This is a genomic window from Paenibacillus sp. FSL R5-0766 (assembly GCF_037971845.1).
GTDB lineage: Bacteria > Bacillota > Bacilli > Paenibacillales > Paenibacillaceae > Paenibacillus.
This window is the reverse complement of record NZ_CP150227.1, coordinates 1,672,471-1,787,813: the sequence shown is the minus strand read 5'-3', so window position 1 is coordinate 1,787,813 and position 115,343 is coordinate 1,672,471. Positions and strand designations below refer to the sequence as shown.

Annotated in this window: 120 protein-coding genes and 1 pseudogene (1 of these 121 running past the window's edge); 34 read left to right on the top strand and 87 right to left on the bottom strand. The window is 45.4% G+C overall.

Features of this window, described 5'->3' with window-relative positions; all coding sequences use genetic code 11:
• Nucleotides 1–215 precede the first annotated feature (215 nt).
• Together MKY66_RS08030 and MKY66_RS08025 are read left to right on the top strand one after the other, a co-directional pair.
• Nucleotides 216–539 carry a hypothetical protein gene (locus MKY66_RS08030; protein ID WP_076209338.1) on the top strand — a complete coding sequence of 108 codons (324 nt, stop codon included), beginning with the start codon at nt 216–218 and terminating at the stop codon, nt 537–539.
• A 46-nt stretch (nt 540–585) separates the two neighbouring features.
• Nucleotides 586–864, top strand: a complete 279-nt coding sequence (locus MKY66_RS08025; RefSeq protein ID WP_076209339.1) for a hypothetical protein — start codon at nt 586–588, stop codon at nt 862–864.
• Nucleotides 865–883: 19 nt separating this feature from the next.
• On the opposite strand, the gene MKY66_RS08020 is transcribed toward MKY66_RS08025, so the two are convergent.
• The 7 genes from MKY66_RS08020 to MKY66_RS07990 all read right to left on the bottom strand — a co-directional run bounded on the left by MKY66_RS08020 (nt 884) and on the right by MKY66_RS07990 (nt 6,508).
• Nucleotides 884–1,177 (bottom strand): RNA polymerase alpha subunit C-terminal domain-containing protein, encoded by a 294-nt coding sequence (locus tag MKY66_RS08020; protein ID WP_076209340.1) that lies wholly within the window; start codon nt 1,175–1,177, stop codon nt 884–886.
• 28 nt (nt 1,178–1,205) lie between these two features.
• Nucleotides 1,206–1,799 carry a DUF4304 domain-containing protein gene (locus MKY66_RS08015; protein ID WP_076209341.1) on the bottom strand — a complete coding sequence of 198 codons (594 nt, stop codon included), beginning with the start codon at nt 1,797–1,799 and terminating at the stop codon, nt 1,206–1,208.
• A gap of 85 nt (nt 1,800–1,884) precedes the next feature.
• Nucleotides 1,885–2,421, bottom strand: a complete 537-nt coding sequence (locus MKY66_RS08010; protein ID WP_076209342.1) for an NUDIX domain-containing protein — start codon at nt 2,419–2,421, stop codon at nt 1,885–1,887.
• Nucleotides 2,422–2,585: 164 nt separating this feature from the next.
• Entirely contained in the window at nt 2,586–3,263 is a 678-nt protein-coding gene (locus MKY66_RS08005) for an ABC transporter ATP-binding protein (RefSeq protein WP_076209343.1), read from the bottom strand.
• Complete coding sequence (locus tag MKY66_RS08000; protein WP_076209344.1) at nt 3,260–4,390, bottom strand: ABC transporter permease; 1,131 nt, start codon at nt 4,388–4,390, stop codon at nt 3,260–3,262. Before MKY66_RS08000 ends, MKY66_RS08005 begins: the two co-directional genes overlap by 4 nt.
• Before the next feature lie 67 nt (nt 4,391–4,457).
• Complete coding sequence (locus MKY66_RS07995; protein ID WP_076209345.1) at nt 4,458–5,834, bottom strand: HAMP domain-containing sensor histidine kinase; 1,377 nt, start codon at nt 5,832–5,834, stop codon at nt 4,458–4,460.
• Nucleotides 5,831–6,508, bottom strand: coding sequence for a response regulator transcription factor (locus tag MKY66_RS07990; RefSeq protein ID WP_076209346.1), 678 nt, complete (start codon nt 6,506–6,508; stop codon nt 5,831–5,833). Before MKY66_RS07990 ends, MKY66_RS07995 begins: the two co-directional genes overlap by 4 nt.
• Before the next feature lie 290 nt (nt 6,509–6,798).
• Here MKY66_RS07990 and MKY66_RS07985 point away from each other — a divergent pair, with 290 nt between their 5' ends.
• Nucleotides 6,799–7,782: a cation diffusion facilitator family transporter gene (locus tag MKY66_RS07985; RefSeq protein WP_076209347.1), complete on the top strand. Its 984-nt coding sequence runs from the start codon at nt 6,799–6,801 to the stop codon at nt 7,780–7,782.
• Between the two features lie 196 nt (nt 7,783–7,978).
• On the opposite strand, the gene MKY66_RS07980 is transcribed toward MKY66_RS07985, so the two are convergent.
• The 12 genes from MKY66_RS07980 to MKY66_RS07925 all read right to left on the bottom strand — a co-directional run bounded on the left by MKY66_RS07980 (nt 7,979) and on the right by MKY66_RS07925 (nt 15,488).
• Complete coding sequence (locus tag MKY66_RS07980) at nt 7,979–9,016, bottom strand: hypothetical protein (RefSeq protein ID WP_076209348.1); 1,038 nt, start codon at nt 9,014–9,016, stop codon at nt 7,979–7,981.
• Between the two features lie 141 nt (nt 9,017–9,157).
• Nucleotides 9,158–9,541, bottom strand: coding sequence for a hypothetical protein (locus MKY66_RS07975; RefSeq protein WP_076209349.1), 384 nt, complete (start codon nt 9,539–9,541; stop codon nt 9,158–9,160).
• Between the two features lie 160 nt (nt 9,542–9,701).
• Nucleotides 9,702–10,673 carry an aldo/keto reductase gene (locus tag MKY66_RS07970; protein WP_076209350.1) on the bottom strand — a complete coding sequence of 324 codons (972 nt, stop codon included), beginning with the start codon at nt 10,671–10,673 and terminating at the stop codon, nt 9,702–9,704.
• A 25-nt stretch (nt 10,674–10,698) separates the two neighbouring features.
• Nucleotides 10,699–11,115 carry a MerR family transcriptional regulator gene (locus tag MKY66_RS07965; RefSeq protein WP_076209351.1) on the bottom strand — a complete coding sequence of 139 codons (417 nt, stop codon included), beginning with the start codon at nt 11,113–11,115 and terminating at the stop codon, nt 10,699–10,701.
• A gap of 262 nt (nt 11,116–11,377) precedes the next feature.
• Nucleotides 11,378–11,938, bottom strand: coding sequence for a MepB family protein (locus MKY66_RS07960; protein ID WP_076209352.1), 561 nt, complete (start codon nt 11,936–11,938; stop codon nt 11,378–11,380).
• A gap of 179 nt (nt 11,939–12,117) precedes the next feature.
• Nucleotides 12,118–12,591 carry an NUDIX domain-containing protein gene (locus MKY66_RS07955; protein WP_076209353.1) on the bottom strand — a complete coding sequence of 158 codons (474 nt, stop codon included), beginning with the start codon at nt 12,589–12,591 and terminating at the stop codon, nt 12,118–12,120.
• A gap of 20 nt (nt 12,592–12,611) precedes the next feature.
• Entirely contained in the window at nt 12,612–13,160 is a 549-nt protein-coding gene (locus MKY66_RS07950) for an HAD-IIIA family hydrolase (RefSeq protein ID WP_076209354.1), read from the bottom strand.
• Nucleotides 13,161–13,203: 43 nt separating this feature from the next.
• Entirely contained in the window at nt 13,204–13,419 is a 216-nt protein-coding gene (locus tag MKY66_RS07945) for a hypothetical protein (protein ID WP_076209355.1), read from the bottom strand.
• Between the two features lie 22 nt (nt 13,420–13,441).
• Nucleotides 13,442–13,735 carry a hypothetical protein gene (locus tag MKY66_RS07940; protein ID WP_076209356.1) on the bottom strand — a complete coding sequence of 98 codons (294 nt, stop codon included), beginning with the start codon at nt 13,733–13,735 and terminating at the stop codon, nt 13,442–13,444.
• Nucleotides 13,736–13,749: 14 nt separating this feature from the next.
• The gene (locus MKY66_RS07935) at nt 13,750–14,613 is read right to left on the bottom strand and encodes a DUF4085 family protein (protein WP_076209357.1); all 864 of its coding nucleotides are present in this window, start codon (nt 14,611–14,613) and stop codon (nt 13,750–13,752) included.
• Between the two features lie 185 nt (nt 14,614–14,798).
• Nucleotides 14,799–15,188 carry a hypothetical protein gene (locus tag MKY66_RS07930; protein ID WP_076209358.1) on the bottom strand — a complete coding sequence of 130 codons (390 nt, stop codon included), beginning with the start codon at nt 15,186–15,188 and terminating at the stop codon, nt 14,799–14,801.
• 60 nt (nt 15,189–15,248) lie between these two features.
• The gene (locus tag MKY66_RS07925; RefSeq protein WP_339807116.1) at nt 15,249–15,488 is read right to left on the bottom strand and encodes a hypothetical protein; all 240 of its coding nucleotides are present in this window, start codon (nt 15,486–15,488) and stop codon (nt 15,249–15,251) included.
• Between the two features lie 352 nt (nt 15,489–15,840).
• On the opposite strand from MKY66_RS07925, the gene MKY66_RS07920 reads away from it, so the two are divergent.
• Together MKY66_RS07920 and MKY66_RS07915 are read left to right on the top strand one after the other, a co-directional pair.
• Nucleotides 15,841–16,512 carry a SpoIID/LytB domain-containing protein gene (locus tag MKY66_RS07920; protein ID WP_076209359.1) on the top strand — a complete coding sequence of 224 codons (672 nt, stop codon included), beginning with the start codon at nt 15,841–15,843 and terminating at the stop codon, nt 16,510–16,512.
• A gap of 118 nt (nt 16,513–16,630) precedes the next feature.
• A complete protein-coding gene (locus tag MKY66_RS07915) occupies nt 16,631–17,059 on the top strand; it encodes a hypothetical protein (RefSeq protein WP_076209360.1) in 429 nt (142 codons plus the stop codon).
• Nucleotides 17,060–17,253: 194 nt separating this feature from the next.
• Here MKY66_RS07915 and MKY66_RS07910 read toward each other — a convergent pair whose 3' ends face one another.
• The 3 genes from MKY66_RS07910 to MKY66_RS07900 form a co-directional block, all read right to left on the bottom strand.
• Nucleotides 17,254–18,375, bottom strand: coding sequence for a hypothetical protein (locus tag MKY66_RS07910; RefSeq protein ID WP_076209361.1), 1,122 nt, complete (start codon nt 18,373–18,375; stop codon nt 17,254–17,256).
• A 78-nt stretch (nt 18,376–18,453) separates the two neighbouring features.
• Nucleotides 18,454–18,945: an NUDIX domain-containing protein gene (locus tag MKY66_RS07905; protein WP_083656935.1), complete on the bottom strand. Its 492-nt coding sequence runs from the start codon at nt 18,943–18,945 to the stop codon at nt 18,454–18,456.
• Between the two features lie 18 nt (nt 18,946–18,963).
• Nucleotides 18,964–19,350 carry a helix-turn-helix domain-containing protein gene (locus tag MKY66_RS07900; RefSeq protein WP_076209362.1) on the bottom strand — a complete coding sequence of 129 codons (387 nt, stop codon included), beginning with the start codon at nt 19,348–19,350 and terminating at the stop codon, nt 18,964–18,966.
• A 247-nt stretch (nt 19,351–19,597) separates the two neighbouring features.
• Here MKY66_RS07900 and MKY66_RS07895 point away from each other — a divergent pair, with 247 nt between their 5' ends.
• Nucleotides 19,598–20,185 (top strand): NAD(P)H oxidoreductase, encoded by a 588-nt coding sequence (locus MKY66_RS07895; RefSeq protein ID WP_076209363.1) that lies wholly within the window; start codon nt 19,598–19,600, stop codon nt 20,183–20,185.
• Between the two features lie 130 nt (nt 20,186–20,315).
• Here the strand turns inward: MKY66_RS07895 and MKY66_RS07890 are convergent, their stop codons facing one another.
• From MKY66_RS07890 to MKY66_RS07875, 4 genes are all read right to left on the bottom strand, one after another.
• Complete coding sequence (locus MKY66_RS07890; protein ID WP_076209364.1) at nt 20,316–20,957, bottom strand: FusB/FusC family EF-G-binding protein; 642 nt, start codon at nt 20,955–20,957, stop codon at nt 20,316–20,318.
• 292 nt (nt 20,958–21,249) lie between these two features.
• Nucleotides 21,250–22,866 carry an FGGY-family carbohydrate kinase gene (locus tag MKY66_RS07885; protein WP_076209527.1) on the bottom strand — a complete coding sequence of 539 codons (1,617 nt, stop codon included), beginning with the start codon at nt 22,864–22,866 and terminating at the stop codon, nt 21,250–21,252.
• Between the two features lie 190 nt (nt 22,867–23,056).
• Entirely contained in the window at nt 23,057–23,929 is an 873-nt protein-coding gene (locus MKY66_RS07880) for a carbohydrate ABC transporter permease (RefSeq protein WP_017689839.1), read from the bottom strand.
• Between the two features lie 16 nt (nt 23,930–23,945).
• Nucleotides 23,946–24,803 carry an ABC transporter permease subunit gene (locus MKY66_RS07875; protein ID WP_179087181.1) on the bottom strand — a complete coding sequence of 286 codons (858 nt, stop codon included), beginning with the start codon at nt 24,801–24,803 and terminating at the stop codon, nt 23,946–23,948.
• Nucleotides 24,804–25,077: 274 nt separating this feature from the next.
• On the opposite strand from MKY66_RS07875, the gene MKY66_RS07870 reads away from it, so the two are divergent.
• The 3 genes from MKY66_RS07870 (at nt 25,078) to MKY66_RS07860 (ending at nt 30,757) form a co-directional block, all read left to right on the top strand.
• Entirely contained in the window at nt 25,078–26,889 is a 1,812-nt protein-coding gene (locus MKY66_RS07870) for a sensor histidine kinase (protein ID WP_076209365.1), read from the top strand.
• A gap of 268 nt (nt 26,890–27,157) precedes the next feature.
• Nucleotides 27,158–28,768 (top strand): response regulator, encoded by a 1,611-nt coding sequence (locus MKY66_RS07865; protein WP_076209366.1) that lies wholly within the window; start codon nt 27,158–27,160, stop codon nt 28,766–28,768.
• Between the two features lie 309 nt (nt 28,769–29,077).
• Nucleotides 29,078–30,757: an ABC transporter substrate-binding protein gene (locus tag MKY66_RS07860; protein WP_076209367.1), complete on the top strand. Its 1,680-nt coding sequence runs from the start codon at nt 29,078–29,080 to the stop codon at nt 30,755–30,757.
• Nucleotides 30,758–30,880: 123 nt separating this feature from the next.
• Here MKY66_RS07860 and MKY66_RS07855 read toward each other — a convergent pair whose 3' ends face one another.
• The 22 genes from MKY66_RS07855 to MKY66_RS07750 all read right to left on the bottom strand — a co-directional run bounded on the left by MKY66_RS07855 (nt 30,881) and on the right by MKY66_RS07750 (nt 48,245).
• Nucleotides 30,881–31,183, bottom strand: a complete 303-nt coding sequence (locus MKY66_RS07855; RefSeq protein WP_076209368.1) for a hypothetical protein — start codon at nt 31,181–31,183, stop codon at nt 30,881–30,883.
• A gap of 48 nt (nt 31,184–31,231) precedes the next feature.
• Nucleotides 31,232–31,405: an aspartyl-phosphate phosphatase Spo0E family protein gene (locus MKY66_RS07850; protein ID WP_143760265.1), complete on the bottom strand. Its 174-nt coding sequence runs from the start codon at nt 31,403–31,405 to the stop codon at nt 31,232–31,234.
• A gap of 787 nt (nt 31,406–32,192) precedes the next feature.
• Entirely contained in the window at nt 32,193–32,567 is a 375-nt protein-coding gene (locus MKY66_RS07845; protein ID WP_179088489.1) for a helix-turn-helix transcriptional regulator, read from the bottom strand.
• A gap of 41 nt (nt 32,568–32,608) precedes the next feature.
• Nucleotides 32,609–32,941 carry a type II toxin-antitoxin system RelE/ParE family toxin gene (locus MKY66_RS07840; protein ID WP_076209370.1) on the bottom strand — a complete coding sequence of 111 codons (333 nt, stop codon included), beginning with the start codon at nt 32,939–32,941 and terminating at the stop codon, nt 32,609–32,611.
• Between the two features lie 1,146 nt (nt 32,942–34,087).
• The gene (locus tag MKY66_RS07835) at nt 34,088–34,624 is read right to left on the bottom strand and encodes a hypothetical protein (RefSeq protein WP_076209371.1); all 537 of its coding nucleotides are present in this window, start codon (nt 34,622–34,624) and stop codon (nt 34,088–34,090) included.
• Between the two features lie 489 nt (nt 34,625–35,113).
• Entirely contained in the window at nt 35,114–35,815 is a 702-nt protein-coding gene (locus MKY66_RS07830; RefSeq protein ID WP_076209372.1) for a hypothetical protein, read from the bottom strand.
• A gap of 21 nt (nt 35,816–35,836) precedes the next feature.
• The gene (locus MKY66_RS07825) at nt 35,837–36,919 is read right to left on the bottom strand and encodes a serine hydrolase domain-containing protein (RefSeq protein ID WP_076209373.1); all 1,083 of its coding nucleotides are present in this window, start codon (nt 36,917–36,919) and stop codon (nt 35,837–35,839) included.
• A 112-nt stretch (nt 36,920–37,031) separates the two neighbouring features.
• Nucleotides 37,032–37,406 carry a hypothetical protein gene (locus MKY66_RS07820; protein ID WP_076209374.1) on the bottom strand — a complete coding sequence of 125 codons (375 nt, stop codon included), beginning with the start codon at nt 37,404–37,406 and terminating at the stop codon, nt 37,032–37,034.
• A 115-nt stretch (nt 37,407–37,521) separates the two neighbouring features.
• Nucleotides 37,522–37,977 carry a hypothetical protein gene (locus MKY66_RS07815; protein ID WP_076209375.1) on the bottom strand — a complete coding sequence of 152 codons (456 nt, stop codon included), beginning with the start codon at nt 37,975–37,977 and terminating at the stop codon, nt 37,522–37,524.
• A gap of 124 nt (nt 37,978–38,101) precedes the next feature.
• On the bottom strand, nt 38,102–38,479 hold the full coding sequence (locus MKY66_RS07810) for a hypothetical protein (protein ID WP_076209376.1): 378 nt from the start codon (nt 38,477–38,479) through the stop codon (nt 38,102–38,104).
• A gap of 13 nt (nt 38,480–38,492) precedes the next feature.
• Nucleotides 38,493–38,873 carry a hypothetical protein gene (locus MKY66_RS07805; RefSeq protein WP_179088490.1) on the bottom strand — a complete coding sequence of 127 codons (381 nt, stop codon included), beginning with the start codon at nt 38,871–38,873 and terminating at the stop codon, nt 38,493–38,495.
• A gap of 111 nt (nt 38,874–38,984) precedes the next feature.
• Nucleotides 38,985–39,494, bottom strand: a complete 510-nt coding sequence (locus MKY66_RS07800; RefSeq protein WP_076209377.1) for a hypothetical protein — start codon at nt 39,492–39,494, stop codon at nt 38,985–38,987.
• Nucleotides 39,495–39,998: 504 nt separating this feature from the next.
• A complete protein-coding gene (locus MKY66_RS07795) occupies nt 39,999–40,547 on the bottom strand; it encodes an SMI1/KNR4 family protein (RefSeq protein WP_076209379.1) in 549 nt (182 codons plus the stop codon).
• A gap of 203 nt (nt 40,548–40,750) precedes the next feature.
• Nucleotides 40,751–41,230 carry an SRPBCC family protein gene (locus tag MKY66_RS07790; RefSeq protein ID WP_076209530.1) on the bottom strand — a complete coding sequence of 160 codons (480 nt, stop codon included), beginning with the start codon at nt 41,228–41,230 and terminating at the stop codon, nt 40,751–40,753.
• A gap of 20 nt (nt 41,231–41,250) precedes the next feature.
• The gene (locus MKY66_RS07785) at nt 41,251–41,559 is read right to left on the bottom strand and encodes a hypothetical protein (RefSeq protein WP_083656936.1); all 309 of its coding nucleotides are present in this window, start codon (nt 41,557–41,559) and stop codon (nt 41,251–41,253) included.
• A gap of 131 nt (nt 41,560–41,690) precedes the next feature.
• A complete protein-coding gene (locus tag MKY66_RS07780) occupies nt 41,691–42,377 on the bottom strand; it encodes a hypothetical protein (RefSeq protein WP_076209380.1) in 687 nt (228 codons plus the stop codon).
• Nucleotides 42,378–42,659: 282 nt separating this feature from the next.
• On the bottom strand, nt 42,660–43,130 hold the full coding sequence (locus MKY66_RS07775; protein WP_339807115.1) for a GNAT family N-acetyltransferase: 471 nt from the start codon (nt 43,128–43,130) through the stop codon (nt 42,660–42,662).
• Between the two features lie 165 nt (nt 43,131–43,295).
• Entirely contained in the window at nt 43,296–43,901 is a 606-nt protein-coding gene (locus MKY66_RS07770) for an oxidoreductase (protein WP_076209382.1), read from the bottom strand.
• Nucleotides 43,902–44,232: 331 nt separating this feature from the next.
• Nucleotides 44,233–45,954 (bottom strand): helix-turn-helix domain-containing protein, encoded by a 1,722-nt coding sequence (locus MKY66_RS07765; RefSeq protein ID WP_076209383.1) that lies wholly within the window; start codon nt 45,952–45,954, stop codon nt 44,233–44,235.
• A gap of 42 nt (nt 45,955–45,996) precedes the next feature.
• Entirely contained in the window at nt 45,997–46,773 is a 777-nt protein-coding gene (locus MKY66_RS07760; RefSeq protein WP_076209384.1) for an IucA/IucC family C-terminal-domain containing protein, read from the bottom strand.
• Between the two features lies 1 nt (nt 46,774).
• Nucleotides 46,775–47,815 (bottom strand): iron-siderophore ABC transporter substrate-binding protein, encoded by a 1,041-nt coding sequence (locus tag MKY66_RS07755; RefSeq protein ID WP_076209385.1) that lies wholly within the window; start codon nt 47,813–47,815, stop codon nt 46,775–46,777.
• 136 nt (nt 47,816–47,951) lie between these two features.
• Nucleotides 47,952–48,245, bottom strand: a complete 294-nt coding sequence (locus MKY66_RS07750; protein ID WP_076209386.1) for a hypothetical protein — start codon at nt 48,243–48,245, stop codon at nt 47,952–47,954.
• A gap of 160 nt (nt 48,246–48,405) precedes the next feature.
• Between MKY66_RS07750 and MKY66_RS07745 the strand changes: the two genes are divergently transcribed.
• Entirely contained in the window at nt 48,406–48,777 is a 372-nt protein-coding gene (locus tag MKY66_RS07745; RefSeq protein WP_076209387.1) for a hypothetical protein, read from the top strand.
• Between the two features lie 42 nt (nt 48,778–48,819).
• On the opposite strand, the pseudogene MKY66_RS07740 reads toward MKY66_RS07745, so the two are convergent.
• From MKY66_RS07740 to MKY66_RS07710, 7 genes and pseudogenes are all read right to left on the bottom strand, one after another.
• Nucleotides 48,820–49,404, bottom strand: a pseudogene (locus MKY66_RS07740) (AAA family ATPase).
• A gap of 85 nt (nt 49,405–49,489) precedes the next feature.
• Nucleotides 49,490–49,663 (bottom strand): DUF3024 domain-containing protein, encoded by a 174-nt coding sequence (locus tag MKY66_RS07735; protein WP_256704144.1) that lies wholly within the window; start codon nt 49,661–49,663, stop codon nt 49,490–49,492.
• A gap of 26 nt (nt 49,664–49,689) precedes the next feature.
• Nucleotides 49,690–50,607 (bottom strand): NAD(P)-dependent alcohol dehydrogenase, encoded by a 918-nt coding sequence (locus tag MKY66_RS07730; protein WP_076209388.1) that lies wholly within the window; start codon nt 50,605–50,607, stop codon nt 49,690–49,692.
• Nucleotides 50,608–50,712: 105 nt separating this feature from the next.
• Nucleotides 50,713–50,949 (bottom strand): hypothetical protein, encoded by a 237-nt coding sequence (locus MKY66_RS07725; protein ID WP_076209533.1) that lies wholly within the window; start codon nt 50,947–50,949, stop codon nt 50,713–50,715.
• An 86-nt stretch (nt 50,950–51,035) separates the two neighbouring features.
• A complete protein-coding gene (locus MKY66_RS07720) occupies nt 51,036–51,707 on the bottom strand; it encodes a dienelactone hydrolase family protein (RefSeq protein ID WP_256704132.1) in 672 nt (223 codons plus the stop codon).
• A 75-nt stretch (nt 51,708–51,782) separates the two neighbouring features.
• Entirely contained in the window at nt 51,783–52,322 is a 540-nt protein-coding gene (locus MKY66_RS07715) for a histidine phosphatase family protein (RefSeq protein ID WP_256704133.1), read from the bottom strand.
• A 325-nt stretch (nt 52,323–52,647) separates the two neighbouring features.
• A complete protein-coding gene (locus MKY66_RS07710) occupies nt 52,648–53,217 on the bottom strand; it encodes a TetR/AcrR family transcriptional regulator (RefSeq protein ID WP_076209389.1) in 570 nt (189 codons plus the stop codon).
• A 178-nt stretch (nt 53,218–53,395) separates the two neighbouring features.
• Between MKY66_RS07710 and MKY66_RS07705 the strand changes: the two genes are divergently transcribed.
• Entirely contained in the window at nt 53,396–54,097 is a 702-nt protein-coding gene (locus tag MKY66_RS07705) for an NAD(P)H-binding protein (RefSeq protein ID WP_076209390.1), read from the top strand.
• A 435-nt stretch (nt 54,098–54,532) separates the two neighbouring features.
• Here the strand turns inward: MKY66_RS07705 and MKY66_RS07700 are convergent, their stop codons facing one another.
• The 5 genes from MKY66_RS07700 to MKY66_RS07680 all read right to left on the bottom strand — a co-directional run bounded on the left by MKY66_RS07700 (nt 54,533) and on the right by MKY66_RS07680 (nt 63,053).
• A complete protein-coding gene (locus MKY66_RS07700; protein ID WP_076209391.1) occupies nt 54,533–56,575 on the bottom strand; it encodes a B12-binding domain-containing radical SAM protein in 2,043 nt (680 codons plus the stop codon).
• Between the two features lie 363 nt (nt 56,576–56,938).
• Nucleotides 56,939–58,819, bottom strand: coding sequence for a DNA helicase RecQ (gene recQ, locus MKY66_RS07695; protein WP_076209392.1), 1,881 nt, complete (start codon nt 58,817–58,819; stop codon nt 56,939–56,941).
• Between the two features lie 313 nt (nt 58,820–59,132).
• On the bottom strand, nt 59,133–59,294 hold the full coding sequence (locus MKY66_RS07690; protein WP_179088475.1) for a hypothetical protein: 162 nt from the start codon (nt 59,292–59,294) through the stop codon (nt 59,133–59,135).
• On the bottom strand, nt 59,291–61,030 hold the full coding sequence (locus tag MKY66_RS07685) for an ABC transporter ATP-binding protein (protein ID WP_256704145.1): 1,740 nt from the start codon (nt 61,028–61,030) through the stop codon (nt 59,291–59,293). Before MKY66_RS07685 ends, MKY66_RS07690 begins: the two co-directional genes overlap by 4 nt.
• 202 nt (nt 61,031–61,232) lie before the next feature.
• Nucleotides 61,233–63,053: an ABC transporter ATP-binding protein gene (locus tag MKY66_RS07680; RefSeq protein WP_076209394.1), complete on the bottom strand. Its 1,821-nt coding sequence runs from the start codon at nt 63,051–63,053 to the stop codon at nt 61,233–61,235.
• A 114-nt stretch (nt 63,054–63,167) separates the two neighbouring features.
• Here MKY66_RS07680 and MKY66_RS07675 point away from each other — a divergent pair, with 114 nt between their 5' ends.
• Both MKY66_RS07675 and MKY66_RS07670 read left to right on the top strand, forming a co-directional pair.
• Nucleotides 63,168–64,061: a helix-turn-helix domain-containing protein gene (locus MKY66_RS07675; protein ID WP_076209395.1), complete on the top strand. Its 894-nt coding sequence runs from the start codon at nt 63,168–63,170 to the stop codon at nt 64,059–64,061.
• Between the two features lie 23 nt (nt 64,062–64,084).
• Nucleotides 64,085–64,609, top strand: coding sequence for a DUF5412 family protein (locus MKY66_RS07670; protein ID WP_076209396.1), 525 nt, complete (start codon nt 64,085–64,087; stop codon nt 64,607–64,609).
• A 175-nt stretch (nt 64,610–64,784) separates the two neighbouring features.
• Here the strand turns inward: MKY66_RS07670 and MKY66_RS07665 are convergent, their stop codons facing one another.
• From MKY66_RS07665 to MKY66_RS07645, 5 genes are all read right to left on the bottom strand, one after another.
• Nucleotides 64,785–65,915 (bottom strand): glycosyltransferase family 2 protein, encoded by a 1,131-nt coding sequence (locus MKY66_RS07665; protein WP_076209397.1) that lies wholly within the window; start codon nt 65,913–65,915, stop codon nt 64,785–64,787.
• A 164-nt stretch (nt 65,916–66,079) separates the two neighbouring features.
• A complete protein-coding gene (locus tag MKY66_RS07660) occupies nt 66,080–66,826 on the bottom strand; it encodes a methyltransferase domain-containing protein (RefSeq protein ID WP_076209398.1) in 747 nt (248 codons plus the stop codon).
• Complete coding sequence (locus tag MKY66_RS07655; protein ID WP_076209399.1) at nt 66,813–68,216, bottom strand: nucleotide sugar dehydrogenase; 1,404 nt, start codon at nt 68,214–68,216, stop codon at nt 66,813–66,815. Before MKY66_RS07655 ends, MKY66_RS07660 begins: the two co-directional genes overlap by 14 nt.
• Nucleotides 68,217–68,291: 75 nt before the next feature.
• The gene (locus MKY66_RS07650) at nt 68,292–69,281 is read right to left on the bottom strand and encodes an SDR family NAD(P)-dependent oxidoreductase (protein ID WP_076209400.1); all 990 of its coding nucleotides are present in this window, start codon (nt 69,279–69,281) and stop codon (nt 68,292–68,294) included.
• Between the two features lie 18 nt (nt 69,282–69,299).
• Nucleotides 69,300–69,989, bottom strand: coding sequence for a glycosyltransferase (locus MKY66_RS07645; RefSeq protein WP_076209401.1), 690 nt, complete (start codon nt 69,987–69,989; stop codon nt 69,300–69,302).
• Nucleotides 69,990–70,296: 307 nt separating this feature from the next.
• Between MKY66_RS07645 and MKY66_RS07640 the strand changes: the two genes are divergently transcribed.
• Nucleotides 70,297–71,007: a GT-D fold domain-containing glycosyltransferase gene (locus tag MKY66_RS07640; RefSeq protein ID WP_076209402.1), complete on the top strand. Its 711-nt coding sequence runs from the start codon at nt 70,297–70,299 to the stop codon at nt 71,005–71,007.
• Nucleotides 71,008–71,236: 229 nt separating this feature from the next.
• Here the strand turns inward: MKY66_RS07640 and MKY66_RS07635 are convergent, their stop codons facing one another.
• Nucleotides 71,237–71,644 carry a hypothetical protein gene (locus tag MKY66_RS07635; RefSeq protein WP_076209403.1) on the bottom strand — a complete coding sequence of 136 codons (408 nt, stop codon included), beginning with the start codon at nt 71,642–71,644 and terminating at the stop codon, nt 71,237–71,239.
• Between the two features lie 189 nt (nt 71,645–71,833).
• On the opposite strand from MKY66_RS07635, the gene MKY66_RS07630 reads away from it, so the two are divergent.
• The 12 genes from MKY66_RS07630 (at nt 71,834) to MKY66_RS07575 (ending at nt 82,269) form a co-directional block, all read left to right on the top strand.
• Entirely contained in the window at nt 71,834–72,982 is a 1,149-nt protein-coding gene (locus MKY66_RS07630; RefSeq protein ID WP_076209404.1) for an RluA family pseudouridine synthase, read from the top strand.
• Nucleotides 72,983–73,053: 71 nt separating this feature from the next.
• Complete coding sequence (locus tag MKY66_RS07625) at nt 73,054–73,632, top strand: DUF1273 domain-containing protein (RefSeq protein ID WP_076209405.1); 579 nt, start codon at nt 73,054–73,056, stop codon at nt 73,630–73,632.
• Between the two features lie 140 nt (nt 73,633–73,772).
• Entirely contained in the window at nt 73,773–74,588 is an 816-nt protein-coding gene (speD, locus tag MKY66_RS07620; protein WP_036610662.1) for an adenosylmethionine decarboxylase, read from the top strand.
• Between the two features lie 183 nt (nt 74,589–74,771).
• Nucleotides 74,772–75,182 (top strand): flagellar basal body rod protein FlgB, encoded by a 411-nt coding sequence (flgB, locus tag MKY66_RS07615; protein WP_076209406.1) that lies wholly within the window; start codon nt 74,772–74,774, stop codon nt 75,180–75,182.
• Nucleotides 75,183–75,332: 150 nt separating this feature from the next.
• Complete coding sequence (locus MKY66_RS07610; protein ID WP_305956037.1) at nt 75,333–76,475, top strand: GNAT family N-acetyltransferase; 1,143 nt, start codon at nt 75,333–75,335, stop codon at nt 76,473–76,475.
• On the top strand, nt 76,472–76,915 hold the full coding sequence (locus MKY66_RS07605) for an ankyrin repeat domain-containing protein (RefSeq protein ID WP_076209407.1): 444 nt from the start codon (nt 76,472–76,474) through the stop codon (nt 76,913–76,915). The genes MKY66_RS07610 and MKY66_RS07605 overlap by 4 nt, the downstream gene beginning before the upstream one ends.
• 522 nt (nt 76,916–77,437) lie before the next feature.
• Nucleotides 77,438–77,953: a sigma-70 family RNA polymerase sigma factor gene (locus MKY66_RS07600; protein WP_076209408.1), complete on the top strand. Its 516-nt coding sequence runs from the start codon at nt 77,438–77,440 to the stop codon at nt 77,951–77,953.
• Nucleotides 77,950–79,287 carry a DUF4179 domain-containing protein gene (locus MKY66_RS07595; protein ID WP_076209409.1) on the top strand — a complete coding sequence of 446 codons (1,338 nt, stop codon included), beginning with the start codon at nt 77,950–77,952 and terminating at the stop codon, nt 79,285–79,287. Before MKY66_RS07600 ends, MKY66_RS07595 begins: the two co-directional genes overlap by 4 nt.
• 94 nt (nt 79,288–79,381) lie before the next feature.
• The gene (locus MKY66_RS07590) at nt 79,382–80,425 is read left to right on the top strand and encodes a S66 peptidase family protein (RefSeq protein WP_076209410.1); all 1,044 of its coding nucleotides are present in this window, start codon (nt 79,382–79,384) and stop codon (nt 80,423–80,425) included.
• Between the two features lie 64 nt (nt 80,426–80,489).
• Nucleotides 80,490–80,795 carry a hypothetical protein gene (locus MKY66_RS07585; RefSeq protein ID WP_076209411.1) on the top strand — a complete coding sequence of 102 codons (306 nt, stop codon included), beginning with the start codon at nt 80,490–80,492 and terminating at the stop codon, nt 80,793–80,795.
• Between the two features lie 235 nt (nt 80,796–81,030).
• On the top strand, nt 81,031–81,792 hold the full coding sequence (locus MKY66_RS07580) for a threonine/serine exporter family protein (RefSeq protein WP_076209536.1): 762 nt from the start codon (nt 81,031–81,033) through the stop codon (nt 81,790–81,792).
• 18 nt (nt 81,793–81,810) lie between these two features.
• Entirely contained in the window at nt 81,811–82,269 is a 459-nt protein-coding gene (locus MKY66_RS07575) for a threonine/serine exporter family protein (protein WP_047842069.1), read from the top strand.
• Between the two features lie 130 nt (nt 82,270–82,399).
• On the opposite strand, the gene MKY66_RS07570 is transcribed toward MKY66_RS07575, so the two are convergent.
• The 10 genes from MKY66_RS07570 to MKY66_RS07525 all read right to left on the bottom strand — a co-directional run bounded on the left by MKY66_RS07570 (nt 82,400) and on the right by MKY66_RS07525 (nt 92,552).
• Nucleotides 82,400–82,945, bottom strand: coding sequence for a DUF2569 domain-containing protein (locus MKY66_RS07570; RefSeq protein ID WP_076209412.1), 546 nt, complete (start codon nt 82,943–82,945; stop codon nt 82,400–82,402).
• Between the two features lie 110 nt (nt 82,946–83,055).
• A complete protein-coding gene (locus tag MKY66_RS07565; protein ID WP_076209413.1) occupies nt 83,056–84,924 on the bottom strand; it encodes a PBP1A family penicillin-binding protein in 1,869 nt (622 codons plus the stop codon).
• Nucleotides 84,918–85,658 carry a hypothetical protein gene (locus MKY66_RS07560; RefSeq protein ID WP_076209414.1) on the bottom strand — a complete coding sequence of 247 codons (741 nt, stop codon included), beginning with the start codon at nt 85,656–85,658 and terminating at the stop codon, nt 84,918–84,920. The genes MKY66_RS07565 and MKY66_RS07560 overlap by 7 nt, the downstream gene beginning before the upstream one ends.
• 98 nt (nt 85,659–85,756) lie before the next feature.
• Entirely contained in the window at nt 85,757–86,890 is a 1,134-nt protein-coding gene (locus tag MKY66_RS07555) for a HAMP domain-containing sensor histidine kinase (RefSeq protein WP_076209415.1), read from the bottom strand.
• A 55-nt stretch (nt 86,891–86,945) separates the two neighbouring features.
• Entirely contained in the window at nt 86,946–87,650 is a 705-nt protein-coding gene (locus MKY66_RS07550) for a response regulator transcription factor (RefSeq protein ID WP_076209416.1), read from the bottom strand.
• Nucleotides 87,651–87,679: 29 nt separating this feature from the next.
• Complete coding sequence (locus tag MKY66_RS07545) at nt 87,680–88,633, bottom strand: aminoglycoside phosphotransferase family protein (RefSeq protein WP_083656938.1); 954 nt, start codon at nt 88,631–88,633, stop codon at nt 87,680–87,682.
• Between the two features lie 107 nt (nt 88,634–88,740).
• The gene (locus MKY66_RS07540; RefSeq protein ID WP_244898302.1) at nt 88,741–89,208 is read right to left on the bottom strand and encodes a DinB family protein; all 468 of its coding nucleotides are present in this window, start codon (nt 89,206–89,208) and stop codon (nt 88,741–88,743) included.
• A gap of 353 nt (nt 89,209–89,561) precedes the next feature.
• Nucleotides 89,562–90,503 carry a YwqG family protein gene (locus MKY66_RS07535; RefSeq protein ID WP_076209417.1) on the bottom strand — a complete coding sequence of 314 codons (942 nt, stop codon included), beginning with the start codon at nt 90,501–90,503 and terminating at the stop codon, nt 89,562–89,564.
• A 343-nt stretch (nt 90,504–90,846) separates the two neighbouring features.
• Nucleotides 90,847–92,136: an ammonium transporter gene (locus MKY66_RS07530; protein ID WP_076209418.1), complete on the bottom strand. Its 1,290-nt coding sequence runs from the start codon at nt 92,134–92,136 to the stop codon at nt 90,847–90,849.
• Nucleotides 92,133–92,552: a hypothetical protein gene (locus MKY66_RS07525; protein WP_074094039.1), complete on the bottom strand. Its 420-nt coding sequence runs from the start codon at nt 92,550–92,552 to the stop codon at nt 92,133–92,135. The genes MKY66_RS07530 and MKY66_RS07525 overlap by 4 nt, the downstream gene beginning before the upstream one ends.
• 285 nt (nt 92,553–92,837) lie before the next feature.
• Here MKY66_RS07525 and MKY66_RS07520 point away from each other — a divergent pair, with 285 nt between their 5' ends.
• Entirely contained in the window at nt 92,838–93,329 is a 492-nt protein-coding gene (locus MKY66_RS07520; RefSeq protein WP_076209420.1) for a DinB family protein, read from the top strand.
• 114 nt (nt 93,330–93,443) lie between these two features.
• On the opposite strand, the gene MKY66_RS07515 is transcribed toward MKY66_RS07520, so the two are convergent.
• The gene (locus MKY66_RS07515; RefSeq protein WP_076209421.1) at nt 93,444–93,947 is read right to left on the bottom strand and encodes a GNAT family N-acetyltransferase; all 504 of its coding nucleotides are present in this window, start codon (nt 93,945–93,947) and stop codon (nt 93,444–93,446) included.
• A gap of 297 nt (nt 93,948–94,244) precedes the next feature.
• Nucleotides 94,245–95,345 (bottom strand): M23 family metallopeptidase, encoded by a 1,101-nt coding sequence (locus MKY66_RS07510; RefSeq protein WP_256704135.1) that lies wholly within the window; start codon nt 95,343–95,345, stop codon nt 94,245–94,247.
• 219 nt (nt 95,346–95,564) lie between these two features.
• On the opposite strand from MKY66_RS07510, the gene MKY66_RS07505 reads away from it, so the two are divergent.
• From MKY66_RS07505 to thrS, 3 genes are all read left to right on the top strand, one after another.
• Nucleotides 95,565–96,326 (top strand): response regulator transcription factor, encoded by a 762-nt coding sequence (locus MKY66_RS07505; protein WP_076209422.1) that lies wholly within the window; start codon nt 95,565–95,567, stop codon nt 96,324–96,326.
• The gene (locus MKY66_RS07500; protein ID WP_076209423.1) at nt 96,323–98,083 is read left to right on the top strand and encodes a HAMP domain-containing sensor histidine kinase; all 1,761 of its coding nucleotides are present in this window, start codon (nt 96,323–96,325) and stop codon (nt 98,081–98,083) included. The genes MKY66_RS07505 and MKY66_RS07500 overlap by 4 nt, the downstream gene beginning before the upstream one ends.
• 472 nt (nt 98,084–98,555) lie before the next feature.
• Nucleotides 98,556–100,556, top strand: coding sequence for a threonine--tRNA ligase (gene thrS / locus MKY66_RS07495; RefSeq protein ID WP_256704136.1), 2,001 nt, complete (start codon nt 98,556–98,558; stop codon nt 100,554–100,556).
• Between the two features lie 47 nt (nt 100,557–100,603).
• Here the strand turns inward: thrS and MKY66_RS07490 are convergent, their stop codons facing one another.
• Entirely contained in the window at nt 100,604–101,467 is an 864-nt protein-coding gene (locus tag MKY66_RS07490; RefSeq protein WP_076209424.1) for an SDR family oxidoreductase, read from the bottom strand.
• Between the two features lie 104 nt (nt 101,468–101,571).
• Here MKY66_RS07490 and MKY66_RS07485 point away from each other — a divergent pair, with 104 nt between their 5' ends.
• A complete protein-coding gene (locus MKY66_RS07485; RefSeq protein WP_076209425.1) occupies nt 101,572–102,114 on the top strand; it encodes a hypothetical protein in 543 nt (180 codons plus the stop codon).
• Nucleotides 102,115–102,170: 56 nt separating this feature from the next.
• Nucleotides 102,171–102,902: an MBL fold metallo-hydrolase gene (locus tag MKY66_RS07480; protein ID WP_076209426.1), complete on the top strand. Its 732-nt coding sequence runs from the start codon at nt 102,171–102,173 to the stop codon at nt 102,900–102,902.
• Nucleotides 102,903–103,336: 434 nt separating this feature from the next.
• On the opposite strand, the gene MKY66_RS07475 is transcribed toward MKY66_RS07480, so the two are convergent.
• Nucleotides 103,337–104,530, bottom strand: coding sequence for a PQQ-dependent sugar dehydrogenase (locus MKY66_RS07475; protein WP_076209427.1), 1,194 nt, complete (start codon nt 104,528–104,530; stop codon nt 103,337–103,339).
• A 262-nt stretch (nt 104,531–104,792) separates the two neighbouring features.
• Between MKY66_RS07475 and MKY66_RS07470 the strand changes: the two genes are divergently transcribed.
• A complete protein-coding gene (locus MKY66_RS07470; RefSeq protein ID WP_076209428.1) occupies nt 104,793–105,881 on the top strand; it encodes a Xaa-Pro peptidase family protein in 1,089 nt (362 codons plus the stop codon).
• 247 nt (nt 105,882–106,128) lie between these two features.
• Here MKY66_RS07470 and MKY66_RS07465 read toward each other — a convergent pair whose 3' ends face one another.
• The 3 genes from MKY66_RS07465 to MKY66_RS07455 form a co-directional block, all read right to left on the bottom strand.
• The gene (locus MKY66_RS07465) at nt 106,129–106,482 is read right to left on the bottom strand and encodes a hypothetical protein (RefSeq protein ID WP_076209429.1); all 354 of its coding nucleotides are present in this window, start codon (nt 106,480–106,482) and stop codon (nt 106,129–106,131) included.
• A 61-nt stretch (nt 106,483–106,543) separates the two neighbouring features.
• Complete coding sequence (locus MKY66_RS07460; protein ID WP_076209430.1) at nt 106,544–107,227, bottom strand: queuosine precursor transporter; 684 nt, start codon at nt 107,225–107,227, stop codon at nt 106,544–106,546.
• A 374-nt stretch (nt 107,228–107,601) separates the two neighbouring features.
• The gene (locus MKY66_RS07455; RefSeq protein ID WP_076209431.1) at nt 107,602–108,999 is read right to left on the bottom strand and encodes an L-cystine transporter; all 1,398 of its coding nucleotides are present in this window, start codon (nt 108,997–108,999) and stop codon (nt 107,602–107,604) included.
• Nucleotides 109,000–109,351: 352 nt separating this feature from the next.
• On the opposite strand from MKY66_RS07455, the gene MKY66_RS07450 reads away from it, so the two are divergent.
• Complete coding sequence (locus MKY66_RS07450; RefSeq protein WP_076209432.1) at nt 109,352–111,052, top strand: methyl-accepting chemotaxis protein; 1,701 nt, start codon at nt 109,352–109,354, stop codon at nt 111,050–111,052.
• Between the two features lie 126 nt (nt 111,053–111,178).
• On the opposite strand, the gene MKY66_RS07445 is transcribed toward MKY66_RS07450, so the two are convergent.
• The 4 genes from MKY66_RS07445 to cobT form a co-directional block, all read right to left on the bottom strand.
• Nucleotides 111,179–112,723 carry a cobyric acid synthase gene (locus MKY66_RS07445; RefSeq protein ID WP_076209540.1) on the bottom strand — a complete coding sequence of 515 codons (1,545 nt, stop codon included), beginning with the start codon at nt 112,721–112,723 and terminating at the stop codon, nt 111,179–111,181.
• A gap of 126 nt (nt 112,724–112,849) precedes the next feature.
• The gene (cobS, locus tag MKY66_RS07440) at nt 112,850–113,740 is read right to left on the bottom strand and encodes an adenosylcobinamide-GDP ribazoletransferase (protein ID WP_076209433.1); all 891 of its coding nucleotides are present in this window, start codon (nt 113,738–113,740) and stop codon (nt 112,850–112,852) included.
• Nucleotides 113,737–114,297, bottom strand: a complete 561-nt coding sequence (gene cobU / locus MKY66_RS07435) for a bifunctional adenosylcobinamide kinase/adenosylcobinamide-phosphate guanylyltransferase (protein ID WP_036610730.1) — start codon at nt 114,295–114,297, stop codon at nt 113,737–113,739. The genes cobS and cobU overlap by 4 nt, the downstream gene beginning before the upstream one ends.
• Nucleotides 114,294–115,343, bottom strand: partial view of a nicotinate-nucleotide--dimethylbenzimidazole phosphoribosyltransferase gene (cobT, locus tag MKY66_RS07430; RefSeq protein ID WP_076209434.1) — the 3' portion only. Its footprint extends 72 nt past the window's final position; 1,050 of the gene's 1,122 nt are visible here — the last part of the coding sequence; its start codon lies beyond the right edge, outside the window — the gene reads right to left on this strand; its stop codon occupies nt 114,294–114,296. Before cobT ends, cobU begins: the two co-directional genes overlap by 4 nt.

Genomic DNA, 115,343 nt, shown 5'->3' with positions numbered 1-115,343 from the left:
CTCCTATTATATGGAATTTTATACAACTTCCTTATTGTACTACATATGTCAAGGACGAAGCAGCCATTTTAAAACATCGTACTCATACACTGTAAAAACCAAATAAGGCTTTCGCTATACTTCCGCCATGTTCAGCAAAGTACACGTACGTCATAATCCCTCTTATACTGATGCAGATGGTGACACTGTAATCGACTACGAAGGAGGATATGGATATGCCCAATCCCAAAGTAAAACTTTTGCCTTTCGCCGACATTTCAAATTATGTCGAGGGCTTCGATATCGTTTCCACCCAGTGGGGCGGTGATGGCCTTGTCTATGTGCTGCTGATGAATCAGATTCCCGAAAGAAAACGAGATATGTTCGTTCAGAGTAAATTGAATCAAAGCTATACGTACAAAGTGCTCATTGTGACAGATCAAAATATCGAGGAAGTTGTCATCTGGGGGCAGACGTTCAATTATCATTACGTACAACCATTGCATGATCACCTGCTGCTCGTCGGAGCACGCTGTACGAATTACGGAAACCGATTTTGAACTCGGTTGTATCACAGGGGGCACCAGCGAAGCCAACGTTAAATTCATGAACCCGAACATCTCCGATTCCTCCGGCTTCAGTACGGATGGTTATCATTTCTTGTTCGATGCCGGGTACGGTAAACATGGTACGTTTGTACTTAAGAAAATGGAGAAGTCCGGAAGATTGAGCAAAGGACAGAAGATTGATTTGCTAAATGAAGATGATCAGCCCTTCAAGCAGGCACGACAGGATTTTCGCCAACATCGTCTGCTACTCAGTGAAGGTAACTTGTTGTATCGGGTAACGATGGGGGAGATTACTTCAGCTACTGGTTTGGATTAGTGGAACAGCGTGAAGAGGGTTATTTCTTAAAAGACAATCCCTCTTCTTCCAATGCGTTTCGAAGTTTAGGCATGGCAGATGGTCCGATTCCATGCAGTTTCAAGATCTCTTTCTCGGTGTACTCCGCAAGTTGAAGTAGTGTTGTAATGCCTTCATTCTCCAAGGCACGTCTGGCGGGAGCTGACAACAAGGCTAGAAATCCTTCTGTCGGTTTACGTTCAGCTTCGCACATTGGACAGGTTGGGCAATCACTTTTTTTATAATACAAATGTCCTTGTTCGCATGTTCTGAGTGTTCCTTTATCGTTTGCCATGTGGGCATCACTCCTCCTGAATCAAAGATTACATTCCATACTCGGCAAAAACGGCTGCATATTTCTTTTCTAATATCGTCCAGCGCTTTTCAGCTCCGTATTTGGCGTGCAGTTGCTGTAAATAATGCTTGGCTTCTTCCGTATTGCCGGCTTTTAGCAGGAAGCGGAAGGTTACTTCGCTTAAATATAGCGCTGTCTTGTCCATATAATAATGGACTATATCTTTGGCCCCTGTTAGCGAGTGTAAGAATGACATACCCTCTTCCAAATGTGACACCAGTTCTTTCGATAAAGCGTCTGGATCGATATCAGGCGTTAAGGTATAGTGGGCCGGAGCGGAAGGGGCTATTTCTCTGATTCGGCAGGTAAAATGAGATGTGAACTCCAATATGTCTCCATTCAATCCAACGGAATGCAACTCCGCAAGTTCGGTGGAATGAACACCACAATTAACATAAAACTGGACTTGTCTACTGGTGTTATACTTTGCTCTTTGAATGTTGAACTTATATGCGAGGTTTCCATCCGCTTTGTAGAAATTCAGATTTTTCTTCGAATAGCCGTGTTTGGCAAATACGGGTTTGACGTCTGTTTTGATGATCTTCTTAAAAAGTTCCTGCATTGATATCACTCCCAAGGCAAAGTTTATTTAATTCGTTGTTACCCTTTTTTGTTCAGAATCATGCTTGTTCAATTTTATAAAAATACTATTTAGCTTCTTCTCGCAGCATATGAGCCAGTTTGTACATCTCCGCAATGTCATGTCTGTTCTGTTTCTGGAATCTTTGGATCGCTTCATCAATCTCTACCACTTCCACTGCAACCACCTGCTCACCATCCTCCGGATTCAGCGGATCACCGACAAGTTCAACATCTCCATAACCGATAATTCGTACGAAATGGGGATGCGGAATATGCGGTCGATACGGTTCCAACGCACTGGATGTACAGTAGAATTGACCGAAAATCTGATAGGACCGCATTTCTGCCCCAAGTTCCTCCATCAGTTCGCGCTTCAGTCCATCCATGTAATGCTCACCTGCTTCAAGCGTCCCTCCTGGCAGCTCCCAGTCTCCACTATCCAGTTGGAAGACAACACATTGATCCCCGACAAACGGAATGATGCTAATATTACTCACCAGCTTTTCATCCACGATGTCGTTCAATCTGAACTCTGCCTCAATAATTCCCCAATGAATTGACGTACTCAGCGCCGGAAATAATTCCGCACTCAAGCTGCTCATCCGCACCCGATCCTCTCTATCTAATTCCACTATTCTTCCAATTATAGTCGAAAACACAGAAAGAAGGCCACCTTCCCACCTGGGAATACGTGACCCTCTTCTTACGCTCTCTGCCCTTAAGCCTTGAATCAGTGTTCTCTCCAGACTCTCAGACTATACTCCTTCTAATGCTGCACTAGTTTCCCATTTTCCAAAAAAAGAAACCGGCTACAGAGCGGCAAGATCCGCTCATCATGTGTAACCATCACTGCACTCTTGCCCTGCTCCTTCACGAGCCGTGCAATCATGCCGACAATATCCAGCCCACGTTCCGCATCCAGACTGGCTGTTGGTTCATCCGCAAGCAGGACAGCGGGATCATTCATCAAGGCCCGTGCAATGGCGACACGCTGACGTTCCCCACCAGACAGCTTCTCCGCATACGCCTTCCGCCGATGGGTCAAGCCTACCGTATCCAGTAGCTCATCAATACGCTTCTCCGCCTTGTTTTTATCCGTTCCGGCGAGTTTCGCGACCACCATCAGTTGTTCTTCTACTTTCAGATAAGGAATGAGGTTGGCACTTTGAAATATAAAACCAAGCTGCTGAAGCCGCATATCGGATATATCCTGTTTGCTTTTGCCCATAATAGAAGCACCGTCCAGTAGAACCTGCCCTTCGGTCGGTTCAAGAAGTGCACCAGCAATGGACAAGAATGTACTTTTGCCCGAGCCGGAAGGCCCCATCACAGCCACTAGTTCCCCTTCTGCTACTTCAAGGTCCAGTTTGTCCAGAATCACGCGTTTGCTGCCGCCATCTTCAAAGGTCTGTGTAATTCCCTGCAATACCAATCGGTTTCTCATGCTGCAGTCCTCCCAATCGCATCAAGTGCATCAATTTTGGTAACCTTCCACACCGAGAATAATGAACCAGCCACAGACATGAGTATGAATAACACACAGGTCAGCGCGAGGGTGGATAAACCTAATTGAAACGGCATCGATGCTGGCAAGATGGACTCGAACAGTCGAACCAACAGCACGCTAATCACCAAACTACCAACCGACAGAACCAATACTTGTAACGAAACACTACCTGCCAGATAACCATTCCGGGTTCCGATGGCTTTTAATATGCCGAACTGACTTGTTTTCTGAATCGTGATGACGTAGAAGAATACTGCAAGCACAAACGCTGAGATGACATATAGAAATGCGATCATCATGAGTAACGATCCCTGCTCTTCCTTATATCCAGGAATGGCCGATACGGCCTCCGATTTCGTAATAACTTCCGTATTAGGCAATGCAGTACTCAGGCGGTCTAGCTGATCGCCCCCATCCTTGATCGCAATGGCATTGTACACCGGAGCATTAGCATTGGTGTCTGCTGAACCTTGCGAAGTTCGTGAACTTCCCTGGAGTGCGAGCCATTCCTGTTCATTCAGGAATACCACCGGGGAGTGACTGAAGGACTCATTTTGTACAAATCCACCAACGGTCCACTCCGCTCCTGTAGCTTGATCGACGAGAACAGTGCCAATCGTGACGCCAGATTCAGTCAACTTATGATCTACCACAACCTGCCCTTTTGTCTGATCCGTAATCGGAGATCCTTCGGTAACGGTTGGAGCAAGCCAACCTTCCGGATTAACCATGAACAGCGTGACATCAATCTTTTTTGTGTCGCCGGTTGGACTGACGGTTGTCATTTTCACACCGAGCGGCTCAGCGTTCTCTTGCCCCACTACGGAGCGAGCTTGCTCAAGTTGATCCTGATCCACTTGTGACCGGGTGAACCGATGATTGGAATCTTGTTCCAGCACAAAATGGGTTGCTGCCATATTTTTGACCGAAGCTGCGTTATCATACGCCAGCCCCTGTGCAAGACCTGTAACAAACAGTACCAGAAATGAAACCAGTACCATGATTGTAGCAATTAAGGCATACCGCCCTTTGGCATACCTCATTTCCCGAATAGCCAAGTACATGTTCTGTGACCTCCCTCTTGATAACCCAAGTATAGGAGGCGAAAATGAACGGCAAATGAATAACAGATTACATCTGCGGAAGTGTCACGATAAAGACCGTACCCTCAGGCGAACTGGAAACCTCGATTGTACCGTCATGAATTCGGATAATTTTCTGCACAATGGCAAGTCCAAGCCCGGTTCGTCCAGAAGAACGTTCCCGCGCACGATCCACCCGATAGAATCGATCGAACAGGAAAGGCAGATGCTCCGCAGCAATTCCGTCTCCTGTATCCCGAATCTGAATCACACACTGGTTATCTGTCTGCTCGGCATGAATCTCAATGCTTCTTCCCTGTGGTAGATGGTTCACCGCATTGCCCAGTAGATTCATCCAAACTTGCATGAGCAGCACTTCATTGCCCACTAGCTGGATGGATTCGGGTACCGAAATCCGAAGCAACAGTTCTTTTTCTTCCAATTGCCATTGCAGCACCTGAACGGCTTGCCGGAATTGATCTCGCAGAGAGAACTTTACTTTGGACAGATCTTCGTTGCCTTGTTCAAGGGAAGACAGGAGAAGCAGTTGTTTGCTGAGCAAAGAGAGATGACGACTCTCCTCCTCTATGATTGATGCATAGTGCTCCCGTTCCTGTTCAGGCAGATCCCGATCCGCCACCAATTGGGCAAAACCCTGAATCGAGGTCAGCGGTGATTGAATCTCATGCGATACGTTGGATACAAACTGCTGTCGCGCCTGATCTACCCTTTCCAATTCACGACTCATGGTCATGAAATGCTGGGCCAGCTGTCCAATCTCATCCCGCCGTGCGGTAGGCAATTTCAGATTATATTTTCCTTGCGCAATACGTTTGGTTGCCTCGGACAGACGTTCAATCGGATTGACCAGATAACGGGTACTGATCAGAAAGATCAGGATACTAATGCCTATCGTCAATGCTCCAATCAGCGCAAAAAAGATTCGCAGCTCACCGAATTGCAGAATTACATCCGGACGCATAAAGAGAGCGTAATTTGCATTGCCCAGCTGTAGATAAACACCCACGGTATTGCTTAATTGATTATCGAAGAACCCGGTAATGAACGGTTTGCTTGGAAACTGCGCGACGCCATGGTATACCTCACCATTCAACACCAGTTCTACAGCTTGCTTATCCAGATCTTTCTCACGGAATTCGCGGCCGTAAAATTGGTCGTTGCCTTTTCCATCCGTTACATAGATTTCGTACCCAAGTGCGGCGGCATTGTTCAGATACTGCTCCATCGTGTCCGGTTGCTGCTCCACAAATTGCTTCATTTGCATCGCAATGCCCACCAGCTTCTCATCATTGAAATCCTTGAGCTTTGTATGATAGTAGATGTTGGACAAAAGAAAACCGAGCATGCCGCTGACCATAATCACGGCAATCGTAATGAGGAATACCCGGACGTACAAGGTCCTCAAGGTGCTTTCACCTCCATCTTGTAACCAATACCCCGCACAGTCTGAATGACAAAATCTTCCGTATAATCGGCAAAACGATCACGTAGCCGCTTGATGTGCACATCAACGGTACGGTCATCTCCTTCGTAATCTGCTCCCCAGACGAGCCGAATGAGTTCATCCCGCGAGAACAAACGGCCCGGAAACTGGGCCAGCTGTGAAAGTAATTCAAATTCTTTCATTGGCAAAAAGAGAATGGATTGCCCATCGGTAACCTCCACATTGTTTCGGTCAATGACGATCCGGTTCATACGGATAATATCGCTGGATGTGCGATGGTACCGACGAAACAACGCTTTTACCCGATAGACCAATTCTTCAGGTTCAAACGGCTTGGTCACATATTCATCTGTTCCTCTCAAATAACCATCTCTCTTATCGGATAGCTGATCACGTGCCGTCAGTAGCATAATGGGAATATCGTAGTGCTGCCGAATGTAATCACATAACTCCAGTCCGTCCATGCCCGGCATCATGACATCAAGGATCGCCAGATCGATCGGCGTTTCTTGCATCAATTTGACCGCTTCCAGTCCATCCTGCGCTTCATGAACCCGATAGCCTTCCTTGCTCATGATATGCCGGAGGAGTGCTCGAATATTCGCATCATCGTCTGCCAGCAGCAGATGTTTCATATGGTTGTCCGCCCTTCTATGTAGCGAGTACATCTCACTTTGATCCTGCACAGATGGTAGCATAAAAGCAATCTCATTCGCCAGCACATGCAAGGAGATACCTTGGTATGTTTACATTTCCTTAAATCTGGTTGACACTACTATGAAGCGCAACTATAATAAAACCATAACATATGAACAAACGCTCATATATTCATTTGTTAGCAAATAACCATTGCTAAAGATTCATTTATAGCCCCACTAGAAATCATATTACATAACGGAGCTTCGCTCCAAAGGAGAGGATTTATATGTCAGGACATCAACATAATCATAGCCATGGGCACGATCATGGACATAACCACGCTCACACCACCAATAACAAGAAAGTACTGCTGTTTTCCTTCATCATTATTACCGTCTATATGATCGTTGAAGCCATTGGAGGATTTGTCACCAACAGTCTCGCACTCATCTCGGATGCTGGACACATGCTGTCCGATTCCATTGCGCTCGGGATTGCTTTACTGGCGTTTACGTTTGGTGAAAAAGCAGTGAATACGGGTAAAACGTACGGCTACAGAAGATTTGAAATTTTGGCCGCTACGTTGAACGGAGTCACGTTAATCGCCATTGCGCTCTACATTTTCTACGAAGCCATTGGCCGTTTCATCAACCCGCCAGAAGTCGCAACCGTAGGCATGTTAATCATCAGCGTCATTGGATTGCTCATCAATATTCTGGTGGCCTGGATCATGATGCGTGGTAGCGATACAGAGAATAACCTGAATATGCGAGGGGCTTATCTCCATGTCATCAGCGACATGCTGGGATCGGTTGGGGCCATTGCGGCAGCACTGCTCATGATGTTCTTTGGCTGGGGTTGGGCCGATCCACTTGCGAGTGTGATTGTCGCAGCGTTGGTATTACGAAGTGGTTTCTATGTCACCAAATCATCCCTGCATATTTTGATGGAAGGCACTCCGGCCAATGTGGATGTGAATGAACTGGTGCAAACCATCAAACAAGTCGAAGGTGTCAAAGGCGTTCACGATGTGCATGTCTGGTCCATTACCAGTAACCTCAATGCGCTGACCGCTCATATCGTGGTGGATGGAACGATGGATGTCTATGCATCCGAGATCCTGGTTCAGAAGATTGAGCATATGCTGGAACATAAAGAAATCAAACATGTGACGCTCCAAGTGGAGTCTGAGAAACATCTGCATGATACCTCGGTATTATGTACGGTCAAAGGCGACGCACCAGATGCTCATGCGCATCATCACCATTGAATGTTTACTAAGCATAACTGCTAAATGAAAACAGGGCTGATTCCCATCACTGGGAAAGCCCTGTTTTTGATTTTTATAATTTTTTGGTATGTCCTACGGCTTGATGAACACATCCCTGCCTTCTTTTCTGACAGGTTATTCCGCTGTATCATCAACATCTTCTCTTTTTCCATTCATTCGCTAGCTTCATACTTCATTAATCTCCGCCACCACCACAAGATGAACAGCTGGATGAGCTGCAAGAAGAGTCGGAAGATGATCCCGAGGATGATCCGGATCCTCCCGAGGAACTACTACTGTCAGTACATTGATCCGCATAACAGCTGGAACTGCTCGTGCAACCACTGCTTGACGAGGAACCATAGGCTGCCTTTTCCTGTGGAAGAATTTCCTGCTCCAGCCGGCCCATGTGTAGCCCATATGTCGCCTCGTTATGCATGGAGTAATACACCATGGCGCTAGCCATGACGAGAGCTACATCGCTACTTCCGGAAGATGCTGGAGATAGCTCTTCTTCACTTAGCGTTGCGGATCTACGTAGTTGATCAATCAAATAGGCAATCACCTGAGCAGCTTCAGGATCCTCCTGCATGCGTCTGGCATGAAACAGTTCATTCACCAGCTCAGACTGATCTCCCTGTGCGATCAGCTTCTGTACATCACTGGATAATGGGTAAGTGAAAAAATCACCCCAGATTACAGCACTGTAGGGGGTGAACTCGAATAATTGACAGTACACCCAGTCAAACCATGCACGTGCTCCTGGCGTTTCCCGGCGGGTGATTGCCGGCTCATGGTGCACCGTGGAACCCATGAATTCTGCACAAAATTCAGCGTAAGATTTCGTAAACATTAGCATCTCATGCCACAAATCATCAACTTCATCACTGAACATGGGCACCTGCTTAAGTAATGAAGCCATAATGAAATATCGCTTAAGCTCTATCAGTTTCCACCGATACTCCAGCGTTTTCATGTAAGGATATTCCTGTTGAATTCGGATCTTGAGTTTGTTCGCAAAATGCTTATTGTAACTCTTCTCCAATTGAAGAATGGTTTGCTGATAGAGGACTTCTTCTCGAAGTCCAAGATTCAATGGTGCTTTTTTTCGTCTGTACGTAACTTTCGTCTGTTTTCTGCGTCTTCCTGCTGGACGGAAAATCTTGAGCTTACGTCGAACCAAATAGGTTGTTACAACTAATAAAACTGCTGCAAGGTAGTAGTAGATCGGCATAATAAAACCGCTCCTCTCCGTTGATCTTCTCTATGTAGGGTTAAACTATCATTAGTATAAATGAGGAACAGCAGTAATTCATAGAGCCCTTTGGCATACATGCCAGGGCTCTAGTTTAGTATATTCTATTGTTGCTCATTGTTATGAAATGGCAATGATTATACCCGTTATCAACATCAACAACGTTACGGGCGCCCAGATTCTTCGTTCCCATACACTTCTCGTGATCAGATTCAAAATCGTCCCCAACACCAAATACCCAACGATAAACCAAATTGCTATATCTGAGAACGAAGACCATCCAGGCAAAAGCAATCCTGATTTACTCAGGACAACGATACCCATGAATGCCAAAATTGCAATCTGAACTATGCAGGCAAAACGCATGGATACGGGGTATTTCCCGGGAAACTTCCCACCCATGGCGTACTCTCCCCAGGGCACACCTACTGCCAACGCAACCTGAAACAGAATAACGATCAGGATCAAGACGGTGAATACGATTGCCGATGTCAATACAATCATGACCACACTCCAGTCAAAGTGGCAGTAGCAACACTCCCATAATAGGGATACCCTATTTTCCAATCGTAGATCCTTCACTCTCTACAGAAATGCTAACCTGATTGTTCTCTAAATTATACAGGATATGCCACTAAATCATACTTCCTTTTTCTCCTCATTTTTACCCGTTAAGCTGAGTCATCATTTCTTTCATATAACGTGTTCCATGGACCTCATGTTGAGGACTTACCTTTTCAATGCGAGCTAAGTCATCAGATGTCAGTTCAATCGTTGCAGCCTTCGCGTTTTCCTCCAAATATTTGATTCGTTTCGTTCCCGGAATCGGCAATGCGTTATTAGCCACTGTCCAAGCTAAAGCCAATTGTGCAGGCGTGCAACTCTTCTCCATGGCGATCTCTTTGATTTTATCCACAACTTCTATATTTTTGGCAAAATTTTCTCCTTGGAACCTCGGCATATATCTGCGCAGATCATTAACATCCAAATCTTCGAATTTCCGTATCTCACCTGACATAAACCCTCTGCTTAATGGACTGTATGCAATATGGGTAATACTCAGTTCTCTAGCAGTTGGTAGAATCTCGTCCTCAATATCCCTGCTCCACAGGGAGTATTCGCTCTGCAACGCAGAGATTGGATGAACGGCGTGTGCACGGCGTAAAGTGGAAGCCGATGCTTCCGACAAGCCAAGGCAGCGGACTTTCCCCTCTTTAACCAAGTCAGCCATCGCGCCAACCGTTTCCTCAATCGGAATCTGAGGATCTACCCTGTGTTGGTAATACAGATCAATATAGTCGGTGTCCAGCCTGCGAAGACTTGCTTCTACAGCCTTTTTCACGTAATCCGGATGACCATTCAACGTCTCATAGTTCGGGGTATACGCAAATTTGGTAGCAATAATGGCCTGATCGCGACGTCCCTTCAGTGCTTTCCCCAGTAGTTCTTCATTATGACCATTACCATACACATCAGCTGTATCTAGCAGTGTAACGCCAATCTCCAGCGCGTGATGGATGGTCTTTATTGAATCCTCATCATTGGTTTCGCCGTACATCCCCGGAGACATGCCCATAATTCCCAGTCCAATTGAAGATACGACGATATCGCTAATTCCCAGCACTCTTTGCTTCATATCTCCATCTCTCCATCCGTTAATATTAGTTTTTGCCGATGCTTTCCATTTGATCTAGCAGCTTGCTTTCTGAAGGAAGCTTTCCTGTTTCTATGTCTTCATAGATGTTCAATTTGTTATTCACCGCTGCAAGTGCTTCGGCAATTTCAAGTTGGCGGCGATGTAACTCCTCTTTGTATTCGTGAAGGACCGCTTTCCGTTGTGGAATCGTTGAATCACCATCCAGCGCCAGACTAACCATATGTTTCAGGGTAGCTACCTTCATACCCGTTGCCCGGAAACAAGACATCAGTCTCATCCAATCCAGATGTTCTTCCTCGAACATCCGATTTCCATGTTGATCCCGTTGAATGTAAGGGAGCAGTCCCTCCTTCTCGTAGTAACGAATTTTATGTGCAGGACAACCCAGCCGCTCCGAAGCTTCTTTTATCGAAAAAGCCATAATGCTGACTCCTCCTTTATGTTCATTTTTGGATGCATTTGGCTGGTTCTTTTACATCCTAAGGCTTAATGTTCACATTAAGGCAAGCACAATTTCAAAAAAATCAAATGAATTGACGTTCACTATTTTTAACAGTGGAGGACATAATACACGCTTCAGTACTGAGAAATAACGAATAGAGGATATCTTTCGAAAAGATCGGTGAAAAGCTGATATTCAGAGGAGAAGAGTTTGGAGATGCTGGGCTACTGTTTCGCTTACTTTAATCGCTAGGCGTGCCATAAAGTACCCTAGCTTGATCACAGTTCAATGGTTCGGTAAAAGGTACTTCCAGGAAGTATTCCAGCTGCCATTGCTGCGTTTTTAGAGCCTGTTTACTTGTTGGTTTATCCCAAGGCGGATATACACGTATGGCACGCTTGCCACCTTTGCCTTGATTCGATAGGATATCTCGCTGTAACAATACATGCTTCGGAAATACAAATTGACCAAAGTGGCTACCTATGCGCGTACTAATGACATACACATCTGCTGAATCTGATCCATCATATGGCTGTGTCGTTCCATCCTCACCCCGCTGCCACAGAGTAACAAATTGTCCAATCTTGGTTGGGGTGGTTTTGGCAACACGAAATCGAATGGAGAGAGAATTTATGGTGAACACATATGCCCCATATTCAGCATTTTGTGCTTCTTCATATGGTTGTGAGCAACCAAAGCCACACTTGTCATAGATAAGTTCTTTACTGGCAAGTAAGTCGCCATGAAGCATCTCGGAGGTCGTCCAAGAATTCGGACGATTCAAACTACTTTTGTTATCCAACTTGTGATATCTCTCCTGTCTTGTATAGTCTGATCTAAGGCATTTACGATAGCTGTAAAAAGTTTGTTAGTTCAAAGTTCCTGACATAATCGCCTCCATTCATGCCAAGCCTTCAAATACTCAGGCAGATCATCCGGATGATGCTTGTTACTCAGCCCAATTCGGCACAGTGGCTTGGCTTACCTTTCAAAATGGGCACGTTCTTCTTGATTGGAACTAAAAATATAATCTGGGTACTGGTTTGCCATGGGTGGGAGCTGATCCTCGGGGAAAAACTGCAGATCCTTCATTTCTTCATTATCGGGCGTGAGTTGCCCAGATTTGATCCTGCATTCAAATACGATAGTCAAATATTCAACCTGATGACCATTGCTGTATGTAAACCTTCTTGCTTCACCCCCGTATATTCCGATAATCTTCTCCGGTTCAACAACCAGACCTGTCTCTTCCAGTGCCTCTCTTACCATCGCTTGGGCCGGTGTCTCACCAAGCTCAATTGCTCCGGCTATCAACCCCCAAGTTGATTCGTTATGTTTACGACCGAACAGGATCTTCCCTTGTTCATTTCGGATAATCCCAGCTACACCCGGCATAAAAACAAGCTCGTTGCCGATCTTGCCCCTCAGGTTTTTGTAATAGTCTGACATGCCCATACACAGGTACCTCCTGTCTTTTATTCTCTGAATTCTCTTCCATGAATGATCCATTGTACGGCATCCCAAATATCCTCTGCGATATAATCAGGTTCGGTCTCCGTCCATTTGTCTCTGAATTTAGTTAATGAAGATTCCCCCCAGCCTGTTCGCACCATGATCTTGGTCGCTCCTACGGCATGGGCAGCAAGCATATCTGTATCTCCTACATCTCCAATAACGATGCATTTGGATAAATCCAGACCGAGTTCCTCTGATGCCCGTAATAACATTCCGGGTTTAGGCTTTCTGCAACTGCATTCTTGCTCATGCGGACATATATAGGAGTGATCGAATCCATACTCGCGAAATTGCTCTTCAAAATCCTCAACACTTGCTTCTCCACGTGAGATTCGATATTGATTCGTAAAAGCCAGTACCATAATTCCTTCTCGTTTCAAAAGCATAATTGCTTCTTGAGCATTTGGGTATAATCTGAAATCTCTCGGATGAATAAAATGACCTGTACCACCGATAGTTCCATCTCTGTCTATAAAAACAGCTTGTACGTTTCCCTGTGGTTTCATCATGGTCTGTTCCTTTCTTAGACAAATTTCAAGTCGTGTCGTTCATCTATACTTTTTCGTCAATAATATGCTTGCTACCATCTTGCTGCTTATGGTGTTGCAATTTTTTAATTTCAGTTTTCAGATAGTGTACTTCTTTGATTAATACATCCAGCTTTTTCGATGTTTTGGATGAATCTATCGCATACCGTACAATTGCAGCAAAGATAAGAACCACAATAAAACTTATAAGTGATACTACTAAAGCTCCATAAAACTCCAAAATGGTGTTCAACTCCTTGCTGTCAAAAAAATAAGTTGTAAAACTCTTCTGAAAACCAAAACCATATAATCCCCAGGATAACCATAGTGGTGCCTAGTACTTTTAATATTATCTCTATATGTTTAGGGATATCACTATTAGGTGGGTTATCTTCAAACTCGTGATTCGGTTTTATTTCTCGATATCTCATCAGAACAAATATTTTGTATAGAAAATCAGGAAAGAAATAACACGCAATACCCACGACAAATACGGGAGTAGATAAATAACCAAAGGTACTGGTGGTCCATTCCATCTCTATTCCCTCCATATTCATCTTCTTGGCCTCCCTCATTCTACCTCTACGAGAATGTCAGCACAGCGAACAATCAATTCAGGCATATTCTCTCCATCAAATAAAACATGAAGCTCATATCCGTTATCGATCCGATACAGCTCTTGATACAGCCAGTAACTGCCTACAATCCCACCGTCTTGCTTGATGATTTCGGGTGCAACCAGCGTAAGTTTATTTATATTGGTGAAGCCCCCACGGGTGTCAAAACGAATGACCACCTCATCCCCTGTCAGCAGTTCCGTTATCGTACAATCATGATATTGAACCCGGCTATGTATTTCATCGGAAATATCCTGTGCCATCATCACTTCTCTAAATTCTTTCGATGTGTGTTCCACACGTCTCCAATTGTGCGCACTCTGTTTCTTCAATTGCTGTAGCATCTTTCTCGTGCAATATCCCAAAGTAAACACACGAATATCCGCAATTTGTTCAACGATTTCCTGTGGCAAATGTTCCGCCTTGTATTGAAAACTCGACTCCATCGATTCTTTGTACTCTTCCTTGCATTTCTTCTCATCAAAAGGAGGGCGCACATCATATTCTGCAATGAGTTTCTCGATATGCGCTCGTTCTTCCGGAGGCATGTGATAAACGATCTGATCCTCTTCTGTCACTTCTTCCTCACCGAAAGCTTTGTCTAGGCGAGTGAGCACCTGTCCATCATGCTCCAGCATGAAACGTGGGTCCAAGTTATATAGCTCTCGCTCCTGCTTCACATGTGCTTTTTCCTTTCTTTTATACAGCCTTAAAAATAGATTCTCATCTGACTCGTTAGCTCCGTTATGTACTCTTAAACCAAAATGAAGATGTGTCTGTTGACACAGCTCATACCATTCTTTCGTTAGATATCTCATAAGCACCTCTCCTACTGGTTTTTAGAAATCTACGTCAATAATCGTGTTAGCGATAACAGATCTCGTAAAGCCTAACACCTCGACCACTTCCGATCGATCTCGTTAGAAACTGCTCTATTGTTTGCATCGCTACTCCTCCAAAATCCTCAGCCTCAACGATTCCTTATATTCACAAACGCACTGTTCTACCCCACGGTTTGAAACAATTTATGTTTAATCTCTTTGTCGTTTCGCGCCGCCCATTCATGCACAGCTTCTACGCCTGCGGACTCCTGACCTCGTTGAAAATAAAAACATAGATCCATCGGCACTAACCGTTTACCATAGAGTTTGATGCCAATGCGTCTGTAATTCATATAAATACACTCAATCTGAGATGCATCATATCTCTGATGTTTCATAGAAATCACATGATCGCTTTCCAGCGTAATACTGGGTTTAGTGAAAAATAAACGCCAGAGCAGAAAAACGATATAACCGAGAATAAAGGTCAATATAACGATCAGGGAGTACTTCAGAATACCATTTCTATCGTAAATACCATCCCTGAAAAGTATAGCTTCAATGATCAACATACATAGTAGGCTCAACCATGCTCTTGGATAAATCGTCTTGTACGTGATGAGTTCCACCTCCTAGTTATTCTCACCATTAATCCGAAGCCACTTGGAAGGGGCTTTTCTGGCAAAATGTTTTTCAACAAAATCCAAAATATCATCAATGCCGGGTAATGCTGCATTTTCTTTGGCTTCGTCAAACGTCATCCATTGGTACTCGGTATGTTCATGATTTAACCGGACAGGCTGGCTTTCATCCACATATCCTACGAATACGGTAGCAGTAAGTGTATTTGAGGCTAAAAAACTTCCTTCCAATAATATACTAAAAGTAGAGCCCTATTTTGCTGACATTAGCTCAGCATATACGGATATCGGATATTACTATGTTGGTTTTAATTATACAGTCAATAAAGAAAGTGAATTCTTCTACAATGGTGTTAAATATGAGTTAATTGCAACAGGGAAACTAAACGGACAAGAATATATTATTGGTCATGAAAATGTTTATAACATTGATGAACTTGTAGCTCTTGGTTATGCATTTAATTCAGCAGCTGAGCAACAAGCAAATAACGTAGTTAAAGAAAGAGAACAAGGGCATATAGTAAACTTTGAAAATAAATCTATCCAGCAAACTACTATTAAAGAAGATTCACAACATGAAGAATTGAATCAAATAGTAGATGAAAATAGTATAGATCTAAATCAGGATTTTCCCGAAACGACTACGATTAAGAAACCTAGAGAACAATTAAATTTGGAAAAAGCTAAGAACGGAGTTAACGCTCAGGGTAATTCGGGCGATATACAACCTCTAAGTGCTACTAGTACGCCATCAACATTTAAATTGTATATTACTGGTTCCGGAACAATCACCAATATCGGCTTTGACACTTACGCTAAGAATGTATTGCCAAACGAGTGGTATGGATCATGGAAATCAGAGTCATTGAAAGCTGGAGCAGTAACAATTAAGACATATGCATGGTATAACGCCACTTACCCAAGAAAACCTGCAACAGATTATGGGGCACACTTGACAGACCGCTGGCAAAATTACCAACATTATGTTCCAAATTCTGGACAAACAGCTACAAATAATGCCGTTAATGCTGTATCAGGAATTTTCATGGTCAATTCTGATGGCAAAGTTTTTGACGCTCAATATAGAGCAGGATCAGAAGGGGATATTGGTACAGCTTGGGGTGGAGTGTTAAGTCAATGGGGCACACAATATATTGCACAAAATTATCCAGAGTATAACTACTACACTATACTAAGCTATTATTACAGTTTTTCTGATAAAAGTAGTGGATACATCCAAACTGGGAACTATTAATCATTTAGTTCAGATTAAAAACGTCAAACGTAAAGTTTGGCGTTTTTTTTGGAATTTTATTTAATTTTTTTCTATAATATAGATTATTCATTCAAAATTATAGAAGGAGGTGATAATAATGACAAAAAAAGCATTCTATCTGCTTCTTTTTTTCCTTCTTCTTCTCACTGCGTGCACTTCAGAAGACTCTGCGAAAAATCATGAGTCTGAGGATGTGCAAAGAAAAGAGTCTGCACCTATGATCATGAGTATTAAGACTAACTTCCCTGAAAAAGAAGGTTGGGTTGTAGTCCCTGCAAACAGTTCTGATTTAACTGTCACTGTAGAGACGACCAACGCGGAAACACTTCTTTTCTGGTCCGTTCCAACTGGGACAGAGACATGGGGAGAAAGAGAACTAATCGGATACGATACCAGTGGGAATGATGGTTGGAAAATAACGTGGAATATTGCGGGTAAGTCCTTACACAATCGTTTAGTGGTTCAAGCATTGGGGAGTGATGGAAAAACGATCACTGATGAAACGATAAATATTACGAATGAGTAAGTTTGACTTAGATAATTAATTTACGAAGATAAAATTAACAATGGATGCCCACTTTAGGTGATCGTCCATTGTTAATTATGCAGTTGTCTCTGAACCATTTAATCTTGGTAAGCAGCTTCTCCTTATTTTGCTCAAATTCATATTCAGTAATGATATTTTTTCTCTCAAATTTCTACTTGTGAGTTTGATGGACTTTAAATGATTGGTGCTAAGCCTTCTGATTGTAAAACTTCTAACTTGGCAGGTGGGATGCTTTCTTGCAAATCTCCACTCATAACATCCATCGCCTCCCATTCGACGAATACAACAAAGTTTTCCGTAAGTCGGGAGTAATCGGACCAATTCGTCGTTTCATTGAGGTCATACGCGACTTCCTTCCACAATCTCATTCCTTCCTCCCACCAATCTCCGTTGCTACGCCAATACATAATAAGAGTTCTAAGCTTCTCAATTAAATCATGATTTGTAAGTTCTTGTTGATCAATTCCAGGATGCTCTCCTGAATTCCAAATGTTGTAATAGTAATCTTCGTTTTCATCTTTCTCTTCAATTTGTTCTTCTCTTATTTCTTGCAAACCTGGATCAAAAATAGGTGAATATACCGTATCAACTTCATCGTGTAAGTAGATGGACAGAAAACAATATCTTTTGTCCGATTGATTTTCACAGAGAACATCAATAATGTCTTTCACGGTCAGAATGAGTTCCTTTTTCACCGTTTCCCGGAGTATTAGAACTTCTTCAGGTGGCATCTTCACATAGATCACACCTTTGGTTCCATCTAACACTCGCTGGAGAATTCCTTGCTCATCATATTTGAAATAGGTGAGAAGAAGGTGATCAAAAAGAGCATTATTTTCGTATTGAGGTTGATATACTTCTACAAGTCTGTTGCTTTCATAGATATAATCCTCATACTCTAATTTATTGAATCGAGTAAAATACTCAACTGACCGACAGATTAACCCGTCTTGTATCAAATATTCCTTGACTGAGTCCAATTCGCCATCGACATACGTTCTTGTCGTTATATGACTTTCATCATATGAAACATACGTGTAGCCATCAATTAAATCGTCACAGGCCAAAATCCGTATTCTACCTTCATCATCAAACTCATAATAGGTATCTGTCACTTCATACGAGATATCTCCAGGAATTTCACCTTGGCGCGCATACCAGTACGGAGAAATGTCATACCGTTTACTTGTCGTATATTCTCTTCTATGTACCCGTGCTTCTGCTTCTTGTTTGTAAGATTGATACTGTTCTTGTGCATCTCGATTAAGCTTCACATAATATTCTTCGTTAATCATTTGTCTCACACCTCTTTCATTATTATGCCTCTAAACTTCTGAATTTCTCTAAAAACCTTCATATCTTCTGATCTCGAATTACATCTTCCCATCAATCCGCAGCCATTTCGACGGAGCCTTCTTGGCAAAATGCTTTTCAACAAAATCCAAAATATTATCAATGCCGGGTAATGCCGCATTTTCTTTGGCTTCGTCAAACGTCATCCATTGGTACTCGATATGTTCATGATTTAACCGGACAACCTGGCCTTCATCCACATATCCTACGAATACGGGAGCAATATAGATGTACTCCTCCATGGGTGAATAATATTGCTCGAATTGATTGGCAGAATACAACCGGACTTCCGTAATACCTGTTTCCTCATGAACTTCTCTGAGTGCAGCTTCCCATGCCTTCTCGCCCTTTTCTATCCCGCCACCAACATAACACCACTCGTTATGCAACATACGACCAGCCCGCTTTAGCATCAGTACACGGTATTGATCGTGGCTTTTCTTCAACAGAACTACAGCCACGCCTTCACAACGAATGGGAACTGCCTGTTTCACGTGCTCTGCACCATCCACCTTCTCGTGCCCCTCTCTTCAACTTTCCTGAGAATCGAAATCCTCCAATACTTTAAACCTATCCCCGTGGATTTTGTCCAGATGCTCTTCTCCCCAATAGCACAGATGGTCCAAGGCGGGCTTGAGTCCCCAGCCGTAGTCCGTCAACTCATATTCCACTTTGGGAGGCACCTCCGAATATACCTTGCGCTGTACGATCTCATCCTTTTCCAGTCCTCTGAGCTGTGTCGTCAGCATCTTCTGCGTAATGTCCGGTATCAATCTTCGAAGCTCCGACGTACGTTTCCGCCCGGTCATCAAATGATAAATAATCAATGGCTTCCACTTTCCGCCCATTACTTCCAAGGCCGCTTCCACGCCTACTTTATATTTTTTTGGAGCACTCGTTTCTCCATGTTCTGTCATTTTTGAACCCCTCCATAATCAGGCTGTATCCCAAGTGAAAATATAAACTTTTTGCTGCTCTTCTTTCTATTATTTAAGCCCATTTCGAGGCATCCATTTAGGGTACTTTGATGTTCCTATGGCACTTCATTCTTCCTATAGAACATCAAAGTGCGTACTTCCAGATGTTTTCATACCTGTTTATAATAGCATCAGCCACTGATTTATGGCTACAAGACTGCAATCCAGAAAGGTAGTGAAAGATAAGATGAACGTACTCGTTGTAGTATCCCACCCGCGTAAAGATTCGTTGACCTTCCAGGTAGCTGAACGTTTTGCAAAAGGGCTTACCGAGGCTGGTCACGGTTATGAGATATTGGATTTGCATGGAATTGGATTCGACCCGATTCTTCGTGAAAAGGATGAACCCGACTATACTCAAGAAAATCAGGTGTTCTCACCAGAGGTTGAAACGGAGATGGAGCGTTTGAAGAAGCACGATGCTGTGGCTTTTGTGTTTCCTCTCTGGTGGTGGCATCTGCCAGCCATGTTGAAAGGTTATGTGGATCGTGTCATGAACAACGGATTTGCCTATGGCGCGAACAAACTTCCTCATCAGCAGATATTGTGGATCGCTCTTTCGGGTGTGACGGAAGAACAGATGCATAAGCGCAATTATGGTCAATCGATCGCCAACCTGCTCAATGTGGGGATTGCCGATTATTGCGGTGTGTCCCAATCAAGGGTTGAGTTTATATATGAAACGTTGGAATCCAAGCCTGAGCATTATGAGGCACTGCTGAACCATGCACATCACTTGGGACTGAACTATGTCAACGATATTCCGACTCCATGATCGTATGAGAAAAAAGGCATGACCCCGACTATGAATTCTGAAGTTTTGTGGTACGTTCAATGGCAAATCACTACGTTTGAACACGGCAAAAAGGTCGCTCCGAAGAGCGACCCTGCCTGTGTGTCTTGCATTATTTTACTGTCGAGAGAAGAAACTTCTCCAGCATAGTGATATCGGTAATGCTATGGTTGCAAGCTGTGTTATCCATGCATACGTACTGGGCAATGGAAGAAAAGTTATCCGCCGAATGAGCCTTGGTCTTCACGTTGAAGAATCCGAGCTCCTGATGGCGATGACAGAACATGCAGTACCCTTTTTTGTTCGTGGCTGTAAGCCGTCCCTCAATACCGAGGAATCTGCCTTCGTACGGGTACACGATGAACAAACGGCTCGTCGCAATGTCAGTCCATCTCAGATAGGTAGTACGTGCGTAATCGACTAACTCCAGATCCGGCAATTTAAGCTTCTTCGCCTTAGGAAACAGCTTCTGAATCTGCTTCGCTGATACTTGCGGAAATGGAATCAGATATGATTCGAGCTGGTTCAGATACGTCTGCAATTCATGTGTCGTCTCATACGTGGATAACTGCTCCAGCAGTTGCTTCTGCTCCGGAGTGAGGTCATCGAAGATGCTCACCGCATTGGTGCCGACCGTATAACGGACGGTTTCCAATACTTTGGGATCCACAACCGAGCGTAGCGTTTTCAGCAGGAAATCAGCTTGTTTTTGAATATAATTAAATTGATGATTCTGAATAAATGGTGTTTGCATGGCGTTCAGCCCCTTATTTTTATTGGAAGAACAAATAAGGTGCAAAGCCTGCGGGATGTAACATTATGTTGATGTTGATTCCAGGGCAAACAATCTCATTTTGTCGCGCCCTACACAAAGTCCGCCCCTATTCAGGCTTTGCATAAGGCTTTCTAGCGAACGAGCAATCCGGCATCATCCATATTGCCACGTCATAACCCCCTATACGATAGATATATCGAAATTATAACAGGGCAGCATAGTGTAGGCAACGGGCTTCGTTCCAATTTCCTCTGTTCAAGAAATATGATTCTCAGGCTTTCTTCGCATTTTCCACGAAATGATCTATTGCTGACTGCTCAATGGCCAGTCCTTCCGTGTAACGCTCCATGAACAAGGCAAATCCATTCACATCCGCGCTATTCGGAGAAACCTCTTGTCCTTCTGCATCAATAAACACCTTGGTGGTAAGGTACTCCGCCAAACCCTCGTGCTGCTGCTTATTAACCATGTAGGAAGCCAAAATAGCCATTCCCCATGCGCCGCCTTCACCCGCGGTAGACATGACCGACACGGGAATATTCAGTGCGGATGCGCACATTTTTTGAGCAACTCGTGGGGTTTTGAACAATCCGCCATGCGCCCAAATGTGCTCAATCGTTACGTGCTCCTTCTGTGTAAGAATATCCAGCCCGAGCCTTAGTGCAGCAAACGCAGCAAACAGATGGACTCTCATAAAGTTTGCCAGATTGAAGCGGCTCTCCGGAGAACGTACAAACAACGGACGACCTTTTGCAATTCCTGTAATGTTCTCGCCTGAATAGTAGCCATAGCTCAGTAAGCCACCGCCATCAGCGTCAGCTTTCAATGCTTCATTGAACAATACACTGAATAACTGGTTCATATCGGGCTTCTGTCCCATAGCCTCATAAAACTCACGGAACAAGTCGACCCAGGCATTAATATCGCTGGAGCAGTTATTCGCAAGAACCATAGCCACCGGATTGCCATCAGGTGTAGTCACGATGTCAATCTCAGGGTATACCGTAGATAGGTTTTTATCTAATACAATCATGGCAAAAATCGATGTACCTACGGAGATGTTACCCGTACGTTTTTGGACACTATTCGTAGCAACCATGCCTGTTCCAGCATCGCCTTCCGGAGGGCACAGTGGAATATTGGATTCCAAGTTACCTGATGGATCTAACAGTCGGGCACCAGCTTCACTAAGATATCCGGCATGTTCACCGGCAGTGTACACTTTAGGTAAAATATCTTTAAGATTCCACGGGTAGCCTTTGTCGGCAATTAAATCGTCAAACTTCTTCAACATATCTTCATGGTATTCCAGTGTGGATTCATCAATTGGGAACATACCTGAGGCATCCCCTATACCCATAGCTTTACTGCCAGTTAACAGCCGATGTATGTAACCCGATAACGTCGTAATATAATTGATGTTAGTGACATGCTCTTCTCCGTTCAAAATCGCTTGATACAAATGTGCGATGCTCCAACGCTCTGGAATTTTAAACTGGAATTTCTCGGTTAGCTCTGATGCAGCCTTACCCGTTGTGGCATTGCGCCATGTACGGAACGGAACCAATAACTCCCCTGTTTGATCGAGTGCAATGTAACCCTGCATCATAGCAGAACATCCGATTGAGCCAATTTTTTGTATCGTTACACCATAATTTGTTTCAATCTCTTGCTTTAATTGATGATAGGTTTGTTGCAACCCATGAATCATTTCATCCATAGGGTAAGTCCAGTAACCGCCAATCAATTGATTTTCCCACTCATAACTGCTGGAACAGATGGTATTAAAATGGGGATCAATAAGTACAGCTTTGATTCGTGTGGATCCAAATTCAATGCCTAGCGAAGTTTCTCCCCTGACTATTGCTTGTTTCAAGTTTTGATCCATCATCGTATTCATCCTCTCGGCTTAATAAAACAACTCTTTCATCAACTTCCAATGTACCATTTTATTTAAATAAAGGTAATACACTACATATATGCAACGTTCTTCATCCATACACAAAAAGAAGCCACCTCCCTGGCCTTCCCCAGTTCAGTGACTCCATTTTACAATCCTATTCATTCCCTACATTCAACTATTCCTTAACAGCACCAACTACAATCCCAGTCACGAAATACCGTTGCAGGAACGGATACACAAGCAGGATCGGCAGCGCGCTGATAAAGATCTGCGAAGCCCGAATGGTCCGTTGGGACAGGTTCTTCACGGCTTCTGGATCAAGCTTCGACATATCGGCCTGCACGATGATCGTCTGCATGAATGTCGCGAGTGGCAGCTTCTCCGCATCACGGATGTAGATAATCCCGTCAAAGTATGCGTTCCAATGCCCAACCATCATGAAGAGCGAAACCGTTGCAATAACAGGTACGGAGACAGGCAGATAGATTTTGATAAACGTTTTAAAGTGCCCTGCGCCATCGATAAATGCCGCTTCTTCCAGATCCTTCGGAACGGTACGGAAGAAATTCAGCAACAGAATAATGTTAAACACCGCAACCAATCCCGGCAGAATCAAGGCCAGCAATGTGTTCATCAGTCCCAGCTTCAGAATCAGGATATATCCCGGAATGAGGCCACCGCTAAACAGCATCGTGATGACAAAATACCATAGATAGATGTTACGTGCGCGGAACACCCGCGTCTCTTTGGAAAGCGCATAGGCTGCAATCGTATTAACGATTAACGCAAGTCCAGTACCAAGTACCGTCCGCTCCACAGATACCCATAAGGAGGAGAGGAAGTTGGTATTGGCGAACGTCTTGGCATACGCCTCCAGTGTAAATCCAATTGGCCAGAACGTGACGAGACCAGCATTTGCAGGTGCAGATGCGCTAAGTGATACCATGAGCAAGTGATACAAAGGCAGCAAGCAGAGCAGTGAAAGGATGGTCAGTAACACATTGTTGAATATGCTGAATATGCGGTAAGGCATCGTTTTATGATACATTCGTTCGTCCTCCTTTCTAGAAAATTCGGTATCCGGCGAATCGGTAAGCCAGTCGGTACGAGATCACAATCAGGATCAGGCTGATGACCGATTTGAACAGATTCACAGCGGTAGCAAAACTGAACTGCCCACTAAGCAGACCTTCTCTATACACAAACGTATCGATAATATCTCCTTGTTGGTAAATCAACGGACTATATAAGTTAAAGATCTGGTCAAAGTTGGCGTTAAGCACATTCCCCAGTGCCAGGGTGGCGATGACGATCCCAATCGGAATAAGTGCCGGGATGGTAATATACATCGTTTGCTTCCAGCGTCCTGCGCCGTCCACTTCAGCCGCTTCATAAAGTGCAGGGTTTATGCCAGACAGTGCCGCGAGGAAGATGATTGTGTTGAATCCAAACTCTTTCCAGACATCACTCGCGATAATCGTGAATCGGAACCAGCTGCCATCCCCCAGGAAAAAGATCGGCTTGATGCCGAATACCGAAACCAGAAACTGATTGACAATACCCGTCTGGGCCAGAATGTCGATCAAAATGCCTGATAGCGTAACCCAGGACAGAAAGTGAGGAAGATACACGAGCGTTTGAATCGTTCTTTTCAGCGCCATCTTCCGTACCTCATTAAGTAATAAGGCGAATACAAACGGAATAATCAGGTTCATGACAATCTTGGAACAGGCAAAGAACAACGTGTTCCACGTAATTTGCAGGAAATAATCATTTTCCCACATGTACCTAAAGTGTTTCAGTCCTACCCATTCGGAATTGAAAAATCCCAGTGCAGGTTTATAATCTTGAAATGCCATCAAAATCCCGGACATCGGAATGTATGAAAATATAAAGACCATAATGGCCGCCGGCAACACCATAAAGTGCAGAATCCATGGCTGTTTGTAGCGTTTTTTTCTCTTTTTATCCAGCTTGTTCCCAACGTTTGCCTGCGGGATCCGCTTACCCTCCAATTTAGCCTCCATAGCGCTTCTCCTGTTCCCAAAAAAAGTTTTTGTGTGTGATCGGGTTCTCTGATATAAATAGTATCAAGCCATTCTGAGGTCTGCTATATAACATTGTTAGGCTTGATAGTGTTTTGTTAGGGTATCATCAGAAGAGGTTGTTTACACACGAATTAGAAGGAGACTTTTCATGCATATATGGAAGCGCTTAATGCCTTTTCAAGGTAAAACCAGATCCCCATTCAGTCTTTTTGCCAAAATAAACTTGTTAATTGTGGTCTTGTTCATCCCCATTCTAATCATGTACACCTACTCGAATAACGTCACCTATGATGTCGTCAGCAAAGAACTGCAGATCTCCAACACAAAACAGCTCACCTTTCTGTCCAGTCAGATCGACTCCCGTATCAATCAGATGATGGATTTCAGCCTGATTCTCTCCCGAGACCCCAATGTCAGAGCATTCAACGGCCTTAACATGTGGGATGATCGATATGACCGGATGCAGACCCGTTATGTGATACAAGAGAAGATGACGCTGCAAACCGGCGTTACGGATATATGGCCCACCCGATATGCGGTGCATTCACAGCAGAATAAGGATGTCATCGCCAACTACAATCAAACGACAGGATATGATGAGGAGTATCTGAAAAAAAATATGAGCGGACGATGGACCTATGGGGATCAAGGAGCCGTATCAGAGGATGAACTAAATTCCTTCTATTGGTTTTATACCGATTCCTTGGCACAGCCGGGGATGCTCACGGGAAGTAATCTGGTGATTGAAGCCAGTTTCAGCTACGAGAATATTCAAAATATGCTGGATACGTATAAAGCGGGGGGACAAGGCGATCCTTTCTTGTATCACAAAGGAAATTCACCCATCCTCAATCGCAGCGCGGACAAGCAATTATCCGCAGAACTCATTCAGTATCTAGATACGCATTCTCCGGAAGACACCACACAAGATGTCGTGAAGCTGAACGGAAAGAAATATCTGGTTAGCTCCGTGAAGTCCACCTATCTGGATTGGCATCTGGTTGACGTCATCCCGCTGTATCAGATTTTGAAACCCATCTCGCTCAGTCAGAATCTGTTCTACACCAGTATGATTTTGCTACTCGTTGTAGGCATCTCGGCTTCCATCCTGCTGTACCGGAATGTCCAGTATCCCATCAAACAACTGATCAAAGGTTTACGCCGCGTAGAGCAAGGGGATTATTCTGTCCGACTGCATAGCAAAAACAAGAATGAGTTCTCATTCCTGTTCCGCCGATTCAACGATATGTCCCATCAGATTCAAGATCTGATCGAGAATGTATTCCATGAGAAAATTAGAGCCAAGGAAGCTACGCTGAAGCAATTACAAGCGCAGATCAATCCGCATTTCCTATATAATTGTCTTGGTTATATCATCAACATGGCTCAGATGAAGGACGAGCAAGCTGTGGTCTCCATGGCGCATAACCTAAGTGCGTATTATCGCTACACCACCCGTATGGAACGGGAGACGTCGTCGCTACAAGAAGAGATCAAGCTGCTGATCAACTATCTGGATATCCAGAAGCTGCGTAATGGTCGCATTGAGTATCACATTGATATCCCTGAGGATATGCTTGCCCAGTCGGTGCCACGATTAATGCTTCAACCGATGGTCGAGAATTCCGTCATACATGGTGTAGCGAAGTCCTACTCTTCCGGGGAAATTCGAATTACCGGGGAGCGTTTGAATGGTTTTGGCAGAATATATATCGACGACGATGGTCCTGGCTTAAGCCCGGAACAGTACGAAGCGCTGAACTTGAAGATGCAGGAACCTTTACAAGAAGAAATGGGCTGCGGCCTTTGGAATACGCACCAACGAATCACGCACCTGTTCGGCAGTCATTCCTACCTCCTATTCGGCCCATCCCCACTTGGCGGATTCCGAACCGAAATCATCTGGGAGATACCAAAAGAGGATACAGATTCCGATAAAGGTAATGACGATACGAATTGATACTATACAAACAATAAATTGACGATTTAATTTTGAACAAGATCATGTACACGATAACGCAGAGGACAGAAAAAACCTGAAGAAGCAAAGCGTTCGCCTGAAAGCTTTCTGAAAGAAAGCTACATCGGAAGCATAAGCTATCACCAGATTTACACATTAAAAAATTCATTCAATAAATCTGGGGATAACAGCGATCGGAAGGTTGTTCTGTCATCGGAGTGGCAAGTGTAAATATGCCTTAGTTCAACCACCAAGGGAGACAAACACAATGCAAATGATGATCGTAGACGATGAAGCACACTGGGTCGATAACCTGTCCATGACCAAGCCCTGGCACACGCTGGGGATCGAACATGTGCATAAAGCATACTCGGCACACGAAGCACTTCAAATGATCGACACCCACCCCATCGATATCGTGATCTCGGACATTCAGATGCCCGAAATGACAGGCATTGAACTGATCGAACGTATCCGCATCCGGGACAAAAAAATAAAATGTATCCTGTTATCCGGGTATTCCGAATTCGATTACGCCAAAAAAGCCATTCAGTTCGAGGCCGTGGACTATCTGCTCAAGCCCCCAACTGACGATGAATTAATGGGCGCTGTGCAGAAGGCCATCGATCAATTGAACAACGAATGGGAACTTGTTAGTTCACTGACACGAACGCAGTTTACGTTGCGAGAGAATCTCCCCCATTTGCGGGGACGACTGCTCCTGGGGGCTTTGCAGGGACAACGAATCGCCGCTGCCGAATGGGATCGGAAGCTCGCTAATTATGCTCTGCCCTTTCATACCGGGGATGCTGCATTAATGCTGGTAAGGCTGGAAGAAGAATTCGGACACTATGACAGCAATGATCAGACCCTGATCGAATATGCCATCATCAATATGGCGGAAGAGATTATGGGTGAATTTATGGAAGTGTGGGGCGTCAAGGAGGAGCACGGATATCTGGTGTTTTTGCTTCAGTTGAAAGATCGGAAAGGCGATATTGGCAAAGAAACCATTCTGGAGAAGCTGTCCATTCAGCTTCAATCCAAAGTAAAACAATTTCTGAAAGGCTCCCTCTCCATCGTTATCACCGAGTGGTTCACCTTTCCGAATCAGCTTTACGATCGCTTCCGTCAGGCTTCGGCCTATTTCCGGCAGATCGTTGGCGACGAACGCGAATTCGTCATGCGTGTCAGCGATGTTGAGACACCTGCGGCGCAAGGTCCACTCGATGTGCTGTATACCCCGCCAACCTTCATTAGTCTGTTGGAAAGCGGACAGTGGGATGCCGCCGAAGAGAAAATCCTCGCGGTCTGCGCAGAGCTGGATGAGAAATGGTCAGAATCATGGGAGCACTGCATGGAGGCAGGTTTTCTTATTACGGCTTCATTCACCAATATTGCCCACCGGAACAAGCTGACTCTGACCACTTTAATGGGCAATGATGTCGAGGATTTGCAAAGTGGGGAAGTTTTCGCTACCATCAGCAAACTGCGGAAATGGTCGCTCAGTGTCCTTGGCAAACTCAAGGAAGGCACGTCCAACGAGATCAAGGACATCCGTTCTGAGTATGTGAAGAAGATTCAGGATTTTACAGATAAGAACCTGCATCTGGATGTATCTTTGCGTGTGCTGGCTGACCATGTCAATCTGCACCCGACCCATTTGTCCAAGATCTATAAGATCGAAACCGGCGAAGGCATCAGTGATTATATCTCGCGCCTGCGCATGGATCGGGCCTGTCACAAGCTGGTCACGACCACCAAAAAAGTGTACGAAATCAGCATGGAGATTGGTTATATGGACCCGGCTTATTTTATCAAGGTGTTCAAACGCCAGTTTGGCGTTACACCGCAGGAATACCGAGACCAGCATAAATAACATCTTAGAGGTTGTTCAAAAAATCCGCTTTTGATTACGAAGGATGCCTCACGGCATCATCAGCATCGAATATGGAATTCAGCCGAAATGTCCGTTGCTCACGTAGTTTGCCTACGCTCCGCTACTCCATTTCTAGCTTTATCCCATCTTCTCGGTACTGAAAACCGAATTTTTTGAACTTCATTTGAACATTCATTTGAACATTCACTAATAGAGTCCTATCAAAACTAAAAAACTCATATAGATGCACTCCCGCACAAATTGGTACAGTTACACTGTAAAGATCATACACCGTAGGGGGATTGAACAATGATCAAATTCAAAAAAACATGGTGGTCACTGCTCATGGTCATCGCGCTCATCACGATCACTGCGTGCGGCAGTGGCGAGACAGCCAGTGACAATGGTAATAATACGCCGGGAACTGTCGGATCTGCTGAAGCAGAAGCTGCTTTTGCCAAAGGAAAATATGATCCACCCATCGAGTTCAGTTCGGTATTGATGCCGAAGAAATACGTGCAAGGAGATACCAAAGAAAATAACGTGCACGATCGCTGGATGCTCGAAACGCTGGGTATGAAGCATAAAGATACCTGGTATCCGGCCAATGACGATCAATACAGACAAAAGCTGCAACTGGCTATCGCCTCTGGCGAAAAGCTGCCTGATTTTGTATCCGTACCCACCAATGCGGTACTGACTAATCAGCTGATCGACTCCGGTCAATTCATCGCCATCGATGAGTTGTTCGACAAGTACGCGAGTCAGACTCTGAAAGATCACGCAGCAGCACATCCTGAACTGTGGTATCCGTTCACCAAGGACGGCAAGAAATACAACATGCCGATCATGGAGTACACCGATAACGATGATACATTGCTCTGGCTCCGCGAGGACTGGATGGAGAAGCTGAACCTGGAAGCTCCGAAGACCATTGCAGACCTTGAGAACATCATGGACAAATTCAAAAACGAGAACCCGGACGGTCTGTCTCCAGACAAAGTATTCCCACTGGCGATCTCGCTGAAAAATAACACCAACACCTGGATGGGTCAGCTCGACTGGTTGTTCGGTGCATACGGCACAATCGAGGAGCAATGGAACAAAGACGCAAACGGCAACCTCGAGTACGGCTCCGTTAACCCGGGTGCCAAACAAGCCCTTGCCAAGCTGGCTGAATGGATGGATAAAGGTTATATCCACGCTGACTCCGCGCTGTGGGACGAAGGCAAATCCGCTGAAAGCTGGACAGCTGGCAAAGCGGGCATTCTGCCTGGCGCAAACTGGGTACCGGACTGGCCTGCACCTGACCTGCTGAAGAACGTACCTGGCTCAAAGTATAAAGCTTACCCTGTTCCAGCTGGCCCAGACGGCAAGATCGGTACGAAGTGGCAGAACTCTGGTGTCAACGCAAGTATCATGATCAACAAGGATGCGAAGCATCCAGAAGCCATCTTCCTGTACTACAACTACTTGCTCGATAACCTGGCTAACCCGAAAGCGGGCAGTGAGTATGAATACGGCTTCGCCAAAGGTTACGACTGGGATATCATTGACGGACAACCGACCAGTGACAAAGAGAAGATCAAAGATTTCTCCAACGAATTCCCGTTCCTGACCGGTCCAGCACGTATCCCGGATCTGTACATGAAAACACTCGTGAAGCTGGCCAACGGCGAGAAGCCTGAAACACCTTACGAGAAACAAATGGCCGAATTCCGCAAACCGGAAAACTGGTATGCAGGTAAAGTGGTTATGTCCCAGATCGACATCCGTAAACAAAACTACTTTACTGGCGCTGCAACGCCAACCATGGTATCCAAATGGAACCTGCTCCGCCAGTCCGAGATGGAAACCTTCAACAAAATCATCTACGGCAAACTGCCAATTGATGCCTTTGACCAATTCGTCGCCAATTGGAAATCCAATGGCGGGGATCAGATCACGCAAGAAGTGAATGATTGGTTTAAGTCGGTAAGCGCGAAGTAAGAATTGGATTTTGGAAAAGTAGAGCGTTAAAAACCAGCCGAAGCGTGTAATTTACCGCTTCGGCTGGTTTTTTAAGTTAAGATCGGGGTCGCTCCCCCTGACTTATGGGTTTGCGTTAGTGGATCAAGACTCCGTATCAATCTCCTCCGGCATCGACACACCTAGCAAGGATACTGTGAGTTGAATGCCGTCCCTCAGTCCTTGCATGTACAACTGCTCATTCTCTATGCCTTTGCTGACAATGTAACGATTCTCCCACTCGGTATATTCAGGTGTCTGCTCAACATTCTTGCCTGCAAACAAAGCTTCAAACGCTTCGTCCTTTTCCTCATGTACACGACTCAATTCAGGGTCATGCTCGATTCGGGCAGACACCTCATCCAGCCTCGCCCGAATCGCTTGTTCCAACCACGGTGGAAAGTTCATTGCTTCTCCTCCCCTATGCATTATGTACCTCGCTCATCATCGTGCAACTCAGCTATGTCTCGCCTTCATTTCACTCACTCGTGCCACCAGTTCATCCACCCTTCGGCTCTGTTCCTGAACCTCGGGATTGTCCCACAACGGAATCGCTTGCTTCAAGGATGCCTCACCAAGCTGATTAAGCTTGCGCCGTTCCTCTTCCAATAAGTCAAGCAACCGGCTCATACATCCACCTCTCTGATGGGTCTAAACTGTATCGTGTTTTTTAATGCTAGACATGAGCAGTCTCTTATAAGCAATTTTCTAAGCCCGATGTTATACTCTATTATCTCTGTCTCATCCAGATTGTACAAAATTAAGTGATCATTTTAATGCGGACATCGAATTAAAATAAATAATACCGATTAAACCATCCGTTAGCTAAAATAGTATCGACTTCTGAGTGGAAGCCTTTAACAAAAGAAATTGAATCAATCATAGAGGACTGCTCATAAGTTCGCAAAACTGGAACTAAGTATCAGACAGATCAGTTTTCACCTCAGAAGTTCAACGAATTCGTGATGATCGCTAAAGATTTGGAAATATCAATGAGTTTTTGTTCTGAGAATAAATCAAAAAAGAGAGTTCTATAATTTAATATCAACTTTATTTGTAGAAAATCCATTATATAAATTTCACTGAATACAAACCAAAAAGGTTGGCGCATGATGCACCAACCCTTTTTGCAGTGTTTAGATAGCATGTGAATCTAAACATGTCTTAATTCAATAAAAAATCTTAAATTTCTTCATTAATAAATAAAATTAGTGTAATTAATTAATATACTAATATATTCTCATTTTAGTTCCTCCATCATATACTTATCTAATTTGTTTATATATCTAATTTTAAAAACAACTTATATAAAATTTTGTTATCATTTTATTTTCCTCCAGAATAGATAATTTATTATTTAAATACATTGAAAGTCCCATCCAAATAAAAAGTTTTTTTTACTTTCTCAAAATTCATTTTATTTCTCACCTGTAAAATCATCAACAAAATTATCTTTTGGAATTAACTTAAGTTCCATATCTAAAGCCGTAATTAGTTTATAAAAAGTATCTAGTTTTGGGACCGCGTCTCCTCTCTCAATTCTGGCAAGATTAGCTTGGGTAATATTCATACGTTTTGCCACTGCCTCTTGTGTTAACTTTAGATCTTTTCGACGCATCACCAAGTGACTAATGTACTTAATAAACACATCAACCTTGAACTGATCATCACTATCAAGAAACTGACCTCGAACATCCGACCAATGTACGAAATCTCCTCTTTTGTTTTCCGTCTCCTGTCGACTCCTTTCTTTTATAATTTTCCCTCGTGCTATATGCGCATCATCATTCACACTACTCCCCATCAAGGGGAGTAGGGGATTGTCCCCTACTCTTAATTGTGCCCGTATTGTTTAATCCAATCTTTAAATCGTTTCTCTGCAATTGCTTTTTCATTTTCTGGAGTTTTTTCTCCCTTTTTACGAAATGCATTTGTAAGAACGAATTTATCTCCCCAAACGAAAAAAAGGATACGGTAATTCCCCGGACGCAATTCCCATATTTTACCTTGGATGTGACCCACATATGGATCTCCGATTCGTGTACCATGTTCGTTGACAACACCTAAGTATTTGGCAACCTTTGAAACTTCCTTCTTCTGAAGAGTGGAAAGATATTCAGTTACTGGATTGCAGCCACGGGCATCAATGAAGTGTATAAACCTCATGAATGATGCCACCTTTTATTATTATGATATATAATACGGATAAGTATCCGATCATCAAATTATATTGTAAACAATAAAAAAAGTCAAAAATCCTTATTCTTCTTGATACTGAGTTAATTTACGGATGTCCAGAAGGTTGCTTCACTTCGTATATCGTAAACATTTTTTGCTCATGTAATTGTATCTCCATTCCGTACAACCAAAATACCCATAGAGAGTACCTACTCTATAGGGTACAGTTCAGTTAAACCTCTCTTTGGTCTCAAAAAGCAGGTGAATTAGCCCATAATTTTTTATTTGTTATTTAACTGTTTCGATCCACAGTTAATTATATCTCTTTTTTTATACTCTAGATAAAACAACGAGTACTGGTAATTTCAAGGTACCGACTCCATAATTTATTTCTTTTTTTCAAGGCTCGATTAATTTTTGTTGCTGAATTTAAAAACAAGATAATGTTTTTAAATTTTCTAAGTCTATCATGTAAGCGTGGTTTGAGATTCCCCCCTCACTTACTACCATCTCTAACATTTAATTTTTATTATGAGAGTCTACAAAAGGAAACTCATTTTCTTTCGCTCTCCACGCCCAGCAACATGTTATAAGATAAATCTTTGGCAGCAGCAGCTCCTAGATTACTTCCGCAAAAAGGTTCACTTACATAAAAGGCTGAATAGTTTCCATTTCTACATGCCATTACACGATCTTCGTCCATTCTTCAATCGTGTATTAAAATTGATACACAGGATGGGTATGTAAATTTTATTCTACTAATCTTAAAAGACCATATTAACAATTCTAGTTGCTCTTGGTCTGTTATTGGACCTGCGTCTGTCAGACGCGTTATCCCAGACATAAAAGCGGTATGGATATTGATCTGCCCTTATAAAAACTATCAACCTCATTCACAAAATTCAATACGTCTTTCCCGAACTTGAAGTTCCGTTCAAAACCACAATAAGTCCTTGTTCCAAATGAATCATCCTTATCTATGAAATTGAAATATCTTTTAGATCACGTTGTTGTATCCACAAAGTCTCATCTACTTAAGGCTCCGCTATACTCTTAATTGGTGCGCCGCATTTCTTCAAACGCTCGAGGAGCCGCTAGTCTCCAATGCGTGGAATGGCGTACAGAAATGTTCACTTACTTATATTTAAATCTCTTTTTTGTTGATTGTTGAAGTCTTCGTTGCCTTAATTGGAGCATTGTATTTTTTCTTTCAAGCTCAATTTGAGTTTTCATATATAGTTGTTCCTCCTGCCTTTTTTCATTTGCTCTCTTTTCTTCATATTCTTTTTGATGTCTTTCAAACTCTCTCTTTATATCTTTACTCACTGTATCTTGTATATTTTTTTGTCTCTGAAAGTAACTAAATATATTTGATATAACTTCAATTATTGCCAAGATAACGACAAGGATCTCAGCGAAAGATAAATTTCTTCCCTCAAGACTCCATTTTAGTGACTTGTTAACATCATCATATTGTAGGTAGAGAGTTAATAATCCAAGTATTGAATAAAAAATTATTTTAAAGAAATCAATATAAACTGCACCATGGTCCCACTTTGAATCTCTATCCCGCCAGTTAAAAGAACTTATTAAACTAATAAATAATAAAAACACGACAATACCAACAATTTGATCTTTCACTTCTTTTGCCGGAATTATAAATAAATCCATAAGTGTATCTCCCTTGTATTATTTTCTGCTAACGTTCCTATATTCTCTACTTAGCTTATGCTAGTTGTCCTGCGAACACCGGACCAAGGACAAATGTCCGATGCATGATTAATATGTTATACAAGGTAACTGCCTCTCTGCAAATTAACTTCAAAAAGTTTGTTTCCGTACGGTATGTTTCATTCACCTTTTCTGAGATCTCTATCTTCACTAGATTCATCTTTTCTATGTTTCATTCTATAGGTTTTAATTTACTCATCATATTATTTATTCCCTTCGTTATCGTTTCTCTGTTTATTTTTGTTTCTTAGTGTACGATGTGAATTCCATTTATTTGAACTATAGTATGGACTAGCTTCAATCCTATACTGACCCAACATTTTCAATGTACTTTCATAATGATTGTCTTAAATATTAATGAAATCACGGAAAATCAAAACGCCTAACCAGCTCATAAATAGGGTAAGCTTAAAACTTATCTACAACACCCTAAACATACAAATTCCATCCCACAATAAAAGCAGCCAAGATGAACGCCGAGATGCCAGACATAATGTACATCACCTTTTGCTTTTTGCTGTAACTGTTCTTCCGCAGTTTGAACATAAGAAAGCCAAGATACGCGACTGCTAGAACCACATAAAGTAGATTAAACATTAAATTGATCCGTAACGAAGAATAACCAGGATAATTTGGAAAACTAATCTTCGTTTGTAGGATGAAAAGGTTTAGAAGGAGTGCCACACCTGCAAAGTTAATTGCAAGATGATATTTATTAAAATTGGTGGTAGATTTTCTTCGTTTATTTAGTTTGTTAAGAAGCATCTGGATTACATAGCCGATCAAAGCAATTAAAGTAAAAATGGCGGCAAGCACAGCAGGGATAAAAGATATCTTAATCAAGTTTACCTTTACATTCGATATAGGCAAGTAATCAATATAAGGAGTAAAGGAAATTTTATCAACAACACCATTATGCTCGACAACATGATAAGAACTACTTAATTCAGCTTTTGTGAATTTCCTTATATCAAGGGCCGTAAATAAATTAGTAAATTTAGATGCTGCCCGTCGTGCGGATTGAAAATATCCTCCCCCCTCCGAAGTAACTCTATTAGAATTGACGTTATCACCGAAAATCTCTTTAATAAGTCCATAATAATAAATTTCCTCAAAAGACTGGTTTGTCATGACTACCATCCCAAATTTAGATTAGGGATCAAAGACAACTTTGCTGGAGAATGCTTTCAAATTCCCCTCGTGCATCAGTGTAGGCACCCAGTATTCCATCTCAACGAACCCATGCGCAAATCGCGGAGTAGAAGTCCCGTCATAATATAGACTTGTTGACAACATTTCGTTTAACGTATCCCTGTTCTTAAATAAAACATTGCTATCATCTACAGGCATCAACGCTGCAAGAAATTTCCCTAAATCTTCTGCTGTCCCAATCGCTGCCCCTGTAGGATAAAACGTTACGTATACTCTGTTCTCAGGGATCAGTTTCAAATCTTTCGTATATCCTTCAACCTCACTCCTTCTTCGTACTACGTCCGGATGATCTTGCCCCGTTGGATGAATCGAGGTGTCGTTCATATGAAGAGGTTTAAATATATGTTGATTAACATATTCATAAAAAGGTTGTCCACTTATCTCTTCCACGATGTAACCAGCTAGACCAACGCCGTAGTTCGAATAACCCACTATGCTATTCGGTTTATAGATCTGTTTCGGCTCATTTTTACGCAACGTTTCTCCTAATTCTAACGTTTCATTCTCAGAGTAATAAAACACCTCAGCCGCTGTTTGATCTTCCCACCCCGCATTGTGATGCATCAGGTTCATTAGCGTAATCGGATCATCATATTTCAGCTTTTTGAAAAATCCCTCTGGCAGATATTCTTGGATATCGGTCTCCAAATCAAGCTTTCCTTGTTCGACAAGCTGCATCACACTCGTATAGACCAACAGTTTCGAGATGGAAGCCCATTCAAAAACCGTAGAGGTGTCCGCCTTTCGCTGATTCTCAATATCTGCGTAACCATATGCCTTATTCACAATGGTTTCACCATCTTTGATAGCTACAACCGAAACGGCAGCGGTATACTTCTCATACGATGCAACATAAGCATCAATCGTTTCCTCTAACTTGGATAAAGGAATCCTGGATGGTGTAGTCTCAACCTGTTTCTCTTCAGCGTGGGCAGATACCGCTATTGCCATAATGATAAATATGAATGACAAAACACAAGCAATTAATTTGTTTACAGTGTGATATCCACGATTCATCTGCATTAGCTTCTCTCCTTTTATTTTAAATGTTAATTACATACTCTTTTTTCACGTATGCGTTTTCAAAAGAGTCCACATGAATCTAAGTTATTTCTCCAATGCATTTACACTCCATTTAGGAGAGATGTCGGAGAATTTCGCCCTTCCAATTAACGATGTTTATTTCTTTGTCTTTCAAGAGACACCAATCAATGATTTCACCTATCCATTTTGGCGTGATGATCTCATCGCTCCATTTCGGTGTTAGTACTCTTCTGTATCCTATATATTCTAACGTCCAGCCTTCGAATTCTTCTCCGATGATGACTATAAATGGGGGCTTGTTCTTAATACTGTGTTGTCCCACTTCATAAGTGACGATTAACTTCTTATCCTCAGAAACGATATGTAATTTGATTATCCCTTCATCGTCAATATCCGGTTCAACATACCAATAAAATAATCGATTGGAGCGAACGATTTTACGTTTATATTTTTTTCTTACGCCCATAACTCACCTCACATATTTTGCTTAACACCGTATGAAGTATTTCAACAGTTTGCCAATCCACAACATTAACACTTTGTTATCCGATGTTGAAGGCCCTTAAGATTCATTAATTCTATTACTTTGTTATTCTTTCTTTATTGCCTAATATGACTTCATGAATTTCATCATATAATTGTAAATCTATAAATTCTTCATGAATCCATAGTCCTTCCTCAACATCTCCTCCCCCCATACCTCCACTAATCCCATCACCAGGAAAGAGTTTTTCGTAAAATAGTCCTTGGCCTTCTCCCTCATTACAGTCCCATGCAATGGTATCTAAATCTTTTAATAGAGTATGTAATGTCTCCTCACTGCAATTTACTAGTTTCATAGGGCAAGACAAGTAGATTTGTCCTCCATCATCACCTTCCATAATTACATATGCATCTGGAGTATCCTGAGCTTTCTTAAAACTGTCTATAAATTGATTGCTCGGTAGTCCATTTGCTTCATTAAGCATATGTCGAACAGGGCTATGGTGCTCTGGAATTACACCCATCTGATTGTTATCATCTTTTTTTCTTTCCATAAGAATACACCTCGTTGTTAGATATATTTTCTTAAAGTCATCTCAAATTAGTTATTTACTTCATTCATTCCTATGACTTGTTCAAATGCTATATTAAATTCTTTAACATTAATGTTTAACTTGATTATCCCTTCTTATCAAGCCCTTTAGTATCTAATTTAAAAGTACCTGTCAGTTCTTCCGAGCTATTACCATCAATTTTCATATTTATGTCCAATTTAATATTCCTATCAATTAATCGCTCCTGAATATCCTTACTCAAGATCGGTTCAACTGTTTCTAACATTATTGATTTATTGGTTCTATTTCGAAGAGTGAAATTGTATGTTACAACTGTAATACCTGCCTCTTCTTCGCTCTCTCCCAGTCCAAATGAACTTGAGTTTATTATCAACCCGTCCTCAACAATTTTATCTGTCTTCACACTGTATGAAATACATCCACTTAGGGCGAGTATTGTTAAAAGAAATAGTAAAATCATTAAACGCTTTTGATTCTTCAATTCGGAAACTCCTTTAATTTTTTTCTTCATTTTTAAGATCCGTGTTTGCAAGTTCAAGTGCGATCGCTAGTCTAATCCGTGTATATTTCCTAAGTCCTTTTAAATAGGTATTGTCTAGTTGTTTGCTTTCAATTATAGGTTTAATATCGTGGTCGTAGCGATCGATTTCTACTTTTGCAATTGTATCGTTATTAATCAGCAACGAAAAAATATCTTCCCCTTGTTCAGGTATCCAGAACAAAATATAGGCAGTTTTCATTTGTGGAAAAAACCTCTTAATAACTGAAAGCAAACCTGATCTTATTTCATCATTAAATAATGACTCATGCGATCCTACTAATTCTCTTCTTATATCTTCTTCAGTTTTAGTGCCCTTTAATTTTATTAATTTCATAATGCCTCACAAGTTATCATTATTTTATTTTTTTGACTTGTTAATTTCCTTTAACACTTATTAAATACCAACGGGAATGATTCGACAGATTGAGAAGTGCAAAGTTGTCCATTAACCCCACTGATATAGATCTAAGATAAATACTTCATTACCTAGCGAAAAATAAATCTGTTCCCAATCAAACTCATCTTTCCATTCAACCTCTGTTACCAGTCTATAAGCTTTAACATTTGACCCTTCAAAGAATTCTTCCAACAGTTTAATCAGTTTATTACTCACGTTATTTGACTCTTTATTTAGTTCTGCAGGCGTTTCTCCATCAGTGTCCGGATATTTAACACTTACGCCAAAATTTTGTAAGCGAAATAAAGAGAAAAACCATCTTGCGGTAATATTAAATATCTCATCCTTCCAATCATCTAATTCGCTTAGTCCTACATATTTAATATCTTTGTGATCTTTTAAATTACCATTAGTATTATGAAGTTCTATTGCTCGTTCTATTGGCGAATCAATTTTTATAAACTGATATTCGTGCCCATAACATCCTCCGAAGTGAGTAATTAAATTACTTACCCCTTCTAAATATCCATTGATTTTATTGAATAGTTCATGATTCATACAGTCACATCCAATATCTTAGTAAATTGATTTTATCTGTTTCACAATTAAATTCCTTATTTACTCCATAAACTCTTGATATCTTCTACTATAGTTTTTGAAATATGTTTGGATGAATCCTGCGGATACAACCATACTGTTACAATAAGAGTTAAACATATCGTTAATCCTAGAATAACTCGCCTAACAACTTTAAATCCGGTGTATTTAAGCAAAAAATAAACTAAACTAGATAAGATCAGAATAATCATACCATTCACCAAAAAGGTCATGGGCAAGCTTATAATCCTGCCTAATCCGGTGTTAGGATATTTTAATAAAAGTAAAATCTCTAATACTACAAATGGAACTGACAGTAGAACAATATAAAAAAAATAACTTTTGAATTTCCTCTCCACCACTGAACTCACCTACTTCAACTCTTTTAATACAATTCCACATAACGTTCCTGTATTCACGAACCCTCTAGTTTGAAAGTACTCCTCAGAAATCTCCTTCAATATTTTATCCTCTTAATCTATAATAATTTTCTGCCGTATATATTGACCATTCCCAAAACTTATCTCCCTGACTGATAATAAATCGTTCGAACCACAACTCGAAGTTCATATTCAAGGGCCTCGACTCATGAAAATGATCTATGTGCCCCTTAACCATTAAGTAATTATTTGAGCCTTGGCTATATGCTTTCAGATCAATTATTATATTATCTTGGTATATATATGCTATCTTTAAGTACCCATCAGTTGGTTCCTCGTACGTTGATTCTTCAATATCCTGCCACTTATATAAATATGATTCTCCACCGTATTGCGGATGGTCAAATAATGAGCAACCATTGGTTGTCTTCAAAAAGTTAATATAATCATTGGGAAGTTTATACCCTAACTTCCTTTGGAATTCCAATAAATCACTTTCATCTGCTGCTTCATTAAACTGACAGGTAGCTTGAGTTAAATAACCTTCTTGAAGTTGCAATTCTAGTAATTTATTATTTTCTAATCTTTTCTTTAAAGAGTCTATTGTTTTATAAATTAATTCTCCTTGAATCAACGTCCATCAATCCTTTCGGCAATTTCGTATAACTTTTGGCTAGTTATCGTTAATTATCGTATCACGGTAGGTGAATACTGTTTTTTGCAATGCTTCGTTCGTTATTGGAAAGAATATACACGAATCCTTAGTCACGATAACACCCCACTATGCTGATCAACGTTGAGGTAGGGTGTTATATTGAAATAACTTTTTTAATTCTGTTAATCTTTTATCTTGAATAATTCACTATAGATTTCACGCAGCTCAGTTGAGTTATCATGCCACTGAATGGGTCTACCATTGATAATTTGGACCAATACATCCAGGCACCTATGCCATCCTGCGGCCGTGTTCACTGCCCATGAATCATCGTTAAACGTATGGGTAAAGATCATTCGACATCCTTTATCTTCTTTCTGCAATGAAATGTTAATCAGATCATCAACTTCACGGAACCCAAATACATATGGCTTTTCTAACTCTGTAATGGTCCCCTCATATGTCGTTCCTTCACCATCATCGAAGGCAATCCTGCCACCAATTCTCAGATCCATCTCTCCTGTTGCGAAAGGGTACCATTGGGCGAAGGAACTAGGCTTCGTGATAACAAGGAAAACATCTTCTGGATTTTGATGAAGAAATCGTTCAAACCTCAAAGCATAACGACCGTTTGACTCAAGTAATGCACCATATTCATTCACCTGTTCATCCTCCTTTTTCATCACATATATCCATCTTCAGGATCACCAACATCAAAACCTAATATTTTTGACGCTTCCAACTTGAACGTTTCTATCCATGAAGTCCAATCATCGTTATTCATCTGTGCATAAAATGATAATCCACTAGGCTCAACGGATGCTTCAATAAAAACATCATCCTCTTCAGTTCCAAACCAATATGGAATTCCACTTTTATAACCAATCCACCCTGGCATCCGCTCATATACTTTAGAAACTTTAGCCCACAACTCATCAGGCAGGTCATATCTTATATTTAGATTGCAATTATGAGAGTTTATGTTGTTCAATTACATTCTCTCCTTCTACCTTAGACGTATATCAAAATTTATCCTCTATTTTTATGTAAAGTACCACACTTCTTCCACTACTTGATCAAGGATGTATCTCTTGATCTTTATATACTATTTTCGTTTATCGTTTACCAAATATCTTCTCCCTTTAAGATTTCTTTCGTGGGCTGGTCTACAGCTAACCAAGTAGAAATATCCTCTTCTATTTTTCTCTTCCACGCTATTAAAAAATGTACTTGGCATATCTGGTGGGAATCAATCTCTGTCATAGATACTTCAATGCCTTGATCAGAATGTAAGACAAAACTATACTTCTCAGAATCAGAGTGCAAAGCTAGAGATTTAGGAATCATATCACCTTGGTTTCTTTTTCCCATTATCAGTGGTTCTTCTTGGGTTCCTATGTGTAAGCGGTAATATTCATTCTCATATTCGACAGCTTCAAGATTTTCTCCCGTGTCAGCCCCGTAATCTTCCCAGCTGTATCCCTCTTTCCACAAAGCAGAAAAGCTACACGTGCTTATCTGATGATGTGTATTGGGTTTGATTCTAAATACGGCTCCCCAGCATTCCTCTACTTCCTGAGGTGAAGAAAGATTATAGTTCAGATTACAGAGCACTAACTCGCAATCAAACGAGTCGTAGTAATACTGGTATAGTGATCCGCCATGTTTGAGCTGAGAACAGTGAGTAGGAAGATAACATTCGCCAGAGGCAGCAAGTGAAAGTTCAATTGTTCCAAGAGGCGTATATATTGAAGGTTTTATAAGGTCAGTCCCTTGAATTAAGGCTTCTTTTCCACGAAAGAGCTTCATTATGTCCCTCCTTATAGTCTTTCACTTAAGCGTCCAGAACTAAACATAAGCGGTTTTAGGAAAAAACCTCTTTTTCAAATTTTGATTTATTAATTTCTGAAATGTTCCAGCATCACGACGGCCCCCTTTAGATAGCCCTTATCTTAGGGAATGGATGTACCTGCTTACCCATTCCACAGAAATATTACGGGCAGATCAAGGGGCACAAGCCCCTGTGCGGGAATATGATATTATACGAAACTACTTCTAATTTAATTTTAACTTGTACATTCTGAAATTTTGTCAAGTGACCCTCTTGCTATCGCATAAGACTACAGAGGTCTCAATTTGTCTTTCTGGAACATTCCAATAGGTATTTAATAGCTTTTTCTTCTCATCAGGTGATACCAGTTTAAAACCATTCTTTAAGTAAAATTTCTTAGCCCATTCAGCTGAGTCCCATGTCCCTATTAAGATCGGTTTATTTGTTAAAGCCACCATATGAGCTAAAAGCTTCGTACCTATTCCGCTATTCCGTTGGTTTGTTCGTACATATGCGTGTCTAATTAAACATACATCACCCTTATCTTGAATTCCCATAACTCCTAATAATTGATTTTTTTCTTCAAACCCCCAAAATACTACACCATCGTTCATTTCGCACTTTAGCTCTTCCAATGTCATATAAGGCTCATGATACCTATCGTCAGGAATTACTCCTTTGTATGCCTTTGCTGCATCATTAATAATCTGATACATTACATCCGTATCCATGCTTTTACACAATCTAATCACGTAATTGGCCTCCTTATGGTTTGATGTCGTTTCGTAGATGTTAACCCACCACCGGCTTAAAAGCACCCGAAAGGGTGCGGCTACTGAGCACAGTTAGTTGGTGCGGGGTTATCCGCCTAATATCCATAGTCTCTCACGAACTCATTATAGATTATATTTCGTTTTCATTCTTTCATATAACTTATAATCCATATTTCGATTTACAATCTCTCCAATTAACTCTTTCCATTTATTTTCAATCCACTTAGGACTTTGTTCTTTCAGAATATCCTCGTTAAATTGACTATCAATATATTCCAAATCTTGTTTAAGCACTCCTATATCCTTAATCAGTTGATTTCTCGATTCTTTTTCTAGCGATACCTTATTCGATAAAATGTCTTCTGTGATTTCGACTCTTATATACGTATACATATCTCTAAACACATTGTAGATTAAATTGGTTGATGATAATTGATCTTCCCTAAAGTCGGAATTCAGAAAGACGAATGATTCTTCACCGACTTTCAAAGATACCGCCACATTTCCTAAGGCATGTATGACTGTTTCCTTAGAAGAGCCGTCCTCTAAGCTTTTTATCACATTATCTAAATTGTAGATGGATTCTTTTACACCCATTTGAGTTCCATGATTCAGTTTAACGGTGTAATTAACTTCTTGATTGTCTTTGTACGCTTTGAATTGATAGTTGAAGTACATACTTATTATCAATCCAACCATTAGTATGATTATTGCTATATTTTTTTTCATTGAATCCCCTCCTAATAGTGCCTGAACTACGTATATGATAACCCATATTGTTACAATTGAGAAAGGTAATTGGCGAATAAGGGAGATTTATTAGTTTTCTCAACCCCGTATCCAATCGATCCAATGGGCTTTGAATACGCTGAATATATGCAGGGTTGTACAAGACGCGAGTATGCAGTCGAACCTTTCGTTATAGTAATAAAACAAAAAGGTCCTCCTTCATCCCATAGGGAATCCGAAGACCTTCCGATACTTTTGGAACCTATCAACTTTAAAAAAGGTAGAGCGTACCACCTTTCGCTGCAAGCGGGATAGTGCCAACAACTACCTATCAAGCCAACAACGCCTGTTCAATTTGGTCCACAATGCCATTGATGCCTGTTGGCCCATAACAACCGATCCATGTCGCGGCATCTACGGAGTATATTTGCTGTCGCTCATCTGTATCAAGCATCCCCCAGACACGTTGCTCTGTGGCAGATATTCCATCTTGCATAAACTCATTACTCAGCAAAAAGTAGTGGCTAGCTTGTACAGCCGGTAATCTCTCAACCGAGATATGATAGGCCGTGTCGGAAGTATCTGCTACAAACAACGGAACGGGCATACCCAGATCCCGGTACAGCACAGCGCCTGTGCGATGAGCAGCAGAATGGACGCGCACGAGGGAATCGAGTGGACGAATCAATGCCACACTTTTTCCTGCCAGTACAGAGGACAATTCCTCGGATAGCAAAGCTGTTCGGCGATGATAATCCGCGATAATCTGCTTGGCCTCTGCACGCTTGTCTGTCAGTTCACCGAATAGACTCAGGATGGTCTGCCAGTTTTCATTACGCTTGAACATGAGCACTGGAGCGATCTGGCTTAACCGTTCAAGATACTGCTCATGAACCTCGGTGCAGATAATCAGATCCGGCGTAAGTCGCTCTACCGCCGGAAGATCGGGGTATTCATACGTACCAAGTAATGCTGTATGCTGGAGTCCTGCCCGAAGTGATTGAGGGAACGTTAACACGGTACTTCCTAGTCCGACACTTCCTACCGGAGACAAGCCTAGTGCAAGCAAATGATCAGCATATTGCACATCGAGGACAGCGATACGCTGTGGTATTTCGGTGACGGTGTACTCCCCGCGCATATGGCAGATGACCGGGCCTTCGGCTGATTCATAGGAAGAAGCTGTACGATTTTGCAGCAAAGCATTCGCATAGTCTGCATCTCTTCTCGAAGCGGCGGCATGCCGATAATGTAGCGGTGGGACGCCATTATATTTTTTAAATGCTCTGCTGAAATAATACATGTCGCGGTAGCCCATTTTTTCAGCAATTTCCCCAATGGAGGCATCCGTATGACGCAGCATGCGTGAGGCACTTTCCATACGCAGCTGAATGACGTATTCCATCGGTCCAAGCTGCTTCTCTTGTTTGAATCGTCGCTGCAGCTGTCTTACACTACAGCCCGCCAGGGCTGCCAGCTCTTTTAGCTCCAAATTCTGACGATAGTGCGATGTGATATAAGAAGCGACTACATCCACCATGTCGGACTCTGCTCCGCCTTGACCCCGTTCATACTCCATGATTAGCTCGTAGATCATTCCTTGGAGCAAAGCGTTGGCATAGAAACGTTCCAGTCCTTCACCACGGCGCCATTTGGCAACGATTTTCTCGGCGTTTTCGATCCATTCCGCATGGGTTGCCGAGTTTTGAACAAATGACCTGCGCAGCGGATGCTTGCGATATGAAGGTACAACAAGAGAGGCTCCCTCTATGGAAGAAGCCTTGTACATAATGACAATATAATGAATGTCCTCTGATCTGGCCGTCAGCGTAAAGGATGATCCCTTCACCACATGACAGGCAAAAGAAGCTCCAATGTGGCAACCCTCGCCATCCATTGCAAGCTCCCCTTCCCCTCCATATGCCAGCAGCAGCACATTTGAAGTTAAATCCGTTTCGTGTAAAACGCTGCCTGTCTGCAAAGTACCGCTATACCCGTCAAGCATCTTGATCGTTGTATCACTCCATAGACTTGTCTGTTCTTGCAGCGGCATTTCTCTCATCTCCTGACAATAGCAAGTAAGTTGTTGCTGTTGTCATTTTAATTGAGATTCTTTCTCATTGTCAATTTTCGGACATTTGAGACAATATTCCCCTGACATCTGGTAATAGAAACAGCAGGTAATCCTCTCACTTTTGGCAACATGCACATTGTTCTTACAATCGGTGAAGCGGGTTAACGGATTCTTCCTCTCACCAAACACCTCCCCGGATGCCACCTGCGTCAGATAGGAAAAGTCCTCTCGGATGATCTTACTTTCCTGCTCTGTCTCGGCTTCATCAGGAGCGAATAGTCGGCCAATCCGTACCATAATATTCTCCCAGAGAATACTCATCGAAAGAGGTGCAATTGCAGCAAGCGTTTTTAACAGTGGTGTAAGCTGTACCGCAAACATCTCCTGGGCCACCTTTTCCCGCCACATGGCTCTGTCTCCCGTTAGTTCTTCAGCCTGAATTCCATTCACCGCTAGAAAAGGAAACCGTGTACCGCCCTCCTGATCTGAGAGTACCGGATGATAGAGAAAGCTGTTCTCCAGCTGAAAGGTTACATGCTGATGATGAAATGTCATTGCGGTCACCAGCGGAGCCGTCCACAGATAGCCAAGTCGCTTGGCTAACATGGAGGCTGCGACTTTCATGTCAGGCGCATCGATATAGTTCTGAAACCAGCGGATATACTCTCGGCACGCCTTTTCGTCATGCAACTCACTCAGAGCAATGGTACGGACACTATGTTCAGGCGGCTCACCGAGCAAAATCGAATAATCCTCTACCGTCTCTTTCCATAAGTCTGTCGAGAGATATCGGTTCATATTAATTCGATCCGAGCAGGGCTTCCGATGCCTGATCTACAATCAGATTAATCGCAAGCGGTCCGTAGTATGCAATCCACAGTGTGGAGTTTACGTCATACGTGCGGTTATTTTTCACAGCATCAAGAGACTGCCATACCGGATTGTTCACCATCGCCTCCGCTTCTGCCGCAAACAGTTCATCCGACAGCACAAAATAACGATCTGCCCCGATCTCAGGCACTTTTTCCATCGAGATTTCTACGGAACCATCTTCATTAATCTCCTGTACCATAGCAGGCATCTTCAGCCCCAAGTCATTGTACATAATACCGCCAATGCGGTGCTCAATACCGTGAACACGAATTCCTTCTTTTCGTGGACGAATGATCGCCACCGTTTCATCACCCAGCTTCTCTGACAATTTTGTCTTCAGCCCGGCGATTTTCTCTTCATACGCTGTACGCACTTTCTCTGCCTCGTCCTGCTTGTCTGTAATCTTAGCCACGGTAGCTAACGTATCACGCCAGTCTTCGTAGAAATCGAGTACCAGGGTAGGTGCAATTTTGCTTACACTTTCATACTGTTTCTCCTGGAAGTCGGTCATGATGATCAGATCTGGGTCGAGTGCTACAATCGCTTCCAGGTTAGGCTCGTCCCGTGTACCCAGAACTTCTACGCCATTCGGTTGGTCTCCTAAATATTCTGGAAAATCGGTATTCCCTCCTGCAATAACACTTCCTGCTGGCTTCTCGCCAATCGCTAACATCTGATCCAAGAACTTAACATCAAGAATTGCAATTCTCTTCGGTTTTTCGTTTAGAGTAATGTCACCCTTCATGCCCTTGATCGTTACGGGAAACGCTCCATCCGTTTGCGTTTCCGCATTCGCAGGTGTCTCCGCTGGCGTTGCTGCAGATTGCTTACCGCTATCTGTACCTGTTGCGGCACCGCAAGCCGTCAGGACTAGAATAAGGGCCAACATCAAGCCCATGAATAATCGTGATTTGTGAGCAGCATATGCCTTGCTTCCGGCAACCTGCCCCTTCGTTCCTTGATTCATGATGAATCCCCCTTATGTATAATACTGATAATGATTTTCATTATCGAAACATAAAGAGAGTATAAACGATCTCCACATCACGTTACCATGTACTTTTGCGACATTTGAGCCGGACTAATGCGACATGGCGAGCGACTTATTCGCCCTTTAATGTCTCAGCGATATACGCTTGCAGTCGGTAAATGTCTGAAAGAAGCTCTTCTTCCTCCGGCGTATTTCCATACTCCCCTAGCCAGCGCGGTGTGCGGATATGCCACTCGTTAGACATGTATTGTTGTTCATCCCGATACGCTATAATGTGCTCCAAGAAATACTCCAAAGAGCCAAAGGATTGTTTATGACTATCGTTGATAATGGATTGTGTTTTTTCAATGATTGCCTGTAACATGTATTGAATATGATCTTCTGGATTCTTAGCGTTAATTTCCATCGGTGACCTCCCCCTATCTCTACAAAAAAAATGAATTAGTATATTATTTAAATGAGCCTAATATTTCTAAACGTAGAATTCTGTTCTGATTAAATACAATAAATCGATGCCCAATGAGTATTGAGACATCGATTCATATCATCTAATTATGAGGTGAATCATGAATATGCGACCAAACATGAAGTTTAGCATTATTGTTAGCGCAGTTATTATTGTCGTTGTTCCTATTATCATTGGATTTTATATGTTGAACAAGGTTGTCGATCCTGAGGAGACAATGGTTACGAGAACTGAAGTTTCTCCTGAGCTTATTACGGTAAAAGGTGGATTTGCAGACAGTATTAGCAGATATCACGGATACTACCTCTCACATCATAACAATTCACTTTTCATTCAGATTAAAGGCAGTAAACTTCCTATCGGTGGTAGTAAAGACTTCACAATTTCATTTTCTAATCCTTATGGGAGTGTTGATGAAATCTACTTATTAGGTCCTGGCAACGCTAAGAAAAAGATTTGGCCGAATCCCTAACTTTCATTGGAATGGATATCATATGATCTGACGCAATCAGCTTCAACCTCTTCTGCTTAACTTCTTAAATGCCAAGTATTCCTGATCAGATTTCATATAACTTAATATCTTTTCTGCACATGCAGCTGAGCTAAGCTTTTCCGTATTCACTTCCAGATCATATTCATCATAGGAGTAGATGTAGTCGAACTGGGAATGGGCAAGTCCAATCTCGCGATCTCCCCTGCTCTACTCTCTTCTGGTGAGTTCTTCTTTCGAGCACTGCACGCCTACAAACAATATCGGATAATCCGATAGTAACTCATAAAAATCATTAAACCACTTGTCATTGCTGATGACCGTATCCACGATGACATTCAAACCCATCTCCGAAAACAGTTTAATGGTTGCACAGTACAACGAATTGATGGGGTCGAACAGGATATCTGTCATCACATGGTGTTCCACTTCTCTTGTCGGCTTCATATCTGGATATGTAGTATCGATAAAATGATCATAATTATGGAGAAATTGATCTACAGATAGATGATGAAACGGAATGTCTCCCTGATTTTTCATTTCCATCGCAATGCTTGTCTTCCCCGAACTTGACGTTCCGTTCAAAAATATAATGAGTCCTCGTTCCATATTGATCACCCTTATCTATGAAATTGGCAGTTCGTTTATCGGCATTCTGTCTATAATGTATCAATGAATCTCTCCATCATTCCGTTTATTTCTTACTCGTCATTCTTCTGTAATTCGGTTCACCCCAGAACATTCCTTTATGACCTTCGTCAACGATCTTTAGCTTTGTTTCAAAATCTTCGTTCGGTTCGATATCATCGATGAAATGCCATCTGCCCTTACTGTCCTGCCCTAATCGGCCGCTGCACCTACAAGGCAGCGGCTTCTTCTCCCAGCGGAAGCATTCTATCTGATCGTTATTGCCACATTGCCTCTCTTACGCCCGGTATCCACATATCGGTGGGCCTCCACAATTTCATCCAAAGCATAGGTTCGATCGATGATCGGTTTTAGTTTGTTTTCCTCGATCAACTCTTTGAGAAAGAGTAAATCGGCTTCTTCCATTTTCGGAAGGCGACTGTTGTTTAGAAAAACACCATTGGGTGTTAGGATTTTTTGGCATTGTGAGGGTTTGGCTTTTATTACGGCATCATAAACGATATCGTATTTCGTTTCTGATTGCGTAAAGTCTTCTTCGGTATAATCGATTACTTTATCCGCTCCTATAGATTCTACCAATCCAAAATTACTTTTACTGCACACCGCTGTGACTTCTGCCTCATAGTATTTCGCAAGTTGAATTGCATACGTCCCAAGGCTACCGGATGCTCCATTGATCAATATTTTCTGACCTGGCTTGATCTTTGCTTTTTGCAAATTTTTCAAAGCTGTAAGTGCTCCCGATGGAACGACCGCAGCTTCTTCGTAGGATAAATGGTTGGGCTTTATTGCAACCATTCCTTTTTTTTCACCGGTTCCGTTTTTCACTTTTTCAGGTAAACAAATGTATTCGGCATAACCCCCACAAAACCCTGTAAGCCCAAAGACCTTGTCTCCTTCCTTAAAGGATTGTACGTCTTTCCCTACCGACTCGATCACACCGGATATTTCCAGGCCAAGTATTAAATTTTTCCTGGGCTTGAGCATGCCAAATACAAGTCTCACCAAGAATGGATCAGCTCTTCGAATACGGGTATCACCAATATGTGCAGTAGCTGCAAAAACTTTAATTAAAACCTCATGGTCTTTCGGTTTAGGCTTTTCCATCTCTTTCATCTGTAGCACTTCTGGCGGTCCGTAATTGGTGCAAATCACAGCTTTCATATGAACCCTCCTATTTCTTAGTGTTTCACTGCCCGGTTCCATGATCGTTGTTAATACATCTGCAGTCCATACTGTTGAGCCTCTCGTGAACATGCTGTTTAATACTCATGATTTATTATCTTTCTCATTGCCGCGTTTAAAATTTCCAGTAATTTTGGCCATTACTAATTGGGTACCCTTATGATCCTTTCCTTCTATTGCTTTTAAAAATTTATCACTCGCCTTACCAGAGAGTATAGTAACTTGCTTTCCCTTCCAGTAAATGAATACTTTATTGTCTTTAGCAGTTTTATAAGTGAACACTTCTTCACTAAGTCTATTTCGCTTGTCAATATTACTAATACGATCACTTCCTTTCTCAATAAGTAAAGAGTAAACAGCGTAAATTAGAACTAATTGTTCTGATATCCCGCAGCGTGAATACATTGTCATCGGATGACTGTGTCTTCTTCGACGATTTGCATAATAAACTCCTTGCATTTCTCTATACATTCCACACACTCATGGTTATTGTATGCACTATAATATGGGTTCATAAATCCATGTTCAGCTTCTATAACTTTTATATTCGTATGCTTTTTATTCCGTAATTTTGCTTCTAAGTCTAATACATTCACTGATTCCTCATGTCTTGCGAAAATTAATAAGGTTGGACAACTTGGTTCTATCTCTAAATAATTTCTTATTCTCGATCCATAAAATCCAATAATTCCATCGACTCCATGCTCGCTACTCATCCATGCAATTGTTGCACCTACGCTAAAACCTATAATGAAAATATATTCATACTTATCTCTTTTAAGATTTACTACATCTACTACTTTAGATAATGCTTGGGTTAATCCAATTTTGTTATAAAAATGTTGATATGCCCTATCCTCTTCATCATATGTAAATGGCTCCCGACCAATGAGATTTGGAATTACGACATCAAAACCTTTCTTGATTAACATGTCACTAAAGTACTTAATATGATCGTTTATTCCATAAATCTCGTGAAGTATAATCATTAAAGTTTGTTTGGAATTATCTTTATTCATAGGTATTCCATCTTTCATCATATACTTTGCACAGGTTTCCGATAACGTTCCTGTATTCATGACCTTATCAGCTTGGATAGATCTTATCTTAACTTCCTTTGAAATTCCACTAAATCACTTTCATTTGCTGGTACATTAAACTGACAGGTGGCTTGAGTTAAATAACCTTCTTGTATTCACGACGGCTGATTCCGCTTCCTTGCTGTTGGCATGCCTTTCCGAATCCTCTTCTAACTTCGTGCCAGACCGAGGGCGGATGCCGATCGCCACTTTTTTACCCTTGTATTCTTCTAAAATCTGTTTCAAAACGCCCACTGCCCTATTCTGGCAAACCGTGTTCGACTCTCCTCCTGGCAATGCATAATCAGGGTCATCAAACATCCTCTTCGAAGCAGGCTCGAACTCTTCATCCGCAATCATATCATCTGAAAAATGCCTTTCCCGCAGATCCTCCATGATCTGAATATCTAATTCTAACGCTGCTGCCACACCCTCTAAGGTCAGAATAGCCCTGGCATAAGGACTTGAGACAATGGCATGTATTCCTTCATTCGTTAATATTTCCGTTATTCGTTCTGCATTCATCTTGCCCTCCAAAGTAAGTCCTCTTGTCCTTTCCGTTCCTTCCGTATACGGTGACTCCGCATGCCTAACCATATACACAATGGTCTTCATAGGATCCTCCTTGAACTCTTTCTGACTTATACAATTAAACTTACAATAAATTTCAGATATGTGTATAGTAGAAATGCAGTAAAATCCCTTACGCCAAATGATAAAGTTATCGAATTCATTCTTGGCGCTGTCATATTTATAAGTCACATTGAAGTCACACATATAACTAGGTGACTGTCCGACAGACCCTCGACGGCTACCTTGAGATGCCCGAAATTCACAGCATCACGTTGGCTAAACTGTGATGCACGCCAATAAGGGCCACGATCTCGTCGTCGCGGCCCTCCTCTCCGCTGCATGATGCCAATCGGTCATGCAGCTTCTTTCAACTATCCACATCAAGATTCCTTTCAAGCAATGCACCTATACGCTCGGCCATCACGTATCGAGGAAGTGGCTTTTCTTTTTTAAACCACCATTCTACTACGCCAACAATTGCCGCCCCCAGAAACTGAACCTCCACATTTATCCCTTCCGTTTTTGCTGCAATGTTTCCCTCTTCGGACATACTGTTCCCTTTCCCCAGTTCTTCAATGAAAAAGACCAGAAACTGATTGCGAAAAAAAGAACTTCCCTTACTCGCCAGCAGTGCGGAGAAAAACAAAGAGTGATTTTCGAAATACTCGAACCACATTTCTACCATATCTCGATAACTGTCATCATCTTCTGTAGCTTCACAGATCTCCCGCAGGTTCGTAATATGTTCTCCGATTAGTTTATCGAGAAGATTGAATTTGTCCGTGTAATGAAGATAGATCGTTCTGCGGCTAACATCCGCTCTGTCAGAGATGTCTTGTATTGTGATTTGATCAAAATCCTTTTCATTCATCAGTTCAATAACTGCCATTTTGATGGCTTCCTGGGATTTACGTACCCTTCGATCCACCTTTAACACTTGAACCCCCCCAGTTTTCTTCATCGTTCATACACAATTTCATTGAACCTGTGAACTAATGCACGAAATTCTACTTTTTAAGAATGGTAATGTTTTAATTTCAGTATACCATTATACATAGATGATAAATAATACACTACTGTGTATTTATGTAGAAATAGGAATGGAGTTAATAAACATGAAAATTGCAGTTGTTGGGGCTACAGGAGGAACTGGAAGGAAAGTAATAGAGCGTGCGCTTGTTTTAGGACAGGAGGTCATCGCGGTCGCTCGTCGACCGGAAGCGGTATCGCCTGCCGAGGGACTCACCGTAAGAAAAGGAGATGTACTAGACGAATATAGCATGGTCAACGCCATTGCGGGGGCAGACGTTGTGATCAGCTGCATAGGTCCTCCTAGTAATTTGTCGCCAGAGTCTGCAGCGAAGAGCTTGGGAAATATCAGAGCTGGAATGCACACAATCGGGGCTAATTTCTCACCCGGCAGGGTCATGTCCGAAGGAATCCCGAATATCATATCAGCATGTCAGCGTACAGGTGTGAAGCGCATTGTTATGCAGAGCGGTATTAATTTGAGCGATGGGAAAGAGCTTTCTCTTATCAACAGGTTGGCGGTGCGTTTGATGCGCAGCATCTTTTGGAAGGCGATTCAGGATAAAGGTATGGCAGAGCAAGCACTCATCCAAAGTGGACTGGATTGGGTCATTGTACGTGCATCCGTGCTTCAATATGCGGAGGGTACGTTGAATTATACAGCAGGACCACTGGCTCGCATCAAACCGCTAGGGGCATTGCCCTTTGCAGACTGTGCCGACTGCCTGGTGCGGGCGGCGACCAGTGAGCCCGAGTGGAAAAATAAGATTGTTAATGTAGGAAGGTAACATTGATAGCGATGACATGGTACATACCACACATCCTGCCAGATATTTCAACTACGTATATGATAACTTATGCGGTACTCTCTTTTTACTGAAATTGGATATGCGATGTTATGGATTGTGAAAAGAAAAAAGAAAGATCATACTCATCCCATAGGGGAATCCAATGATCTTCCGATGCTTTGTGAACTATGCTGTTGTAAAAGGTTGAGCTTGGCGCGGCTTGTGCAATGGCAAGCCGCGTAAGGGTGAGGTGCTGCGCCCAATGGGCAGCACCTCATGGGATGGCACCGCGTCCATAACCGCGGTGCTCACCGTTATAGCATCACGAGCGCATAGCCGTGATGCGTACAAAAAGCGCCACGACCGTTAAGCCGTGGCGCTTCTCCCGTTGCATGCCGCCAACGGGCCATGCAGCTAACCCCAAAGTCGCTGCACCTACATGGCAGCGGCTTCTTCTCCCAGCGGCAGCGTGTAATACTGCGCCTGCTGCCCTTCATGCTGCTGGTACACAACGACCAGCAGCGTCCGGCCCTTCGCGGCAAGCGGGCTGGCGCCAGCTAGCACACGCTCAAGCCGGAACGGAAGCACATCCAATACGGTGTGCTTCTGCAGTTCCTTTTCGCCGAGACCAAGGTCGGCGAAAGCACGGGCACCCATGACCGTCTGTGCGGTCATGGCCGAGGTCATCGGCAACGCACGCGAAGCGTTGCCGTCCACCATGTCCGCCGCTCCATCCGCGGCGGACCCTGTTGCGTCGCCCGAAGTGAGCGACGCTGCACCCCCGGCTTCGCTGCCGATCACACTCGCCGCATCTGCGGCAGAGTCTTCCTCGGCAGCAGCCGAACTTCCCACAGCGGCACTCGGACCCGTGCCGCTGCTTTCCAGCCATGCCGTGCCTGCGGCACCGGCAACACGTGGCAGTCGAACGTCTTCCGGACGTTCAGCCAACGTTTTCATATAACCCGCCCACTGGTCTTTCTGGAGCGGATCTTCCCACCAGATTTTGCGTGGTTTGTATTTGTGACCGAGGAAATAATCCAGCTTCATCAGGCCGAGCACGATATCCATATGCGGCGTGTTCCGCGACTCCAGGAAGCTGTGCAGACGAGTGAACAGATCCTCCAGTTGGTGACCAATCTTCTGCCACCCCTGACCCTCCCAGTAATCCCCGAATGCTTGGAAGAAATCGAACGGTGAATTGAACTCCTGCTCCATCAGATACTTCAGCGTATGGTCCATCCGGTGTGCGTTCCAGTATTTCTCCAGCACATCCTCCAGCCGCTTCAAGCGCACAATGTCGCTGAACGGCAACACGTCACTGCCCAGGATCTCATATGGCGCGTGATCCATGTATGTGTAGTTGTACTTTTCCGCATCCAGACGCAGACCCGTACCACGCAGCATTTTAAGGAATCCGAGCTGAAGCTCTTCTGGCCCCAGTGCAAATACATCGTTAAACGTTTTGCGGAACGTATTGTAATCTTCTTCCGGCAGTCCGGCGATGAGATCCAGATGCTGATCGATTTTACCGCTAGCTTTCACCTTGTTCACGGTCCGGCTCAGCTTGGTAAAGTTCTGGCGACGTTTCACCAGTTCATTTGTCGGATCGTTCGTAGACTGAACCCCGATCTCGAACCGGAATGTGCCTGGTGGCGCATTCTCTGCCAGATAGTCCAGTACTTCAGGACGCATAATATCCGCCGTAATTTCAAACTGGAATACCGTCCCCTGATGATTCTCAATCAGGAATTTGAACATTTCGAGCGCATAATCCCGTTTGATATTAAACGTCCGGTCTACAAACTTGATCAGCTTCGCGCCCTTCTCGATCAGGTACAGAATATCCGACTTCGTCCGCTCAATATCGTAATACCGCACGCCGACCTCAATACTGGACAGACAGAACTGACAACTGAACGGACAGCCCCGACTGGTCTCAAAATAAACAACCCGTTTCCCGAGATCCGGGATATCCTCTTCAAATCGATGCGGTGACGGCAGATCGTTCAGATCCGCCTTTGGCCGCCCTGGCATGAGAATGACCTCTTCCCCTTTACGGTAAGCCAGTCCATAGACAAAGTGAAACTTCTTGCTTCCTTCCAGCTCCGTCAAAAGCTGATGCAGCGTCTCTTCCCCTTCACCCATCACGATGAAATCGACATTAGGAATCCGCTTCATCCAATATTCCGTGTCGTAGGACACTTCCGGTCCGCCCAGCAGAATTTTCACGTTCGGCATAACCTTTTTCAGATTATCAATGACCTTGATCGTCTCTTCAATGTTCCAGATGTAACACGAGAACCCAATCACGTCCGCCCCGCGCTGGTACAGATCAGACACAATATTCATCACCGGATCCTTAATCGTATACTCCGCCAGGTCAATATCAAAATCCTTCTCACTGTACGCCTTCAGACACCGCAAGGCCAAGGAGGTATGGATGTACTTTGCATTTAATGTAGAAAGAATAACCTTCATGGTTCACAACCTTTGCCTGGACACCCAGACCATATTTTTTTGGTAAAAGGAAAGCATCACAGCCATCCTGCCCCGGATGCTGTTCATCTAAACCTCTTTTGAACTAGCCATTCCATGTCTCATGGACATATCCAACTTTTGTCTTTCAAAGAGTGGACACTCTTTTCAAAAGGACATATACACCTCGCCAAACTCAAACCACAACATACAGTATGAATTTCGCTAAATAAAACTACATGCTGTATACGATACTATCGACCATTTCTAACGCCAATGTCCACCCTTTGAAAGACAATCTACTTTGTTTTGTCCACACGACAGAGACACCACAATTAACTTCAAACTCAACTATACCTTCGCATACTACTCATACTCGTAAAACGCATCGTCATCCGTATCCACTTCTTCGCCCGATTGCTTCTGGAAAAACTCCAGGAACGGCAGTCCATACTTGCGGTACTTCACCTCACCGACCCCTTTGATATCCAGCATGTCACGTTCTGTCTGTGGACATAACACACTCATCTCACGCAGGGTCGCGTCATTGAAGATAATGTACGATGGTACATGCTCTTTCGCCGCCAGATCACGACGGATCAGACGAAGTTGTTCAAATACCGTCTCATTAACCGCAGATGGCATCGCATCGCGTCCGCGACGTCCGCCGTAGTTCGTACCCGAAGCTGTTGCCGCTGTCTTTCGGACCACACGCTGCATCACTTCACGCTGGCCTTTAAGTACTTCCACCGCCAGGGGCTGCAAACGCACAACCGGATACTGTCCCTCAGACAGCATCAGATATCCTTCCGATACCATCACGTTGATAATCTCCGATATTTCGCGCTCTGTCCGATTGCCCATCACACCGTAGGTTGGCAGAGAGTTGAAGCCGTAATCAAGCACTTTTTTGGCACGGGAGCCTTTGAGTACCGAAGCGACCAGCGATACACCATACCGTTCACGCATGCGGTGAATGCAACTGAATATTTTCTGTGCATCAATCGTCATGTCTACCAACTCGCGGTCGTCCGTACAGGAACTGCAAGTACCGCAAGGTGTATCGTCATGCACCTCACCGAAATAATCCAGCTGTGCACTGCGCAGACAGCGGGTCGTGTAACAGTAATCCACCATCTGCTGCAGCTTCCGGTAATCGTTCTGTTTGCGGTCGCCCTCCATCGGATTCTGCTCAATCAGGAACTTCTGGGTGATAATGTCCTGTGCTCCAAACAGCAAAATGCACTGACTTGGCTCACCGTCCCGTCCCGCACGCCCGGCTTCCTGTACGTATGCCTCCATGTTCTTCGGCATGCTGTTATGAATCACGTATCGCACGTTCGATTTATCAATCCCCATCCCAAACGCATTGGTCGCCACCATCACTCGGATATCATCATACAAAAAAGCTTCCTGGCTCTGGGACCGTTCATCGTCCGTCATCCCGGCATGATAACGTCCTGCGGGCAATCCCGCCTGCAACAAACGCTGATGCAGGTCGTCCACGTCCTTACGGGTCGCGGCGTACACAATGCCCGGCTCGCTGGCATGCTCGCGCGCATAATTCAGGACAAAGTCCTTCTTGCTCTCACCGCGCAGCACGCTAAACGCCAGATTATCCCGCCCCAGTCCGGTCACATACGTCTGCGGGTCCTGCAAACGCAACAGCCGCAGGATATCGCCCATGACCTCGGGCGTCGCTGTAGCCGTGAAGGCCGCAACCACCGGCCGCTCCGGCAAACTGTCCACAAACGGCGCTACCGCCAGGTAGCTTGTCCGAAAATCATGCCCCCACTGCGACACACAATGGGCCTCATCCACGGCAACGCAAGAGATCGGCAAATAGCCCATCTCCTCGCGGAACCAATCCAGCTCCAGTCGCTCAGGCGCGACATAGAGCAACTTCAACTCACCGCGCTGCGCCGCGCGGATGCGATCATTCACTTCTTTGCCGCTAAGTGTACTATTAATATACGCGGCAGCAATTCCGGCGGTCGTCAACGCATCGACCTGGTCCTTCATCAATGAGATCAACGGGGAGACAACAAGTGTCAGTCCCGAATATAACAGGGCGGGGATCTGATAACAGATCGACTTACCGCCCCCGGTTGGCATAATGCCGAGCGTATCTTCACGTTCGAGCAGGCTGGCTACAATCTTTTTCTGTCCCTCACGGAAGTCGGGGTAGCCATAATATTTTTGCAGGAGACCCTGCGCTTCTTCAATAGTAGGTGTTTGCACACTCATGTAAAGACTCCTTACTTATCACCGGTGTTCTTCCACCAGCTTGGTCCGATCCGATTCTGACATCCGAAAGCGGCTCATATACCGCATCCTTGACAACAAAATGGCGTTCTCATGACTTGTCCGTCAAGCAAACGCCGCTCCCTTTAGTTTAACGGCCCAGCCCCGAATGAGCAACCGTGTTTTACTGTAAAACGTTTGAAGCTTCTTCATTAAAATAAAAACAACCGTCCTGCCCTAGTTGGACAAAACGATTGCATTCATTTCAACATACAATAAGAGCTTAATTAACAACTAGTTTGTATTGTATACGCTCCTAGCCTTTCAATGACTGTATCTCAGGCTCAGTTAGCCACTCAATCATAGAAGCTTCGTCATGTAAATATTTCTGGCGCTCTTCATACAAACGACGTGCTTCCCGATCCTGACTCAAGAACTCCAGCGTATCCATTACTTTTTTAACCCCAGATTCATTCATGTTGTATCACCTGCTTTTGCATTCATACGATAATACAATCCTTTCCTCTGCATCAGTTGTTCATGCGTTCCATCCTCGGCAATTCGGCCATGTTCCATCACAAGGATGCGGGAGCACTGACGAGCAACCTCCATGCGATGTGTGACGAGTAACCCTATTCTGCCTTTCATAAAGTTCAGCAAGTGATTCATCACGTTCTGTTCTGTCTGAATATCCAATGATGAAGTTGGTTCGTCCAGAATATACAGATCAGATGACCTCATAAAGAGCCTGGCAAGCGACAGTCGCTGCTGTTGGCCTCCAGATAAATTGGCCCCTTTCTCTTGCAACATTGCTGCGTATTGTCCTTCCTGTGCCTCAATATATTCATGCAAACCTGCCCGCTCTGCCGCAAACTTCACTCTGTCCAATGTAGCGTCTGAACTCAGACGAATATTATCTTCAATCGTTCCTGTGAAAAAAGTTGGTGTCTGCGGCATATACGTCAGTCTGGATTGGTTATCCATTTCTATATACTCTGCAACATGTTTATCACCCAGCAAAACGCTTCCGTTTGTTGGCTCGATCAGCCCTGCACACACTTGGCACAGTGTAGATTTGCCAGCACCACTGGCGCCAACTACAGCAACCAGTTCACCAGGAACCAGATTAAGCGTAATCTGATCCAAAATCTTGCGACCACTGTCTTCATCGGTTACCGTAACCTGTTGAAGACGTAGCATAGCAATTTCGTTCTCTTTATGTGTATTCCCTTGATCTTGGTTACAACTTCCCTGTGCTAGCTCCTCGTGCTTAGTATTGGATGTGTATGTCTTCTTGTTCTCCGCCAATTTCAACCATGCAGAGATACGTCCAAATGCACCCACGCTGGCTTGCATCTGACTCCACTGGCTGGACAAGCCGAGTACTGGCCACACCACCAGTTCAAACAGCAGACTACTTGCAACAACCATGCCCGGTGACAGAGTTCCCCTAGCCGCTGACAAAGCAATAAGGAACAACGCTGCCAATTGAGCCAGACCAAACACCGCCATCGCCACGTTATCCGACATACTCAGGGTCATCTGCAACTTAGCCTGAACACGATTCAGTGATTGCTGTTGTGTCCGAAAACGAGCGAGAAACCACGGTGAAGCATTATACATCTGAATCACCGGTATCCCTTCAACATACTGTTGGATCTGTTCTTGGGATTCGCCTTCCCTGGATTCGACCTCATCGGACAGATGTACAATTCGCTGATCATACAACCTCGCCGTAAACCAGATTGCCCCTGCACTTACCAAGGCAATAACCGCAACCCATGCATCTGCTCTGTACAAGTAACCCAGCGATAGAGCAATGATGAATACAACCGTAACACCCTCTGCAATAGCCTCCACAACTTCTGCACCATGCTTGGTGTCTTCCTTGATGCGAAGCATCACATCCCCGGACTTCTGTCTGCGCACCCAGGAATAGGGCATCCGGTTTAACAGTTTCAACAGATCCATGGACATATCCCGTTGTATCGATTCCTTGAGCCATACCAGCACATAACGATGCATCGCGAGTAATACGATAAACCCTGCCAGAATGGCGATAAAGATGATCGCTGTAGCATTAAGCTGCTCCTGTCCCCCATCATGAATAGCATCCACGAAGAATCCCTGTACAAAGGCAAGTCCCCAATCAAAGACCGCATCTGCGGCGATAAAAATGAGCAAGATCGCTACAGCTAATCCATAAGGCTTCATCCAGCGAAAAATGACGGGCCATACGGTCGCCAATGATACAGCTTGTTTTGGGTCATCTGGAACATCACTTTCGTTCATCTGATGATGAGCTTCTATTTCAGACTTTTCATTTTCATTATTTTCATTTATCTCATATGCTCCGCTTTTCTCATGACTGCTTTTCATTTCAACGTCATCGGCATATGCTGCATCTTCGATCTTGTTACTCATGCTGTTCCTCCACTTCCGTATCCTGCTCCGCAATATAACTTCGATATCCGTTTGGCCGATCCAGCAATTCACGATGAGTCCCCGTATCTTCGACGCGTCCCTTCTGAATATAGATGACCTGATCTGCCCGTTCTATCAGCGATAATCGATGAGTAACTGCAATAACCGTTGTGCCTTTGTCAGTAGTGATTCGGGCAAAGAGATCATTCAATCTTTGCTCATGCCACGGGTCTTGAGATGACGTCGGTTCATCCAACAATAGTATATCCGGGTTCCTCAGCATCGCTCTCGCTAAACTAATACGCTGAAGCTCACCACCCGACATCGTCCCGCCCTGTGGCTGAAGCTCTGTCCCATAGCCAAGCGATTGACGCATAATCGCGTCATGTGCATGTGTCATGTGGGCCGCGACCTCTACTTGATCGGCAGATACCCCCTCCTGACCAAAAACAATATTCTCTTCCACTGTACCTGTGAAAATAAAGGCTTGTTGCGGAACATACACCTGATTGACATGCCCAGTCTGACCTTCGTGCATATCCTTCAGTGAACTCTTCTGATCCATGACCTGGATCGAACCAGTAACAGGTCTATCTAATCCGGCTATTAATTTCAATAACGTGGTTTTCCCGCATCCACTTGGCCCTGTGATTACAGTAAGCTTTCCTTTCTTGGCTTCAAAAGTAATATCCGTTAACACTTCTTCTTGCTCCGCATACCTATAAGACACATGCTGCACGTTGATGCCAGCCGGTTTAGATTGCTTTTCAAGCTGGCCTAAATGCGTATCGGACCGTACATATGTATTTGTACCGGTATTAGCAACCGTGTTCTTTCTCTCCAAATCCAGCACCTCAAAGATTCTGGACGCATGAGAAGCCGAACCAATAAAATCATTCCACAACCCAGATAACGATTCAATCGGACGAGTTAACTGACTGCTTGCTACCAGAAAAGCTGCCAATCCTCCTACATCCATATGTCCATTCAGGACCTGCATGCCGCCTAGATAGAGAATCAGAATCATGCCACCATACGTCGAGACCCGTCCGGCTGCTTCCGAAAGTCGTTGTAACACAGATACGGACATCGTATGTCTGAACACTTGATCCATTCGATCTTTGAAATGATAGTGTACATAACCCGCGAGTCCGTAACTTCGGATCTCAACTGGGGCTTGGATGATTTCAGTCAGTATCTCATCTCTTGACGCTGCGCTGGCATTCAACTGATCATGCCGTCTTTGTAGACGTTTACCAAGTCCTACCGTTACAAGAGGATAGATCAATGTGAATGCAATGATAGCCAACGACAGCGGCAAGTTCACCCAGCTGAAGTAAGCAAAGGCAAGAATCAGCTGAATGATATTTTTCGCGAGTTCAATGCCATGTTGATTGATCCCTTTCTGTGCTTCCTTGGCTGAAGTCCAGATCCTAGAGGTTAGGTCACCTGTATGATAATGTGCCAGATCACGTGTCTCTGTGTTGCTAAAGGATGAGAGCAGTAGAGACTGTACAGACAATAATGTCTTTTGCTGGAATAACGTCTCGACCCTCGTCATGAATGCGGTTACAATCAATCGTAATACTACAATGCTAACGCCTATGATCAACCCTGAGTAGAGTAACGAAAACTGTGCTTCAGTCGCGCCTTTGACCAGTCTTCGGATCGATTCCAAATAACCGACCTCAATCAGGGAGACCATACATGCGGCGAAAAGTAACAGAATGATGAACATACGGTACTTGCCCGTTAGTGTCCATAATCGAATTAACATGCCTAACGTTGTATAATTTTTTTTGTCAGCAAACATGGATGCTTTCTCCAATCTTGTCATTAAATTATGTACTTGGTTATGATATCATCGGTGATAAGGAAAAAATGAACATTTATTGCTGTAAGTACTATTAGAAGTAGGGAGATTGATATGCAACACGATCTGCTAGACACTCTGGATAAGCTATTCGACTACATAGAAGACCATATTCAAGACAAATTAACGCTGGATCATCTGGCATCTGTGACTCATATATCCAAATTCCACCTGCATCGCATGTTCAAACATGTCAGCGGACAACTGCCTGGAGAATACATTCGTTCACGCAAATTGGCACGCAGCCTGGAGCAATTGGTGAACCTGAATTGGAAAATTATCGATATCAGCGGACATTACGCTTTTGAACATGAACAATCCTACATACGTGCTTTCAAACAAGCCTTCGGCATTACACCCCTGCAGTATCGCAAACAGGGAGCTGGAAACCTTGAATTCACAGCCCGCATGACTTCATCCATGATCACAACGCTTCCATATGGATATATTTTCAAACCAACGTATGTACGAAAACCGGCCATGAAACTCATTGGGCAACGATCCCACATTTGGTATGCAGACAATGAAGAGCACTATGAAGCCAATTCAGCAGGCAACGACTTTTTCGAAAAACACTTTCATTCGATTCCTAACGTGTTGCAACCCAACGTATATATCGGATTTACCAATGAAATTAACGAGGATTACAGTACATATCAGCCGTCTGTAGAAGTAACCAGTCTGGATCATATCCCTGAAGAACTGGACGGAATTGAGGTCCCGGCCAACCAGTATGCCGTATTCAAATTTGTCTGTGATTTCCATCCAAGTCTCATCAATATTGATCATCTGGACAGTGTCTGGACATTTATCGATGAATATTGGCAGAGCCATTCGGGGTACGAGAAGAGTGATCCCTACTATTTTGAAAGAATTGATGGCAGTCTGGCTCAGGACCACTACGGAGAGTTGGACATTTATATTCCTGCAAAGCAAATTTCACTGTAAGCTGCATATGGAGGTTCAACCTTATGGACTCAAATACTCAAGCTAATTCAAGTTCATCCAATACAAATTCTAGCAAACCTTGGATACGTAGACACCCGTTTTTCACCACATTTACGTTACTGATTCTTATCCTATTTACTGCCGTATTCCTGTATTTCTGGCTCCGTCCATACTTCTCCACATTTGACCGTTCCGAACAGGGGGAATTGAGCTATTCGATGCCTTCACGGAATGGTGACTATACTGCCGAAATTTACGGTGTACCTTACGGTGGTGCGGCAGGCGGCGTTACAATCTGGGTCGATGTAAAGAAGACAAATGCCCCTGAGGACGCCACGGTAAAAACGATCTATCGTGCCAAGCACCACGGAAATAACCATCTCGAATGGGAAAGTGAAAACACACTCCGGATTGAAAACTGGAATGAATATACAGATGAGACCATTACCCTCAACATCGATGACGAAATATATGATGGATGGGGCTGGGCGTGTAAGAGCTTACGGATGAAAGATCAGTCTTTGCGATGCATGGCACCCGAAAAGTAAAGACTTAACAGCTAATATGACGGCTCTGAACACTCGACGGCTCATCTTGATGAGTAATCCTCACTGCACCGCATGTCAGAAGTTGCACGCTGCACGAGAAGCGTAAAAAGCCCCACTCACCGATTCTTCCGGTCAAGCGGGGCTGCTCTTGTTCTGCATTTTATCGTTTATTTACTTACTTACGAGGTGACACTTCACCACGTTCTTCCCGCTCCTTCATCTCCTTGCGTACCACCACTTCGAGCTTCTGCCGATTGGCAAGCAACCCGGGATCGTTGGGCGAGTACTCACGGGCTTTGGTGTTATGCATCAATGCCTGCTCCCAGTTGCCCAGATGAGCATAACAAAGGGATAAACGGGCATGTGGTAGCCAAGTGCGGCAGGCCTCTGGTACCGGGCGCAGACCCGGATCGCGGCTACTCACGTCTACCGCCTGCATATACCAGTAGATCGCCGAGACGGGTTCCTGCCGCTCATGAAAACAGGCCGCAATGGCACAGCAGAAATCGGCATGTGGCAGATCATACTGGAACGACTGCAGCAATGCACCGAGCTTACGCCCCGGCTCACCCAGTCGTTCATAACATTCCGCCAGCCGCGCGCAGGCAATCAGGCGATCCTCGCGGTAACCGCTTGGCTGTTCCAGCAGCTTTGTGTATCCGCGTGCCGCCGCCACATAACGCTGGCGGTCATAACATTCGCCTGCATAATAAAACAGCAGGCGACCTTGGGCTACGCCCTCTTCGGCGATCCATTTGCGCAGAATGCGCACGTTTCGCGCCGAATGATGTCCCGCTTCGCGGCGATGCGTAACGGCAATGTCTGCCGTAATGACCTCGCCCTGCGGGAAGCTGAGCTGCTCGTGCAGCCGGCCATGCCAGCGGCACCCGGCATCCCGCTTGACCAGGCGAAGGCGTCGGTCCGTCACAAGTGGACTCCCCTCCGCTCCCTCGGCCAGCGTGTAGTTCAAGATCACAGCTTCCGTCTTCCCCCCGGACGGAAGCTGCTGCTTCAACACCTCCAGCTTCGCCCGTTCCGCGGGCAGCAGCACATCATCCGCATCCAGCCACAGGATATACTCCTGCGTGGCCTTGGCGAATGACTCATTCCGAGCTGCGGCAAAGTCTTCCTTCCATTCATACGTGTAGACCTGGTCGGTATACTGCGCAGCGATGTCCATCGTGCGATCCGATGAACCGGTATCCACAATGACGATCTCGTCCGCGATGCCGGCAACCGAGTCCAGACAGCGTGCCAGCGTGCGTTCCTCGTTCTTCACAATCATGCACAGACTGATGGTGATCACGTTTTGAGCCCCTTCCTGTCGTACGCGTATTGCAATATGTCTATCATGCAAGTTCCCCTATTTTCTAATTAACTCAAGTACATAGTTCCGGTGTACCTGCAGTAATTTTAATCTCTCAGGCACATGACTTCTTATATCCTATCCTGTTACACTCGTATCCGATGTTACACTTCCCCACACTCCTGACGGCGAAGTCGTTTCACCTGCTCCACCGCACTGTCCAGTGCCTTCTTGCGCTGCTTCATTACGCGGAGGTGCTGATGCTCCACCTCGGCAAAATGGACATGATCCAGCGCCATCCACTCCATCAGTTGATCCAAAGTCGGCGACATATGCAGTTGTGTACTCCGCCGTTTGCGGGCCACACAACATAGATATTTATGATGAACTTCGAGTTTCAAGACTTCAAAATACGGCATCAGGGTCATCGCCAGACTTCCCGCATAGAAGGTCTGCTTGTGGTCATAAAACGGGTGATACCCATACGGCACGGTCACAACCAGCGTCCCATCCTCTTGCAGCAGCCGATAAATCTGGATCAACAACGTCTCCGGATGAGCAAAATGCTCCAGCACTTCTCCAAGCAGCACAGTATCAAAGGTAGTCCTTACTTTCCATTGCGTAATATCCAGCATTCGAAAATCCACATTGTTCCTAACTGGCCTAGACTCTTTGGCAAGCTCAGCTTGCGCATATCTTACACTTTCTTCTTCCAAATCAATGCCAGTGACACGAAATCCTTCACGTGCCAGCAGAATGGACGTAATGCCCTGACTGCACCCGACATCCAGGATGCGTTTGCCTGTCGCCTCACGACACATCCAGTGGATACGCGTTCTTGTCGCTTCATGAGAATCCTCCGAATTGATCTCGCCGTAATAGCGTTCACTCACTCGATCATGATTCGCCATAGGTTTCTCCCGTTTTCACTCGGTGAATCGGCTGACCCATCACCACAATATTTCCCCCGTGGCATCCGGCCGTTGCATTACGTGTATCAAAAATCAGCTTTGCATGATCTGCCATCTCCTGATAATCGAATGCCGAATGATCCGTGGTGATGATCACCAGATCAGCTCCTGTCCATAATTCTGGAACCGCTGGACAAGAGTGCAGCACTGTACCATCATCCTTAAGGAAGACAGGCACCATTGGATCGGTGAAAACCACATCTGCACCCGCTGCGCTCAGCAGCCGAAAAACGTCCAATGCTGGCGATTCGCGCAAGTCGTCAATGTCTTTTTTATAAGCCATACCCGCCAGTACAATACGTGCTCCTCGCACAGTTACACCATTCTGCTCCAGCAGCTCCGAGGCACGCTTCACCACTCTCTCTGGCATTTGCCGATTGGTTGCATCCGCCAGCTGAATGAATTGCAGCTCCGATCCCTGACGGTTTGCAGCCCAGGACAGATAGATCGGATCGATTGGAATACAATGCCCGCCGATGCCGGGGCCTGGATAGAATGGCATATAACCAAACGGCTTCGTTGCCGCCGCATTCAGCACTTCCCAGATGTTTACCCCCATCTGTTCACAGGCCGGGGTCAGCTCATTCACGAGTGCAATATTGACACTGCGAAATGTATTTTCGAACAGCTTTGCTGTCTCCGCTACCGTTGTTGAACTAACGGGAACAACTTCGTTGAGGAACGAACCGTAGAACTGTTTACCATAATTCAGACAAGCGGGTGTGGAGCCACCAATAATCTTCGGGGTATTTTTCACACCATAATGCACACTGCCCGGATCTACCCGCTCTGGAGAATAACAGACGTAGAACTGTTCTCCAGCTCGCCAGCCGTTTGCCACTTCAATCGGTTGTTTCACGCGTTCCTCCGTTGTGCCCGGATAGGTCGTGCTTTCCAATATAACCAGGCTGCCTTCCTGCAAATACGGAGTCATGCCATCCACCGCGGCCGAGATATACGAGATATCCGGTTGATGCTCGGCAGTCAGCGGAGTGGGCACACAGATTACAATGACATTGGCCTGTGCCACCGCTGCATAATCGGTGCTTGCCGTGAATAACCCAGCCTGCATAAGCGACTGCACAACATCATCTTCTATACCTATGACATACGAATTCCCGGCGTTCAGCTTGGCTACCTTGGAAGTATCGATGTCAATCCCGTGGACTTGATAACCGGCCTGTGCTATCTCTACAGCCATGGGTAAACCAACATAGCCTAGACCAATGACAACAGCTTTTAGGGAGCGGTCATTAATATGTTGTATGAGGTTACGTTGCTGTAACTCTTCATTACCTTCGTGCTGGTTGTGCTGATGATTTTCTTCCATTCCTACCACCTCCAAACGCTCCGCCTCCCCTCGGTGGGCGTGTCTGTAAACTCCGAGCGAGTTTTGAGACACACCCTAATCGATATAGCCACCTGCACGCAAAAACCGGGCAATCGCTGGTTTGTTCATCATGGCACTGTCCGAGCGATACTCGGAGAAGTTCACACGTGGCAGACTGCTGTACTGATCCGTCAGGCTCTTGTCCTTGTGCTCCGGCAGGATGACATAATACTGCGCATCGTATTGGTACGTACGCGGTGCTTCAAAGGGCGAGATTAACACTTCATGTAATTTCTCGCCTGGACGTATGCCCGTCACCTTATAATCGAAGGATGGACGACCTGCCTGTTCCAACATGACGGATGCAAGTTCCGTCATCTTGCAAGCTTTCATTTTCATCACAAAAGTCTCTCCGCCTACGGCCCCCTCAGCCGCCTTAAGCAGTAAATGTATAGCTTCGGTACGCGTCAGGAAAAAACGGGTCATGCCTTTGTCCGTAATGGTCGGGCTTTTGCCTTCATCGATCTGACGCCGGAACAAGGGCACAACACTGCCACTGGTTCCAAGCACATTGCCCCCGCGGATGCAGACAAACCGCGTACCTTCACTTAGCCAGTTGGCACGGATCATCATTTTCTCACCCAAGGCCTTCGTCATGCCGTATACGTTAATCGGATCTACCGCCTTATCGGTGGACACATCAATGACTTTCGGAACCTGCATGCGAATGGCAGCACGAATAATATTCTGCGTCCCGATTACATTCGTCTTGAACGCTTCATCCGGCTGGTCCTCGCAGACCGGAACATGCTTCAGCGCAGCCAGATGAAAGAGCACATCCACGCCTCTGCACGCATCTTCCACTGCACGATAATCCCGGATATCCCCAATGATGAATCGCAGACGCGGGTCATGGTTGAACTCACGCTGCATCGCAATCTGGGCATATTCATTACGTGACAGGAGGCGAATCTCAGCCGGGTCCTGTTCTAGCAGCACCTCGGTCAGCTTTTGACCCCAGGAGCCTGTGCCCCCGGTAACCAGAATCGTTTGTCCTTTAATCATGCATATACCCCTCCCTGATCAGATCATGAATTCGCGTAATACCTTTGCCATCTCATCCCGGCTTAACCGGTCTTTGGGCGGTACTTTTTTGACTGACGTATTGCTCGAATGCACGATATTCACGTAATTGCGCGGAGCCAGCAGCTCATGCGGCAGATCAATGACATTGCCATGCGTACCTCGGCCCGGCAGCTTCACCCGATACCCGGATGCGTACTCCGCCGTCTTGTACAGGTAGACATAGAATTGCGGAGAACGATGAAACGCAGGTGCCATCTCGTTGTTCACGCTATCCCAGAGATAGCCGTTCTGGTTAATCAGAGCCATCGTCTGCGGCTGTGGCTGCACGTCATATAGCTGCTGTACAAAGGTCCGGTGATAGAGGTCATCCGAATCCAGACGGGCAATATAGATGTGCTCCGCCCCTTCAGCAAATGCCAAAATCGCCCGTACACTCTCAATATGGGTTCCAAAACGAATGTTGGCAGGCAGCGACTCCTGTTCCGCGAGAATCTCCTGCATCACTTCTCCCGACTCCTTGGATAACTTCACCACCGTGAGGAAATCCTGATTCGTCTGAGCTTTAAGGCAGTGCAAAGTAAATGTGCGAAAAATGCTCATCCGCCGCTCCAGCCATTCTCTCGTCAACCGCTGAGGGTCGAGCCCATAATTGTTGAAGTTAATCTCAATAACCACTTTCCTGGACATAACACTCCTCCTCATGAACGCTGCAAATTCCGTTTACCGGTTACAGACCTTTTTCAACGTTTTGATGCCGTCTTCTATGAAAATCTTCTATCTGACTGATTGCTTACGAGAAACATCTCGCTTGCCAATCCAGCACTCTATAACATATGAATCGCTGATAGAAGCGGTACGGACGAATGCACTGATTTCAACGAAATAGATTGATATACAGCTGAAGATGGTGCCCTGCGGGTCGAACGTACATATCATTACTGCAGCCGCAACATAGAATAGAGCAATTGAATTTTCAAAGGAGGCAACCACTCGAATGAATTCGATCTATCTTGAAATGGATGGTGTGCTGGATCAGCTTGAAGCGGCGCTGCTTGAACAGCGCCCTCTCTCTCTTGTTCGAGTCGGCGATGGCGAGAATATCGTCATGTCCCAGGAAACGGTGTGGACTACGGAACAGGTTCTTCAGGAGCGTTGGGCCATTAAGGCCAATTTAGGGCAAAAAGGACTACGCCTTCCCAACCTGCAGCTACGCGATGAAGTCGCCGCTTCCTTGCAGCGGGCGGATATCGTCGGCGTTCTTCCCCGCGGTGACAGTACGATTAACGCTCCGGATTATCTCAAAAGACCCCTGACCGATATGGTGTTTGCACACTTTGGCATCTCTCCTCCAATGACTTGTCATGCCTGTGTCAATCGGGAGCTGGCGCAGAACCCGCGTTTCTGGCAGATGCTTGCAGGCAAGCGTGTGCTTCTCGTTACCCGTGAGATCGAGGCACTGCGTGCCACGCTCGAACGTGAGCCATATCAACTCAACATTGTGACTGCACTGCCCTTCGACAGCTATGATCAAATGCAGAACACGCTTGAGTGGATTCAGACGAATCAAAATACTTTTGATGTCGCTCTCTTCTCCTGCGGTGTCAATGCGGTTATTCTTGCTGAGCGAACAGCCGCACTCGCCGGTAAAGTCGCCATCGACTTTGGTAAAGCCAACAACATCATTCTGAAAGGCCGTGCCAACTGATTTTCAGGGCACCTTCATCCTCGAATCAGTGAGTTGCATCGAAAACATACCTATGCTTGTAAGACAAAAACCCCCGGCTCTTTGAGTCCGGGGGTTTAATGCTGAGCGCTAGTCGAAACGGGTCGATACATTACTTTGTACGTCTGGGTTGTCTGGGGTATGAGGCGAACTCTGCCCTCAACAGAAGTGATGACGAAGCACTCTGCCTATCATATTACGCCCTTCACTATTAGCCGATGGCTGCAATACCGAATAACATCTCCGGCCCGGTTCTTACTACTGTGGACACCCCCGAGATGAACGAAGTATACACACTTTCCAGTGCTGGTGGTGCAGACAGATGCTGAGCTGTGAACGAATGGAATTCGGCACCTCCGTTCTGTCCGATTGTACCTTCAGCACGGTAGATGACATAGAAAGGATCATATAAAAAACCCCGCACAAGCTCTACAACAAAGGTATCTCCCAGTTCTCCCGTAACACCTACTGTCCCGTTCAACGTAATAATCGGATTCACGACACCCAGGGTCTGAAGACCAATGGTGCCGAATGCTGACGGGGATTCCGACAGAGACAAACCGGGCTGTCCTACCGTTCCCGAGTTCATCGAAGTTCTCATATCGAGAAACACGCCCATGAGTAACACCTCCAATGCTATGGGATACCCTATCCTATGAATCTCATTACTCTTATGATTGGATGTATAACAGATTGCGTGAACCTATTTTTATTTGTCGACTGTTAATGGTATATTGAACTGCATAACGAAAATGAACGGATCGTATGCACAAAGCGGTACAGGCTGTTCAGAAGGAGATTACTATTCATGAATAAACGCAAACGTCCAACAGGCAAAACACCGGCCTCGGCCAAGGGGAAATCTTATGCAGGTTCATCTACAGCACGTTCCGGCAAGTCTACCTTCTCATCTGCAAAATCATCAGGAGCTTCCGCATCACGCAATACGGAGGAGAATAAGAAACCACTAGCTGCCAAATCATTATCCGCACCGAAGAAAGCAGGAGGTAACAAATCCAAAAACGGCAGTGCAGCCAAACGCCCGGGCAATGCCTATTATCGCAAGCAGGAACCACCACGCCAGTACAAAGTGACCGAGCCGGACGAACTGCTGAACTTCCTGTTGCAGCATTTAAAATCAGGACGGAACGCGGTGAAGTCCATTCTGGGTCGTGGACAGGTGTCCGTGGATCAGAAGGTCGTAACCAAGTTTAATGAAGCGCTGACGCCAGGTCAGATTGTCTACATTCGAAAAGAAGGTGCAGTCGCTGCTCCGTCCTTAACGGGTATTAACATTTTACATGAAGACGATGATATCATTGTGATCCGCAAGGAAGCCGGACTGTTGTCCATTGCCGCAGACAAGACGGATGACCTCACGGCTTATCGCCAACTGACAGAGCATGTACGCCGCACCAATCCGCTCAACCGGATCTTTGTTGTCCATCGTCTGGATCGGGATACATCAGGTGTGATGATGTTTGCCAAAAGTGAAGAGGTGCAGCAGAAGCTGCAAAACAACTGGAAAGAAAATGTGCAGGACCGCGTCTACGTTGCCCTTGTTGAAGGTTCGGTAGCCAAAGAAGAAGGCACCATCTCTTCCTGGCTGAAGGAAACCAAAACGCTGAAAATGTACTCCAGCTCTCGTCCGAATGATGGACAACACGCCATTACACATTACAAACGTCTGAAATCGAACCGTGAGTTCTCCCTGCTGGAAGTGCGTCTGGAGACAGGGCGTAAAAATCAAATTCGTGTGCATATGGAAGATCTCGGTCATCCGATTGCCGGTGACAGAAAATACGGCGCACGTACAAGAGACCTTGGCCGTCTCGGACTTCATGCACGTATACTCTCGTTTATTCATCCGACAACGGATGAGTTGATGTCATTCGAAACGGATATTCCAAAGCCATTCCTGTATCCGTTCCGTGCAGAAACTCCACCTGCGAAATAACTGCACCTATAATGTGTGCAATATAGAAAATTCACTAATCGATTGATCATGCCTGAAAGGAGGAACGGACACTGAAAAACCTGTTAATCACCGGTTACCGGGCACATGAATTGCAGATTTTTGGACAGAAACATGAAGGTATTCCTTTTATCAAAAAAGCCATCTTTTCCCGACTCACTCCCCTTGTCGAGGATGGTCTGGAATGGGTGCTGACGCCGGGACAATACGGTGTGGATCTGTGGGCCTGCGAAGTGGTGATTGATCTGAAGAAGACGTATCCACATCTGAAACTGTCGATCATCACTGCCTTTCAGAACCCGGAGGAGCAATGGAAAGAAGACAAGCAGGAGTATTACCGTTCCATCCTCTCGGGTGTGGACTATTACGGTGCGATTAGCAATCAACCTTATATCGGGCCGTGGCAGTTCACTGCACGGGATGACCTGTTGCTGCGTAAAAGCGACGGTCTTCTGCTCGTCTATGACGAAGATGCCGGGGAAGGCAGTCCCCGTTTTGTGAAGGAAAAAGCCGTGAAGAAACAGCAGAACGAGGACTATACAATCATCAGTGTCACTTCAGAGGATATTCAATCTGTAGCTGAGGATGAGCGCATGAACGATGTTATAGACTTTGATGATTCTTCATTCTGATTCATTGTGTATCAGTATAGTTCGTCAGGAGGTGCATAACATTTCGAATGACGTACATATGTTTTTTTTCGAGGCAGGTTGGGTATAAGTAGTATTATAACTGCGATGATATGTCGTATGGGATAAGGGGAACTGCAACCATGACAATTACGCCAGAGCAGCGCATTCAACTGCATGGATTTAACAACCTGACCAAGTCGCTAAGCTTTAATATGTACGATATCTGTTATACCAAAACCAAAGACGAACGCGAAGCTTACATTGAATATATTGATGAACAGTATAACGCCGCCCGGCTGAGTAAAATTCTGAACAACGTCTCTGACATCATCGGAGCCCACGTTCTTAATGTTGCCCAGCAGGATTACGTGCCTCAAGGTGCGAGTGTGACGATGCTTGTCTCGGAAGGTCCGATTGTGGAGATCCCTGAAGAATCACTCGATGAATCTCCCGGCCCTCTGCCCGATAACGTTGTCATGCAGCTGGATAAAAGCCATATCACTGTGCACACCTACCCTGAATTTCATCCTAGTGAAGGTATTAGTACCTTCCGTGCGGACATTGATGTCTCCACCTGTGGTGAGATCTCACCGCTTAAGGCGCTGAATTATCTGATCCACTCATTTGATACGGACATTATGACGATGGATTACCGGGTGCGTGGTTTTACGCGGGATACGAGCGGACGCAAGCTGTTCATTGACCATGAGATCGGCTCGATTCAGAATTATATTCCGGACGAGATCAAGAGCAGCTTTGACATGATTGACGTGAACGTCTATCAGGAGAATATTTTTCACACCAAATGTAAACTGAGGGAATTTGATCTCGACAATTATCTGTTTGGGTACACCAAGGATAAGCTCAGCAAAAAGGAACAACAGGAGATTACGGAGTGGCTGAAGCTGGAGATGGACGAGATCTATTACGGCAAAAATATTAATCGTCCCTCTTAAAGAGGTTGTTCAACGCTGATCCATAAGGGCAAGGGCTAAGACAAGATTTCATGAAGGCAGGGTTCTTCTTTTCGGGGGACCTCCGGCATGTGCTTGTCTTTTTCTTTGTTATGTTGACAGTGTGCAACTTAATTTCTTATTATAGAAGTAACTGTACAATCTACAGTGAAGGAGACTGAGCCCGTGATCGAAACGAATACGACAAGACGTAACGAATCACTGTTACAAGCGCTTACTGCACAGCACAATGCCATCACCAACAACATAGCCAATGCAGACACGCCCAACTACAAAAAGAAAACGGTAGAGTTTCAGGAAGAGCTGAGACGGATCGTTGAGAATGGCAAAACAGATCAGCTCGCCATGAAGCGGACTCATAACAAACACTTCCCTGTCAGTGATCCCAATTCTTCCATCGTACAGTACCGAATTGTCGAGAACAACGAAACTACGATGAACAATAACAACAATAACGTTGATATTGACAAGGAAATGGCGAATCTTTCGGAGAATCAGCTCATGTATAACTACATGGTTGATCGGGTCAGTGGACATTACAAAAAAATGAAGAATTTATTGAATGATCTGAAATAATGAATGTACAAGCAGCCCGAAACGGCTGCTTTTTTTTATAATCTTTTCCCCTGAGTGTAGCTCGTTTGGTGCCATTTTTCGGTATCCGCTCCTGTTCGTAGTATAATGGGGAGAAACGATTGATTTCATATCGAATAAAAGAGGTGCAACATGTCTCCACGTCATTTAAATGGTTTTCAAGGTTCCAAAGTCAGATTAGCGGCCCCATGCCCGGAAGATTGCATGCGTCTCTCCCGCTTCACAGACGATTATGAATATTTACGCAACATGGATACCGATATCGCGATCCCGTTAACGCCGGATGAGACAGGGTCCTCCTCTGTCCGCCGAGACAACGGATTTGAATTTGCATTACGTACACTGGAGGGTAATCGATTCATTGGATTCACAGCCCTCTACCGAATTGAATGGAACAATCGCTCCGCTCGTCTTGCCATTGGCATCGGTGAAGAAAATGATCGGGGGAAAGGATACGGAAGCGACGCTCTGGCTCTGATTCTTCGGTATGGCTTCCACGAATTGAACCTGAACCGAATTGCGCTGGAAGTCATCGAATACAATGAAGCCGCGAGACGTGCGTACCTAAAAGCTGGATTCCGGGAAGAGGGTCGCCAGCGTTCTGCAGTTTTGCGGGATGGCATGCATTATGACCTGATCTCGATGAGTATTCTTGCGGAAGAATGGTCGGCACAGTCTGGGCTTCCCTTGTCATTCCAGTCTACTCACACTACTCAATCTGGGGAAATGGACGCGGGTGGTTTTGCACAACGTAATGGGAACGAACAAGCTGCGCTGTCCCTGTCGGAATTAAGTTCAGATCCAAAAGGTGAATCTGAAATTTCACCTCGCATCGGCGTAGGCGCGGTCATCCTGAATGAACGGGGCGAAGTGCTTCTCGCCTGGCGGAATCGTCAGCCCGAACAGCACACCTGGAGTATTCCCGGCGGGAAAGTAGATCCCTACGAATCACTGGAGACTGCCGTCATCCGTGAAATCAAGGAGGAAGTGAATCTGGATATCGCCATCGATAGTCTGCTCTGTACGGCGGAGACGATCCAGCCACAACAGAAGGAACATTGGATATCCGTGCTCTATTCCACCAAGGTGATTGGCGGTCATGCTCGTAATCTGGAAGAAGGCGGAGCTATCGGTGAGATCGGCTGGTTTCCGCTCCATGATCTGCCCTCTCCACTCGCCTGCTTTGCGGTACCTGGGCTGGAAGCTGTGAAGAAGCTATATAATGAATCCCTTTTAAATTCTAATATCTCATCAGATGGAGGTATTCCTTTATGAATCATGCAGAACAGATGAATCAATTATTTCAGGCTGCACAGGCTGGAGATGTGGCCAACCTGCAATTATTGCTCGCTTCTCACCCGGAACTCACCAATATTGAAAATCAGGATGGGTTAACTCCGCTGGGATATGCCTCTCATTATGGACAAGCAGAAGTAGTTCGTCTTCTTCTGGAGCATGGAGCAGATGTTAACAACCTTTCTCATTCCAAGATTTCCTTTATCCCGTCCAATACTGCACTACATGCCGCGCTTGCGGGAGAACGTTCACCAGAAGTTATCCAACTTTTGCTCGAACATGGGGCATCCACGGGTATTCTGGACAGCGATGGACAATATGCGTTGCACTCCGCAGCATTTCATACGGATCAGATCGAACTTATCGAGATGTTACTTCAGCATGGAGCTGATCCAAACGTGCTAAACTCAGCGGGCTAGACCGCACTGGATATTTCACTTGAACGTGGTAACACGTCTACAGCTTCATATCTACGAGCAGCCATTACAGCGCATCAGCAATAATGATTGGATAACGTAAGCAATACCGCGAATAACCGTCAGGACTCTTTTTGGAGTACAAAGAGAAGGTCTGGCGGTTATTTGTTGTCCGATTACATACCTCTATCGGTGAGAGGCTATATAAGTTGAGCTAAGAATATTTACACTTGCCACTCCGATGACAGAACAACCTTCCGATCGCTGTTATCCCCAGATTTTTTAATTCACTTTTACAAAGGTGAAAATCTGGCGATAAAGGCGAAGTGTATGCTTCCGAAGGAGCTTTCTTTCAGAAAGCTTTTAGCTCCGCTTCTTCACGTTATTTCTGTCCTCTACGTTCTCATGTAAATACTTCGTTCAACTTCTATAGAAATCCCGATACATTATATTTTTTAGAAAATAAGAACCGTTTGGTGCCTTACGCGGTCTAATACTCAACATATCCATGAAAGGAGGAGCCATGTGACCCCTACTCAGCTCACCATAGCCGCAAAAAAAGGGGATGCCGAGGCTTTTGCAGCCTTAATGGAATTACATCAGAGCCAACTGTACCGTATCGCCTATGCCTACCTGCATAACGAAGGTGATGCGCTCGAAGCGATTCAGGAATCAACGTTCAGGGCCTTCCATAAACTCAAAAAATTAAAAGAGCCCTCCTACTTTGGCACTTGGCTCATCCGCATACTGCTCAACTACTGCGCGGACGAACGCAAACGTAAAAGTCGGCTCAGTCCCGTCACCGAGATTATTGAATCCAGCAGTTGGGATCGTCCTGCGGACCCCGATCTTGCTGCCGCCGTATCCACTCTTGACCGGGATTGCAAACAGATTATTATTCTAAGTTATTTCGAAGGTTTCTCCTTAACTGAAGTTGCCGATATTCTCGAAATCCCGACCGGAACCGTAAAATCTCGATTACATCGGGCGCTCGGACAGCTCCGTGATCAACTTGAAACGAAGGGAGATGTATCCTCATGACGGATGAACAAAACTCATTCGACACATTGGAAGAACGTCTGAATGCTCGAAAGACGGAGTACGAAACAATGCCTGTGCCCGATTCCGCCGCCTATCAGGCTGTGCAGTCCGGAATCCGCCAGGCTGCCCGTAAGCGAAAGTCCCGGCTGCGCTGGTACATGAGTTCCATCTCGGCAGCGGCCTTCATCCTGCTGTTTACCGGATGTATCCGTGTCTCTCCCGCTTTTGCATCCTTCGTGGAGCAATTGCCCGGTATGGAAGGCATTGTGAGTATGATTCGCCAGGACAAAGGATTAATGATGGCCATCGATAAGTCCCTCTTACAGCAGGTCGGTGTCACCGACGAGCATGATGGTACTTCCTTGACCGTTGATGGCATTATCACAGACGAGTCACGTATGGTTATTTTTTACACGATGAAAGGCATGAAAGATCCCGAGAAATTCAACTATGATATTGATCTGCTCGATGAGAACGGTAAAGATCTTCCAGTTGCGTTTACTCACGCTTATCCAACACCTTCACCAGACGAGAATGTGAATGAGAATATGATAGACGTGATCTTCACGGATGGAACCTCTCCTCCTGAAGAGCTGAGCGTCGTGTTTAAGGCCAGAGATACAACGCGTGCAGAAAAGTGGAAAATAACGTTCCCGGTAGACAAGAATCTTACCAAAGGCATGAAAAAAGTTATTCCCGTCAATCAGACGTTAACGGTGGATGGGCAGCGTATTGATGTGAAACAGGCTACTCTGTATCCAACCCGTCTTGTACTTGATGTGAATTTTGATCCAAAGAATACCAAAAAGGTATTTGGGCTCAGCGATCTTCAACTGGTCGACGAACAAGGTCGCGCGTGGAGAACAGATACCTCGACAGGTGGAGATGAACGCTCCATTTACTTCGAAAGCATGTACTTCTCCATACCGAAAAAGCTGACCTTGCAGGGATCTGGCTTCTCGGGATTGGATAAAAAGGATCTGGATCTTTCCCTTGATCTGAAGTCACGCCAGATTACAGGTGGCCCTCCTGGATTGAAGATGCTTGGTAGCAAGGTTGAAGGCAAGAATCTAATTATCGACTTTTCTGTTGCTGATAGTATGAACGGCGGGTACGTTCTGGCTTTCAATAATGTTACGGACAGTGCAGGGAAATCATATGAAGTTCCTGGCTCCAGTTGGAGTAGCGGAGAGGGAACGGATGACAGTCATACGATCGTTTCCTCTACTGTCGAAAATGGAGCCAAGATGCAGGGGAAAATCCAAATGCACATTTCCACCTATCCAATGAAAGTGAAGTCCCCATTCTCGTTGGATATTCCTGTGAATCCTTAATCTAAACTCAACAAGCTTTCAATAATCGGATTAATCTATATAATGGAAATATTCATGAAAATGAGCAATGTTCACAGGAAAGGGTGGTTCCACAATGAATAATCGTTCTATCCGTTATCCGCAACCACTCGCGCAAGGAGACATGATCGGTGTGGCAGCCCCCTCCAGCGGTGTAGGCGAATCCCTATACCATTATCTTGAGGAGAGCAAACGCAATATGGAGCGCCTTGGTTTTGGCGTGATGGAAAGCCCATCGCTCCGCCACAACACCAAATGTGTCAGTGCCTCCAAAGAGGAACGCGCCGAAGAGATGAATGCATTTTTCCGCAAGCCAAATATTCAAGCGATTATCCCTCCATGGGGTGGGGAATTCCTCATGGATATCCTTCCCCTGCTGGATTGGGAAGCTTTAAAAACATTGCCGCCCAAATGGGTCATGGGATATTCGGATATCAGTACGTTCCTGTTCGCTTATACCCTGATCACCGGAACAGCATCCACACATGGCACCAATTATGTTGATCTAAGATCAAATACCCTCGACCCCGTGACTGCGCGCTGGATTGATGTGTTACAGACCAAATACGGCGGACAGATCACACAATCGTCTTCCACACATTATCAATCGGCATGGAAACCCGATCTACCTGGATTCAATCTGGATACACCTTCCCTCTGGAAACAGCTCGGCCACTCGGAAGATGCAGATACCGCTGTGTCGTTCTCCGGTCGGCTGATCGGCGGTTGTATGGATACGATCACTTGTCTGATTGGTACGCCGTATGCACCCGTCCAATCGTATTTGGATCAGTATTGTGCTGAAGAAGGAACGATCTGGTACCTAGAGAGCTGTGAGATGAACGCGGGGGATATCTACCGTCATCTGTGGCAGATGAAACAGGCTGGCTGGTTTGCAGGTGTAAAAGGCTTCATGTTCGGCCGACCTGCGGGTTATTCCGATACAGCCGATTTCAATTTTACCGATGCCCTATCCTCTGCACTTGGGGATCTGGATGTCCCTGTACTGTACGATGTGGATCTCGGCCATGTTCCACCCCAGCTCACCTTTGTGAATGGAGCATTAGGCAAAGTCGCTTATGAAAATGGATGCGGGAGCCTCGAGATGGCGTTTGTGTAATCACCTTTTATAGGCAGATGCATACCTTGAAGTAAGAACTTATTTTGAGGAAGGGTTGTGCATCATGTCTGAATCCACATCCACGCCATCCACACGTGTCGTGTATCAAGCCAATCAACCGATGCTTCAATCCGTGCAAAGTGTACGGAATATGCTTCATCATACAGCCCGGCAACATATAGGCAAGAAGGTACACGTCCAGAATATCGATGGGCAAGTGTGGGAAGGTGTCATCATCAGTGCAGACCGGGGAATTTTGTATCTCCAGGTTACCCCGATGCACGGATATCCTGAACCGCGCGCCTTGTTTGGACCAACGATTTTGCCTCTTGTGCTGTATGAATTGTTGGTTATCACTCTGTTGATGTAGTGGTATTGTACTTCTATATCCAAACCTGTTCCAAGAAGCTTCGCTCCTGAGATCTTCAAGTCTTGGGAACGAAGCTTTTTTATCGTCTTGGCGATGGTGCGGTATGATTCCTTGCGAGCGTGTGAAATATGATACAATGGTGTCGCAGCACCCCATATCTCATATGAAACGGAGCTTGATCCGGTTGGAATACATACGTCATGATTCATCACCCGTATCACAAGCCGAGACGGGGATGATTGGCAACAACCCTACTGAACAATCCCGCGTGATTGCAATCTGTCTGCTCGCAGGCAAAATCATGCTGCAAAGCGGTGGTGAAACCTACCGTGTGGAAGATACGATGAAACGTATGGCGGCTGCGCTGGGTCTACCCCATTCGCACAGTTACGTTGTTCCGACAGGCATCTTTTTCTCTGTTGATGCAACCGAACCCGCCAAGCTGATTCGCATCTCCGAACGTACGACAGATTTGGACAAGGTGTCTGAGGTGAATGCGGTCTCCCGTCGCATCGGACAAGGTGAGCTTTCCGCTCAGGAAGCTCATGATCTGTTGGTACAGATCGAAGGCAAGCCCTCCTCCTATTCAACGGCTGTGCAGCTTACGGCCGCAGCGTTATCCAGTGGTTGTTTTACCATTATGTTTGGCGGGGGCTGGAGCGACTTTCTTCCGGCGCTAATCTGCGGAGGCATAGGCTACGCTGCCGTTATTGCCTTTCACCGATTGGTGCGGGTCAAATTCTTTGCCGAGCTTACGGCATCCTTTGTTATTGGCTTACTCGCTTTTCTCCTGATCTATATGGGAGTCGGTCATGAACGGGACAAAATCATCATTGGTTCGGTTATGCCGTTGGTTCCGGGTCTGCTGATTACCAATGCTGTACGCGACCTGATGGCCGGACACCTGGTCTCCGGATTATCCAAGGGAGCCGAGGCATTTCTGACTGCTTTTGCCATAGGTACAGGCATTGCAGTTGTATTTTCACTTTTTATGTAAGACGGAGGAATGCAGGATATGCTCCATTTTATTGAACAAGCCTTAACCAGTTTTGTCGCTTCAGCCGCGTTTGGAATCATCTTCAACGCACCACGGCGCATGCTGCTCCACGGTGGATTTGTCGGCATGATCGGCTGGATTATCTATATCGTGCTTGAATATGCAGCAGATGCGGTGCCTGCTACACTTGCAGCGACCATAGCCGTAGGTGTCATCAGCCAGGTATTCTCTCGCATGTTTCGCGCACCCGTTATCATCTTCAGCGTCGCAGGCATCATTCCTCTGGTTCCTGGTGGACTCGCGTATAATGCGATGCGAAGTTTTGTGCAAAATGACTACAGTGCCGCTATGGAGATGGCAGCCAAAGCACTCATGTTATCCGGCGCTATTGCCGTAGGCCTGGTGCTCTCCGAGGTATTAAACCAGATGATACGCCGAATTCCTGCCTCACTGCGGACCAAATCATCATCGAAATGATTATTCTTTTCATATATTCAACACACGTAAGGCCCGTTAGCATACAGGATAAAATCTTGTTAACTACGGGCCTTACGTATCACTATCCTATAGAGCACTATAGTTCAGTGAGACAATCAAAGAAGTCTATTTACTTCACAAACGTATTTTTCACACGTACCGACTTTAGGAAATATGGAATGAAGATACAGCACGTCAGAAGCGATCGGATTGTTAAATTAAATGCTGATGTTGGATCGAGCACATGCTGCTCTCTTGGAACTTCGATTCGTGCGATCAAGATCCATGTCACAATTCCAATCAATACATTTGCAATGTACAGAATAATCATCATGCGCGGAAACTGTTTCTTTTTCTTATACAACAATACGAGATTCACGATAACAACTATTAGTAAAATGACGCTGCTTATAACCCCGAACCAAAGGAGCGGGCGTATCCCTTCAGTATAAAGTTCCGGATCGACACCACGAACACCCTCCCATCTTACCGGATCCAAAATGACATTTACCTGCGACATATCCGCGAACAGAAGCACCAGTGAGACCCATAGGCCAATTTGAATTAAAATGATCCAGCCGCCTAATCCGGAGATGCCAGGCCGTTCCGGTCTGATACCACTCTTAGGCTGCAGCGAGCTTGTATCCAGTTCCGAGTTCCTATATTTATAGTTCATTTCAGCCTCCTTTTACGATAGATAAGACACACATTATACATTAGAAGCTATTTTCTGTGTTTTCCAAGAGAAGGAAGGAAACGTATGGGCTATGGTCTCTCTCTTGCATTCTATTGGGTAGCACGTCTCATTACCGTCGCGAACAACTCCGCTGCAACACCACTTCCTGATCTCATATAATGTTTTACATCCGTATGATCAAATCCCATCCAGACCGCCGCAGTCCAGTTACTCGTATAGCCCACAAACCATAGATCCCGATTAGCCTCTCTTCCCACACCAGGTAATGCAGCCTGTGTTGTTCCCGTTTTCCCTGCTACCTTGTGCTGACCGAGTTGTGCCCGGCTTCCTGTTCCCTGACTGACTACATTTTGCAGCATTCTGGTCATGGCATTCGCCGTACTGGAGGAGATTACCTGCTTATTTTCCGACTTATGAGCAAATATTGTCCGTCCTTGTGAATCTGTAATCTTGCGTATCAGATGGGCTGTATTCAATTTCCCATGATTCGCAAACACCGTATAGGCCTGCGCCATCTTCATTGGCGACACTCCCTGATGCACACCTCCCAAGGCAATTGAGAGGTTTAGATCTTCTTTCCCCAGTTCAATACCGAGCCGCGCTGCAAATTGATGTGCATCGTTCAGTCCGGTCTCATGAAGCAGCCATACGGCTGGGGCATTGATGGACTTTTGCAAGGCTTGGGACATGGCAATTGAACCACTGTAACGCCCACCGAGATTGGAAGGTTGATAGCTGCCATATTGCATGCGTTTATCCGGTAGTATGCTCTCTGGCTTGAACTTCCCCGACTCCAACGCAGGGCCATATGCAATAATCGGTTTAAAAGAAGAGCCTGGCTGCCTTGCATCCATAATCGCCCGGTTGATGCCCCCTTTTAAAGGATTACGTCCACCCATCATTGCTTTCACTTCACCGTTGTGCTGGTCGATAATAACCATACTTGCCTGGACCTGCTCGTCTTGGCGATCATCGGGGAATCGGGTAGCGTCTGCAAATGTTTCTTCCATCGCCAGTTGTGCCTGTTCGTCTAGCCCAGTTTGAATAACCCAACCTGCCGATTGAATCTCTGCTTCACTTTTACCTGTGAGCCGAGAAGCCTCCTGAATCACAGCATCCACGGCAGACACATATGCGGGCTCGCTCAAGCCCGGTGAAGTTGCTGCATTTAATACGGTTTCAGGCGGCGTGAAATCGACGTCACGGGCTTGGAGCATCTGCTTTCGTGTAATTAGTCCCTGTTCATGCATGAGTCCAAGGATAACGGCACGTCTTTGTTTGGAAAGATCAGGATGATCTACTGGATTGTATATGGATGGACCTTTGGGCATTCCCGCCAATGTAGCAATCTGCCATAGTTTCAATTGGTGCATATCCTTAATTCCGAAATACCGCCAGGCTGCCGCTTTTACACCATACTGCTGGCGTCCCATGTAGATCTGATTCAGATACATTTCCAGAATTTCATCCTTGCTATACTTCTTCTCCAGGGCCATTGCAATCGATATCTCATTCACCTTTCGACTCAACGTTTTATCCCCATTCAAATACAGATTTCTTGCCAGTTGCTGCGTAATGGAGCTTCCTCCCTGACTCAGATTCATATGTAAGATGTCTTGCATAATGGCTCTGCCAAGTCCGATGAAATCCAGTCCATCATGGTTGTAGAAACGTCGATCTTCTGTAGCCAAAAAAGCCATCTTTAATAAATCTGGCATAGCGTTCAGTTCAGCATATTCGGAATACCCTTTGGTCTGCGTATGCAACCTCGAAATTTCGGTCCCCTCTGCATTCGTAATAATGGTTGAAGAGGCCACCTGCATGGCCTCTGGACGATTGCGAAGTATTCCTTCGCCATAAGTAATCAGATAGAGATAGAAAAGGGTCAATATCAAAACTACAACCACTGCGGCATCAAAAATATAATACATCCATCGCTTGCCCCTGTGCTTCAACATTCAGGCTCCTTGTGTACCCGTTCAATTGGAACTTCGTGTTCCTGTCTATCTCGTTGTGTAATCTCCAGAGCATGTTGAAGCAGCAATGTCTGTTCATACGCCAACTTGACCCAATGCTGAACTTCCACCTCGTCCTGGCACCGCCCTTGGATGATCTCATCCAGAGAAGATTGAATACCGTAAAGAGTAAGTTTTATCGGTAGGTCAACCTGTGTAGAAATAGTTTGAGTGTTCTCCTTGTCTTCTTCATTATGTTGCTGAAGTCCGGGTTGCTCATGCTTAGTAGACGCTCCCTGTATCTCTCTTCTCTCCTGTTTCCGTTCTGATCTGCTCAGCCCTTCCTCATGCAGGAGAAACGTAATTACATTCAGATTGGCAGCAATTTGTCGTAGTTCACCACCACTTAGAACATCAATTCTTCCAGGATTGTGGCCCAATGCAAGTTCGGCTGTTCCGCGTGCAAGTTGATTGAGATCTTCCGCAATCTTCTGGGATCGAATCCAGAAAAAGATCGCAAACACGGCTCCGCCAATGAAGATAAAGAGCGGCTTTGTTCCAATATGGTTGATTCCCCAGTTCATCATACGCGTTATCCATACTGCATCTGGAAGGACGTGATTGTGGGCAAACCGTAGCACGTGATAAACGACAAAAAGGAGCGCTGCGCTCAGTAACGCGCTTGCTCCTGCAATGTATATGTATCTTAGTCTTACAGTACTGAAATGAGACTTCATATTCGGTATCCTCCTCATACAATAATATGGTAATAGAGGTAGAATACCGAATATTTCTTAATGAGGAAGTAGTTAACTTCTTACCAAATTCTTAATTATTATTTCTCTGAGTAATTACTTGGTGGAGCAGCAGTTACAGGGAATCGGGTAACAAAATCCGTTCTGCCATTTTCACTGTAGGCAACGATACTTCCTCGATGTAATTCAATCATCGATTTGGCAATCGCTAGGCCGAGACCGGTACCTCCCGTATCGCGGGAACGGGACTTATCTACCCGATAGAATCGATCAAACAGATGTGGCAGATCTTGTGCCGGAATCAGTTCACCATAATTACTGATGCGGACTACAGCCTCTCTACCTTCAAGGGCCAGCCCAATCTCCATTAGTTTACCTTGCGAACCATACCGAATGGCATTGCTGAACAGATTCTCATACGCTCTTACAAGCTCTCCTGGAGCAGCCTGTATCCATAGTGGATCTTGCCCGCCGATGATCTTGTAGGTCATGCCAGCATCCTCCAGCATGGGAGCAAACTCTTCAGCCAGCTGCATCAGAAACGAATTCAGGTTCAATGCTTGCAGAGATAACGGAAGACTCCCGCCACTCACACGCGTATATTCGAACAAGTCATCGATTAACTTGCGAAGGGTCAAGGATTTCTCATAGGCAATGCTAACGTAATAGCGCATCTCAATCTCATCCTGGTACCGATCCTTCTCGATGTACTCCAGAAATCCCAGAATAGAAGTGAGTGGTGTTCTCAGATCATGTGATATCCCCGTAATCAGATCGTTTTTGGCAGCGACCGCATTACGCTCTTCCTGAAGCGATAACTGCAATTGTTCAGCCATCTGATTAATGCTTGTAGCAACCACTCCGAATTCATCCGAGGTCTTCACTTCGATGCGATGGGATAACTCTCCTTTGGCAACTTCCTGAATTCCCGCCGTAATTTCATCCAGAACCCGCATCACCTTGCGTGAGAACAGGAAAAAAAACAGCACAAAACTCAGCACGCCTACCACAATCATCAAAGGCACTGAACCGATATTATTCACCAACCACCTGATCCCTTGGGCTGGAATGGAATAATCCGGATACGTCTGAGCTTCCAGGATGTTCTGCCCCACCTGACTGCCCCCGTACAAAATAACTGCAGTTAATATGCCGCTCAGAAAAAATGCATAGATAAATTTCCATCGAACTGTATTAATCAGCTTTGAATTCATAGTAGGAACTCCCTGAATGTGTTCATGTTACACGACATCCTGTGAATGTACATGTTTATTGCGGTTTGATCATCTTATAACCAACACCCCATACGGTATGAATAAACTTGGGGTGTTTGCTGTCGAGTTCAATCTTCTCACGAATCTTGCGAATATGTACCATGACGGTATTATTCGACTCCATGAATTCTTCTTTCCAGACTTGACGATAGATCTGTTCCATACTAAGTACTGAACCTTGGTGACGAGCCAGTAATTCAAGAACTGCAAATTCACGCGGAGTCAGACGAACCGGCTGCTCATCCACCCAAACTTCATGTGTATCGGTATTAATGACCAGATCATCAATAACCCACTCGTGCTCTTTGTTCTCCCGACCTTCATTGAAGGTATGATACCTGCGCAGCTGAGATTTCGCCCGTGCGACAAGTTCAAGCGGGTTAAACGGTTTGGTTACATAATCATCAGCACCGATGCTTAGCCCTGTGATTTTATCCATATCCATGCTTTTGGCGGACAGCATAATAATCGGCATTTTCTGCTCTTCCCGAATTTTCATACAAGCTTCTATTCCGTCCATATTTGGCATCATGACATCCAGAATAATGAGATCAATCGACTCTCTTTTCAATTGTTCCAGCGCTTCAAGCCCATCATTCGCGGTGAGAATCCGATAACCCTCGTTGCCAAAATAAATTTCCATCAGTTTAATAATCTCCTGCTCATCATCGACAAGCAGAATGGTTGCTGGCTGTGCCACGGCATTATTCCTTTCCCCTCCATAATTCCTTACCTGTTCAAAGTATACCACCGAGGGATGAAACTGCGAAAATCATCGTGATCTTCACGGACTCGCTCGATCTTGGCCATCATCTCAAGCGTCTCTTCAGGCTTCACCTGCTGAATCCACACCACGGAAGACACCAGCGCCATAGCCGTATACAGTGAATACAGTCTCCAGAATAACTCATCCGGTTCATTGCCATCGAAATAGCCCTGAATCTGACCCATGGAATATGGAATACTGATCTCCGAAGCAAACAAACCCAGCTTCAAAAATTCATGAATGGGATCACCTTGATCATAACGATTAAAATCAATCACTCCTGCGAGATTATCCTGCTTAATGACAAGATTGCTCGGGTGGAAGTCATCATGCTGAAATCCATCAGGACGATTTTTCATCCAACCAAGATGGTCTGCAATAAACGTTAAAATAGCATGATCCTCTTTCATCACGATAGGACACTGTTTATAGCGCTCCACGTAACGTTGATGCTTCGTGCTCTTGCGTATGTACCATGATTCGATCTGTTCCTTCATCGGCAACTGATGAATCAGCTGTAGCTGCGCTCCTGCTTCGAAGCCAACCGCCCACTGCTGCTGTTCATTCAGCTGGGGTAGTCTCTCGGAAGCATCTTCACCTTCAATGTAGCTAAGAATCATATAACCGTACTTCTCATCCAATCTACCTATGCCCAACGTTGCTGGACACAGTACACCTAATTGTTGCATGCTCTGCAAACATTGATATTCCCTTTGCTTCATCCATTCCTCTGCAACATCATACACCCTCACCAGCACATGCCCTTGGCCAGGGACAAACATTTTGAATTTAACATCTGCTGAATACCCCTTCATAACAGGTTCAATCCGCGTGGCCTGACCAAGTTCAGGAATCTGTTTTAACCTGTCCATCAACGTATTGTCCATCGATGCATTCCATGTATCGTGTTGTTCCACGTCCCGAATCCTCCGTTATTTCAAGTATAGCGTGTAGTATCGTCGGTGTATTCCCACTTTAACCCATGATGTTTCCTATAACATGCTTATATGTATTCTATCCGTTTCTATTTGAAAAGTACTGATTCGGGTTCTTTGCCCGTTAGGGTCAGCATCGTATACAATTGTCCTCTGTGATGATATACATGCCCCATAATCTCAAGTAACCACTCCAGCCGACTATAGGAAGCTCCCCAGTACGAATCCGTCACATGTAATAACTCTTCCGTGTTAAACTGCCTGTACCGTTGGTATAGATACATCTGGTTATCAATCAGAGCCTGCTTGATCTCACCGAGCGAATGCACCTGATTCTCTGCATAGAATTGAGCCATCTCTTCCTCCGATGCACCTTCAGAAATATAAACATCCGCTCGGCAGATCACAGACAGATGGGCTAGTAATTCTCCAACAGGTCGTTTACCTTCAATTGGAGTCAAAGCCAAGTCTTCTTCCGACAGCTGATCACATATATCGATTAAAGATGTTACAGCCACGTCAATATGTTTGAACGCAGATTGAATCAACAGATACACTTCCTTTTTATCCCATTATACAGAACATATGATCGGTTATCAACCAAGATATCCCTCCCTAATTTATACCCCAAATCTATATAAATTGAACAAAACATTTACACAAAACGGAGAAGACAGAAAGGACCTGAAGAAGCGGAGCGTTCGCCTTTATCACCGGATTTCCCCTTTATAAGAGGAATCAAAAAAATCTGGGGATAACAGCGATCGGAAGGTTGTTCTGTCATCGGAGTGTGCAGTGTAAATATTCTTCAGTTCAATTTATGAAACAATCTACGAACAAAAAAGTCCTTCCTCCTTCATATAGACGGGATTCAGGACATTTTGTTGCCTATTTGTTTTCAAATCTTGGCTCAACTTGAGTATAACGAACAATACGTTTGCTCGAATCGTCCAGCCTCCAAGTCAGACTTGCGAATGAAAAATTGCATTTCCCCGCAATCCCACCATTGGAAACCAATAGCATCATGTGTATCTACCTTCAACAGCAGCAGCGTATCGGATAGTTCCTGCCATGTCCGTTCCTCATCACCGCCGTAATGCTTGGTCAGCTTCTTCTCACATTCCTGCTCATTATAATCGTACTCTTCTCCCAGTGCGATCTGTAACAAGGCACGATGCTCGGCATCCGGATGCTGCCCGTCAGGATATCCAAACATCCCACCCCAATTCAGCGTACTCGGATGATTCCAGCTCGACTCGAATTCAAGGTAGCGGTCATACAGACTCACTTCCGATTCGGCCTCATCCGTCTCAAGCCGAAGCGGCGAGAGCTCATTCAGCGCGTTGGCGTCAATATATGCATATGTAGGAAACTCAAGATTAGGCAGCACGGTCACTGAATGTGCAACAAACGGGGCTCCATCCAGCGCGGTATCACCTTCAGGCTCTCGCCTTATCAGGTTATGAGAACTCGGCTCAAAAATCACACGATGTTCAATGGGACAAGCAGATTCATCCTTGCCAACGAAAAAGTATAACATGCCACGTTCAGGCAAAGTCCCGCGCCCATCATTCGGCGTATACGGCGACAAGTCCACCAGGTTCAGTTGGGCCAGGAAAGTCATCGGGACTCCTTCTTGTGTTACGGGCCATTCCATGCGACTTGGCAAATCCGGATGTCCACCCACACGTGAGTTTCCTGTTCTGCGATATTCGTCCAGTGTGGATACATCGAGGCGAATTCCCCAGCGGCTTGAAGATAACAACAGATCTGCAGCGACTCCCAAACCATATTCCTCAAGTGTTTTACGGGCTTTTCTGGTCAGACGTTCACATTGTTCTGGCTTAATCATATAGATCCTCCCCTTTTGACAATACACCTATGCTGAGACATATTCAGGTTCACACCTGTATATTCTTCCGCCCGGACGTCTTTCCCTGCTTCTATATAAATTGAACTTAAGAATATTTTACACTTACCACTCCGATGACAGAACAACCTTCCGATCGCTGTTATCCCCAGAATTTTTTAGATTCACCTTTGCAAAGGTAAAAATCCGGGGATAAAGGCGAACTCTTCGCTTCTTCAGGTTCTTTCTGTCCTCTACGTTCTCGTGTAAATATGTAGTTCAATTTGTATAGAAAAAAGAGACTGACATCCCCTGTCAGTCTACTTCCTTAATTTTATATTCCATTTCAACGATTTGGATCAGAAGACTTTTCCTGGTAAGCACGCATATGCTCCTCACCATCCAGGAATTCATGGGCCTGATGGGCTGCCATCACACCATGATAGCTGATATCCAGACCCAAATCCTCCTCTTCTTCTGTCGAACGTACAGGCACAATTTTGCCAATCAACTTTAACCCGATCCAAGTCATGGCGAATCCCCAGATGACCAGGGCTGTAAGGCCAAGTGCTTGAACACCCAGCAACCTCCAGCCGCCGCCCATGAATAATCCACCATCCGTAGCGAATAGACCTACAGCAATCGTTCCCCACATGCCAGATGCAGCATGCACCGGGAACGCACCAACCGGATCATCAATCTGCCGACGGTCCAGCCAGTTGGTGGCAGCCATCATTAATAGACCGGATACTGCCCCAATGAATATCGCTGCTACATCACCAACAAAAGCACAGCCTGCCGTAATGCCGACGAGTCCCGCGAGTGAACCGTTAATGACCGATGGCGCATCTGAACGATTGAAGCGGAATAACGTATACAACAGCGTAACCGCACCACCCGAAGCCGCAGATAACATCGTGACAATCGCAATGTGACCAATTCTTACATCAGTCGCACTGAGTGTACTACCAGCATTGAAGCCAAACCAGCCAAACCATAACAGAAATGCACCTACAGATGCCAATGGCAGATTGCTCGGGAGTGCAATGGCACTTACCCCAAGTGGCGTGTATTTGCCTTTACGCGGGCCAATGATAATCGCAGCCGCCAGTGCCGAGAATCCGCCGAGTGCATGGATGACAGCCGAACCGGCAAAGTCCTGCATCCCCAGCTGACTAAGCCAGCCGCCGCCCCATGCCCAGTGTCCACCAATTGGATAGATAATCGCCGTCATCAATATGATATACAACAGATAGGCACGGAAATTGATCCGCTCGGCTACCGCTCCTGAAACGATGGAAATAACAGCAATGGTAAAGGCAGCCTGGAACAACCAGAATGTCTCCAGAGATACCGGTACGTTAAGGTGAGACAAATCCCCATTCAGGAAAAACCCCGTTACTCCCGCAAAACCACCCACGTCCGAACCATACATCAGTCCAAAACCGATAGCATAGAACAGTAACGTCCCAATCGTAATGTCAGCAAAAACCTTCATAATAATGTTCACACTATTTTTATAACGCACAAAGCCAGCCTCGAGCAGGGCGAATCCACCCTCCATCAATAAAATCATTGCTGCACTCAGTACGACCCAGACCGTATCAATCCCGGTGCTTAACGTCTCCAAAGTCATGTTTGTACATCCTCCGTTTCACTAAGCTGTCTGAGCTCACGGATTGTATCGGGCGCAAGCTCAATCTCGTCCCGCTCAATGCTGTCCGGATGCTTAATTCGTTCTGCGATCTGATCCAATTCACGTATGCGTCTGCGAATCTGTTCCATCTTGCGAAAACGTTCCTTCACCTGCACCATATACTCTACCGCCTGATGATGGGATGCGGGGCGTCCCGCAAACCATTTGCGTACAGGCGACAACGATTGATAAGCAACCTCTTCCGCTCGACGCTTTTGTTCGAACTGTTCGATCTTTTTCTTGAGCGTTTCGATCTCATTTTCTTTTTTGACCTTCAGCCGTTCGATAAGGTACAATAAATCGGACGATGATATTTGCAATGCTGTATGGTGATACACCTCGTCGATTACTAACATATCATGTCAGGACTCCTTACATATCAAGTTACTTGTACCGATTATAGTTTGCCGGGGCCTGCCCGTCAATCTTTTTTTGGACTTGGTATGGATGGAAATGAACCCGTTCATAGAGAACGGCTTTTTTTATTTGCCACAAATTACATCTAACAAGGCTAATCTTGCCTAGGTTCGCATTCACTCTTCCATTCTCAATGCTTATAGAATAAGCATCCACATTTGGGGTAATGAACATACACAGACTACCGGCATCATAGAACCCGTATATAAGGAGAGGATTGCACAATGTTTACTCGTAATGACGATATACGCAACCAAATCTGGGAAGCCGTCTCGGGACTCGAAGAAGAACAATTGAACCGCAAGCCTTCACCCGAACAGTGGAGTATTATGCAAGTACTACGTCATCTGAATCTGATGGAAAATGTCATTGGAAAACAAGCCCGCCTAGCCCTCGAGAAGGAACAGACGGTGTCTGTGGACAAAAAACCATATGAATTATCGTTGGATCGCAGCCGCTCCGTCGAGGCACCACCCCATCTTCAGCCTCCAGCAGCGCCTGAAGCACTCGCTGACGTACGCAGTGATCTGGACAAATCTCACCAAGCGTTAAATGACTTTGCATTGGATCATGATCCTGACCTGTTGCACAGCAAGTCCTTTCCTCATCCCGTGTTTGGTGAGATGGATCTTACCCAATGGATTGACTTTGCAAGTTATCATGAGGAACGTCATCTGGGACAGATCCAAGAGATTAAACAGCAGCTTGGCATGTAAACACAATCTATACTTACACATAGCCAAGAATATAGTTGTACGACAAAAAACCTCCAATCCTATGAATTTAGGTTGGAGGTTTTCAATGTTCTTTTCTACGAATAAGAACGCCACTTATATTTTTTTGCCCAAAATCGCCAGATCTCTATTCACACCATCCAGTACGGCAACTTCGGGATAATACCCCCATTGTTCAAAACCATGCTTGCGCAATAACCCCAGACTCGGTTCGTTATGCCCAAAGACAAATCCGAGAATGGTCGTAATCCCAAGTGCAGGACACGCCGCAAATACCGTTTCGAGCAAACGTCCGCCAGCCCCAATTCCGCGGCTTTGCTGATCGACGTATACACTAACTTCCACCGTTCCGTTATACGCAGGGCGTCCATAGAACGAGCTGAGACTTGCCCAAGCTACCACCTGTCCTGCTTGCTTCATCACCCAGAGTGGACGATGATCCGGTGAATGTTCCTCGAACCAAGGCAAACGTTGCTCCACCGTCACCGGCTCCAAATCCGCTGTTGCCATACGGCCCTCAATGGTAGAATTATAAATTTCCACAATCCTCGGCAAGTCCTCCAGGCGCGCATATTCAATCTGCACATCTTCCAGTTTCATCACTATTCCTCCATCATTCCAGATCGTTCTATTATCATAGAGGATATTATAATGGAAAATAGAAGCCTTCGTCATCCCTAACATTCTGACAGAGAAATCTGTAAATGTTTAAGTAAACATTTACACGACAACGGAGAGGACAGAACCAATCAGAAGAAGCGAAGCGTGCGCCTTTATCCCCGGATTTGCCCCTTTATATAAGGGAATCAATAAAATCTGGGGATAACAGCGATCGGAAGATGGTTCTGACCGCGTAGTAGTCCAGTGTAAATTCAATGCTTCAACTTATATATAGCATTACTCTGGAAGTCCCTGAATTGTGTTCCCACGAGTTAACTGCTGAGTCTGGTCTGCCCAACGAATGTTAATTGAGCGAGATGTGAACAGATCCGGGCCGTCCGACACCTGGAAATGCAGATGAGCTTCACTGGAGTTCCCCGAATTACCAAGTTCGCCGATGAGGTCTCCCTGCTTGAGCTTATCTCCTTTTTTGACCGAAACAGTGCCTTCCTTGATGTGTGCTGTGATGCTGTATTCACTGTTGCCATGGTCAATCACCACATAGTTACCCGCTGGTTCTTCCGGATTCATGACGCCGGGTATATTGTCTGGTATGTTATTTTTGATATCGACAACTGTTCCGTCCGCAGCAGCATAGAGTGGTTGACCAAAAGCATGGTAGCTTGCGTTCACCTTGGCATCCCCTTTATAGCTGAAACCTTCTTTTGACCGAATGATATCCAGCGCGTAGCGCTGTGTTTCATGCTCATAATGATAGTTCGACATCACATCGTTGCCTCCCCAGAACACATACCATTCACCCTTTAAAGGGAAATGGAATTCGGTTTTGGTGAACTTTTGATCTGTATTCTTATGGGTTTTCAGCGGCTGGATCAACAGACCATCAATCTGATTGGCCTCGGTAAAATAGGCTCGAATCCCTTTTGTCCCTGTTTGATCCTTCCAGGCGAACTCGGTCAGATTGTTCATCTCAGCTGCGAACACTTGATCCAGGGAAGTTACTCCTTCCAGGAACTCGTCAGCAGACGTTTTAAGATTTTCAAGTGTGATCGCTTCCTTCATTTGAGGACTCAACTGACGGTAAATATCTTCACTGGAACCCTTCATGAGGGTATCAACAAAATTGTCGGGTGTAACCATTGCAGTTCCTTCTGAAGCGGAATTCTGTTCCTGATGAGTGTTCTCGCTCGCTTCATTATTGGATGCCTGTTCGGCTGACTGTTGCTCTGCCTGGTCGGAAGTAATGGAATTGCTGTTGCCGCAAGCAGACAATATCACGCAAGCTCCAAGGGTAATCGCAAGCACCTTCCAGCCCTTTCTATTCTGTAATTTCGAATGTGTATGTTGCTCTGATTTCAGATGACCTTCTCTGTTCATTCTCAACATCCCTTCTGTTATCGTTATACTTTCCAGTTAAGTGTACAGAATGAGTCTTATCCTTCGTCTAACCCCATCTTACATGTAGTTAAACTTGCAACGCCTTTTGAGGCTGCATAATTAAGATTCCGTTAAGATAGCTCGCAAGCTATACAGGCCTCTTGGATGGTATGATTAGCAATACACACAACGGAAGGATCAGGAGGTCATTTTTAAACTATGGATAACGTCTCATTACTGCTTGTGGATGATGAACAGGCTATTCTGCATATGCTGAAAACCGTTCTGCTCAAAGAGCAGTTTCTCGATATTGATACCGTTACAACAGGCGAAGCTGCCATTGATGCCTGCAACAACAAGACGTATCATTGCATCGTGCTCGACATCATGCTTCCTGGCAAAAGCGGACTGGAAATCTGTCCTTTTCTACGGCAGGTCACCGATGCTCCTATCCTGTTTCTGACGGCCAAAACAACCGATTATGACAAATTAACTGGGTTCGCCGTCGGTGGCGACGATTATGTTGCCAAACCCTTTAATCCTCTCGAAGTCGTTGCTCGAATTAAATCATTACTGAAGCGTTATTTACCTACTAAAACATCAGAGATCCCGGACCACGTCTCATCTAACGTAAATACGTCATCTTCCAGTATCCCGGAGGGTGTGTACGACTTTGGACGATTCCAGGTATTGGAATGGGCTGGTGAGCTTCGAGTTGAAGGAGAATCCGTATCCTGTCCAGCACTTGTGTTTCAATTGCTGCTCTTTTTCTGCAAGCATCCCAATCGCATATTCACCAAATCAGATCTATATGAGCGAGTATGGGGCTCTGAAGCCATTAGTGATGATAATACCGTGATGGTTCATATTCACCGCATTCGGGAGCGCATTGAAGCCGATCCTTCCAATCCGGTGTTTCTCGTCAATGTCCGGGGTTTGGGTTACAAACTGATTCAGCCGGAACATGTGTCACGCCCATGAGTATTCGTCGCAGGTTAATGACACGGTTTATCGGGATGCTTGCCGGTGCAGTTGTTCTTATCATCCTGCTTGGGTCTGTAGCCACTTACTGGGTCGTGCAGAGGATCAATGAAGTGAATCTGGTGGATGATTTTGTTGCTAGTGGCCTGGATCAATTGATTAATACAGCAGAGATCATGCCAGACGGTACCATCCAATATGACCCTGAATTACTGAAGCAAGTGGACAAAAATAAAGGGTGGCTTCAAGTTCTGGATGAACAAGGATATGCCATTGATGATTACCATACACCCGCCGATGTTCCCTCTCACTATAAACCTGGTGAATTAATCGCTTACTGGGAAAGTCAAAAGCTGTTTCCTTACCAGATCGCCATGCTGATCCGGGAGAAGAACGGAAAGAACATCACCTTGTTATATGGCGAGAGTAACCCGGCCAAGTCCTTAATGAACAACATTCGTTCAGATCTTGCTTTCACCAACGGGAAGCTTGATCTTCAGCCCGACCAACAGGAGGCCCTCCGTGCCGCCAAAGCTTATCTTCAAGTATTGGACGCGTCAGGACGCGAGCTCTCCTCCTATAACAAACCGACCATAGGCGTACCAAGCGAATACACCATTCAGGAACTCGTTCTGCAAGTTCGCTACCCGAGTCGATCCGGCCTGTCTGTTGCAACGTGGTACGACGAACAGAGTGAAACTACTTGGCTGATTAGCATCCCTGTTGATCCGGCGGTGAACAGTGATCAGAACCCCTACAACTTTATTCTGGAACCGGCATTGGTCGTATTGATTGTATCCATTATCATTCTGCTCATCTTGCTTGCCTTCTGGTATGCCAATCGATTCGGCTCACCCATGCTGCATATGCTCCAATGGTTACAGCGTCTGGAGCGAGGGTACTACGAGGAACCCACCGGAGCGTTAGGAGTGCCTCGCAGCCAGCGTCGTAACGGAAAATGGAAACGGAAATATCACGTGTATGCTGAGGTGCTCCGCTCCATGCAGGCCTTGTCTCACACATTGAAACAAGATGAAGAACTTCGGAAACAGACCGATTCACTACGCGAGGAGTGGATTGCTGGCATAACACATGACCTGAAGACACCCCTCTCCTCCATTCAGGGATATGCTCATATGCTTGAGGCGGATAAGTATAGCTGGACCGCGGAGGAAGTCAGGGAATTCGCAGGCATAATGCTTGATAAGTCCATGTATATGGACAGGCTTGTCAACGACCTTGCCATGACCTATCGATTACGCAGCGGAGGATATCAACCTGTGGTTGAAGAGACTGACGTAAATGCGTTGCTTCGTGATCTGATCCAGCGCGCCGAACGGAATCCGGCATATGGTGAAGGTCGCATCCTATTCCAACCTTCCGAAGTGCCTGTGTATGGACTTGTTCATATTCCGTCGTTTGAACGAATTGTGGATAATCTGACCGCCAATGCCCTTCTTCATAATCCGCCCGAGTCCATCCTGGTTGTCAGTGTGCATTCTGGTAAGCAGGCAGATGAATTCAGTATTCAGTTTGCCGATAATGGACGAGGCATGGACCCTGAGACGGTATGGAAGTTATTTGAACGATACTATCGCGGTACAGATACTGGTACATCGGACGTTGGATCAGGGCTGGGCATGGCGGTAACCAAAGGTTTGATCGAAGCCATGAATGGTCGTATTGAGGTACAGTCCACCCCTGGTGAAGGAACGATCATTCGCTTAATATGGGATGGGCCGTCCGAAACCAATTAAAATGTTCCACTTGACCTTTCCATTTTCAGTCTATATAATCGACACTCAACAACACCTGTTCCAATATTTTGATATTAAATGCAACATATTTCAGAATGATTTGAATGAGTTGATCTAACATATTTGGCGATGACCAGAGACATGATTTCGTTTGCGTGCTGCCCAGAGAGAGAGGGGATTGGTGAAACCTTCTTCAGCGAACGGAACGGAATTACCCCTCTGCAGCCGTGACCTCCAACCTCAGCATTTCGGACCTCCTTCGGATGTTCGGCATGCTGCCAGTAGAGTCCACCGTCTGATCCCCGATAACGGATTCCAATGAGGGTTATGATGTTTCCTGTTCACGACGGCTGGTCGAGATCAGGGTGCACCATAACCAAATTAGGGTGGAACCACGAGCCAAGCGCACTCGTCCCTTTTCCGGGACGGGTGTTTTTTGCGCTTTCATTTTAAGAAATGGAGAGTGGTTCACATGAGCAAACAGGAAAACAGTAACTCAGCAAGCAACAAATCAGGTAACGAAATTAACAACCAAGCAAATGATCTGCAACCATCCAGTCATTCCATTGAGGTCCGTCTGCAAGGTGGCGCAGTACGTTCTTACGAAGCAGGCATCACTGTAGGTGCGGTTGCCTCATCCATCAGCACAAGCCTGGGAAAACAGGCCATTGGCGGTATTGTGGATGGTCAAAATGTCGATCTCGAATGGGTGCTCAAGCAAGATTGCGAACTTGTTATCGTTACTTTAGAAAGTGCGGAAGGCCTGTATCGTTATCGTCACAGCGCAGCACATGTGCTCGCACAGGCACTCAAACGCATCTACGGTGCAGAACAAGTGAAACTGGGTATCGGCCCAGTCATTGAAGATGGATTCTACTACGATGTTGATCTGGAGCATGCCTTGTCCATCAGTGATCTGGCTGCCATCGAGCGGGAAATGAACAAAATCATTCAGGAAAATGAAAAGATCAGTCGGCGGGTCGTTAGCCGGGAAGAAGCCCTCCGTATCTTCAGAGAAATCCAGGACCCTTACAAGCTTGAACTCATTCAGGATTTGCCAGAGGACGCCGAGCTTTCGATCTATGATCAAGGAGAGTTCTTCGATCTGTGTCGTGGTCCCCATCTTCCATCCACTGGTCGGATCAAAGCGTTCAAGCTGCTGAATGTGGCTGGTGCGTACTGGCGGGGTAACTCGGATAATAAGATGCTGCAACGCATCTACGGCACTGCTTTCCCGAACAAAGCCCAGCTGGATGAACATCTGCACATGCTCGAAGAAGCGAAGAAACGAGATCACCGTAAACTTGGCAAAGAGCTTGAACTGTTCATGTTCTCCGAAGAAGCTCCCGGCATGCCCTTTTATCTGCCCAAAGGCATGACTGTTCGCACTGAACTGGAGCAGTTCTCCCGTGAGCTGCAATTGCAGGAAGGGTATCAGGAAGTTCGGACTCCTCTCATGATGAACAACCGGCTCTGGGAGCAATCCGGCCACTGGGAGCATTACAAGGACAATATGTATTTCTCAGAAGTGGACGATGCCACTTTTGCACTGAAACCGATGAACTGTCCCGGGCATATGCTGATCTTCAAAAATACACTCCATTCCTATCGCGAATTACCGATTCGCATGATGGAATTTGGTCAGGTTCACCGTCATGAATTCTCAGGTGCCCTGAACGGCATGATGCGTGTGCGGACATTCTGCCAGGATGATGCCCATCTCTACGTCATGCCAGAGCAGATCGAGGATGAGATTAATCAGGCGATCTCACTGATCGGACGCATGTACGATATCTTTGGATTCGAATATAAGATTGAGTTGTCCACTCGTCCAGAAGATTCCATGGGATCGGAAGAACTATGGGATCAGGCGGAACGTGCATTGCAAAATGTACTAGATCGCCGGGGCGTGGAGTATCGCATTAACGAAGGAGACGGTGCCTTTTATGGACCGAAAATTGACTTTCATATCCTTGATGCGTTGAAGCGCAGCTGGCAGTGCGGAACAATCCAGCTTGATTTTCAAATGCCGGAGAAGTTCGACCTCACTTACATTGGCGAGGATAGCCTGAAACACCGTCCGGTCGTGATCCACCGTGCCATCTACGGCTCCATTGATCGTTTCATCGGCATCCTGACTGAGCACTATGCAGGAGCGTTCCCACTCTGGCTCGCCCCCGTGCAAGTGAAGCTGCTACCTGTGTCAGATCATTACGCAGACTATGCGCTCCAAGTACAGAGCCAACTCCGGGCTGCGGGCATTCGGGTAGAAACAGATCTGCGCAGCGAGAAGCTCGGGTACAAAATCCGTGAAGCCCAGATGGAAAAAGTTCCTTATTCGCTCGTACTTGGAGAGAATGAGAAAAATGCCTCATCAGCCTCTGTCCGTGCACACGGTCAGGGAGATCAAGGCATTCAACGCATTGAAGCTGTTATTGAAATGATCCAACAAGCTGTGAAGGCAAAAGTATAAAAGATGTAACGACTCTATTCATGGGTCACTCATCAGCTTGTGCTGAATTACAACTTCTCGTCAGGCTTTAGCCCCACCTGTTCTTCGCTCCATGTCCAGAAACGCTCAGCTGAAGCATCATCAACGGCATGTTTCTTCAGCTGCTGCTCTTTCTGTTGATAGAAGTAACGCCCGGTGATCCCGACGACTTCAGGGCTTGTAGCCAGATAAACAGCCGTTCGTGCCCCTTCTTCAGGGGACAGAAAGAATGGAAGCTTACCTGCAAACGACATAATGCGTGTGCCAAATCCGGTATTGCGATCTACGCCAATACTCGTTCCCACCGCACCAGGGTGCAGACAGTTCACTGTGACAGACGTATCTGACAGTTTGCGAGCCAGTGCACGAGTGAACAGCACGTTAGCCAACTTGGATTGAGCATAGCTTTTGATCGGATTATAACCTTTGTGCAGATGTGGATCTTCGAAGTGGATTTTGCCGGCCTTGTACGCACCTGACGAAACGTTCACAACCCGTCCCTGCTTTGCAGCTTTCAGAGGTTCTATCAAAAGTAAGGTCAGCAGGAAATGCCCCAGATGGTTAATGCCGATACTTTGTTCGAACCCGTCTGAGGTTTCCTTCCGCTTGACCATCACCACCCCCGCATTATTAACCAGAACGTCAAGGCGATCATGACGTTCGCGGAATGTGCGGGCAAACTGGCGTATACTTTCGAGTGAACCCAGGTCACACAACATCAATTCAATCGCAGAAGAGCCGGACTGACGCACAGCTTCCTGAAGAGCCTCTTGTCCGCGCTTCTCACTGCGGCATGCCATAATTACGCGATATCCCTGTCTTGCAAGTTCAATGGTGGTTGCCAACCCCATACCTGAGTTAGCTCCTGTTACAATTGCTGTCTGATTGGACATGAGGTACTTCCCTTCTGAACCTGAGGTTCCGAAATTAGAGGCGCGACGACGGACAATATGAGATAATGATAGGATCACATCTCGGTTTCCATGGGAGGACAAGTATGCTGACCAAAGAAGATTTTAAAAAAGTAAAAAAACAAGCCAAACTTGAAATCGCACTACTCGAACAGGAATATCAGGAAATTTTGCAGAACGTTGATTCTACGCTGTATGAAAAATACGGTATTTGGGACAAAGAAGAAACACGTGAGCTCACCCGAAAACGCAAAAACCGAAGATATGCTTCACTGGTCATCGAATTATGCGCCATTATTGAACAAATGTTACATCAACTGTACAGAGACGTATATCAGAAAAAGTTTAATTCGACTCAGCTGATGAAAACTCCTGCCTACCGTGCACGCTCCAACATGGAGATTATTCAGGCCGAACTGAGTAAAGAGTTCATTGCTCTGGAACCCGAAAAAGAAAACTTCGCTGAAGCCCTTAGTCTGGTGTTTCAGACGAGGAACAAACTTGTTCATGATAACTTCTCGTTTGTCACCATCGTTAAAGATGGCAGTAATGAAGAAGAAACGTTCGAAGCGCTGCTCCATACGGTAAAAAAATATAGAAAACACTTAAAATATAATCGCCCTGAATAACAACAATCATTGCTAAAAAATATAAGGAGGTGTACCGGACTACGGTCCGAATAACCATGAGCCATCCAACAACTTCGATTACTGTGCTAAATCTTCAGATTCCTACGCCTTCTGGGAACAGCCCCATATTCCCCGTCATGCTTCGTGACGAAGATGGGGTAACCCTGGTGGATACGGGCATGATTGGACAATTTGCCGAACTTCAATCCGCATTGGAACAAGAGAACGTACAGCTCTCGGACGTAAAACGTGTGATTATTACTCATCAGGACATCGATCATATCGGTAACTTGGGTGCTCTGCTGGATGCCATCCCTGATCTGGAAATCTGGGCACATGCCGATGAGATTCCGTATCTAACCGGTGAGAAGCCTTTGATCAAATTCACGCCTGAACGTCGTGCTCTGCTCCCCGCGCCCGTTTTGGCACTGGCAGATCAACTGCTCTTGCAGCTGCCTGAAGTGAACATTAGCAGAACGCTGGCAGACGGAGACTTATTACCTCTTCAAGGCGGTACACAGGTCATTCATACACCGGGACATACGCCAGGTCATATCTGCCTGTATTTCGGGGAGCAGCAATTCCTGCTCGCTGCCGATGAACTTCGTGTAGTCGATGATGAACTGGTTGGCCCTGCGCCACAAGCGACACCGGACATGCCTGAAGCGCTGCGAAGCCTGAAGAAACTGACCAACCTTAAGCTCAATAAGGTTCTCTGTTATCACGGTGGAGAGTACATGAATGATCCGGCTCAGCGTATTGCCACACTTGCGGAGAGCGCAGAGTAAGTAAAGAACGCGGACTTGTGAGTGTTTTTGGAAAGATAACGCATCCTATTAACGCTGTTTCTCTTCGTGGGCATTGTGCGTTGTAGCTCTTTCAAGATTAGGATGACACATAGATTACAATCAAGGAGCTGTCCCATAAGTCATGAATTTGACGGGACAGCTCCTTTGATTAATTAACCATGTGCATCTACTACTGCACTGGGGTTGTTTTGTAACGAATCTCAGACTACGAACGCCACCAAACCTCTATTTAAGGTGCGTCAGGTTCTTTAGAAAAATTTTATTTAGAGCGATTCAGATTCAGGGTACTTCAGGGCTTTGGCTCAAGTTAAGCAGTAACCGTTCGTTTTAACTTACTCCATCCTCAACCTTACGGGGATACCAATCCGGTTCGACGCTGTCCTGCCACCCTGATTTTCTCTCCCGACCCCGACTCAGCTCTCCGGAGTTAGTACAATCAGCTTGTCATCTCCATCACGCGGCGATCCTCGTCCATCCCGATTGTTCGTAAGCACGTACAACTTGCCGTCCTCGCCAGCACTCACATTGCGAATTCGGCCCCACTCATCTTCGAAGACGGGTTCCACCTTCTCCACCTGTGTGCCATCTTCCGAAAGAGTGACCTTCAGCAACTGCTCTCCACGCAGATTTGCAGCAATCAGTGATCCAGCCCAAGGTCCTTCTTCTACAAAAGCTACACCAGACGGCGCCCATGTATCATTCCCACTATGTGCAAGCGGAGCTTGATATGCGCCGTTGTCATCATCGTCTCCTTCTACCTCGGGCCAGCCATAATTCTCACCAGCCACAATCCGGTTAATCTCATCATGATTCCGCTGACCATGCTCGGTAGAATACAGATAACCGTTGTCCGGGTTCCAGGCAAGTCCTTGTGCATTACGGTGTCCCATACTGTATACAGGTGAATTCGGCCATGGGTTGTCTGCCGGGATCGATCCGTCGAGACCAATCCGCAATATTTTACCGCCAAGGCTATCTTTGTTCTGTGACAGTTCCGGTTCATAACGCTCACCTGTCGTGATATAGAGCAACTTGTCCGGGCCAATTTTGATCCGCCCACCGTTATGATTTGTTCCGCCTGGAATGTTACCAAGCAACTCTTGATCTATGACCGCTTTGCCATCATTCACCTTGAGACGTAATACTCGATTGGCAATGTCGTTGCCTTCCAGATAGGAGTGATATGCATACAAATAACCGTTCTCCTCGAAGTCCGGATCAGCTGCCAGACCCAACAGACCTCCTTCACCTTCTTCATTAAACGGGGCTGAGAATTCAATCAGTGGTTCAGGGGCTAGTTTTCCATCCTCAATGACCCGAATCGCACCAGGCCGTTCCGTTACAAACATCCGACCATCAGGCACACTCACAATCTCCCACGGTGCATTCAATCCTTCAACCAGAACGGAAGCCTGATACGGAATAACCGTCTCCCCCTGTGCTCCACTCTCATTCCCACTTGCACCGGTATTGCCTCCATTGGCTGTCTGTCCCTGAGACGTCTGCTCTGTTCCTCCCGTAGAAGGTTCGCCTGAAGAACATGACGCGGTTAACAGTGCCACACTTAATAATGAAGCATACAGTGGAACGGTTACTCGATTATTCATGATTACATCTCCCTTCGTATATCGTTCTTTTGTATAAATTAATTAAGCCATACTTTAACGTATTGTTAATGTATTTTTCTCTATATTTGAGTTGTTATTATTCATCTGTAAAGCGGTTTCGCCCTGTATTACCCTTCATACCAGCCGTTTAAACCGAGAATTCAAGGGATTCCGAGGACATGAAATCACTGCGGTTTGGAATTCCATCATAATCTTTTATAATAGAAGGATAGTATGAATGGAAAGGTGGACAACTACACTTATGAATCAAAACCCTTTATCTCGTCTTGAAGCCGATCTGTCCGGGCAAGGATTGGACGCCATGCTGATCACAGATCCAAAACATATCTACTATTTAACCGGATTTGCGAGCAATCCGCATGAACGCTTCCTAGGTCTGGTTCTCGCACGGGGCGAAGAGCCCCTGTTGATTGTACCTGCGCTCGATGCTGAAGCTGCCGCAGCCGCTTCCTCGGTATCCAATATTGCCACTCACACGGATACGGATAATCCATACGCTTTGTTTGATCGTTATCAGGGGCGATTGGCCCGAGTAGGTCTCGAAAAAGAATATGTGACAGTATCACGTTATGAGCAACTGACCGCCGCGCTGGGTGCTGCCAGCTTTGAAGATGTTGGCCCCCTGCTTCGCACATTACGTGTGAAAAAAACACCGGATGAGGTAGCCCGCATTCGCCACGCCATTTATCTGATTGAAGAAACATTGCGTCAAGGACTCTCTCATGTTCGCACAGGTGTAACCGAGATCGAACTTGTCGCCGAGATGGAGTATCAGATGAAAAAGCTGGGTGCTGATGGTCCTTCCTTTGATACCATGGTGCTCACGGGACCCAAAACAGGTCTGCCACACGGTACACCGGGTGAACGGAAACTGCAACATGGTGACCTGTTGATGTTTGATATGGGTGTCTATGCTGGAGGATATGCCTCGGATATCACACGTACATTCGCCTTTGGTGACATCTCACCTGAACTCAAAACCATCTATAACACTGTGCTCGCAGCGAATGAAGCTGCTATTCAAATCGTGAAACCAGGCATCACCTGTGCCGAAGTGGATCGTGCAGCACGCCAGGTCACGGAAGAAGCGGGGTACGGCGAGCGTTTTATGCATAGAGTAGGCCATGGACTCGGTATTGACGTACATGAGTATCCTTCTCTCCATGGAGAGAATATGGACATCCTGAATGAAGGTACCGTATTCACAATTGAACCGGGCATATATACCGCAGCAGGCGGCGTCCGTATCGAAGATGATGTAATTGTAACCGAGACAGGTGTGGAAGTTCTGACAACATATCCAAAAGAACTGCAAATCCTTACCGACTAATCCAACTGGATCTATGTCAAAAATAGCCCAGATACATCAATGCTTAGCCGATATTATGCATCATGAACTAAACTGCACGAAACTGTGCTGAACTGTATCTTCAAAATACTATACTCCTTTCGCGAACGCAAAAATCCCGCAAATCCATGAATATCATGGGTTGCGGGATTGTAATTAATACGAAGCATATCCTAAATTACTCCGTCTGCATTCTACGTAACCTTATTCCTGGCTCACTCATTTACCATTAACCAAACTCATGCGTGATATCCTGCCAAGACTCCAGCTGTGGCAGCTGTTGCTTCCCCCAGTAATCCAGAAACCATTGAATAATCCCGGTCGGATCTGTTGTGCTGCAGCTGTAATGCCGGAAACCGTCCTCGCCTTCCTGCAAACGAATCTCTGCCACCATTTGCCCTGGTTCCTCAAGCGCAGCAGCCTGCATATACATACTTCCCTCCACCAGCTCCGAAGGTTTAAGTACTACGTATTCATGCAATTCCAGATTGGAGATCAACTCCACCAATAACGAGGCATTAATGCTATCATTCTCGTAGGTTGTGCCATTGCTTTCCAGTGTATAACGCAGTGTAGAGTACATGTGCGATTCCCCTTTGTATGAAATCATTGTTGCTAATGATACACGCTCATAACGATATTGTCTAAGCCTCATCCTTAAACTTAAAGCTACGTGCAGCATACAGAAACGGCGTTCCAACCGCAGTTAATACAAATTTGATAATATACGTCGTCAGGAAGATTTCCAGCCAAACATCCCAAGGGTAGATGAACGCAAACGCGATCGTGCAGAACACCAGTGTATCCACAAATGAACTGATGATCGAACTACCGTTGGTGCGTATCCACAACTGATTGCGCCCTGGGGCCACCTTGCGCAACCAGGAGTACAATCGAACATCCAGGAACTGACTTATAAAATAAGCTGTCAGACTTCCGAGTGCCAGACGTGGCAGCAGACCAAACAATGTTTTCATCGAATCCTGTGCAAAGTCCGTTGGTGCCGGGTCAAAAAACAACACCATCTGCATCAGAACCGTTGTCATGATGAGCGTGAAAAATCCGAACCATACAGCTTTGCGTGCCTCACCTGGTCCATATTTCTCATTGAGCAGATCACTGGTCAGGTACATGCTGACATACATCGTGTTACCAAGCGTCAGCACGATTCCCATGATATCTATCGTTTTGGTCACCTGAATGTTGGCTATAACCGTAGCCACACCAATCCAGGCATAGAGACCTTTTTTACCGAACAAGCGGTAACACAACAGGAAAAATCCATAAGTTACGAGAACAAAAACTGCTCCCCACCCTAAGTTAAACATAAATACATACACTGCCTTCCTAGTTTTGATTACGCGGGATGGTTACGAACCGCGGTTTGGCTCAGGGCCAAAACATGAATACTCTATCACATTTCTCGTCCCATGAACAGAACTAAATAACTCCAAGTGTGCCTGAGTGACTACGACCCCTTCTATATTCCTCCCGCTTCCCTCTCGACCATACTAGTTTTTCCTACCTCTATTCCCCTTGCACCATGTATAGAAAAAGAAGACTGCTTCACCACTGTGCACAGCATAGTTTGATTGCCGCAAAAAAACCGCCCTCCGGATTCCTCCGAAGGACGGCTTTTCTCACTTGATGTGTAGACGGCTCTAGCTATCTTAATGTGAGCTTCTATCTAATCTATTCTGTATTAAGCCTGAGCCGCAGAATCCAGCTCACGACTCTGATCGTTAAACGTGTCCCGATCGTTTTCCTTCAAAATTCTGCTCGTCACGAGTCCTGATGTCATCGACCCGTTCACGTTAAGCGCTGTACGACCCATGTCGATCAGCGGCTCCACGGAAATGAGCAGTCCAACCAGAGCCACAGGCAGATTCATGGTGGACAATACGATCAGGGAAGCGAAGGTTGCCCCGCCGCCAACGCCAGCCACACCAAACGAACTGATCATGACTACGAGGATCAAAGTCACAATGAAGTCCCAGCTCAGCGGGTCGATGCCGACCGTCGGAGCAATCATCACCGCCAGCATGGCCGGATAGATCCCGGCGCAGCCGTTTTGCCCAATCGTAGCCCCAAAGCTTGCAGACAGGTTCGCAATACCGTCCGATACGCCGAGTTTCTTCGTCTGTGTCTCCACATTCAGCGGGATCGCCGCTGCACTTGAACGGGACGTAAAGGCAAATACCAGTGTTGGCAGCACCTTCTTCAAATACGTAACCGGGTTGAAGCCGGACAGAGTGATAATGATCAGATGAATAATAAACATGATCGCCAGCGCGATATAAGACGCAATCACGAATTTGATGAGCTTTAATATCTCTTCCGCATTGGTTGTCGCCGTTACCTTTGTAATCAGTGCTAAAATCCCGTAAGGCGTAAGCCGCAGCACCAGTGTAACAATTCGCATAACCACCGCATATACCGCATTAACCATACCTCGGAAGGTTTCCGCCTGCTGTGGTTTTTTGCGATCCAATCCCAGTACAGCTACACCGATAAACGCGGAGAAGATAACCACCGCCAGTGTGGATGTACGACGTTCTCCTGTCATATCTGCAAATGGATTTGAAGGAATGAATTCCAGCACTTGCTGCGGGATGGTCTGATCCTTCACATCAACAAGCCGTTCCTCCACCTTCTGAATCTGCGCATTCTCCCGGTCTCCTCCTTGAATCTCAATGGAAGTCAGGTTGAAGCCAAGGCTGGTTACAATGCTGACACCTGCGGCAATCGCTGTGGTGATCAACAGAATGGCAATAATGGAAACACTCATCTTGCCGAGATTTTGCTTGCCCTTCAGATTCATAATGGCTGAGATGATCGACACCATGATCAATGGGATCACGACCATTTGTAACAAACGAACATATCCTGAACCGACCAGATTGAACCAATCGACTGATTTCGTAACTACATCAGAACCTGATGTGTACACCAATTGGAGAATAACCCCGTAAACAATCCCCAGTCCCAGACCCGCAAATACGCGTTTCGTAAAGGAGATATGCTTTTTCTGCATCCAGTAGAGGATACCAAGTAAGGCAAGCATAACCACTACATTCAATATGATTAGAAAAGTATCCATTTCTTTAAATCCTCCTCAGGCATGTGTGTAACCGGAACATATCCGGTTTTCTCTTCTATCTTTTGTACTTCCGACAAAGACATTTTACAATATAACATATAACAAACTATTCTGGTAGGTATTAATTGATATTATGTAATATGCATGTAATAGATTCATGTATTTCTGAAAAAAATACACCAAATCGTGAAAATTGTTCTATTCAACCTCCGGTTAATTTTGTAATATAGGTATATCCGCTTATTCCCAAGTTTTCTCAATGTTCAATTTAGGTCTTTCTTCATTGGTAGATAGGTCTTAGGATTACGGAAAAGCGATAATGTTAATGAACTTGACGTGAAAGGATGATCATATGTTTCGTAATCGCACCGTTGCCGGTAAAATCAGAGGCAACTTGTTCCTCGTTCTGCTGGTTGCTTCCCTGTTGTTCAGTATTAGTTTTTACGCCGTTTCGATGAATATTATTCAAAGCTACGTGCTCCCGCAGTTTGACAAAGTCCTAAACACGTCCATTCAGGATATATACAAAAATACTTCAGCTTCCAAAATCCTACAGGTACAGAGTGGCGGAGCCGGTTCTGAAGGTGCTGCCATGACCGTGGAATCGTACCTGGCAGATAAAGCCAAAGAACATAATTTGGATGCGGCTTACGTTGTTGCTATTCAAGATGGCTCAGCCAAAGTCGTTGTGGCCAACCCTTCTTCAAACATGAAAGCCCAGGATGAGATTAGTGTAGAACCTGCAATGAATGCAGCCATTGAAAACAAAGAAATGGTAATCAGTGAGGTCTACTCCGATTCCTTTGGTGTACATAAAGCAGCCTTTATCCCCATTGCAGGAAGTAACATGATTATGGCTGTGAGCATGGATGCCCAGTTCATTCAAGACAAGATTACCCAGATTTTCTGGTTGTGTCTTGGGATTACAGCATTAGTGTTTGTGCTCGGCTGGCTTATCTCCACTAGTATGATCAAAAGAGTTACCAAACCAATCATCAAGCTCGTCCAACATAGCAAACAAATATCCCAGGGTGATCTGACCGCTGAACTAGAGATCAAAGGTAAAGATGAAATTGCCCAGCTTGCCGCAAGCTTCCAGACGATGACGCATAACCTGAAAGAAATGATTAGCCGTGCCTTGTCCACGTCCAATGAAGTTGTATCAGGCTCCAATGACCTGCTTCAGCGGGTTGAATCGATGTCCGGTATGGTTCGAAACTCCAGCCGCTCCGCAGAAGATGCAGAAAAAGGCAGCATCAGCATTGCGTCAAGCGCATCCGAGAACGCCAGAGCTATGGAAGAAATCACGCAAGGTATCATGCATATTGCTTCTTCTTCTGCTGAAGTGTCTGACCAGATTGGTGAAGCAGCCAACGAGGCAGTTAACGGTAACCGACTGGCTCAGAATGCCATTGAGCAGATGGAGCGTGTAGGTCAGACAGCAAGCGAATCGTTGCGTTATGTGGAAACTATGAATGAACGTTCGGTAGCCATCGGCACCATTGTTGCTTCCATTTTTGAAATCACCAAACAGATTAACATGCTGTCACTCAACGCCTCCATTGAAGCAGCACGTGCCGGAGAGCATGGCCGCGGATTCGCTGTTGTTGCTGGAGAAGTTCGCAAACTTGCCGAGCAATCCAAGACAGCCACCGAAGAAATTTCGGATTATCTGGGTACCATTCGTGAAGATGCTGAACGTTCGGTTGATGCCATGAACCGTGTAACCCAGGAGATTGGTTCAGGCACAACTGTTGTTCAACAAGCAGGCTCAGCCTTCCAGCAACTGAATGAATTGATTCAGAACGTGAATCTGACCATTCAGACCGTCTCTGCTTCTACACAACAAGTATCCGCTGGTGCTGAAGAAGTGAGTGCGTCCGTTGAAGAAACGGCACAGATTACGACCAAATCCCGTGAGAGCATGTTACAGATTGCTTCAACAGCAGATCTTCAGCTCAGCGAGATGGATTCACATTCGAATACAGTTCGTCATCTGCATGAACAAGCCGTAGAGCTGCAATCGGCTATGAAAAATTTCAAAATAAACTAACAGGTTAACCATTAACCTATCATCACCTGTTTTAAACCTCATTTAATCATAGGATATACAATACCCCCATGCCGCTAACATTCCGTTTCTAGAGAACGGTTTGTCGGACATGGGGGTATTGTTGTTTCACTCGGGTGCCTGAACACCCATAATCTCGTACACGCGCTTCATATCCAATGCCGAACGCAACGATTCGGCTACCCGATCAAATTCCATCTCCTTACGTTCATGCGCACTATATGTCTCCTGAAGCGGCGGCAGTCCTTTACCTTCACGCAAGGCATTCAGCCACGAACGTCGGAATTGATCACTTTCAAACAAACCATGCAGGTAGGTTCCCCACACGCTGCCATCTACTGAGCCCCAGCCTTCTTGGAAAGGTTGACCACCTGGATGTGAGATTTCAAACAACGCGGTTACCCGTTCAGGCTCGTGGCACTCCGTAACACCCATATGAATCTCATATCCATTAACAGGTAATGAAGCATCTGTTACATCTCGCTCACCATACAGACGAATCGGGTGATCAGGCTGCACCCGTCCGGAGGCTCTGACGGTCTGCTTTTCCTGAAGAAACGTTGTCGACAGCGGGAGCCAGCCAAGTCCTTTTGCTTCCTGGATCTGATTCGCCTCCACAGCAAACGGGTCCTTCAGATGACGTCCCAGCATCTGGTATCCGCCACATATTCCTACGAGCTGAACATGCTCACGCTCGGTCTGGCTGGCAATCGCCTGTTCCAGCCCAGACTCACGCAAATATGCCAGGTCACCTATGGTATCCTTCGTACCCGGTAGAAGAATGGCATCCGGACTGCCCAATTCCTCTGGCGAGGTCACGTAACGCACATTTACATCCGGTTCACGGGAAAGTGCATCAAAGTCTGTAAAGTTGGAAATTCGCGGATATCGGATCACCACCAGATCCAGCTCGGTTTTGCCGGATTTACCATGACGCATGGAGTCCAGTACCACCGAATCCTCTGCTTCAATCTGAATATCTCTTATGTAAGGCAATACACCTAATACTGGAATGCCTGTCCGTTCTTCAAGCCAGTCGAGTCCTGGCTGCAACAGGGACAGATCACCGCGGAACTTGTTGATAATGAACCCTTTGACACGCGCCGCCTCATGGGGTTCAAGCAGTTCGAGCGTACCTACGATGGAAGCAAATACCCCGCCCCGATCAATATCGGAGATCAGAATCACCGGCGCATCGGCCCAGCCTGCCAGATTCATGTTGACGATATCCCGGTCCTTCAGATTGATCTCGGCCGGACTGCCCGCTCCCTCCATCAGCACAATATCATAAGTATCCCGTAGCCGATTCAACGCATCCATAACCGTGTGCTTTGCTTCAGGCAGGAAATGCTGACGGTACTCTGATGCACTCATCTGGGCAAATGGTACACCATGTACCACGATCTGCGAATGCATGTCCCGCACCGGCTTGATCAGGATTGGATTCATGTCGGTTGTCGCCTCAATACCGCAGGCTTCAGCTTGTGCTCCCTGAGCCCGACCAATCTCCTTGCCATCTTCCGTCACATAGGAATTCAGTGCCATATTCTGTGATTTAAACGGGGCTGGCTTGAAGCCGTCCTGCTTAAAAATCCGGCACAATGCCGTTGTGATGACACTTTTGCCTACATCGGAAGCCGTTCCTTGCAGCATCAGTACCGCCGCTGGTTGTGATGGCCTATCTTCCACGCTCTCTCCCCCTGTCTCCGTGTTATATCCAGATCACCTTGCTCCCAACCTTATGCGTAACACTTTCCATACTTCTTCATACTTCAAAAGTTACAGCCAGAACAGTCCCTGAAGCACACTCAGCACGGTCAACAAAGCCGCCTCCAGCAGCTCATTCATGGCACCATACGTATCCCCGGTTAAACCGCCGAGCCGTTCACTGATCCGAGCAGCCACGAATCGGCCGATATAATAACACGCCACAGGCAGTATAATAACTGCCGTCACCGGGTATAGCCACCATGGCAGTGTTCCCAGCCCACTCACCATCGCATCCGCAATCCCCATATCCGGCTTGAAAAGCCACACCGCGGCAAACGTAAGTGCCCCTGCGACCAAGGTCAGGCCCACAGCTGAACTTCGTGCACGCTGGACCTCCTTCCGCTCCCCGAGACCTTTAAACAATACAGCAAGTCCATCATCTTCGCGCGCATTCGGCCAGGCCGACATCGCATACACCATGAACCAGCGGCTCCAGATCATGGGCAGGATCAGCAACGCACCGTACACCCAGTGGCCCCGGGCAATAAAATCAGCGATCAGCGCAGCCTTCATCATCAGAAGCAACACGCAGGCGATCACGCCCATTGCCCCGACACGGCTGTCCTTCATAATCTCAAGCATCCGTTCACGAGTACGATAACTGAGCAAGCCATCCGCCGTATCCATCCATCCGTCAAGATGGAGCCCTCCGGTAAGCCATACCCATAACGTCAAGGTCAGGACGGCAGCCGGAAAGGCCGGAAGCACTGCACCGCTTAAGGCTCCCGCGAGCCAGGCACACAGACCAATTGCAGCACCGACCAGCGGATAAAAGACTACACTTTCCCGCAGCAATGGCGGGACAAAATCGATTTGCATTTTGACAGGGAAACGGGACAAAAATTGAAAAGCGGCTGCCGCCGCATGTTTGCGCTGAGGAGCAGGCGTGCCATCCTTCATAAGCGGTACTCCTTGCTTTTCAGTTCAATCGCAATGCCTACGGTCACCAGAAACACTTCACCGCATATCGCCGCAATGCGCTGATTCAGTACACCGGCCAAATCCCGATATTTCCTGCCAAGGGCATATTCCGGTACGATCCCATCTCCCACTTCATTTGTAACCAAAACAAGCAAACCGGGATAGGTTCGAATCGCTTCAACCAACGCGTCCAAATGTCCCTGTAACACCTGCTTCTCGTCATGCTCATGCGCTAACAAAACATTTGTCAGCCACAGCGTCAGGCAATCCACCAGAATGGTGGGTGCAGAAGTCCCTGTATGCCCTTCACCCATGCGGCTTATCAAAGCAGGTAGATGTATCGGCTCTTCTGTTGTATGCCACAGATACCCTGATGCCTCGCGCTGATGCTGATGCATGGCGATGCGCTCACGCATTTCATCATCGTACGCCTGAGCTGTCGCCACATACCAGGCCTCAGAGGAACGCTGCATGCAGAGACGCTCGGCAAAGGAGCTTTTGCCACTGCGTGCGCCGCCTGTCACCAGTACGCTCATCGAGAACTCTCTCCTTGCAGGGATGAATCAACCGACGCAGCGGAGTCCGAAGCATGGCTTGCCCCGTCCGAGACACCCGCGCTTGCAAAAGTCGCCATCTCGTTCAGAATGAGACATGCTGCGTCAATCAGATGAAGACTGAGCACGCCGCCTGTGCCTTCACCCAGACGCATGTCCAGATCCAGCATCGCTTTCAGGTCCAGTTCACGCAGCAGCGCTCCATGTCCATTTTCGTGTGACGTATGAGAAGCGATCATATAGGCTGTGCTCAGAGGTGCAAGTTGTCTCGCCACCAGCGCTGCGGCGGTAGAGATGAACCCGTCTACAACGACAGGGCAACGATGAGCAGCTGCTGCGAGAATAACCCCTGTGAGTCCGGCAATCTCCAGTCCACCCACCTTGCACAGAACATCCAGTGCATCTTCCGGGTTCGGTGTGTTTACGCTAAGCGCCCGGCTGACTACAGCAGCCTTGCGCTGCAAGCCTGCATCATCAATGCCGGTTCCTCGCCCCACGGCGGCAGCTGGTGCAACTCCGGTTAACGCGCTCATTACCGCAGCACTTGCGGTGGTGTTGCCAATTCCCATCTCCCCGGTGACAAACAGTTGAGTTCCCTTCGCCACCTCTGCCGCTACAACTTCGGCTCCTGCAAGGATAGCGCTGACTGCCTCATCCCGGGTCATCGCTGCACCTCGGGCCATGTTGGCCGTGCCTTTGCGAATTTTACGGGAAAGCAGGTCCGGATGTTCAAGATCGGCATTCACACCGATATCCACACAGATCACATCAGCTCCGGCGTGACGAGCAAGCACATTCACCGCAGCGCCTCCAGCAAGGAAATTCAGGACCATCTGCGGGGTCACTTCAGCAGGAAAAGCACTGATGCCTTCTTCCACTACGCCGTGATCTGCGGCCATGACAATGACCGCCCTGTGATCAAAACGCGGACGTGCATTGCCCGTCATGCCTGCCAGTCGTATCACCAGCTCTTCCAATTTGCCCAGACTTCCCGGCGGCTTCGTCAACGAATCCACGTGTGCAGAGGT

Excerpts from the sequence above, each read along its gene's own strand:
- MKY66_RS07485 (WP_076209425.1), top strand. The coding sequence starts at position 101,572 with ATGCTGACCAAAGAAGATTTTAAAAAAGTAAAAAAACAAGCCAAACTT.
- MKY66_RS08030 (WP_076209338.1), top strand. The coding sequence starts at position 216 with ATGCCCAATCCCAAAGTAAAACTTTTGCCTTTCGCCGACATTTCAAAT.
- MKY66_RS07835 (WP_076209371.1), bottom strand. The coding sequence starts at position 34,624 with ATGGATTTATTTATAATTCCGGCAAAAGAAGTGAAAGATCAAATTGTT.
- MKY66_RS07910 (WP_076209361.1), bottom strand. The coding sequence starts at position 18,375 with ATGATTAACGAAGAATATTATGTGAAGCTTAATCGAGATGCACAAGAA.
- MKY66_RS07505 (WP_076209422.1), top strand. The coding sequence starts at position 95,565 with ATGGATAACGTCTCATTACTGCTTGTGGATGATGAACAGGCTATTCTG.
- MKY66_RS07490 (WP_076209424.1), bottom strand. The coding sequence starts at position 101,467 with ATGTCCAATCAGACAGCAATTGTAACAGGAGCTAACTCAGGTATGGGG.
- recQ (WP_076209392.1), bottom strand. The coding sequence starts at position 58,819 with ATGAGTGTGCAAACACCTACTATTGAAGAAGCGCAGGGTCTCCTGCAA.
- MKY66_RS07720 (WP_256704132.1), bottom strand. The coding sequence starts at position 51,707 with ATGAATACAGGAACGTTATCGGAAACCTGTGCAAAGTATATGATGAAA.
- MKY66_RS07805 (WP_179088490.1), bottom strand. The coding sequence starts at position 38,873 with ATGAAATTAATAAAATTAAAGGGCACTAAAACTGAAGAAGATATAAGA.
- MKY66_RS07885 (WP_076209527.1), bottom strand. The coding sequence starts at position 22,866 with ATGGATCAAAACTTGAAACAAGCAATAGTCAGGGGAGAAACTTCGCTA.
- MKY66_RS08010 (WP_076209342.1), bottom strand. The coding sequence starts at position 2,421 with ATGAGCAGCTTGAGTGCGGAATTATTTCCGGCGCTGAGTACGTCAATT.
- cobU (WP_036610730.1), bottom strand. The coding sequence starts at position 114,297 with ATGAGCGTACTGGTGACAGGCGGCGCACGCAGTGGCAAAAGCTCCTTT.
- MKY66_RS07985 (WP_076209347.1), top strand. The coding sequence starts at position 6,799 with ATGTCAGGACATCAACATAATCATAGCCATGGGCACGATCATGGACAT.
- MKY66_RS07660 (WP_076209398.1), bottom strand. The coding sequence starts at position 66,826 with ATGGCGAATCATGATCGAGTGAGTGAACGCTATTACGGCGAGATCAAT.
- MKY66_RS07970 (WP_076209350.1), bottom strand. The coding sequence starts at position 10,673 with ATGAAGCAAAGAGTGCTGGGAATTAGCGATATCGTCGTATCTTCAATT.
- MKY66_RS07565 (WP_076209413.1), bottom strand. The coding sequence starts at position 84,924 with ATGTTGAAGCACAGGGGCAAGCGATGGATGTATTATATTTTTGATGCC.
- MKY66_RS07445 (WP_076209540.1), bottom strand. The coding sequence starts at position 112,723 with ATGCTGCAAGGAACGGCTTCCGATGTAGGCAAAAGTGTCATCACAACG.
- MKY66_RS08015 (WP_076209341.1), bottom strand. The coding sequence starts at position 1,799 with ATGCAGGAACTTTTTAAGAAGATCATCAAAACAGACGTCAAACCCGTA.
- MKY66_RS08025 (WP_076209339.1), top strand. The coding sequence starts at position 586 with ATGAACCCGAACATCTCCGATTCCTCCGGCTTCAGTACGGATGGTTAT.
- MKY66_RS07460 (WP_076209430.1), bottom strand. The coding sequence starts at position 107,227 with ATGTTTAACTTAGGGTGGGGAGCAGTTTTTGTTCTCGTAACTTATGGA.
- MKY66_RS07940 (WP_076209356.1), bottom strand. The coding sequence starts at position 13,735 with ATGAATATGGAGGGAATAGAGATGGAATGGACCACCAGTACCTTTGGT.
- MKY66_RS07875 (WP_179087181.1), bottom strand. The coding sequence starts at position 24,803 with ATGGTGTTGCCGGCGGCCATTATGGTCTTTATATTTTCATACATTCCG.
- MKY66_RS07980 (WP_076209348.1), bottom strand. The coding sequence starts at position 9,016 with ATGCCGATCTACTACTACCTTGCAGCAGTTTTATTAGTTGTAACAACC.
- MKY66_RS07605 (WP_076209407.1), top strand. The coding sequence starts at position 76,472 with ATGAATCATGCAGAACAGATGAATCAATTATTTCAGGCTGCACAGGCT.
- MKY66_RS07535 (WP_076209417.1), bottom strand. The coding sequence starts at position 90,503 with ATGATTAAGCCAGAACAATGTGAACGTCTGACCAGAAAAGCCCGTAAA.
- MKY66_RS07800 (WP_076209377.1), bottom strand. The coding sequence starts at position 39,494 with ATGAATCATGAACTATTCAATAAAATCAATGGATATTTAGAAGGGGTA.
- MKY66_RS07650 (WP_076209400.1), bottom strand. The coding sequence starts at position 69,281 with ATGATTAAAGGACAAACGATTCTGGTTACCGGGGGCACAGGCTCCTGG.
- MKY66_RS07715 (WP_256704133.1), bottom strand. The coding sequence starts at position 52,322 with ATGAAGACCATTGTGTATATGGTTAGGCATGCGGAGTCACCGTATACG.
- MKY66_RS07755 (WP_076209385.1), bottom strand. The coding sequence starts at position 47,815 with ATGAATCAAGGAACGAAGGGGCAGGTTGCCGGAAGCAAGGCATATGCT.
- MKY66_RS07675 (WP_076209395.1), top strand. The coding sequence starts at position 63,168 with ATGCAACACGATCTGCTAGACACTCTGGATAAGCTATTCGACTACATA.
- MKY66_RS07815 (WP_076209375.1), bottom strand. The coding sequence starts at position 37,977 with ATGGAAAGAAAAAAAGATGATAACAATCAGATGGGTGTAATTCCAGAG.
- MKY66_RS07870 (WP_076209365.1), top strand. The coding sequence starts at position 25,078 with ATGCATATATGGAAGCGCTTAATGCCTTTTCAAGGTAAAACCAGATCC.
- MKY66_RS07830 (WP_076209372.1), bottom strand. The coding sequence starts at position 35,815 with ATGACAAACCAGTCTTTTGAGGAAATTTATTATTATGGACTTATTAAA.
- MKY66_RS07560 (WP_076209414.1), bottom strand. The coding sequence starts at position 85,658 with ATGAAGTCTCATTTCAGTACTGTAAGACTAAGATACATATACATTGCA.
- MKY66_RS07475 (WP_076209427.1), bottom strand. The coding sequence starts at position 104,530 with ATGAATAATCGAGTAACCGTTCCACTGTATGCTTCATTATTAAGTGTG.
- cobS (WP_076209433.1), bottom strand. The coding sequence starts at position 113,740 with ATGAAGGATGGCACGCCTGCTCCTCAGCGCAAACATGCGGCGGCAGCC.
- MKY66_RS07480 (WP_076209426.1), top strand. The coding sequence starts at position 102,171 with ATGAGCCATCCAACAACTTCGATTACTGTGCTAAATCTTCAGATTCCT.
- MKY66_RS07780 (WP_076209380.1), bottom strand. The coding sequence starts at position 42,377 with ATGAAGCTCTTTCGTGGAAAAGAAGCCTTAATTCAAGGGACTGACCTT.
- MKY66_RS07855 (WP_076209368.1), bottom strand. The coding sequence starts at position 31,183 with ATGAACTTTCCACCGTGGTTGGAACAAGCGATTCGGGCGAGGCTGGAT.
- MKY66_RS07635 (WP_076209403.1), bottom strand. The coding sequence starts at position 71,644 with ATGGGCGTGTTTCTCGATATGAGAACTTCGATGAACTCGGGAACGGTA.
- MKY66_RS07765 (WP_076209383.1), bottom strand. The coding sequence starts at position 45,954 with ATGCCGCTGCAAGAACAGACAAGTCTATGGAGTGATACAACGATCAAG.
- MKY66_RS07510 (WP_256704135.1), bottom strand. The coding sequence starts at position 95,345 with ATGAACAGAGAAGGTCATCTGAAATCAGAGCAACATACACATTCGAAA.
- MKY66_RS07990 (WP_076209346.1), bottom strand. The coding sequence starts at position 6,508 with ATGAAACATCTGCTGCTGGCAGACGATGATGCGAATATTCGAGCACTC.
- MKY66_RS07645 (WP_076209401.1), bottom strand. The coding sequence starts at position 69,989 with ATGTCCAGGAAAGTGGTTATTGAGATTAACTTCAACAATTATGGGCTC.
- MKY66_RS07745 (WP_076209387.1), top strand. The coding sequence starts at position 48,406 with ATGAATATGCGACCAAACATGAAGTTTAGCATTATTGTTAGCGCAGTT.
- MKY66_RS07820 (WP_076209374.1), bottom strand. The coding sequence starts at position 37,406 with ATGGGCGTAAGAAAAAAATATAAACGTAAAATCGTTCGCTCCAATCGA.
- MKY66_RS07450 (WP_076209432.1), top strand. The coding sequence starts at position 109,352 with ATGTTTCGTAATCGCACCGTTGCCGGTAAAATCAGAGGCAACTTGTTC.
- MKY66_RS07575 (WP_047842069.1), top strand. The coding sequence starts at position 81,811 with ATGCTCCATTTTATTGAACAAGCCTTAACCAGTTTTGTCGCTTCAGCC.
- MKY66_RS07570 (WP_076209412.1), bottom strand. The coding sequence starts at position 82,945 with ATGAACTATAAATATAGGAACTCGGAACTGGATACAAGCTCGCTGCAG.
- MKY66_RS07585 (WP_076209411.1), top strand. The coding sequence starts at position 80,490 with ATGTCTGAATCCACATCCACGCCATCCACACGTGTCGTGTATCAAGCC.
- MKY66_RS07670 (WP_076209396.1), top strand. The coding sequence starts at position 64,085 with ATGGACTCAAATACTCAAGCTAATTCAAGTTCATCCAATACAAATTCT.
- speD (WP_036610662.1), top strand. The coding sequence starts at position 73,773 with ATGACAATTACGCCAGAGCAGCGCATTCAACTGCATGGATTTAACAAC.
- MKY66_RS07690 (WP_179088475.1), bottom strand. The coding sequence starts at position 59,294 with ATGAATGAATCTGGGGTTAAAAAAGTAATGGATACGCTGGAGTTCTTG.
- MKY66_RS07630 (WP_076209404.1), top strand. The coding sequence starts at position 71,834 with ATGAATAAACGCAAACGTCCAACAGGCAAAACACCGGCCTCGGCCAAG.
- MKY66_RS07700 (WP_076209391.1), bottom strand. The coding sequence starts at position 56,575 with ATGAAGGTTATTCTTTCTACATTAAATGCAAAGTACATCCATACCTCC.
- MKY66_RS07500 (WP_076209423.1), top strand. The coding sequence starts at position 96,323 with ATGAGTATTCGTCGCAGGTTAATGACACGGTTTATCGGGATGCTTGCC.
- MKY66_RS07730 (WP_076209388.1), bottom strand. The coding sequence starts at position 50,607 with ATGAAAGCTGTGATTTGCACCAATTACGGACCGCCAGAAGTGCTACAG.
- MKY66_RS07705 (WP_076209390.1), top strand. The coding sequence starts at position 53,396 with ATGAAAATTGCAGTTGTTGGGGCTACAGGAGGAACTGGAAGGAAAGTA.
- MKY66_RS07655 (WP_076209399.1), bottom strand. The coding sequence starts at position 68,216 with ATGGAAGAAAATCATCAGCACAACCAGCACGAAGGTAATGAAGAGTTA.
- MKY66_RS07580 (WP_076209536.1), top strand. The coding sequence starts at position 81,031 with ATGATTGGCAACAACCCTACTGAACAATCCCGCGTGATTGCAATCTGT.
- MKY66_RS07520 (WP_076209420.1), top strand. The coding sequence starts at position 92,838 with ATGTTTACTCGTAATGACGATATACGCAACCAAATCTGGGAAGCCGTC.
- MKY66_RS07760 (WP_076209384.1), bottom strand. The coding sequence starts at position 46,773 with ATGAACCGATATCTCTCGACAGACTTATGGAAAGAGACGGTAGAGGAT.
- MKY66_RS07950 (WP_076209354.1), bottom strand. The coding sequence starts at position 13,160 with ATGATGAAACCACAGGGAAACGTACAAGCTGTTTTTATAGACAGAGAT.
- MKY66_RS07680 (WP_076209394.1), bottom strand. The coding sequence starts at position 63,053 with ATGTTTGCTGACAAAAAAAATTATACAACGTTAGGCATGTTAATTCGA.
- MKY66_RS07685 (WP_256704145.1), bottom strand. The coding sequence starts at position 61,030 with ATGAAGCCTTATGGATTAGCTGTAGCGATCTTGCTCATTTTTATCGCC.
- MKY66_RS07640 (WP_076209402.1), top strand. The coding sequence starts at position 70,297 with ATGAATTCGATCTATCTTGAAATGGATGGTGTGCTGGATCAGCTTGAA.
- MKY66_RS07930 (WP_076209358.1), bottom strand. The coding sequence starts at position 15,188 with ATGTTGATCATTGAAGCTATACTTTTCAGGGATGGTATTTACGATAGA.
- MKY66_RS07860 (WP_076209367.1), top strand. The coding sequence starts at position 29,078 with ATGATCAAATTCAAAAAAACATGGTGGTCACTGCTCATGGTCATCGCG.
- MKY66_RS07465 (WP_076209429.1), bottom strand. The coding sequence starts at position 106,482 with ATGTACTCTACACTGCGTTATACACTGGAAAGCAATGGCACAACCTAC.
- MKY66_RS07515 (WP_076209421.1), bottom strand. The coding sequence starts at position 93,947 with ATGAAACTGGAAGATGTGCAGATTGAATATGCGCGCCTGGAGGACTTG.
- MKY66_RS08005 (WP_076209343.1), bottom strand. The coding sequence starts at position 3,263 with ATGAGAAACCGATTGGTATTGCAGGGAATTACACAGACCTTTGAAGAT.
- MKY66_RS07840 (WP_076209370.1), bottom strand. The coding sequence starts at position 32,941 with ATGAGGTTTATACACTTCATTGATGCCCGTGGCTGCAATCCAGTAACT.
- MKY66_RS07455 (WP_076209431.1), bottom strand. The coding sequence starts at position 108,999 with ATGGATACTTTTCTAATCATATTGAATGTAGTGGTTATGCTTGCCTTA.
- MKY66_RS07595 (WP_076209409.1), top strand. The coding sequence starts at position 77,950 with ATGACGGATGAACAAAACTCATTCGACACATTGGAAGAACGTCTGAAT.
- MKY66_RS07530 (WP_076209418.1), bottom strand. The coding sequence starts at position 92,136 with ATGACTTTGGAGACGTTAAGCACCGGGATTGATACGGTCTGGGTCGTA.
- MKY66_RS07895 (WP_076209363.1), top strand. The coding sequence starts at position 19,598 with ATGAACGTACTCGTTGTAGTATCCCACCCGCGTAAAGATTCGTTGACC.
- MKY66_RS07965 (WP_076209351.1), bottom strand. The coding sequence starts at position 11,115 with ATGGCTTTTTCGATAAAAGAAGCTTCGGAGCGGCTGGGTTGTCCTGCA.
- MKY66_RS08020 (WP_076209340.1), bottom strand. The coding sequence starts at position 1,177 with ATGGCAAACGATAAAGGAACACTCAGAACATGCGAACAAGGACATTTG.
- MKY66_RS07935 (WP_076209357.1), bottom strand. The coding sequence starts at position 14,613 with ATGAGATATCTAACGAAAGAATGGTATGAGCTGTGTCAACAGACACAT.
- MKY66_RS07525 (WP_074094039.1), bottom strand. The coding sequence starts at position 92,552 with ATGTTAGTAATCGACGAGGTGTATCACCATACAGCATTGCAAATATCA.
- MKY66_RS07470 (WP_076209428.1), top strand. The coding sequence starts at position 104,793 with ATGAATCAAAACCCTTTATCTCGTCTTGAAGCCGATCTGTCCGGGCAA.
- MKY66_RS07850 (WP_143760265.1), bottom strand. The coding sequence starts at position 31,405 with ATGAGCCGGTTGCTTGACTTATTGGAAGAGGAACGGCGCAAGCTTAAT.
- MKY66_RS07750 (WP_076209386.1), bottom strand. The coding sequence starts at position 48,245 with ATGGAAATTAACGCTAAGAATCCAGAAGATCATATTCAATACATGTTA.
- MKY66_RS07900 (WP_076209362.1), bottom strand. The coding sequence starts at position 19,350 with ATGACAGAACATGGAGAAACGAGTGCTCCAAAAAAATATAAAGTAGGC.
- MKY66_RS07865 (WP_076209366.1), top strand. The coding sequence starts at position 27,158 with ATGCAAATGATGATCGTAGACGATGAAGCACACTGGGTCGATAACCTG.
- MKY66_RS07610 (WP_305956037.1), top strand. The coding sequence starts at position 75,333 with ATGTCTCCACGTCATTTAAATGGTTTTCAAGGTTCCAAAGTCAGATTA.
- MKY66_RS07955 (WP_076209353.1), bottom strand. The coding sequence starts at position 12,591 with ATGGGCATGTCAGACTATTACAAAAACCTGAGGGGCAAGATCGGCAAC.
- MKY66_RS07825 (WP_076209373.1), bottom strand. The coding sequence starts at position 36,919 with ATGCAGATGAATCGTGGATATCACACTGTAAACAAATTAATTGCTTGT.
- MKY66_RS07770 (WP_076209382.1), bottom strand. The coding sequence starts at position 43,901 with ATGAAAAAAAATATAGCAATAATCATACTAATGGTTGGATTGATAATA.
- MKY66_RS07775 (WP_339807115.1), bottom strand. The coding sequence starts at position 43,130 with ATGGATACGGATGTAATGTATCAGATTATTAATGATGCAGCAAAGGCA.
- MKY66_RS07890 (WP_076209364.1), bottom strand. The coding sequence starts at position 20,957 with ATGCAAACACCATTTATTCAGAATCATCAATTTAATTATATTCAAAAA.
- MKY66_RS07915 (WP_076209360.1), top strand. The coding sequence starts at position 16,631 with ATGACAAAAAAAGCATTCTATCTGCTTCTTTTTTTCCTTCTTCTTCTC.
- thrS (WP_256704136.1), top strand. The coding sequence starts at position 98,556 with ATGAGCAAACAGGAAAACAGTAACTCAGCAAGCAACAAATCAGGTAAC.
- MKY66_RS07975 (WP_076209349.1), bottom strand. The coding sequence starts at position 9,541 with ATGATTGTATTGACATCGGCAATCGTATTCACCGTCTTGATCCTGATC.
- MKY66_RS07590 (WP_076209410.1), top strand. The coding sequence starts at position 79,382 with ATGAATAATCGTTCTATCCGTTATCCGCAACCACTCGCGCAAGGAGAC.
- MKY66_RS07555 (WP_076209415.1), bottom strand. The coding sequence starts at position 86,890 with ATGAATTCAAAGCTGATTAATACAGTTCGATGGAAATTTATCTATGCA.
- MKY66_RS08000 (WP_076209344.1), bottom strand. The coding sequence starts at position 4,390 with ATGTACTTGGCTATTCGGGAAATGAGGTATGCCAAAGGGCGGTATGCC.
- MKY66_RS07880 (WP_017689839.1), bottom strand. The coding sequence starts at position 23,929 with ATGTATCATAAAACGATGCCTTACCGCATATTCAGCATATTCAACAAT.